The sequence below is a fragment of the Halomonas sp. AOP25-F1-15 genome (assembly GCF_052378675.1).
Classification (GTDB): Bacteria; Pseudomonadota; Gammaproteobacteria; order Pseudomonadales; family Halomonadaceae; genus Vreelandella; species Vreelandella casei.
In genome coordinates, this window is record NZ_JBQSXV010000005.1 from 1 (window position 1) to 115343 (window position 115343).

Here is a 115343-nt window from a genome sequence, read left to right on the forward strand (position 1 = left end):
TAAGCTGGATGGCGTGAGCAAAGTGCGCGTAGCCGACAATGCGGTCTACGCCCACCAGCTAGCCGAGCCCATGGGCGCGCTGCTGGTTGAGCTGGCCGATGATTACAGCCACGTTCTCGCCAGCGCCTCCACTACCGGCAAAAACGTACTGCCCCGTTTAGCGGCATTGAAGGACGTTAGCCAGCTTTCTGACATTATTGTCGTCGAAAGCGCTGACACCTTCAAGCGCCCGATTTATGCCGGCAATGCGATTGCCACGGTGAAAAGTGACGATGCGCTGAAAGTCATCACTGTACGCACCACCGGCTTTGATGCCGTGGGCGAAGGTAACAACGCCTCTGTGGAAGCAGTCGATACGGTGGTTGAAAACAGCCAGTCCCGCTTTGTCAAAGAAGCGCTGGCCCAGTCAGACCGGCCCGAGCTAGGCGGCGCCAAGGTGGTGATCTCCGGCGGTCGCGGCATGGGCAATGGCGAGAACTTCAAGCTGCTCGACGGCATTGCTGACAAGCTGGGCGCGGCCATTGGCGCCTCTCGCGCCGCGGTTGACGCAGGCTTTGTGCCTAATGACATGCAGGTCGGGCAAACGGGCAAGATCGTCGCACCGGACTTGTACATTGCCGTGGGTATTTCTGGCGCGATTCAGCACCTGGCGGGCATGAAAGACTCTAAAGTGATCGTCGCGATCAACAAAGATGACGAAGCGCCGATCTTTCAAGTGGCCGATTACGGCCTGGTCGGTGATCTGTTCGAGATTCTGCCTGAGTTTGAAAGCAAGCTGTAGGTGCTAAGATAAAGAGTAAGAAAAACCACTTCGGTGGTTGAAAATCTGCGGGCTGACCGCATATCAGTAGTGTAAGCAACGAAAGCCACTCAAGGAGATGATGATATGGCACATACATTACCCGAACTGCCGTACGCATATGACGCTCTCGAACCAAACATCGATGCGATGACGATGGAAATTCATCACTCTCGTCACCATCAAACCTACATCACTAACCTGAATGCCGCGCTAGAAGGCACAGGTCTTGAAGATGTTCCCGTTGAAGAGCTGGTTGCTAATCTGGATCGCGTTCCAGAAGCCAAGCGCCAAGCGGTTATCAACAATGGCGGCGGCCATGCCAACCACTCTATGTTTTGGCAGATGCTGTCGACTAACGCTGGTGGTAAGCCGCAGGGCGATGTTGCTAAAGCAATCGACGCTGAACTGGGTGGCTTAGAAGCTTTCCAGGAAGAGTTCAAGAAAGCGGCGGTTGGTCGTTTTGGCAGCGGCTGGGCGTGGTTGTCTCTGACGCCCGAGAAGAAGCTGGTAGTGGAAAACACGTTGAACCAGGATAGCCCGCTGATGCACGGCAACACGCCGCTGCTCGTTCTGGATGTTTGGGAACACGCCTACTATCTGAAATACCAAAATAAGCGTCCTGACTACATTGCCGCGTTTTTTAACGTTGTGAATTGGGAAGACGTTGAGCGTCGCTACCAAGCAGCGATTAGCTGATAGTGCAGTGATTTACTAGCGACGTTTGCTCGTAAAGCTGTGAAAAACCGTCCACTTTTTAGTGGGCGGTTTTTTCGTTATGGGGCGCAGAGTTAGCGCTGAATTGTCAATACAACTAAAAATAAAAATACCACATGTGCTTGAATTGATTTTTAAGTAGTCTATATATAGTATCCATGGTGCCTTTGAGAGGGGAGAGGCGCTACATGTGCTCTATCCTAAAAATGCCGCTTTGAACAGGGGAATATCCATGGAAATTCAGATTTATAGCAAGCCTGCGTGTGTGCAATGTACGGCTACATATCGCGCGCTTGATAAGCAGGGCCTTGAGTATAAGGTTATCGATATTACTGCGGAGTCTGGTGCGCAAGAAGAAGTCGAAGCGCTTGGCTATCGCCAGCTTCCTGTCGTCGTTGTAGGTGAAGATCACTGGTCGGGTTTCCGTCCTGATCGTATTCAAGCACTGGCCTAGATTAGATCATTGTCATGCTGGTAAATTGCTCAGAAATATCGGTAGCCGGCACGTTGGTTTATTTCTCTACCAAGTCAGGTAATACCCATCGTTTTGTAGAAAAGCTTGGTTTCGCCGCAACGCGGCTGCCGCTGAATAGAGATGAGCCTGCTGTACGCATCGACCAGCCCTTTATTCTAATTACGCCTACCTATGGTGGCGGCGGGGCGCAGGGCGCGGTGCCAAAGCAGGTCATTCATTTTCTCAACGATGTACATAACCGCCACCTCCTGCGGGGGGTGATCGCAGCGGGAAATACTAATTTTGGCGATGCGTATGGTCTAGCTGGCCGTATTATTGCGAAAAAGTGTAGCGTCCCTCTGCTGTATCGGTTCGAACTTTTTGGCACCGACGATGACGTCGCCAATGTCCGCAAAGGAGTAGTAGAGTTTTGGAAACGACAAGCGTAGCCACAAAAAAATCAGTCACACAAAACGGGGCAGAAGCAAAGCGGCCAGCGGCGGCTTCTGAGACGCGTACTCTGGATTATCATGCGCTTAATGCCATGCTCAATCTGTACGGTGCCGATGGCGAACTGCAGCTAAGCAAAGACCGCGAGGCGGCGAGGCAGTATTTTTTACAGCACGTCAATCAGAATACGGTGTTCTTCCACTCGCTGGAAGAAAAGCTCGATTACTTGGTTGAAGAGCAGTATTACGAAGCCGAAATGCTTGCGCAGTACAGCTTTGCTTTTGTAAAAGCGCTGTTTGAACAGGCCTATGCGTACAAATTTCGCTTTCCCAGCTTTTTGGGCGCCTTTAAGTATTACACCAGCTATACCCTGAAGACGTTTGACGGCAAGCGCTACTTAGAGCGCTACGAAGACCGTGTCTGCATGGTGGCGTTGACGCTTGCACGCGGTGAAGAGGCGCTGGCTAAGTCGCTAGTGGATGAAATTATCAGCGGACGTTTTCAGCCCGCTACGCCTACCTTTTTGAACTGCGGTAAGCAGCAGCGTGGCGAGCTAGTATCGTGCTTCTTGCTGCGTATTGAAGACAATATGGAGTCGATTGGCCGGGCGATTAACTCCGCGCTGCAGCTCTCTAAGCGCGGCGGTGGTGTGGCCTTTTTGCTGACCAATATTCGTGAGTCTGGCGCGCCCATTAAGCGTATAGAAAACCAGTCGTCGGGCATCATTCCGATTATGAAGTTGCTGGAGGACGCCTTTTCCTACGCTAATCAGCTAGGCGCCCGTCAGGGGGCTGGGGCGGTGTATCTTAATGCCCACCACCCGGATATCCTGCGCTTCTTGGATACCAAGCGGGAAAACGCCGACGAGAAAATTCGCATCAAAACGCTGTCGTTGGGCGTAACGATTCCGGATATTACTTTTGAACTCGCCAAGCGCAACGACGACATGTATTTGTTCTCGCCCTACGATGTAGAGCGTGTTTACGGCGTGCCGTTTGGTGATATCAGCGTCACCGAGAAGTATCACGAAATGGTGGCGGATGCGCGTATTCGCAAGCACAAAATTAATGCGCGAGCGTTTTTCCAAGTGCTGGCTGAACTGCAGTTTGAGTCGGGCTATCCGTATATTATGTTTGAAGACACGGTCAACCGGGCTAACCCGATAGCTGGCCGTATCAATATGAGTAACCTTTGCTCTGAGATTCTTCAGGTTAATACGCCCACCGAATATGACGAAGACCTTGGCTACCGCCATGTGGGTCAAGACATCTCGTGTAATCTGGGCTCGATGAATATCGCCAAAGTAATGGACGCAGGCGATATCGGTACCAGCGTAGAAATCGCTATCCGTGGCCTCACGGCCGTGTCGGAAATGAGCAATCTACGCAGCGTACCTTCTATTGCTGAAGGCAATGCGCAGTCGCGGGCGATAGGCTTGGGTCAAATGAACCTGCACGGCTATCTGGCGCGGGAGCATATTTATTACGGCTCTGATGAAGGCTTGGATTTTACCAACCTGTATTTCTACTGCGTGGCTTTCCATGCCATCCGCGCATCTAATCGCTTAGCCATTGAGCACAGCGGCACTTTTGCAGGCTTTGCAGACTCTACCTACGCTTCTGGCACCTTCTTCGATAAATATACCGATCAAGCGTGGCTACCGCGTACTGATAAAGTGCGTGAGCTGTTTGAGAAAAGCGGGATTGCCTTGCCGAGTCAGCAGGATTGGCAGGAGCTGAAAACATCGGTCATGGCACACGGTTTGTATAACCGTAACTTGCAGGCCGTGCCGCCTACCGGGTCGATCTCTTACATCAATAACTCTACCTCCAGTATTCATCCGGTGGCGGCGAGAATTGAGATTCGTAAAGAGGGTAAGCTTGGCCGTGTTTATTATCCGGCGCCTTTCCTGAATGAAGCTAATTTTGACTATTTCCAGGACGCCTATGAAATTGGTCCGGAAAAAATCATTGATACCTACGCCGAAGCTTCGCAGCACGTTGATCAAGGCCTATCGCTGACGCTGTTCTTCCCGGATACCGCCAGTACGCGCGACATCAATAAAGCGCAGATTTACGCCTGGCGTAAAGGCATCAAAACCCTTTACTACATTCGTCTGCGTCAGAGTGCATTAGAAGGCACCGAAGTGGAAGGCTGTGTTTCGTGCACGCTGTAACCAGCAAAGCGCTTTGCGCCCCGTGTCTATTATTGAACGCTACGTTTTGCTAACCGAGCTTTGAGAGCAATGTCATGAACACCATGCAACGTTTGTCGCGGGTTGACGCGATCAACTGGAACCGGCTTCAGGATGATAAAGACCTGGAAGTCTGGAATCGCTTAACCAGCAATTTCTGGCTGCCCGAAAAGGTGCCGCTTTCTAACGATATCCAGTCGTGGAATACGCTGACTCAGCAAGAGAAACAGCTGACAATTCGGGTGTTTACCGGCCTTACGCTGCTAGATACCATTCAAAGCAGCATTGGTGCACCGGTGCTGATGGAAGACGCGCGTACGCCTCACGAAGAGGCGGTTTATACCAACATCGCCTTTATGGAGTCGGTGCATGCGCGCTCCTACAGCTCTATTTTCTCTACGCTTTGCGCCACGCGCGATGTTGATGATGCGTTCCGGTGGAGTGAAGAGAACCCTACGCTGCAGGCGAAATCTCAGTTGATCCTAGAGCGCTACCGCTCCGATGATCCGCTGATGCGTAAAGTGGCCAGCGTTTTCCTTGAGTCGTTTTTGTTCTACTCCGGTTTTTATCTGCCGATGTATTGGTCAAGCCATGCCAAGCTGACCAATACCGCTGACCTGATTCGTTTGATCATTCGTGATGAAGCGGTTCACGGCTACTACATCGGCTACAAGTTCCAGCAGGCATTGGCTGAAGCGACACCGGCACGACAGCAAGAGGTGAAAGATTACGCCTATGAGCTGTTGCTGGAACTGTACGATAACGAAGTGCGCTACACCGAGTCGCTGTATGACGAGGTAGGCTTGAGTGAAGATGTTAAAAAATTCCTTCATTACAACGCCAACAAAGCGCTGATGAACCTAGGGTTTGAGCCACTGTTTCCCAGCAGTGTCACTGATGTTGACCCTACTATTATGGCCGCGCTGTCACCCAATGCCGATGAGAATCACGATTTCTTCTCAGGCTCAGGCTCTTCCTACGTGATTGGTAAAGCCGTCGCCACTGAAGACGACGACTGGGCGTTTTAATCGCGCACGCTGAAAGCTAGGTTAGGCTTGCGAGACTATTATTGAAGGCGGTAACTCATCAGAGTTGCCGCTTTTTTTTATGCAAATGTTGAGCGTAAAATCGGCTAATTGTTAATGATAAATATTGTCATTAATTCTATTGGTGGTAGGCTATGCAGCGTAAGAGATGAACGCAAATCGTTCTAATACCTAATTAGTTTCTAGTCGGGCGGCAGCAGTTGCCCGCTACTCAGTGACGGAGAGTCGACGTGCTGAACAGGCCTTTCTTTGCTTTGCGTGGATGTTGGCTAGCGGGGGTGCTGGCCAGCAGCGCGCTAATGGCAAGTGATCAAGCAGTGGCTCAAGCGGCCCAAAGTGTACAAGCCCAGCAAACCCAGGCAGCTCTCCAAGAGCAGATAGATGCCGCTGATGAGCAAACGCGCTCTCAGCTAGAAGAGTTGCGTCGTTTAGAGCGTGAAAGCCAACAGTTAACGATTGATAATGCCTCCTTGGCCGGACGTTTAGCCTCAGAAGCCGAGCGTCAGCAGCGCCTTGCTACCGCGTTAGATACCCTTGAAGAAACCCGTGCAGCGCTTCCCGTGATTGAACAAAATATGTCCGAGCAGCTAAGCCAGTGGATCGAAAGTGATCTGCCATTTCTACGCGATGAGCGCCTGGCGCGCGCTGAGCGCCAGCAAGATGAGCAGGGCGCGGATACCATTGAACGTATTGGCGGGCTGCTTGAAGCGTGGCGCGTTGAGCTTAACTACGGGCGCGAAATCGACAGCTGGCGCGGCCGTTTGCAACAAGATGGGCGTGAGCGGGAAGTGGACTTCTTGCGTATTGGGCGTATCGGCTTTTACTACCTGACACCGGATGGGCGTGAAGGTGGCGTTTGGAATGCAGAAGACGCCGCATGGCAGGCCCTGGATGATTCCTACCTGCGCGAAGTGCGCAACGGGCTGCGCATGGCGGAAGACCAGCGTGCCCCTGACCTATTAACCTTGCCGCTCTCGATCAGTGCCAGTGAACCGCGGGGAGAGCAGCCATGAGCCGTTTTTGCTTAATTACTGATTACCTATCGACGCATCGTTTAGCTCTTCATCGGTTATCTCTTCACAGACTATCACTTCGCCGAGTTGGCTATGCTTGCGCTTTAGTGGGGCTGGTAGCGGTCAGCGACGTTTCAATGGCGCAGACTGATAGCACTACCTCGCTGCGCGAGGCCCGCGAGGCCGCCGAAACGCGTGATCAGCAGCGGCTAATGGGCTTTATAGACGATCAGCAGGCATTAGCGTCTGCGCTGGAGCAGGCGCGTGCTGAGAATGAGGATGCTCAGCAGCAGTACGAAGCGCTACAGACGCAGCAGGCAGAACAGGCGCAACAGGCCAGTGAGTTAACTGAGCGTCAGTCTGAACAGGGTGAGGCAATGTCCGGCTTGTTGGCGAGTCTTGCTCAGCACAGTGCGGATGTTCGCAATGAGCTAGGCGGTGATAGCCTTCTGGCAATAAGTGAAGAGGCACTGCCGCCGCGCTTGGATAATGTGGAAGTGTTGGAGCGCCACCAGTTAGAAAACGTGGTGGACCGGCTAGCCGCATTGACCGCCAGTACTGGGCGCGCGGAGCGTCTTGAGCTAGCGGTGGCGGACGCGAATGGCGACATAGCGCCTCAAACCGTTGTGCGGCTGGGCGACTTTGCTATTTTTAGCGAGTCTGAATTGCTCCAGCGCAGCGAGGGAGACGGCGGTTTGGCGGTGTTGCCTCGTACCCCACGGCAAATTGGTGCGCTATTGCCTGCTTATTTTCAGGATGAGAGCCGTGTGTTTGCCGTTGACCCAACCCAGGGCAGCGTGCTGCAAGCTCTCGCTCAGCAGCCCAGCTTATGGGAGCGTTTTCAGCAGGGCGGCTATGTGGGATATGTCGTTGTAGTGCTTGGTATTATTGGTCTCGTGGTTGGCTTAGGGCAGTACGCGTACCTGGTGCTAGTGAGCATCCGGGTGCATCGTCAGCGCCAATCGCTAAGCCAGCTGCAAACCAATAATCCGCTAGGGCGTGTACTGCTGCGCTTTGAGGGTATGGATAAGCATCAAACCTCAGAGGCATTAGAAGCACGCTTAGACGAAGCGGTGTTGGCTGAACTGCCGAAGCTTGAACGAAGCCAGCCCATGGTTAAGCTGCTAGCGGCTATTGCACCGTTACTCGGTTTGCTGGGTACCGTGACCGGTATGATTGTGACCTTCCAGGCGATTACCGTTTTTGGTACCGGTGACCCTCAGTTAATGGCAGGTGGGATTAGCCAAGCGCTAGTTACCACCGTGCTTGGCCTCATTACGGCGGTGCCGCTGCTCTTTGTGCAGACCGCGCTTGCTGGCCGTAGCCGCTATTTAACGCACGTGATCGAAGGGCAGGCGAGTGCGACATTGGCCGACCACCTTGAGACTCACGCGCCCGCTCATACGGTGACTTAACATGTCCTCTCTTCCTCTATGGCTCGAACCCGTTGAGCGCTTGGTGGAAGCTGGCGGCGCTGTATTAGTGGTGCTAGCGGTGGTGGCCGTACTGGTTTTTGCCATGGCCATGGAGCGCTGGTGGTATTACCGCATCACTTGGCGCGTGGCCCGGCGTCAGCTACTGCATCGCTGGGCCGCTCGCAGTGACCACACCAGTTGGAGCGCGCGGACATTGCGCCAAGTGTGGGCCGAAGCATTGGTAGCCAAACTGCGCAAACCGCTGCCATGGCTGAAGCTGCTGGTGGCGCTATGCCCCTTATTGGGTCTGCTGGGTACGGTGACAGGCATGATCAGTGTGTTTGATAGCCTATCGCTAAGTGAAACCCATCAGGCTCGCGCTATGGCGGATGGCGTGGCGCGAGCCACGCTGCCCACGCTGACCGGTATGGCCATTGCGGTGGTAGGGCTATTGTTTATTAGCCGCTTAGAACACGTTATTCGTCGTGAAGACCAGCGGCTGCATGATCGCTTGGCTCGGGCGTTGGAGGAAAGTGATGCGTAGACGCCGTTCTATAGATAACAATGCGGAGAGCAATGAGGTCAACCTCACTCCGATGCTTGATGTCGTGTTTATTATGCTGATTTTCTTTATCGTCACCACGAGCTTTGTCAAAGAGAGCGGTGTCGAGATTGAACGTCCTGAGTCCAGTGCTGCCAGCCCACGCCCGGATGCTCAGGTGCTGGTGGCTATTTCGCCTGAGGGTGCGGTCTGGGTCGACGGTAGCCCTGTCGACGTGCACCGGATTGGTCAGCAGGTTGCCGGTATGTTGAGTAAAGATGGCTCTGTCGTTATCCAGGCAGACCGCGCGTCCACCACCGGGCTATTGATTGAAGTCATGGACCGTTTGCGTGAGGCGGGAGTCGACCAGGTGGCGGTGGCAGCGAGTCGGAGCAGGCCATGATGCGGCAAGGGCTGTCGTTATTAGGTGGCGCGGTATTGGCGGTAGGCTTGTTTTGGCTGCTGGCGCAATTAGTGACCCCGCCGGAGCGCACGCCAGAAAAGATAACCATGAGCATGGCCATGAATATGGTGGAAATGCCTGACGTCGCGCCTGAGCAAGAAGCCCCGGCACCGCAACCCGCCGAGGCTGCACCGCAGCAGGCGCCGCCTCCCATGCCTACACCCGAGCCACCGCCAGTATCAGACAGCGCGATTAGCATGCCTGAAATTGAACTGCCGGATGAGCCTGTCGAGCCGGTTGAGATGGACAGTGAACTACCTGAGTTGACCGAAGTTACGCCGGAGCCGACGCCTGCGCCAACGCCACGGCCTGAGCCGGCACCTGCGGAGCCCGCGCCTACTCAGCGGGAAGCTGCACCTAGTGCCTCGGAAGCAGCGCCCGCCGAACGTGAAGCCGCGCCACAGGCTGAGCCTGCGCCCTCTAATGAGCCCGTGAGCGTTGGTCAGGCCACGCCGACTAGCCGGGTTAACCCCAGCTATCCATCGCGTGCGCAGCGTCGGGGCATGGAAGGTTTTGTAGAAGTGGCCTTTATGATTCGTCGTGATGGCAGCGTTGACGCCTCTTCTATACGCGTCACTAACGCGCAGCCGCGCCGAGTGTTTGAAGAGGCTGCGCAGCAAGCTATTGCCCAGTGGCAATTTGAACCCAGCGATCAGTTGCGCAATGCCACCCAGCGGATCGAGTTTGAGTTGAGGTAGCGCTATGAAACGTCTGATGTCTATTGTATTACTCAGCGTCTGGTCTGCCGGAGCGCTTGCAAGCCCTGCGCTGAAGGGCGATGTTATTGCTGATCTCACTGGATTGCAGCGCCAGTTGCAGCAAGGTCTCTTAAGTGACGTTGTCGAGCGGGCGACGTCGCAGGCGGAGCGATTAGCCGGCGGTAATCAGTCAGACCGCTGGGCTAGCGCGCTCTATCAGCAGCTTGCAGCCGGTGCATTGATGCGCCAGGACCAGCCAGGTGAGGCGGCCGATAGGCTGGCCATTGCCCGCGGATTAAATGGCGTTGATAGCGAGCAGGCGGCACAGTGGCTACGAGAAGAAGCGTCATTGCGTCGCGCTGCCGGTCAGCGTGACCAGGCAATTGAACTGCTTAGTGAGTGGTTGGCCAATCATCAAGACGGCGATGCTAGCTGGCAGCTAACCCGATTGCTTGCCCAGCAAGAGCGCTGGGATGAAGCTGCTGGCTGGCTTGAGACAGCGCTGGAACAAACATCACAACCTAGTGACGCTCAGCACACCTTAATGCTGGCCGTTTATCGAAACGCAGGGCGGGGTGAGCAGGCGTTGAGCCGTTTGCTGGATGGTTTGGATGCTCAAAGCGAAGCCGCTCAATGGCGAGAGGCGGCTGGGCTAGCTCAGCAGGCGGGGCAGGCGAACGTTGCCGCTGGCCTATGGGACATGGCATGGCAGCTGGGTAAGCTAACGCAGCCTGAGGATCGCTGGTTGTTAATTCAGCTGCATCTTGCGGGAGGGACGCCTGCCCGGGCGGCAGAGTATCTTGAGCAAGCGCTGAGTGAAGGCGCTATTGTCCGTGAGGAATCAACGTTGCGCCTGCTGGCCAGCGCTTGGCAGCAGGCAAAGCATGTTGAAAATGCGCTGAATGCCTGGCAGGCCTTAGCGCTACATACCGAGTCCGCCGCTGATTGGCGTGCCTATGGCCAGTTAGCTTACGCCTGGGGTGACGATCAGCAGGCGAAGCAGGCGTTCACTCGAGCGTCAGCGTTAGGCGACGATGAAGCCGAGCAGTGGCTAGCCAGTTTTAGCTAAGCTTTGAGCGTTAGGTTAAAATCGCTCCAAATCGGCGCATGATCAGAAGGGCGCTCAATGCCTCTCAGGTCATAGTCAATGCCTGACTCAGTGGTGCATTCGGCCAGTGGCTTGGTGACCAAGATGTAATCAATGCGCAGGCCGCGCTTGGGATCTTGATCAAACGCTTTGGAGCGGTAGTCAAACCAGCTGAAGCGATTGTCGATATGGGGGTAGCAAAGACGATAGCTATCGGTTAATCCCCAGGCTTTAATGCCAGAGAGCCACTCACGCTCAATCGGTTGGAAGCTGGCTTTGCCTTCGCGTAGCCAGCGCTTGCGATTAGCTTCACCAATGCCGATATCCTGGTCTTCGGGCGAAATGTTGAAGTCGCCCATCACTGCTAGCCGCTCGTCAGGTCGATGCTGTTCGTTAAGCAATCTGGCGAGCTGGCCATAAAAGCGTTCTTTATGCGGAAACTTGGTGGGATGCGTAACGTTTTCACCCTGAGGGAAGTAGCCATTCCAGATCGTTACGGGGTCACCATCGTCAGCTAGCAGGCGCACGCCAATCATGCGGCGCTGTGCGTCTTCTTCATCATCAGGAAAGCCGTAAAACACGTCTTGCGGCGCTTGGCGGCACATTAGGGCAACGCCATAATGTCCCTTTTGACCGTGATAAAAAACGTGATAGCCCATAGCTTCTACGTCTGCGAGCGGGAATTCGCTGTCTTGTACTTTGATTTCCTGCAGGCCAATCACATCAGGCTGCTGGGTATCGATCAGTGCCTGTAACTGGTGAAGGCGCGCACGAATGCCGTTGATGTTGAACGAAACCAAGCGCATTACGAGTCGCTTCCTTTAGGGCTGTCAGGCTTGTCAGGATGAATAGCAATGGTTTGGCCGCTTTGCTGGCGGGCGAGCTTTTTCACCGCTTGCAGCTTGCGCTGCTGCTGCTTTTTGGCTACAAAACGCACCGAGGAAACCACTTGATCAGGATTGTCGTGGCGCCATTTTTTGTAATCTTTGCGCCGTCCGGTACGTATAGTAACCTTGTCGGCCAGTGAGCGAGTTTTTTTCTTACGCGTCATGTCGCGCTCCTTACGTCGATTTGACGGCTATTCTAACAGGCCTTGGGCCTCCTTCGACAGCAGGACGCGCTCTTATCGCCAAGCCCTGGTACAATGCGCACTTCTTAATGCCTAACCTCCACAGCAATGGACAGATAGACAGCCTATGAGCGAGTCGGAACAGACCACAGCACCGGCCCAGAACCGCAAGCCAAAACGCCGCCGTCGGAAGCCGCGTCGTCGCCAGTCGAGCTGGGATCTTCGTCAGTTTCAGGTGCCTGCCGTGGCCGGCAAGTGGCGCTTTCATGACTTTGATCTGCCGCTACCACTGATGCGCGCTATTCATGCCCAAGGGTTTGAATACTGCACACCTATTCAAGCTGAGGCCCTGCGCCAGACGCTTTTAGGTGGCGACATTGTCGGCAAAGCGCAAACGGGAACCGGTAAAACAGCCGCCTTTTTGATCTCAGTCATGAGCTACTTCCTAGAAGAGCCCACGCCCGATGGTCAAAAGCCGGGTGCACCACGCGCGCTGATCATTGCGCCTACCCGCGAGCTAGCGCTGCAGATTGAAAAAGATGCCAAAGCCTTAGCACGCTTTACGCAGCTCAATGTGGCCAGCGTCGTCGGCGGTATGGACTATCAGAAGCAGCGTGAGAGCCTGGGTAGCAAAATCGATATTCTGGTGGCAACGCCAGGGCGCTTGCTGGACTTCCACCAAAAGCGTGATATTGATCTCAGTGAAGTCGAAGTACTGGTGCTAGATGAAGCCGACCGTATGTTGTCGATGGGCTTTATTCCTGATGTGAAGCGGATTATTCGCTACACGCCGAAAACAGAAGAGCGCCAAACGTTTCTGTTCTCGGCTACCTTTACCGACGACATTCTCAATCTTGCCAGCCAGTGGACGCTTGATCCTGCCCACGTCGAAATAGCAGTGACGGTTGAAAACCAGGCAGATATAGATCAGCGCGTTTACTTGGTGTCAGATGATGACAAGCAACGCTTGCTGGTTAATTTGCTACAGCAGGAAAGCTTTGAGCGCGTCATGGTCTTCGGTAACCGCCGTGATTTGGTGCGTAAGCTGAATGATCTGCTCAGCAAAGCCGGCGTTAGCGTGGCGATGCTGTCGGGCGATGTGCCGCAAAATCAGCGTATCAAAACGCTGGAAAGCTTTCGTGAAGGCGAAATTCAGGTATTGGTCGCAACCGATGTGGCCGGCCGTGGGATTCATATTGAAGATGTAAGCCACGTCATCAATTACACCCTGCCTGAAGATCCTGAAGACTACGTGCATCGTATTGGACGCACCGGGCGTGCAGGTGCGAAGGGCGTCTCGATTAGCTTTGTCGGTGAGGAAGATGCGTTTTCACTGCCGGAAATCGAGCAGTACATCAACGACAAGCTGCCCTGCGTACATCCGCCGGAAGGTATGCTCTAAACCGCATGCTTGATACAGCCCTAAAAGGCGAGATTCAAGACGCGTATCGTCGCGTGGTGGAAAGCCTTGGGCTAACCCCACGCTACGGGCAGCGCATGATGATCGCCGAAATTGCCCGCACCCTCGGTAATATCGAAAGTGATAGCGAGGGTAAACGGACTAACGATACCCACGTCTGCGTGCTGGAAGCGGGTACCGGTACGGGGAAGACGCTGGCCTATTTGATTGCCGCGCTACCGATTGCTAAGGCGCGAGGCAAGCGACTAATTGTATCGACCGCAACGGTCGCCCTCCAAGAGCAGGTGCTCAACCAGGACTTACCTTCGTTGGCTAGCCATAGCGGCATTGCCTTTCGCTACGCATTAGCGAAAGGGCGAGGTCGCTATGTTTGCGTGGCACGTTTGGATCAAGAACTGGAAGGTACTGACCCCAACCCAACGCTTTCGCTTTTTGAGCAGTCGTTGCAAACACAAAGTAGCGATTTTAGCGTACTCGCTAGCGATATGGCGCAGGCATACGGCCAGGGGGAGTGGGAAGGCGATCGTGATAATTGGCCGGCGGCCATTGACGATGCGCATTGGCGCCGCTTAACGGTCGATCATCGCCAGTGCACGGGCCGGCGCTGCGGGCATTTTGGTGCCTGCGCGTTTTTTCGTTCGCGGCGTGAGCTTGAAAATGCCGACGTCATCGTTGCCAACCACGATCTTGTGCTAGCTGATTTAGCGCTGGGGGGCGGTGCTATTTTGCCCGATCCGGCAGACTGCATTTTCGTGTTTGATGAAGGCCACCATCTGCCTGAGAAGGCGCTTTCCCACTTTGCGCATCGTTTTGCGGTGCACGGCTGTTTGCGCTGGTTGAAGACGTTAAGAACCAGCCTGACTGACTTGCATCAGGGGTTGGCCGTTCAACCCACCGTCGCCCGGCTTTTGACAAGCTTGCCTGAGTTGATTCATAACCTTGAGCCTACGCTGGGTGACGTATTTAGCGTGGGCCATCAGCTGGCGGGGCGGCCGAATGGGTTAGCCGATGAAGAGGCGACTCATCAACTGCGATTTGAGAAGGGGCAGATTCCGGATGCGCTGCGCGAGCAGGCCCAGCAGCTGCTGGTTATGTTTGCCTCGCTGTCGCGCTGTCTTGAAAGTATCAGCGATATTTTGCGTGAAAGCCTGGATCCTGATAAGCAAACCGGCTTAGATCGCGAGCAGGCCGAAACGTGGCTGCCTCTAGTGGCGCTACTTCATGGGCGGGCTTTGGAGGCTCACGCATTGTGGCAGGCATTTAGCGAGCAGGATGCGGCTAATGAGGCGCCAAGCGCTCGCTGGATTACCCTTAGCCGTGTAGTAGGAGAGCCGGAAATTGAGTTTTCGGCCAGCCCCGTGTCGGCTGCCCATACCCTGGCTAAGCATTTGTGGGGCCGCTGTCACGGCGCGGTAGTGACCTCGGCGACGTTGACGGCGCTAGGTCGCTTTGAGCGCCTGCAAGAGCGCGCGGGTCTGGCTAATCGCTATCGTTATCAGGCATTGCCTAGCCCGTTTGACTATGCCAATGCCGTGTTGCGAGTGCCGAAAGAGGCGACTGATCCTAGCGATAGGGAGGCTCACGAGAGAGCCATCGTCAGCTTTGTCTCTCAGCTGGCCGACAAAGAGGCTGCGCTGGTGCTGTTTTCTTCTCGTGCGCAGCTGCGCGCAGTCGATAAAGCATTGCCTGTTAGCGTTAAAGCTCGCGTATTGGCGCAGGATTCACTGCCCAAACGTGAGCTGATCGAAAGGCATCGTGCAGCGGTTGATAAGGGCGATGGCAGCATTATTTTTGGCTTGGCTAGTTTTGCTGAAGGTATCGATCTGCCGGGCGATTATCTAACTCATGTGGTCATTACGCGCTTGCCGTTTGCGGTGCCCGATGACCCGGTGGGCGCCACCTTAGCAGAGTGGATAGAGAGCCAGGGCGGTAATGCCTTTATGCGCATTAGCGTGCCCGATGCGTCTATAAAACTGGTTCAGGCCTGTGGGCGATTGATTCGTAAAGAAAGCGATCGCGGCACGATTACCTTGCTAGATAAACGTGTAATTACCCGCCGTTACGGGCAAGCCTTGCTGGACGCACTGCCGCCTTTTCGGCGTGAAATTGTCCAATAAAGTACCGCCGTGATGAGATCTCTGAGGGGTTTTCTTAGAAAGGCTTTTTAGGGGCAGCTGTTCAGGTAGGCGTGTTTGGAGCAGGGCTGTTAAAAAACACAAATCCCCGCCGTGGCGGGGATTAAACGTTTTTTCTTAATGAGCGCTTACTTGATTAGTAAGACTTACTGGCCAATGCGCTTAGACAGTGGAACGGTGAGTTTATCGTTCATGCGGTTGAAAGCTTCTACCGTGGTGTCCCAGTCGATACATGCATCGGTAATGGATACGCCATACTGAAGCTGGCTGAGGTCTTCAGTTAGTTTCTGATTGCCCCAGCCAATATTAGATTCAATCATCAGCCCAATAATGGAAGTGTTACCTTCCAAAATTTGGTTAGTGACGTTTTCTAATACTAGTGGCTGTAGCGCCGCATCTTTATTGGAGTTGGCGTGAGAGCAGTCAATCATGATGTTGGGTGAGAGCTTGGCTTTTTTCAGCTCTTTCTCTGCGAGTGCCACGCTTACGCTGTCGTAGTTGGGCTTGCCGTTACCGCCACGCAGGACTACATGGCCGTAGGCATTGCCGCGCGTACGAATGATGGCTACTTGGCCGGCCTGGTTAATGCCCAAGAAATTGTGCGGGCTGGCAACAGACTCAAGCGCGTTAATAGCGACATCGAGGCTGCCGTCTGTACCGTTTTTGAACCCGACGGGGCAAGAAAGGCCAGACGCCATTTCGCGGTGAGTCTGGGACTCGGTGGTGCGTGCACCAATGGCTGACCAGCTGATGCAGTCTTGCATGTACTGCGGCGAAATTGGGTCCAGCGCTTCGGTGGCCAAAGGTAGGCCCATTTCGGCAAGATCGACCAGCAGCTTGCGCGCGATGTGCAGGCCCTCATCGATCTCAAAAGAGTCGTTGAGATGCGGATCATTAATAAGGCCTTTCCAGCCCACCGTTGTGCGCGGCTTCTCGAAGTATACGCGCATGACTATATACAGGGTGTCGCTGACTTGATCGGCCAATGTGCGTAGGCGACGAGCGTAATCCAGCGCAGCATCGACATCGTGAATTGAACATGGGCCGACAACGACCAGCAGTCGCGGGTCGTTGCCATCTAGGATATTCTGGATGGTTTGGCGACCCTCAATGACGGTGCGCTCTGCCGCAGCGGTGAGCGGTACTGCATTCTTGAGGGCTTCTGGTGTGGTGAGTACGTCTTGAGCGAGGACGTTAAGGTTATTAACCTGTTGTTCTGACATCTTGCTACCTGTGCTTGCGTAATGGCTGAAAAAAGTGAGGGGCGATAAAAGTGGCGCCTACTATCGCTTGCTGAGCAGGTAAAAATCAATTGCTGTGGAACTATCGGTAGTCGAAAAGTGTCAGCCACAAGGTTTTTATGTATTCAGATTAAGCGCTTGATGCGCCGCACAGAACGCGTAACACTGGCGCCACTTTGTTATAAAATGTAGCGGCTCAACGCGCTTAGGTTGTTAAAAAACTTAGGTTGTTAAAAACTTAGCTTGTTAAAAAAATATAGCTTTATCATAGAATGTGGCAACAGGTGTGGACGATACGTTCGCCGTTTACTTTCACTTATTATTAATCAATGCCCAAGGGACGCTATGCTGCTTGCTGTGAACGCCCACTGGTTAGGGCTAATAGGAATGGGGCTCGGCGCATGCCGTACGAGCTTGAGGAGCGTGTGAATGAGCACTCGGGAAACAGACCAACAGCTTGTTGAACGTGCTCAAAAAGGTGATACGCGCGCTTTCGATCTGCTGGTAAAAAAATACCAGCATAAAATTATTGGTTTAATTAGCCGCTACGTACACGATCACTCTGAAGTTCAGGATGTAGCGCAGGAGGCATTTATTAAGGCGTACCGCGCCTTAGGCAAGTTTCGCGCGGAAAGTGCTTTTTATACGTGGATGTATCGGATTGCGATCAATACGGCGAAAAACTATTTAGTTTCGCGGGGGCGTCGGCCGCCCGGTAGCGATTTAGATATTGTTGATGCTGAGATTATCGATCAAAGCGGGCGATTAGCAGACTCTGAATCGCCAGAAGCCGCCATTGCCAGGGACCAGTTAGAGGCGGCGGTCTACCAGGCAATCGCTAACCTGCCCGATGACCTGCGTACGGCTATTACCTTGCGCGAGTTAGATGGCCTTGCCTATGAAGATATAGCGCAGGTGATGCAGTGCCCGGTAGGCACCGTGCGTTCGCGTATTTTTCGTGCTCGCGAAGCAGTCGACGAACATATTCGTCCGCTTGTTTCCACGGCACGGAACAGCCGCGATGAATGATGGTCAGAAGTAACAAGCAATATGGCTGGCAAGGAATGCCTTCACAAGAATTAGCTTTTACTTTTTTGTGAACTGTCTGGGAAATGACGCGTCATAGAGCTGACTGCCTTGATTAGTAGGCACTGTCTTAATTGGCAAACGCCTTAATTGGCAAGCGCCTTAATTGACAAAAGTCTTACTTGGCAAAAGATTGAAATGATGGGCCTTAAGCAGCAGTTGTTAAGACTTGTTTTGGCCAGTGAAGTCGTCGGGGCGATAGCGCGTTTAACTCGCAAGCGTTGCCTCAGTACTTCTTTTAAACAGTGTGAGGGTGTGAAGTATGAGTCAAAACACACGGGAATCACTTTCGGTGTTAATGGATGGCGAGAGTGATGAGCTTGAGCTACGCCGAGTGTTGAAAGCACTGCCTAATGATGACGGTGCCGCAGAGACATGGAGGCGTTACCATTTAGCACGCAGCATGATGCAGCGTGAAAGAGGGGTTGATGTAAGCCTTGACCTTTCTGCTGGCATTATGGCCCGATTGCGCGACGAGTCCGCTCCTTCCATGGATATTGAAGAGCGTGTTGCTACGCGTAGCGGTGGGATCTCCTTCGCCCGCGGTGCGGGTGTTGCGGCCGCCGTATCGCTAATGGTGATCTCTGGCGTACAGTTCTTTGGCAACGGTTTGTCTGAGAGCCAGGGTGGTGGCGGTATTGCCGCATCATCTAATGCGACTAGCCAGGTACAGCCAGTCAATTTAGCCGCCCAGCCTGCTATGGCATCAAATGCTGATATGCCTATGTTTGAGCCTACGCCTTTTCGAATTAGTGGCCAGTCAGCTCAGAGCGGCCTGATGAATGTTAGTGAAGCAGGCTTCTCTGCCCAGTCATCTCAGGGTATTAGCGCCTCGCAAGGGACTAATATTAACGTTGATCAGATCGGCATGCTGCAATCCTATTTAGAGCAACATACTCAAAGTGCTGCTTATGGAAGTGGCGACAGCTGGATGCCGCTCATGCGCTCTTCAGCGGTAACTGAGCCGCTGGGCCAGCGTTAATTATCTGCCATCACTCGGTGGAGTACTGTTAGGTGAGTAGAGCGTGCTAAGAAATAGAGCGTTCAACGTGTTAATACCCTCCCGAGCAGGGCATGCATGGGTACTGGCACTGTCAGTCGGTATGTTTTCGCTTCAGGCAAATGCGCAAAGCGATGACAAGGCTAATTCTGGCTATGAGTGTGCGGACACCTTGGTTTCGACACCCAGTACCGGCGCGGAATGGTTAGAGCGCGGCTTGTGGGCTAGCCACTGCTATGCTTTTCAGGCAAGAGCCGTGGCTATAGATGCTATCAATGTGCGTACACTGGCACTTTCGCACCGCATTCAAGACGGCATACGTCAGCAGGTGGTGCAGTATTTGGATGGCCCCTCAGTCAGCATTGAGCGGCGTTCGCCGGTAGGTAGGCTAGCGTGGACCGAAGACAGTGGCAGTGGTGGGTTTCCTTCCCCAGCTAGGTGGGCAGCCCATCTTGAAGAATATTATCAGATTGATCTTGAGGAAGATGCGCGTGTCGCTGGTCGAGACGCCGTAAAACTAATTTTTGAGCCTCTTGATCAATGGCGTTTTGCTCACGAGTGGTGGTTAGATCGTGAGACAGGGCTGCTGCTCAAGCACGTGCTTATTGATCAGCAGGGTCGCATTATTGAGACCTTCCAAATTACTCAGCTTCAATCGCCTGAGCAGTACACCGGAAATATCCGCATAGACTCTCCGAAGGTTGCGCTCAGTACATCATGGCGTACGACTTGGTTGCCCGAAGGTTTTGTGGGCCAGCCGGTTGCATTCTCTGGCAACGACGTTCAGCAGCGTGTTTATAGCGACGGTTTAGCCACCGTGAGTATTTTTGTCGAACCTCTTGAGGAAGATGAAGCTGACGGCTTGCGCGAAGGTGTGCAACAGGTGGGCGTATCTGCCGTGGCTATTGAGCATTACACCACCGACGAGGGGCGCTGGCAGTTGATTGCCATTGGTGAAATGCCGGTCACTACCCTCCAGCGAATTGCTCGCTCAATTACTTTTGATCAAGATGCTGAAGAAGAGAGCGGTCGTGCAGATCCTTAGCGATTCAATAGGGGCCGCGTGGTGACGGAAACTACCTGCGCCTCTTTGCTGCGTGTGGCCAAGATAGTTGCCCATGCTAATGACGGACTTGTTGTTGAGGTGGTCGCTCAGGAAGGCTGCGAGCAGTGCGCTAAGGGCCGAGGCTGTGGGGTAGGGCTGCTGGCCCGTCAGCGTAGCCGGCAATTAGTCGTTGCGCTTCCGTGTGCAGCTTCAATCGATACCGACCAGTCAGTTGAACAGTGCTACCCATTAGGCCAACAGGTCACCATAAGCCTGCCGCGAACCTCTGTTACGCTGCTGGCTTTTTTTGTATATGCACTCCCCTTAATGGCGGCACTCTTGTTGGCTGGCTTAGTCCCGCTAATCAGCACTGCTCAGTGGCTTGCGCCACTGGTGTTTTTTGCGGGCCTAATCGTGGGTGCTATTAGTATGAAAGTATTATTGCGTGAGCGAAGTGAACGCTTTCGCCCTCGCTTGGTCTGTTAGTTCTCCCGCACCTCGCTACGAGTTGCACGGCCTTTGATGATTATTACGTTCAGTAGGAGCTCTTGCATGAAGCGCTTGATTCTCCCTTCCACGCTCTGGGTATGCATGGTGGCATTGCTAACGGCTGGGCAGGCTGCTAATGCCCAAAGCCTGCCGGATTTCACCGAACTCGTTGAAGCCGCCGCGCCAGGTGTGGTGAATATCTCGACAAGCCGAACGATCCAGCGAAGCAGTTCGCCTGGATATGAAGGGTTTGGTGGCCAGGAAATTCCGGAGATTTTCCGACATTTTTTTGGAGAGAGCTTTGGTGGTAACCGGCCATCGCCCCCAGATGGCGGGCAGGGGCATAGCGAAGAGCGCCAGTCTTTAGGCTCGGGGTTTGTCATTAGTGATGACGGCTATGTCATGACAAACGCCCATGTCGTTCAGGATGCTGATGAAATATTGGTGCGCCTAAACGACCGCCGTGAGCTGAATGCCGAGCTGATTGGCTCTGACCCACAAACTGACGTGGCGTTATTGAAGATTGATGCAGCCGATCTGCCGACACTGACCCTGGGCAACTCCGACAAGCTGAAGGTAGGTGAGTGGGTTGCTGCCATTGGCTCGCCCTTTGGCTTTGATCACTCGGTCACTGCAGGCATCGTTAGTGCGATTAATCGCACCTTGCCAAGCGATGCATATGTGCCCTTTATTCAGACGGATGTCGCGATAAATCCCGGTAATTCAGGGGGGCCGCTGTTTAACTTAAGCGGTGAAGTGGTGGGTATTAACTCGCAAATTTTTACCCGCAGCGGTGGCTTTATGGGTGTCTCGTTTGCGATTCCCATCAACGTGGCGATGGATGTGGTCGATCAGCTGCGTGAAAGTGGCCGGGTAGATCGAGGCTGGCTGGGCGTAATGATTCAGCCTGTCTCCCGCGATTTAGCAGAATCTTTCGGCATGGAAAACGCTATTGGCGCCTTGATTGCCGATCTCGATCCTGAAGGTCCTGCTGCGCAGGGTGGCTTGCAAGCGGGCGATGTGATTATTGAGGTCAATGGCGAAGAGGTCGAACGCTCCAGTTCATTGCCACGCCTGATTGGCCGTGGGGAGCCTGGTTCAGAGGTAGCGTTAACCTTGATTCGCGACGGTGAAGAAATTTCTCAGTCCGTTGAGCTGGGCAATTGGCCAGATACTGAGGGGCAATCTGACCAGGCCGATAGTAATAATCAGGTACGCCTTGGCGTAACGGTGGCAGAAGTTGGTGAAGAGGCGCGCGAGCAGCTAAATATTTCTGGCGGTGTAGAAGTTCGCCAGGTTGAGCCTGACAGCGTCGCTGCTGGTGCCGGCATCCGCCCCGGTGATGTGCTGGTGAGTGTTGATCATCGCAGCGTGTCCTCATCGGACGAGCTGATGAAAATTGTCGAAGGATTGCCTTCTGATCGCGCCATTCCAATACGTCTATTCCGCGAAGGCCGCTCGCTGTTCGTCGCGTTACGCCTGGAATAAGCACCTTTTTTTCACACCTAGTCCGGCGGTTCTCGCCGGACTGCTGTTCCTATCCTGCGCATATCGCTACAATGGCGATTATCTTTTTGTCGAAAATAGCCTTTATGAAAAAAATGGCAGCTGTTTTCGAGCTTTGAATTCTCGAAGCGGCCTGCAATTGAGGCCGCTTGCGTACCACTAAGGCAGAACAGAATCGATGTCCCAAGACGTTCCCAACGGAAAACTCAAGCACATACGTAATTTCTCCATCATCGCGCATATTGATCATGGTAAATCGACGCTCTCTGACCGTCTTATTCAGACCTGTGACGGCTTAACCGCCCGAGAGCTTAAAGAGCAAGTGCTTGATTCCATGGACATCGAGCGCGAGCGCGGTATTACAATCAAAGCGCAGTCGGTCACGCTGGATTACACCGCAAGCGATGGGCAAGTTTACCAGCTGAATTTTATCGATACGCCGGGCCACGTCGATTTCTCCTACGAAGTATCCCGTTCGCTTTATGCTTGCGAGGGCGCGCTATTAGTCGTTGATGCCGCACAGGGCGTGGAAGCTCAGTCGGTCGCTAACTGCTATACCGCCATTGAACAAGGGCTAGAAGTACTGCCAGTGCTGAATAAGATCGATCTGCCCCAGGCTGATCCTGATCGTGTGGCGCAAGAGATTGAAGAAATTATCGGTCTGGATGCGACCGATGCCTGTCAGGTATCAGCTAAAAGCGGTATTGGTATTGATGCACTTTTAGAGCGTCTGGTGCGCGATATTCCGCCGCCCAAAGGTGATCCAGATGCGCCGCTGCAAGCGCTGATTATCGACTCCTGGTTTGATAACTATCTAGGCGTTGTATCGCTGGTGCGGCTATTTGATGGCACGCTGCGCAAAGGCGATAAGCTCCGCATTAAATCGACAGGCCGCGACTGGAACGCCACGGAGGTGGGTGTGTTTACGCCCATGCGTAAGCAGACGGATATTCTGCGTGCCGGTGAAGTCGGCTTTGTTGTGGCCGGTATCAAAGAGATTCACGGCGCGCCCGTGGGCGACACCATTACCCACACTAAAACGCCCGACGTTGAACGGTTGCCCGGTTTTCAGAAAGTTAAGCCGCAGGTTTACGCCGGCATGTTCCCGGTGAGTGCGGATGATTACGAAGACTTTCGTGACGCCCTTGAGAAGCTGGCACTTAACGATGCCTCGCTTGCCTATGTGCCTGAAAACTCCGATGCATTGGGTTTTGGTTTCCGGGTGGGCTTTCTGGGCACGCTGCACATGGAAATCGTTCAGGAGCGGCTTGAGCGTGAGTATGATATTGATCTGCTCACCACCGCGCCGACCGTTGTCTATGAGCTGGCGATGAAAAATGGCGACCTTAACTACGTCTCCAACCCGTCTAAATTGCCAGATATGGCCGATGTTGATGAAATGCGCGAACCGGTAGTGCGCGCTAATATTTTGGTTCCTCAGGAGTATGTTGGCAACGTCATTACGGAATGCGAACAGCGCCGTGGTACTCAGCTAGACATGCAGTTTCTGGGTAATCAAATTCAGCTGGCCTACGAATTGCCCATGTCGGAAGTGGTCATGGACTTCTTCGACCGCTTAAAGTCGATCTCCAAAGGCTATGCATCGCTTGAATATAACTTCGAGCGCTTTGAAGAGGCCAAGTTGGTGCGCCTTGATGTGCTTATTAATGGCGATAAAGTAGATGCGCTAGCGGTCATTATCCACCGCGATCACGCCCATCATCGCGGTCGTCTGCTGGTGGAGAAGATGAAAGAGCTGATCCCACGGCAGATGTTTGACGTAGCTATTCAGGCCGCTATCGGTGGCCAGGTCGTGGCACGTTCAACGGTAAAAGCGCTGCGTAAAAACGTAACGGCTAAGTGTTATGGCGGCGATGTTAGCCGTAAGAAGAAACTGCTCGAGAAACAGAAAGCGGGTAAGAAACGCATGAAACAGGTAGGGCGTGTGGAAATCCCTCAGGATGCCTTCCTTGCTGTGCTCAAGGTTAACGACTAGGAAAGAATACCACCCATGGATTTTTCATTACTTCTGGTACTTGCCGTTGCGCTTTCGGGCGTTATTTACCTGCTCGACGTGGTGCTGTTAAGGCCTAAACGTCGCCAGCGTGTTGCGACAGCTGATGCCAATACCCAGGAAGGGTTAGACGAGCCCACCCGTGAAAAGCTGCTGAAAGAACCGTGGCCCGTCGATTACGCCCGTTCGTTTTTTCCGGTGCTGTTGATCGTGCTCGTAGTGCGCAGTTTTATTGTTGAGCCGTTCCAGATCCCCTCGGGTTCAATGCGGCCTACGCTCGAAGTGGGCGACTTTATCCTGGTCAATAAATTTGCCTACGGCCTGCGGTTGCCGGTGGTGAATACCCGGTTTATCGAAGTTGATGACCCTGAGCGTGGCGATGTCATGGTATTTCGCTTTCCTGACGAGCCCTCGGTGAATTTCATCAAGCGCGTGGTGGGGTTGCCGGGAGATCGCATTCGTTATGAGGGCAAGCAGCTTTATATTAACGGTGAGCCGATTGCTAAAGAGCTGACTGAAGAAGGCCCTGAGGCCTCTCCTGAGCAGCTACTGTTAGCAGAGACGCTAGGTGACGCTGATCACTTTGTTTATAACAACCCGCGCGACCCTGGCCCGCAAATGCGTGAAGTGGAAGTGCCTGCAGGGCACTATTTCATGATGGGTGACAATCGTGATCATTCCAACGACAGCCGCTATTGGGGCTTTGTGCCGGAAGAGAATATTGTCGGTCATGCCTTTGCGGTATGGATGCACTGGGACGGCGGATTGCCGAGTTTTACCAGCGTGCGGCGCATTGAATGAAGGTTTTGCTTACGTTGAGTTTAGTCAGTTATGTCACTTTAGTTAACGTCAATGACGTAGGAGAGCTGTGAGTAATTCCTTGAACGCTTTTTGCCGACGAATCGGCCATACCTTTGGCGATGATATGCTATTGGAGTTGGCCTTGACCCACCGCAGCTTCGGTGGTCGTAACAATGAGCGCCTGGAGTTCCTAGGTGACTCTATTGTCAACTTTGTGATTGCCGAAGCGCTGTTTCAGCTCTTTCCTCAGGCACGCGAAGGCCAGCTTTCACGCCTACGCGCGCGACTAGTGAAAGGCCAAACGCTGGCCGAACTTGCGCGTGAAATGGAGTTTGGCGAATGTTTGCGGCTAGGGTCTGGCGAAATGAAAAGCGGCGGACACCGGCGCGAATCAATTTTGGCAGACGCGGTTGAAGCCATCATTGGCGCTATCTATCTGGATGCCGGCATGGACGTTGTGCGTGATCGCGTATTGGATTGGTATGCAGAGCGGCTTGGCAATATCTCGCTACAAGATACCCAAAAAGATCCAAAGACCCGGTTGCAGGAATTTCTTCAGTCGCGCCAAGCGGCATTGCCGCGCTATGAAGTTGTCTGCGTGAAGGGTGAGGCGCATGCCCAGACCTTTACCGTGGAATGCTACATTGACCTGTTGACTGAGCATACCACCGGTAAAGGCCCTAGCCGCCGCCATGCTGAACAACAAGCGGCAGAAGAAGCGCTTTCGTATCTTGAAAAAAGTCCTGGAGACAAATCATGAGCCAATCCTGTGGATTCGTTGCCATTGTCGGTCGACCCAACGTGGGCAAGTCCACCCTCATGAACCGTATTCTAGGGCAGAAGGTGTCGATTACATCACGGCGCCCGCAAACCACGCGGCATAAGGTGATGGGCATTAAAACGGTTGAAGAGACGCAGTTTGTCTATGTCGATACCCCGGGCATGCATATTATGTCCAAAGATCGTAATAAAGCGATTAACCGCTTTATGAACCAAGCGGCGACTCAGGCGTTGCGCGACGTTGATTGCGTGGTGTTCATCATTGACCGCACCCGCTGGACGGAAGAAGATCAGGCCGTTCTCAAGCGCTTGGAACATGTAAAAGCGCCGGTGATTCTGGCCGTTAACAAAGTTGATCGGCTGAGTGAAAAAGGCGACCTGCTACCGTGGCTAGCAGAGGTCGGTGCGCGGCGTGATTTCGCCGCGGTGGTGCCTATTTCCGCCAAGCACGGCACCCAGGTAGACACGCTAGAAGACGAGGTGGCTAAATACCTTCCTGAAAGCGTTCACTTTTTCCCCGAAGATCAGATTACCGACAAAAGCATGCGCTTTATGGCGGCTGAGATGGTACGTGAAAAAGTCATGCGCCAACTGGGCGATGAACTGCCTTATCAGATGACCGTTGAAATTGAAGAGTTTCGCGAAACAGAGCGGGTGACGCACATCAGCGCGTTGATTCTGGTCGAGCGCCAAGGTCAGAAAGTCATACTGATTGGTGAAAACGGCGACCGGATCAAGAGCATTGGGCGTGAGGCGCGTCTGGATATGGAGCGCGCGCTAGGCACAAAAGTAATGCTCAACCTATGGGTTAAAGTAAAACGCGGCTGGTCAGACGATGAGCGCGCGTTGAAAAGCCTGGGTTACGACCTAGATTGAGCCTAGCGATGCCGCCGGAGCCGGCTTTTTTGCTGCACCGGCGGCCCTACCGTGAAACCAGCGCGTTAGTCGATCTACTAACGCTCAACCACGGTAGGGTGCGTGCCGTTGCTCACGGCGGTCAGCGGCCGGGTTCAAAGTCGCGCCAGCGCTTGCAGCCATTCACCCCGCTATTTGTCACCTGGCAAGGCACGCGTGAGTTGAAGCGGCTTACGCTGATGGAGTCTCGCGGGCAAACGGCGCTTCTGGCGGGTGAAGGGCTGCTATGCGGGCTATATGCGAACGAAATCGCCACGCGGCTTATGCCATTAGAACTATCGGCGCCGGACGTGTTTGCGTTTTATACGGTGCTGTTAGAAGCACTGCCGATCCCTGCCGAACGTGCGCTAGCGCTGCGCCGCTATGAATGGGCGCTGCTAGAAACGCTGGAGGCAACGCCGCAGTTTACGACGCTTGACGGTGGTGTTTTAGATCCCCATTTGCGCTATCGTTTCGATGCCGCTAGTAGGGCGTTTGCCGTTTCCGAGCGCGGGATAGACGGCCGAACGCTGCGCTACATTGAGCAAGGCGATTGGCAGCATGAAGGACTTGCCAATGCGCTTAAGGCCGTTATGCGCGCGGCGCTAGCGCCTCACCTAGGCACCGCCGTTTTGCGCTCACGGGAGCTGATGCTCGATTTGGCTCGCCGTCGTCAACGTTCTTAATGGCTGTATTTGATAATTTATAAACTCTTATTTTCTTGCTGCGTTGGAGGCACTATGCATCCCCCTCGGATACTGTTAGGCGTCAATATTGATCACATTGCGACACTTCGCCAAGCCCGAGGCACGCGTTATCCTGACCCCGTGCAGGCGGCTTTAGTCGCCGAGGAAGCCGGTGCCGATGGGATTACGGTGCATTTGCGCGAAGACCGCCGCCATATACAGCCGCGAGACGTGCGCATTTTGGCCGAGATGCTTAATACGCGCATGAATTTGGAAATGGCCGTTACCGAAGAGATGCTCACTTTGGCTGAGGAGGTGCGTCCTGCGCATGTCTGCTTAGTGCCTGAAAAGCGTGAAGAGTTAACCACCGAAGGCGGTTTGGACGTCGTTGGTAGCTTTGACGTGATTGCGGGCGCTTGCCAGCGTCTACGCGCGGTAGGCTGTGATGTTTCGCTATTTATTGATCCTGAGGAAGCTCAGATTGACGCAGCCCACCGTGCTGGCGTACCCACTATCGAGCTGCACACCGGTGCCTATGCGCAAGCTAGGTCTGGCAGCGATGCCGCGAATGCGGAATATCATCGCTTAACCGTTGCCGCCACTCATGCCGTGTCGCTGGGGTTAGTCGTCAATGCCGGTCATGGGTTGCACTACCATAACGTTGAGGCGATTGCCGCATTGCCGGGCATTAACGAGCTCAATATTGGTCACGCCATCATGGCACGCGCGCTTTTCGTGGGTCTCAAAGAGGCCGTGCAGGAGATGAAACGCTTGATCATTGCCGGCCAAGAGGCCGGCTTAATGGCCGCGTTAGATGCTCATGACCTGGAACACGACCATTCACATGGCGAGAGCGCTGGCCATGAAGGTGATTCTGAGCATCGCCATAACGGATGCTGCGGGCACTAATGAGCGGTTTCTTTGTTTAGAGGTTATGTTGGCGATGATTGTGGGAATTGGCTCTGATATTGCCCGCGTTGAGCGCTTTGTACAGGCTATACAACGTCACGGTCCGCGCTTTGCTCAGCGTATTTTAGGCCCTGATGAGCATGCTGCGTGGCTGCAAAAGTCACAGCCTGCCGCCTTCTTGGCCAAACGGTTTGCCGCTAAAGAAGCGTTTGTGAAAGCGCTCGGACTAGGCCTGCGAGAAGGCATGCAGTGGTGTGATATTCAGGTGCTTAATGACACCTTGGGTAAGCCACATTTTGTGCTCAGTGGCCAGGCCGAACGGCTCCTTCTGGCGGCGGGCGTTACAGCTAGCCATGTCACGCTAAGCGACGAGGCTGAGTATGCGGTGGCCTTCGTTGTGTTGGAGCGCTAGCCGCTTCAACCATCAGGCCCGTGTAACCTATAGCGTTGGTTGAAAGAACCTGCACTAATGCCTAAGTAGCAGCGGGCGATACGTTCGCAGCTTTGCCATGGCTCTATACAGGTCTTCTAAGAGCCCATGTACATGGGCTAAACCACTGGTGCGAAGCCGGGTTTCCAGCGTTTCTACCAGCAACGCCAATTCAGGCGCGCCACAGTAGCGGCTAGCGCCATTCAAGCCGTGCACCCAATCCAGCAGCGTCGCCAAGTTTTGCTGTGAGTAAGCGCCGCGCATCTGCTTTTCACTCTCTTCAAGGCTGTCAATTAGCCGCTTTAGCTGCTCGCGCGCTAGGTAGTCTTTGCCGCCCGCTAGGTGCGCTCCCAGCTCCAAATCCACCACTGGTAATGTCGCAGGCTTGGTATTGGCATAGCGAGGTTTAATGGCCATTTTAGCGCCCCTCGGTGAGGACGGTGGTGTCGTAAAATCGGCAAGTCGGTGGGTCTGGCTTAAAAATCTACTCAGTAGCTGGTGCAGTTGCGTCTCATCGATGGGTTTGATGAGTACGTCATCTAAACCCTCCGCCAGCCACTTTTCGCGCTCACTGCTGAGTACGTGGGCGGTAACGGCCACAATCGGGCAGCGTGCCCAGGTGCTGCTCAGACGGCGCAGCGCGTGAGTGGTTTGAACGCCGTCTAGCCCCGGCATGCGAATATCCATTAGCACCATATCAACGTTATGGTTGCGTGCGAACTCTAGCGCGTGATGGCCGCTTTCTACCGTTGTGATGTGAATTGTCGGGCTTTCTAGCATGCTTTTAAGCAGCTCCCGGTTCGGCGCATTATCGTCCACAATCAAAAGCTTTAAGACCGGCGACTCCGTAGGGGGCGAGTTGGGATGGTCTGCAGGCTTACTGGGAATAAGCGCAGGTAATAGCAGTTGATACAGCGAGGTTGCCAGTTGATCACGTGAAAAGGGCTTATAAAGCGTTTCTCCACCATAGGTTAAACGCAGTGGCGGCAGGTCGAAGCTATTGCTATTGGCTAAAATCAACACCGGACACGGGGTTTGATCAATCACGTTTTGCCAATGGGTTTGACGTTCGAGGCTAAAATCATTGTGCTCTAGCCCAAGGATTAGCAGCTGCTCCTGCTCTAAGGCATCTACTGGCATCGGTATCGCTTGCCAGCGCTGAAGCAAATGCTCCAGCATATGCCGAGTGGGCAGGTGTTCTTCATACAGGCGTATATGGGGATTATCTAAGCTGATTTCCGGGGGGCGCTCAATGGCTTTATGCGCTAGCATTGGCAGCGTAAACGAGAACGTAGTGCCCGTGCCAAGCTCGCTTTCAACGCTGATCTCGCCACCCATGCGCTCAATCAACTGGCGACAAATGGTTAGCCCTAAGCCGGTGCCGCCAAACTGGCGCGAATGGCTGGGCTCTGCTTGAGTAAACGCGTTAAATAACGCCTGCTGATGGGTGTCGCTTAAGCCAATGCCGGTGTCACTGACGCTGATGCTCAGCACCACATGCTGCCCTTCATGGTTATCCAGCATGACGCGAACAATCACTTCACCCTGATGGGTGAACTTAAGCGCATTGCTGATTAAGTTGTTCAATACTTGGTGGATGCGTAGCGGATCGCCGCATAGCGGTGTCGGCACATCGTCGTATACCATCGCCACTAAATGCAATTGCTTACGCTGGGCTTCTGGCGCGTGCAGCCCCATAACCTCATCGACCAGCGTCACGATATCAATATCGGCTTCTTCTAGGGTAAGGCGATTGGCCTCAAGCTTAGAAAAGTCGAGCACGTCATTAACCAACATGAGCAGGTTGTCGCTGGCGCGATGCACGTGTTGAAGCCATTCCTGCTGGCGGGTGTCCAGTGATGAGCGGCCCAGTAATCGGCAAAAGCCTATAATACCGTTCAGCGGTGTACGGATTTCATGGCTCATATTGGCAAGAAATTCAGACTTCACAGCGTTTGCACGCAGCGCGCTGCGATGAGCCAAATCGAGCTTTATGTTCTGCTCTTCAATGGTTTTCATTGATGCTTGCAGCTCGCTGGTGGCCTGCTCGATTTGCGTTTGCATATCGCGCTGCGACTGCTGAAAGTGTTCCGCAAGGGTATTGACATGGGTATAGAGGTGATTAAGTTCCGCGGCACCCGAGGACGCTAAACGCAGCTGATAATCGCCGCGGGATAATCGATACAAAGCATGACTGGCTTCTTCAATATGCCGGGTAACGTAACGGCTGATGGCAAAGGCGATTAAAAACAACAGCAGCCCCAGTAGCATGCCACCTAGGCTAAGGCTGGCAATCAATTTATAGCGCTCAAGCGTCAGCGCACGGATTTCCATTTCTACATCTAGCCAGCCTAGGATATTTAAATCGCTAGCGTTAAACGTCGTGAGCGGTATGCGTAATCGCCACCTATCGTCATCAATAATAAGCTGCTGATCCGCCGGTGGACTCAGCGGCACGGGGGCGGGCTTGCCAAGTAACAATAGGCGACTGCCTTGCTCATTAAACACCGCAACCGTCCTCAGTCCATTGAGGCTCAGTAGCTGACGCGCTAAGTTCTCAAGCTGCTCAAGGTCGGCATCAGCAATTGCCTCACTGAGGCTGGGTGTTATTAGTTCGACAGCATTTTCTAAGCGCTCTTTTTTCATGGTATGCGTCTGGGCATCGTTCTGTACCATCAGGAGTACGGCCATGATGGCGTATACCAAAAGGGGTAGACCGAGTAAGGCAAACAGCAGACGGGTATTCAAAGACATGAAAGAAGCTCGCTGATTCAATGAGGTTGCCTGTCCAGGCCGAGGCAGCACCGATATAATGCAGCATAACGGTTACGATAAGGAATGTTCGATGAGCTATTTCAAGAACGATTTCAAAAACGATCTCAAAAACGATTTTACAAACTATCCTACGCTAGAAGATGTGGTGGGCAATACGCCGCTGGTGCGGCTGAAGCGAATTAGCGCTGGGCGCAACAATACACTGCTAGCCAAGCTTGAAGGTAATAACCCCGCGGGGTCGGTCAAAGATCGCCCAGCACTGTCTATGTTAATAGAGGCAGAAGCCCGCGGCGAAATTTCTCCCGGCGATACACTGATAGAGGCAACTTCAGGCAATACCGGTATTGCGCTTGCCATGGCAGCGGCGATTAAAGGCTATCAGATGGTGCTGGTAATGCCAGAAAATGCCTCGGATGAGCGTAAGCAGGCAATGGCTGCCTACGGGGCAAAATTAATTTCGGCAAGCAAAGCGGGAGGCATGGAAGGGGCTCGCGACATTGCGGATGACATGATAGCCAGAGGGGAAGGTAAGCCGCTCAACCAGTTCGCTAATCCGGATAACCCGCTGGCGCATTACCGTACAACCGGCCCTGAGATATGGCAGCAAACGGGCGGGGAAGTGACTCACTTTGTAAGCTCCATGGGCACCACCGGCACCATCATGGGCGTATCGCGCTATTTGAAAGAGCAGAATCCGGCAATTCAAATTATTGGCTTGCAGCCTGCTGATGGCGCCAGCATCGCCGGTATACGTCGTTGGCCGAAAGAATACCTGCCGGCTATTTTTGAAGCGCCTCGCGTGGATGTCACCCTGGATATCGGCCAGCAAGAGGCGGAAGAGCATATGCGACGTCTAGCGCGTGAAGAAGGCATCTTAGCGGGTGTGTCCTCCGGTGGCAGCTTGGCAGGTGCGCTGCGTATCGCAGAGCAAACGGAAAATGCCGTGATCGTGTTTATCGTCTGTGACCGCGGTGACCGCTATCTTTCCACCGGCCTTTTTGCCCCAGGAGTATAACGATGGCTATGTTGGGAAAGCGGCGGCCAGCAAGGCCTGCATCGGGCCATTCTGGTTTAGCGGGTACGCCAGGTGGCAAAGGGGTGCATGCCCTCTCCGAAGATAGCTCACCGTTAGTGATTGAGCGCTTAGCGCATGATGGCCGTGGTGTTGCCCATGCGGCCAATGGTAAGACCGTGTTTGTCGCTCAGGCCTTGCCGGGTGAGCGGGTTGATGTCGCTATTCACTTGACGCGCAAACGCTACGACGAAGCGCATATCAAATCACTGTTGACCACCTCTGAGCAGCGCGTAACGCCGCCATGCCTACACTTTGGCCGCTGCGGCGGCTGCGATTTGCAGCATTTGAATATTGACGCGCAGCGTGCGCATAAGCGCGACGTGGTGCGCGATCTCTTTGCGCGTCAGGGCATCACGCTGGGCGACATTAGTTCGATTCAGGGCAGTGACCAGGGCTATAGGCGGCGTGCCCGGTTAGGCGTCAAAGTAGATAGCCAAGGCGGTACCCACCTAGGTTTTCGGGCCGCCCATAGCCATCGGCTGGTCGACATTGAACAGTGCCCAGTATTGGTTGACTCCTTACAGCAGCTGCTAACGCCCCTGCGTGAACTGCTGCAAACGCTAGAGGCTCCGCGCCAGGTAGGTCATATCGAACTACTGGCAACGCCGAGTGCGCAGGTAGTGTTAGTCCGTCAGTTAAAAGAACACGCACCGGATGCCGAGCGCTGGAAGGCCTTTGCGCAAAGCCAGCGGGTAACGTTGGGCACTTGGCTGGGGCGTGAAACGCCCACGCTGCACTGGGATGGTGCGCCGCCGGTGTTGGAAGAATCGCTGACGCTCGACGGGCAGCCGCCGCTTGCGCTCAGCTTTGCGCCAGGCGATTTTTTACAAGTCAACGCTCAGGTTAACCAGCAAATGGTGGCTCAGGTGATTGAATGGCTAGCGCCTAAGCCTGGGCAAAAAATACTCGACCTGTTTGCGGGTATTGGCAATTTCAGCCTGCCCATCGCAGCAGCCGGCGCTGAAGTACATGCGGCAGAAGGAAACCCCGCCATGGTGGCGCGCATTGCCGACAATGCTGCGCGTAATCAACTGGTGGTAAGCGGTGAGCAGGGAGATTTGAGCGACCCCGCGAACGTTAAAGCGCTGTTAGCCACCCACCGTGATAGCGACGCGCTGGTGCTTGATCCGCCACGCATCGGCGGTGAGGCAATATGTCAGGCGCTAGCTCACCATCGGGTGCCCAGAGTGGTCTATATTTCCTGTGACCCCGCAACGCTTGCTCGAGATGCGGCACATCTTGTGCATGCGGGTTACCGTGTGAAGCAAGTGGCCGTCGCCGATATGTTCCTTCACACTGCGCATATGGAAACGCTGGTGCTGTTTGAGGTTGATGGTGTTTAGGTGGATGGTTTTAAGTAAGCAGTTTTAAGTGAACGGTTTTAAGTAAATGGTTTTAAGCAAAGATTATTTAAGTTGTTGTTAGTTAAGCAAGCGCTTTGTAGGCTGATAGGTTGGAAGTGCCGGGTTTTATTTTCGCCCATCGCATCGAGCCACGGAGGCGGTCGTGTGGAGACCACTTCTCTGAATGGATGAATTATTGTCATGGTAAAAGTGCGTGAGGACCAACCGCTCACTGCTAGCGGGCAGGTAGACATACAACAATGGTTAACGCGCCTGCAAGAAGATGTGCGCCTAAGGGATCCTGAGCGATTAGTCGACGCCTGTAAACTAGCCGAAACGCTGGAAATTGAGGCGCCACGTACGCATCGCGTCTGGCTATCGCCCGGCTCTAGCTTCCGAATGGGGCTGGAAATGGCGGATATTCTTGGTGATTTGAAGCTCGATCAAGCCACTCTTGAAGCCGCAGTGCTCTATCGCTCTGTGCGAGAGGGTTTACTCAGCCTTGAGGGCGTCTCCAAGCGTTTTGGTAGTGAGGTTTCCAGCCTCATTGATGGCGTATTGCAAATGGCTGCGATCAGCTATCCGCTGGCGCCTGACCATGCTATGGGGCAGCATAATCAGCAGGAAAATCTGCGCAAAATGCTGGTCAATATGGTCGGTGACGTGCGCGTGGCGCTGATCAAAATCGCCGAGCGTACTTGTGCGCTGCGTCAGGTCAAAGATGCGCCGCTGGAAAAATGTTTACAGGTTGCCCGTGAAGTTGCCGATATTTATGCCCCGCTGGCGCATCGGCTAGGGGTTGGTCAACTTAAGTGGGAGCTGGAAGACCTCTCGTTTCGCTATTTGCACGAAGATGAATACAAAGCGATTGCTAAGCTACTGGCGGAAAAGCGCCTTGACCGCGACCGTTATATTCATGATGTCGTGGAAACCATCAAAGCCTTGATGGAAGCTCAGCACATTCACCGCTATGACGTGGATGGTCGCGCCAAGCACATCTACTCAATCTGGCGAAAGATGAAGCGCAAGCGGATCGACTTCTCCCAGGTCAACGATGTGCGCGCGGTGCGCATTTTGGTGCCTGAGGTGACCGACTGCTACACCGTACTCGGGATTATTCACTCGCGCTGGCATCATGTGCCCAATGAGTTTGACGACTATATCGCCAACCCCAAAAAAAATGGCTATCAGTCACTGCATACGGCCGTGATGGGGCCAGAAAACAAGGTGCTCGAAATTCAGATTCGCACCTTCGCCATGCACGAAGAAGCCGAGCTAGGCGTTTGTGCCCACTGGCGCTACAAAGGCCATGATACCAACGCTAAAAGTCGTAGCTACGAAGAAAAAATCGCTTGGCTGCGTCAAGTGCTGGAGTGGCAGGACGAAGTTGGCGGCTTTGGCGATCTCCGCGAAGGACTGGCCAGCGATGTCGCCCCTGACCGTATCTACGTCTTTACCCCAGATGGCCATGTGATTGACCTGCCGCGTGTCGCGACCCCCATCGATTTTGCGTACCGCGTGCACACGGAAATAGGCCACCGTTGCCGGGGCGCCAAAATTAATGGCCGCATTGTGCCGCTGACTTATAAGTTGAAAACCGGCCAGCAGGTGGAGATTCTAACGGCCACTAAAGGCGGGCCTAGCCGCGACTGGCTAAACCCTAGCCTGGGCTACGTGCGAACTTCCCGCGGCAGAGCCAAAATACAAGCGTGGTTTAAGCACCAGGCGAGGGATCAGAACCTTGACGAAGGGCGCGCGCTATTTGACCGCGAGATGCGCCGTCTAGATGTCGAAGACCTTGACCTGCCTAGGTTGGCGAAGGCCGTGAACTACCTCAATGCTGAGGATATGTATGCCGCAATCGGCGCCGGTGACTTACGTATTGGCCAAGTGCTTCACCAGGCGCAGCAGCTGTTCGGCGAGACCGATGACCAAGAGCAGCTCGACCGGCTGCTTGCCAAGCCTAAGCGCCAATCGAGCAAGGCCACGAAAAGCGATATTACGGTGCTTGGCGTAGGCAATCTCAAAACCAGTATGGCGAATTGCTGCCGTCCGGTGCCCGGCGAGCCAATTGTTGGCTTTATCACTCAAGGGCGTGGCGTCACCGTTCATCGTCAGGACTGCAGCAATATTTTGCAATTACGCCTGGACGAGCCTCAACGCATTATTGAGGTAGAGTGGGGCGAGCGTGCCCAGACGCGCTATCCGGTGACGATTGAAATTCAAGCCTGGGATCGTTCGGGGCTGCTGCGTGATGTCACCAGCTTATTGGGTAATGAAAAGGTCAACGTCCTCGCCGTCAATACCTTAACCAATACCGACGAGAGCATCGCTCGTCTGCGGATAACGTTAGAAGTGGATGGCCTTGAGTCACTGGGTCGTCTGTTTTCACGTATTCAGCAGTTGCCTAACGTCACCGAAGTGCGCCGCCTGCGTAACGCCGACCCCGATCACCAACGTCGCAAGGGAGGAGCATAATGCGCCACCGTATGGATGATCTGCTGACCCTTATGCAGGTGCTGCGCGATTGCGAGCAGGGCTGCCCGTGGGATCTGCAGCAAAATTGGGACAGCATCGTGCCGCACACATTGGAAGAAGCGTATGAAGTGGCCGATGCCATTGAAAGGCGTGCTTTCAATGAACTGCCCGGCGAGCTAGGCGACCTACTTTTCCAAGTGGTTTATTATGCTCAGTTCGGTGCAGAGGAGCAGCGCTTCGACTTTGCTGACATTGTCGATACGCTGACCGCTAAGATGCTGCGCCGCCATCCCCACGTGTTTCCCGACGGCACGCTTGCCTCGCGCCGCTCGCCGGGCGTGAGCGCTGAAGAGATACAGTCTCAGCAGGTCAACAGCCGCTGGGAGTCGCTGAAAGCCGAAGAGCGTGAGCAAAGAGCGCGCGCCGAAAAAGCCGCCGATATGCCGTCGGTACTCGACGACGTGCCGCGCACGCTACCTGCACTTAGCCGCGCCGCTAAGCTGTCTAAACGGGCCGCAAGGGTGGGCTTCGATTGGCCTGATGCTGAAGGCGTAGTAGCCAAAATTCGTGAGGAGCTGGCCGAAGTCGAGGAGGCGCTTGCCGCCGGCGACCAGCGGCATGCCCAAGAAGAAGTGGGCGACCTGTTGTTTGCGGTAACCAATCTTGCCCGCACGCTGAATGCAGACCCTGAACAGTGCCTGCGTGCCACTAATGCTAAATTCGAACGCCGTTTTCGCCATATTGAGCGCGAACTTAGCGCTGCCCAGCGGCCGCTACAAGATGCCTCTCTAGATGAAATGGAGGCCCACTGGCAGGCAGCTAAAGCACAAGAAAAACACCCCAGCCATTCCTGATTTAATCATGCTTAATCTAATGATGATGCGACCTTTGCAAGGAGGCCATGCCAATGAGTCAAGACCTACACGAATCCCTGCGCGATAACGTACGCATTCTAGGTGATAGCCTGGGGCGAACGATTGCCGATGATTTAGGCCAAGCATTTGTCGATAAAATTGAAACGATTCGCGCCCATGCCAAGCGCGGGCGTCAGGGTGATTCGCTGCAGCAGCGTGAGTTAATTGAGTATCTTCGCCAGCTACCCGAGCGTGACCTGCTGCCAGTCACTCGGGCGTTTAACCAGTTTTTGAATCTGGCTAATATTGCCGAGCAGCACTACCGGGCGCGTTTTCGTCGCGTTGAAGATTACAAGCCTGGCTTTCAGCCGGTGCTTGGCGAGCTGCTTGAGCGTGCCAAAAAAGCCGGTAATTCACCGCGTAAGCTGGTCGAAACGCTCGCCAATATGCGCGTTGAGCTTGTTCTGACCGCGCACCCGACCGAAGTTATTCGCCGTACGCTCATTCAAAAATACGATGCGATTGATGAATGCTTAACCGCTATTGAAAGTTCGGAAGATTATCCAGAGCGTGGCACCCGTGCCCAGGGGCGCCTGGAAGAGCTGATTAGCCAAGCCTGGCACACCGATGAGATCCGCCACGAGCGGCCAACGCCGGTGGATGAAGCCAAGTGGGGTTTTGCTGTCATTGAAAACTCACTGTGGCAGGCGGTGCCTGATTTTCATCGCGATCTGGATAACCTGCTGCTGGATACCGCCGGTGAGCGGCTGCCTCTGGATGCCGCGCCTATACGCTACGCTTCCTGGATGGGCGGCGATCGCGATGGCAACCCCAACGTTACCGCTAAGGTGACCCGCGAAGTGCTATTGCTGGGTCGCTGGATGGCCGCCGATCTGTATTTGCGCGATCTTGAACAGTTGAAAACCGAGCTTTCCATGTGGAAGGCCAATAGTGCGCTTAAAGCCGAAGCTGGTGATGTGGCGGAACCGTATCGCGAAGTTCTCAAGCGCTTGCTAGCAAGAGTCGAAGCGACTCGCGACTGGGCTAAGGCCGAGCTGGACGGACGTAACTATGACGGCGGGCCTATTATTGAAACCCGCGATCAGCTCTACTCGCCGCTGCTCGCCTGCTACCGCTCGCTGTGCGATGTTGGCCTCGATACCATTGCCAACGGCGCGCTGCTTGATACCCTGCGTCGAGTGGCAGTATTTGGCGTGACGCTAACCAAGCTGGACCTGCGCCAAGAAGCGAGCCGCCATGCCCAGGTTATCGAAGAGCTAACCAGTGCACTTGGGCTTGGCCACTACCAAGAGTGGGACGAAGCCAAGCGCCAAGAATTCCTGCTGTCTGAGCTTGCCTCGCGTCGACCGCTGATTCCGCGCCGCTGGGAATGCTCGGCCGAGTCTCGTGAAGTGCTGGACACCTTTAAAGTGATTGCTCAAGAGCACACCGAAGCGCTGGGCACTTACATTATCTCCATGGCAGCAGAGCCTTCAGACGTGCTCACCGTAGCGCTGCTGATGAAAGAAGTCGGTGGGCAGATGACGCTGCCGATTGCACCGCTGTTTGAAACGCTCAACGACCTGGATCATGCCGGCGCCGTGGTTGATCAGCTGCTCTCAATACCGGGCTATCGTGCGCTGATTGGCGACCGTCAAGAGGTCATGATTGGTTACTCAGACTCGGCTAAAGATGCCGGTCAGCTTGCCGCAGCCTGGGCTCAGTACCGTGCCCAAGAATCGCTGGTGGCTGTCTGTGAGCGCCATGGCGTGGACTTAACCTTGTTTCATGGTCGTGGTGGCACGGTAGGCCGTGGCGGCGGTCCTGCTCATGCGGCGATTCTCTCTCAGCCCCCGGGCTCGGTGAACGGCAGCCTGCGGGTGACCGAACAGGGCGAGATGATTCGCTTCAAGTTTGGCCAGCCGGATATCGCGCTGCGCTCTATGGAAATCTATGCCTGTGCGGTGCTTGAAGCGACGCTGCTGCCGCCGCGTGCGCCAGAACCTCAGTGGCGCGAGGAGATGGACCAGCTCGCGAAGGTCGGCCATGCCGCCTACGTAGGCGTGGTGCGTGAAGACCCAGATTTTGTGCCTTACTTCCGAGCAGTTACGCCGGAAGGCGCGTTAGGCAGACTGCCGCTAGGTTCGCGGCCGACTAAACGGCGTCAGGATGGCGGCGTCGAAACGCTGCGCGCGATCCCATGGATTTTCGCCTGGACACAGATTCGCTTAATGTTGCCCGCATGGCTGGGCAGTGGCGAAGCTTTTGCGAAGCGACTTGAACAGCCCGGCGGGCGTGAAGTGCTGCAGGAAATGCGTAAGGATTGGCCTTTCTTCGGTACCTACTTGGACATGCTTGAGATGCTGTTGGCCAAAGCTGACGTGGCGATTGCCGCTTATTACGAGCACCGCTTGGTGGATGAACCTTCGCTAAAAGCGCTTGGTAAAAAGTTACGCCATCGTTTCGCATCATTGGAAGATGCGGTACTCGATATTCTTCAGCAAGAAAAGCTACTGGAGAACACACCGTTGATTCGTCAGGCGATTGATGTGCGTAATCCTTACATCGACCCGCTCCACGGCCTCCAGGCGGAGTTGCTGCAGCGTAATCGTGACGCCGACGGTGCTATTAGCGCAGACCTTTCGCGTGCGCTCATGGTCACCATGGCCGGTATCGCCGCTGGCTTACGCAACACAGGCTAAGCGTTTTTATTTTCACAGCGTTCTAGCATAACGTTCTACAACAAGGAGGCGTCAATGTCCTCAGATGCTCAAGCGGTACTCGATTTTTGGTTTGAAGCGTTGACGCCAGCTCAGTGGTTTAAAAAAGATGCGCAGATGGATCGTACGATTATTGAGCGATTCAGCAAGCTGCATGCCCAGGCCGCCCAGTGTGAATGCTATCCTTGGCGGCAAGTGGCCCAAGGGCGACTTGCCGAGATCATTGTGCTGGATCAGTTTTCACGCAATATGTATCGTGACGACGCCCGTGCTTTCGCTACCGATACCTTAGCGCTGGCGCTTGCTCAAGAGGCCGTGGCAGTGGGTGCCGACACCGAGCTTGCGAGTGCGCAGCGGGCATTTCTCTATATGCCCTTTATGCATAGTGAGTCTGCTGCGATTCATGATATTGCCATGCAGCTGTTTAACCAGCCGGGGTTAGAAAATAATCTTGATTTTGAGGTGCGTCACAAAGAAATCATTGATCGCTTTGGGCGCTATCCTCACCGTAATGCACTGTTGGGCCGGGCCTCGACTGACGAGGAGCTGGCTTTTCTGAAGCAGCCCGGTTCGTCCTTTTAATTTTGTATACCTATTGGCTTCATGGCGCGTTATGTCGTTACGAAAATCTACTCGTATTAATAAGTACATTAGTGAAAGCGGTATGTGCTCGCGACGCGAAGCCGACCGTTTTGTGGAGCAGGGCAACGTATGGATTAACGGTCGTCGCGCCACTACCGGCGACCAGGTGGTCGCGGGGGATCTGGTTAAAGTTAATGGCCAAGACATTGAGCCTCAGGAAGAGGACGATCTGGTTCTGATTGCGCTGAATAAGCCGGTGGGCATTGTCAGCACTACCGAATCCAGCGAGAAAGACAATATCGTTGAGTTTGTAAAACACGGCGCGCGCATTTTTCCCATCGGTAGGCTCGACAAAGACTCCCAAGGGCTGATTTTTTTAACCAATAACGGCGACTTGGTTAATAAGATTTTGCGCGCTAATAACAATCATGAAAAAGAGTATCAGGTGACGGTGAACAAACCGGTTACCGATGAGTTTATTGACGGCATGCAGAATGGTGTACCTATTCTCGGCAAGGTGACCAAGCGCTGTAAACTGCGCAAAGAGTCGACGTTTGTATTCACGATTACCTTGGTGCAAGGGCTCAATCGCCAAATTCGCCGCATGTGCGAATATTTTGGCTATGACGTTACGCAGCTAATTCGCACGCGGATTATGAACGTACCGCTTAAAGGCTTAGCGCTGGGCGACTGGCGCGATTTAACCGTTAAAGAGATCGATACCATCGTCACGCTGACCGAAAGCTCAGAGGCTGCGCCAGAGAAGAAGAAAAGCAAACCTAAAATTGACAGACCCAACTACAGCGCACGTTCAAATACTGAAAAGAAAAACCAGCCTGGCGCCAAGGCTGCCAGCGGCAAAGTACACAAAGACCCAAGAGCTAAAACTGTTGGATCAGGTAAGCCCCATGCCAAAGGCAAAAGCTCGACGGTAGGAAAGCCTGGCGCAAATAAACCCGGCGCCAAGGGCAAAGCTGGCGCGAAAGGGGCGGGTAAAGGACACATCGCGCGGGGGAAGCCTACCGCCGGTGGCAAGCCTTCTCAGCGGCGTAAGTAGCCAACAGCGACGATCATTGCTTATCTTTTTCAGGTTCAACCATATTGATTTATATTGCGGCACTTTATGCGGTGGTTAGCGTGATCACCTACATCACTTATGTTGTCGATAAAAAAGCGGCGATTAAAAACCGCCGGCGGGTGAGTGAAAAATCGCTTCACCTGCTTGCACTAGCCGGTGGCTGGCCAGGGGCACTGCTGGCGCAGCAGCGGTGGCGGCATAAAACGCAAAAAACCAGCTTCCGAGTCTTTTTTTGGCTGACGGTTATTGCCAATTTGGCATGTTTAGTTGGTTTCGTGCTCTACCCTTACGGCGGATGAAAAAATGACGGCCTACTTTGTTCAAGCGTTTATCTATCTGCTGGCCGCGGTGATTGCGGTTCCTCTCGCCAAGCGCTTTGGTCTGGGGTCAGTGTTGGGTTATTTGGTTGCCGGCGTGGTCATTGGCCCCATCCTAGGGCTGGTCGGTCAAGAGACCAATACGATTCAGCACTTCGCGGAATTTGGCGTCGTGATGATGCTATTTTTAGTCGGCATGGAACTTGATCCCAAAGCGCTGTGGGCCATGCGCGTACGCCTGCTGGGATTGGGAGGGCTTCAGGTGGTGCTAACGGCGGCAGCCGGTGCGGCTATCGCTTGGTGGCTGGGCTTGGTGTGGCAAACGTCATTAGCTATCGGGTTTATTTTTGCACTGTCGTCTACTGCGATTGTGCTCCAAACGCTAAATGAAAAAGGGCTTGTTAAAACCGAAGGTGGGCGCAGTGCTTTCTCGGTTTTACTGTTTCAAGATATTGCTGTTATTCCCATGCTGGCGCTTATTCCGCTGCTAGCGCTGCCTGAATTAATGAGCGCTGGCGGTGATGACGGCCACGCAAGCTTAAGTCTAGTATCCAGCCTGCCTGGCTGGGCACATGCGCTGGTGGTCGTGGCGGCCATTGGGAGTGTGGTGGTGGGTGGCTACTACCTAGTGCCTTTACTGTTTCGCTATGTGATTGGCTCTGGCCTGCGTGAGGTGTTTACCGCCACGGCGCTAATGCTGGTGATAGGCATTGCCGCACTAATGAGCCTGGTTAATTTATCGCCGGCGTTGGGTGCATTTCTAGCCGGGGTGGTGCTGGCTAACAGTGAATTCAAGCACGAGCTTGAAGCCAATATTGAGCCATTTAAAGGCCTGCTGCTGGGGTTGTTTTTTATTACCGTTGGGGCGGGCATCAATTTTTCGGTGCTGGCAGCAGAGTGGGGCACGATTCTCTCGTTAGGCTTGGCGGTTATCGTGGTCAAGGGCTTCGTCTTGCTGGGCTTGGCGCTGCTGTTCAAAGTGCGGGGCAGTAACGGCTGGCTGTTTACCTTAAGCCTTGCCCAGGCCGGTGAGTTTGGCTTTGTATTGCTTACCTATAGCGTACAAAATAGCGTTATACCGGCTGATATTGCTCAGATTCTTTCGCTCGTTGTGGCCCTGTCGATGTTCTTAACGCCGCTGCTGTTTATCGTCTACGACAGGCTAGTGTTGCCGTACTATCGAACTGCCTCCAACGATGATCGTGAGGCTGATACGATCGAAGAAGAGGCGCCCGTTATCGTGGCTGGCGTCGGTCGGTTTGGGCAAATTATCTGCCGTTTGCTACGCGCCAACAACATTCCTATTGTGGCGCTGGATCATGAGATCGAGCAGATCGAGAACCTGCGTAAGATCAATATTAAAAGCTACTTTGGTGACGCCACCCGCTCCGATTTGCTAGAAACCGCTGGGATTGAGAACGCGCGGTTGATCGTTATCGCAATAGACGACCCTGACCGCGCTGTGCAAATGGTTAAGCACGTCAAGCAGTTCTATCCCAAGCTCTGGGTGCTAGCGCGGGCTTTCGACCGTGGCCACGGCTATCGGCTGCGAGAAGCAGGTGCCGACGATGTGGTCAGCGAAACCTATCATTCTGCCTTAGAGTTGGGCGGTCATGCGCTAACCGCCATGGGCGTTCACCCCATGCGGGCTAAGCAAATGACCTGGGCTTTTGTGCAAAATGAAGAGGCCCATGAAGATGAGCTGTTTAACGTTTGGAAAGAAATAGAGCAAGGTATTAGCTTCAGCCCCCGCTACGGCGAGCTGTTTATGAAGCTGGAAGGCGCGTTGAACAGCGCTATGCAGCAAGATTGGAACGAGCCACAGCGCGAAGATGTACCGATTTGGACACCACCAGCGCCTTCAGAAGATGAAAACCGTTAAAACGGCAGATGCAGCGAGGCGCTTAGCATATTGAGATGGCTGAGCGTGGGGGCATCAAGGCGTTCGTACTCTAAGCGACTAACCAGCCGGTTAATCGTCATGGTCGCACCAAAGCCTTGTAGCATCGCGCTACCGCTTTCGTCGACCCCTTCAACATTGCTTTCACCGCGCCATTCGGTGATGCCGGATTTCGCATAGACGCTAAAGGCGCCCATGCGAACTCCGGCAATAATGGCGCCGCCCAAGCTCAGCGTATCCATAATCAGCGGGTTAATATTGGAGGCGATGGCGACTTCTTCGCTTTCGCGGTAGGCAATTTCAGCACCGATATCCAGTTGGGGGAGGCGCCAAGGGCTAAAACCTGCCGTTAGCCGAAAGCCACTGGTATACGTGTCTAGGCTGCTGAGATCGCTACCTTCTAAAATAACCCCGTTGTCTAGCTGCATTAGCTCACTGTCGGCAGCCGTGTAGGCCATTACCGGCGGGGTATCATCGGCGTAGCTGCTTAACCACGGAACGGAGCAACAAAGTAGGGTGCTTGCCAAGCGTTTTATTGGCATTTCTCGTACACCTATAGCAGGGGGAGAAAACGTTATTTGCATTCAGATTAGCAAGTGGCTTGAATCTCTACCACTTTAATTGCACCTTCCGCCAAGTTGTCGACTAGGTTTTTGCCCATACTGGTGAAGCGTTCTCCGAACACCCACTGGGGCGAGAGCACGGCCTGTCGCGGCGTTTGTTCTTTTTTACGCTGGCGGTGGCGCCACGCTAAGGCGGCATCACTCCAATCGTCCACGTGCTCAATAGCAAAACCACCTGCTTCAAGCAGCTGGGTTAATTCTATTAGGCTCAGCAGGTGAGAGTGCTCAAGCGATACTGCCCAGGGCACAGGGAAACGCAGTGCTGCGACGTTGGGCCCACTGACCACTTCGTGCATTACTAGCTGCCCGCCCGGGCGCAGTACGCGGCGGCTTTGCTCCAGCACCCGGGCCGCATCGGGCATATTGAGTAGGCTATGCTGAAATAGCACCGCATCAAAACTATTGTCCGCAAACGGCAGAGCACTTGCGTCGCCCGTTACCCAGGAAAGCAAGTGGACATCAGGTTGCTGAACTCGCGTACTCAGCGCTTTATTGAGTGCGCTGAACCCATGCGTAATATCCAGCCCGGTCATTTGAAAGCCGAGCGCGGCGCCTTGGCGCATCAGCCCCCCTAACCCCGCGCCGATATCCAGCACTTTCGGGTGCGCGCGAATATCCAAGTTCGCGCTGAGTCGTTCGAGCAGCCGGGAAGAGGCCGCCACGCCGCCAATGTGTAGCTGATCCAATGGCGCTAGCTGGTGCAGCGTGGGTCCATCCGGGTAGTGAGCATCGATCTGAGCCAGCACGTCATCAGCGCGTAGGGCGCGCTGATAGTGGTCCGCTAGCGGATGGAAGGGTGGCATGGCGGATTACTTCTCTTGTTCCAAGCCTAGTTCTTGAATGGAAATTTCGCGCATTTTGAATTTTTGAATTTTGCCGGTGACCGTCATCGGGAACTCGTCAACGAACTTAAAGTAGCGTGGAATTTTGAAGTGGGTGATCTTGCCTTTGCAGAACTCGCGTAGGTCGTCGCTGGTGACGCCGTCGGCGGTGCCGTTAAGTTTTACCCACGCAATCAGTTCTTCGCCGTACTTTTTGTCAGGCACGCCGGTGACCTGCACATCGGAGATCGCAGGGTGGGCGTACAGGAATTCCTCGACCTCTTTAGGGTAAACGTTCTCGCCGCCGCGAATGACCATGTCTTTGATGCGGCCTACGATCTGGATATAGCCTTCTTCATCCATGGTGGCTAGGTCACCGGTATGCATCCAGCCAGCCTCATCGATTGCTTCAGCGGTGGCTTGGTCATTGTTCCAGTATCGCAGCATTACGCTGTAGCCACGGGTGCAGAGTTCGCCGATTTCACCCCGGGGTAGAATGCCGCCGTTACCGGGGTCGACAATTTTGTTTTCCAGATGGGGCTGGGTACGGCCCACGGTAGAAACGCGTTTCTCAACGCTGTCATTGGCGCCGGTTTGGGTAGAAACCGGGCTAGTTTCAGTCATGCCGTAAGCGATCTGAACGCCTTTCATATTCATCTTACTGATCACTTGCTTCATGATCTCAGTCGGGCAGATCGAACCTGCCATAATGCCCGTGCGCAGGGATGAAAGGTCGGTGGTCGGGAAGTCAGGATGATCAAGCTCTGCGATGAACATCGTCGGCACGCCATAGAGAGCAGTGGCTTTTAGCTCATCAACCGCTTTAAGCACTTTGCCTGGATCAAAGCCTTCATCGGGGTAGATCATCGTTGCGCCGTGAGTAATACAGCCCAAGTTACCCATTACCATGCCGAAACAGTGATACAGCGGCACCGGAATGACCAGCCGGTCTTGGCTCGTAAAGCCCATGCTTTCGGCAACGAAAAAACCATTATTAAGAATATTATGATGGGAAAGCGTGGCGCCTTTGGGAAAGCCGGTAGTGCCAGAGGTGTACTGAATATTGATCGGATCATCAAATTGCAGCGTGGCCTGCAGATCATTGAGGTCGGTTTGGCTAACCTTGTCGGCTTCCTGCATCAGGTCTGACCAGCGCCACATGCCGGGCAGCTTGTCGTGGCTCAAGTTTATGATGCATCCAAGATCTGGTAGCTTTTGCGACTTAAGCTCACCTTCCGTGCCGGCGTTAAGCCCCTGTTTAAGTTCTGGCGCTAGCTCATACAGCATCTCGCTGTAATCAGAGCTTTTAAAACGATTGGCGGTGACTAAAAAGCGTGCGCCGGAATGGTTCAGCGAGTATTCAAGCTCATGGGTTCGGTAAGAAGGATTAATGGTGACCAGAATGGCGCCAATTTTAGCGGTAGCAAACTGCGTTAGCGTCCATTCGCTGCAGTTGGGTGCCCAGATCGCTACGCGATCGCCTTTTTTAACGCCGATAGACAGCAGAGCACGAGCACAGCGGTTAACTTCTTCCTGAAGCTTTCGATAGCTCCAATGGATGTTTTGATGCACGACGATTAGCGCATCGTTATCGGCATGCTGGAGCGCTATCTGATCGAATTTGTCTCCGATGGTCATGCCGAGTAAAGGTTTGTCTGCCGTACTGCTGGTGTAGCTGGGTAAGGTGAATGCTGGTGAGGACATGGTCGATCTCTCCGATATTTTTTCTTGTCAGACGGATAGCCAGAGGCTGATTAGCGGCTGCTATGGGCGTTCGTTATTGTTGTATAAGACCTTTCGCCAACGCCACTTTAGAGCTTGGCTTGCGGCCTAGCTCGCCTGTCACCCAAAAGGCGGTATCGATAATGGCCTGCAGGTCGATACCCGTTTCAATGCCCAGCCCCTCAAGCAAATAGAGCACGTCTTCGGTGGCTACGTTGCCGGACGCACCCTTGGCATACGGGCAGCCGCCAAGGCCAGCCGTGGCGGCATCGATAACGCTAATGCCTTCTTCCATTACGGCATATAAATTAGCCAGCGCCATACCGTAGGTATCATGAAAGTGAGCGGCAAGGTGCTCGATAGGCACGTGCTGCCGGGTGGCTTCAATCATACGCTTGGCCGCCAGCGGGGTGCCGACCCCAATCGTATCGCCCAGCGACACCTCGTAGCAGCCCATCTCATAAAGCGCCTTGGCGACTGATGCCACTTTAGCAGGGGCAATATCTCCCTCGTAAGGGCAGCCCAGCACACAGGACACATAGCCGCGTACCCGCACACCCGCCTGGTGAGCACGCTCAAGTACGGGCTCAAAGCGTGCCAGCGAATCAGCAATCGAGCAGTTGATGTTCTTCTGCGAGAAGGCTTCGGACGCGGCACCAAATACCGCGACTTCTTCCACGCCGACGGCCAGTGCGTTTTCCAGCCCTTTCAGATTGGGAGTAAGTGCCGAGTAGACCACGCCCGGCTGACGCTGAATGCCGCGCATCACTTCAGCCGCATCACCCATTTGCGGCACCCACTTGGGCGAGACGAAGCTTGCGGCTTCAATATGCGTGATGCCCGCGCTAGCAAGCCGTTGGATAAGAGCAATTTTGGTTGCGCTAGGGACGATTGCTCCTGGCTCGTTTTGTAGGCCGTCACGGGGGGCCATTTCAAAAAGCCTGACTGACGTAGGCAGTGCCATCGGTGAGCTCCTTATTCGTTGGCCGCAAAATCGAGCAGCACGGCCCCTTGATTAACGGTATCGCCTGCCTGAAAGTGAAAGGTTTCCACGCTGCCATCGGCAGGTGCAATCATGGTGTGCTCCATTTTCATCGCTTCCATGACCATCAGCGGCATGCCTTTCTCAACGGCCGCGCCGGGCGCTACCAGCAGCGCGACGACGGTGCCATTCATGGGCGCAGTCAGGGTAGATTCCGCCTCATGCTGGCCGTGATTAATGGCTTCAATGCGCCGCCAGAATAGCCGGGTTTCACCGCTGGGGTCGGCCATGACGACGACGTTGCCGTCTCGGCGCGCCTGTAGCCGGCGGCGGTGGCCGTTTAGCGTCACCGCTACCGCATCGCCTGTCAGCGGCTGTACGCTGGCCGTGAGAGTCTCATCGCCGACAGTCAGGTTCCAGAGTGTTTCACCGGCGTTGCGTTTGCCTTCCACTATCACCACGGCATTTTCGCCTTCGGCAGTCTGGGCACTGGCAGGGTCGCACAGCGCGATGCGGATAGTGTGAGGCGCATTCAGGCGAAAGCCGTCATGACGGTCCCAGGGAGAATCGCTGTGGCATTCGTTAGCCAACTGATTAAGGCCAATCAGCGCTGCGCTGGCGTAGTCTTCATTACTAAAGACGCGCGGGGCGAAAAGAGTGGCTTCGTTGCGCTCAATAAAACGCGTATCCAGCTCGACGTTATTAACGCCCAGATCTTTGAAGTTCGGGTGAGTCGCCAAACGCATTAAGAAGGCACGGTTAGTCACCACCCCTTGAACATCCAAGGCCGCTAGCGCGCGGTTAAGCGTGGCTAGCGCTGCATTACGGTCAGCGCCATGCACAATGAGTTTGGCGAGCATGGGGTCGTAGTGCATGGACACCGCATCGCCACTTTCCACGCCGCTGTCCAGGCGTACTTGATCCTGATTTTCAAAAGAATCTAAGCCAGCGCCTTCTAAATCAAGCGCAAAACGGGAGAGCAGGCCGGTGGCGGGTAAAAAATCCTGCTCCGGGTCTTCAGCGTAAATGCGCGCTTCAAAGCTATGCCCGCTGATGGTGAGCTCGTCTTGGGAGCAGGGCAGCGGTTCGCCCATGGCCACGCGCAGCTGCCATTCAACCAGGTCTTGGCCGGTGATCATCTCTGTGACCGGGTGCTCAACCTGAAGGCGGGTGTTCATCTCCATAAAGTAGAACGAGCCATCCTGTCCTGGCGAACCGTCTAGCAAAAACTCGACGGTGCCCGCGCCTACGTAACCTATCTCTTGGGCGGCGCGAACGGCGGCGTCGCCCATGGCACTGCGCAGCTCGGCGGTCATGCCGGGGGCGGGCGCTTCTTCGATGACTTTTTGATGACGCCGCTGAACGCTGCAGTCGCGCTCGAACAAATACACCCCGTTGCCGTAGCGATCGCAAAATACCTGGACTTCCACATGGCGGGGCTGCACCAGGTATTTCTCGATCAGCATGCGGTCGTCGCCAAAGGCGGCTTTAGACTCACGACGGCAGCCGTCTAACGCGGCCTGAAACGCATCGCCGCTTTCCACCACGCGCATGCCTTTACCGCCGCCACCCGCGCTGGCTTTTAGCATCACCGGGTAGCCTATTTTGTCTGCTTCAGCGCGCAGCAGGGCATCGTCTTGGTCATCGCCGTGGTAGCCGGGCACCAGCGGCACGCCGGCGTTGGCCATGCGCACCTTCGCCGCGGATTTATCACCCATTGCCGCGATTGCTGATGCGGGCGGCCCCACAAAAATAATGCCCGCCTGTTCTAAGGCTTTAACAAAGCTGCCATTTTCGGATAGAAAGCCGTAGCCCGGGTGGATCGCGCCGGTACCGGTGCGCTTGGCAGCGTCAATGACCGCGTCGATATTAAGATAGCTTTCGCGCGCGGCAGCGGGGCCAAGGCGAATGGCCTCGTCGGCTTCACGCACGTGCCGCGCAGTGGCGTCGGCATCGGAATAGACCGCGACGGTTTTTAAACCCATACGCCGCGCGGTGCGCATCACCCGGCAGGCAATTTCTCCCCGGTTAGCGACCAGTAAGGTATCAAAAGGCGAGTGACTCATGAGCGACGCTCCGAAGCGTGAGATGCATGGTTAGATTCGGCCCAGGCGGGGCGGCGCTTTTCAAAGAAGCTGGATAAACCCTCTTGGCCTTCTGGGCTTACCCGCAGCTTGGCGATCACCTGGCAGGTATGCTCGCGGGTCTCCTCAGCATCAGGCGCTTGAGCAACCGTGGCCATCAGTGCCTTAGAAGTACGTTGGGCTTGGGGCGATCCCGCCATCAGAGTGGCTATCATAGCGTCTATGGCGGTATCTAATGCCTCGTGCTCTACGACCTGGTGAGTTAAGCCGAGCGCCAACGACGTGGGGGCATCAATGATTTCCGCCGTTAACGCATAGCGGCGCATCTGGCGTTCACCTAACGCGCGCTGTACATAGGGGCTAATCACCGCCGGTGAGAGGCCGATTTTAACTTCCGACAGGCAGAATCTGGCTTTATCTGAGGCAATTACCACATCGCAGCAGGCAGCCAAACCCACCGCGCCGCCATAGGCTGCCCCCTGTACACGGCAAACCGTGGGGCAGGGCAACGTATCCAAGGCGTGCATAAGCGCGGAAAGCTTGCGGGAATCGGCTAAATTGTCTTCAAGATCGTAATCGACAATGCGCTTCATCCAGTTTAAGTCGGCACCCGCTGAGAAGCTTTTGCCTTCGGAGCCCAGCACGACGACGCGCACCTCGCCTGTGGCGGCAAGCTCATGCAGCGTATGCAGGTGCTCGTTCATTTCGGCGATCAGGCTGTCATCAAAGGCGTTATGCACCTCTGGGCGGTTTAAGGTCAGGCGCGCCACGCCGTTTTCTAGAATCAGTGTTGAGTAAGTCATCAGTGCTGAATCAGTCATTGTATTTGCCCCTACATCCGGAACACGCCGAAGCGCGTCTCTTCGACTTCGGCATTCATCGCCGCGGCGAGGGAAAGCCCCAGCACATCGCGGGTTTGCAGCGGATCAATCACGCCGTCGTCCCATAAGCGGGCGCTGGCGTAATAGGGGTGGCCCTGATGTTCATACTGCTCGCGGGTGGGCTGCTTAAAGGCTTCTTCTTCCTCTTTGCTCCACTCGCGGCCTTCCCGCTCGTGCTGCTCGCGTTTGACCTGCCCCAGTACGCCTGCTGCCTGCTCACCACCCATGACGGAAATGCGTGCGTTAGGCCACATAAATAGCAGGTTGGGATCATAAGCACGGCCACACATGCCGTAGTTGCCGGCGCCAAAGCTACCCCCAATCAGCACGGTGTATTTAGGTACCTTCGCGCAGGCCACGGCGGTCACCAGCTTAGCGCCATGCTTGGCGATGCCTTCGTGCTCGTACTTAGAGCCAACCATAAAGCCGGTAATGTTCTGTAAAAAGATCAGCGGAATCTTGCGCTGGGCGCACAGCTCAATAAAGTGCGCACCCTTGACGGCGCTTTCTGAAAACAGCACGCCATTGTTGGCTACGATGCCAACCGGGAAACCATGGATATGCGCAAAGCCGGTCACCAAGGTTTCGCCGTAGTAACGTTTGAATTCATCAAAGTCGGAGTCATCAACAATGCGGCCAATGACTTCGCGCACGTCATAGGGTTTTTTAAGATCGGTGCCGACAATGCCGTATAGCTCAGCAGGGTCGAGTTTGGGTGGCTTGGGCGCCTGCATCGCCAATTGGCCGCGCTTTTGCCAGTTCAAGCGCGAGACGCAGGCGCGAGCAAGCTGCAGCGCATGGACATCGTTTTCGGCGTAATGGTCGGCAACACCACTGATCTTGGCGTGAACGTCCGCACCGCCCAAATCTTCTGCACTAATGCTTTCCCCTGTTGCGGCTTTTACCAGTGGCGGGCCACCGAGAAAAATCGTGCCCTGCTCTTTAACGATGATCGACTCATCGGCCATGGCGGGAACGTAAGCACCGCCTGCGGTACAGGAACCCATGACCACGGCAATTTGCGGAATGCCTTCCGCCGACATAGTGGCCTGGTTATAGAAAATCCGCCCGAAATGGTCGCGATCAGGAAAGACTTCATCTTGGCGGGGCAAAAAGGCGCCGCCTGAGTCGACTAAATAAATGCACGGCAGACGATGCTTGCGGGCAATTTCCTGGGCGCGAAGATGCTTTTTAACGGTCAGCGGGAAGTAGGTGCCGCCTTTAACCGTGGCATCGTTGGCCACAATGACGCACTCAACGCCAGAGACGCGACCAATACCGGTCACAACACCTGCGGCGGGAATATCTCCATCGTAGATGTTATGGGCCGCCAGGGCGGAAAACTCTAAAAAAGGAGAGCCTTCATCAATCAAGTGATCAATGCGGTCGCGCACAAACAGCTTGCCGCGGCTTTCGTGGCGTTCGCGGGCCTTGGCACCGCCACCTTGGGCAACGCTGGCCGTCAGCTCGCGCAGCTTATTAACTTCGCCGAGCAGTGAGGCTTCATTGGCTTGAAACACATCGCTACGCGGATTGACTTGGCTATTGATAGTACTCATGGCGCGACCCTAATGACGTTTGTTAAAGACGTTTATGAGACCCGCTTGCTAAAGGGTTTCGGTGAAGAGTTCGCGGCCAATTAACATCCGCCGAATCTCACTGGTGCCCGCGCCGATTTCATACAGCTTGGCATCACGCAGCAGGCGCCCGGTGGGGTATTCGTTGATATAGCCATTGCCGCCCAGCAGTTGGATAGAATCCAGCGCTACCTGAGTGGCTTTTTCAGCGCAGTAAAGAATGACCCCCGCCGCGTCTTTGCGCGAGGTCTGGCCGCGGTCGCAGGCGCCCGCCACGGCATACAAATAGGCGCGACAGGCGTTCAACGTGGTGTACATGTCAGCGACTTTGCCCTGCACCAGCTGAAACTCGCCAATCGACTGGTTGAACTGCTTACGTTCGTGGATATACGGCATCACCACGTCCATGGCGGCCTGCATAATGCCAATCGGGCCCGCGGCCAGCACGGTGCGCTCATAGTCCAGCCCGCTCATTAACACGCGAACACCTTTGCCTTCACCGCCCAGGATGTTTTCAGCGGGTACGGCGCAGTCCTGAAACACCAGTTCGCAGGTGTTAGAGCCACGCATGCCGAGCTTGTCGAGTTTCTGGGCGGTAGAAAAGCCGGGCATGCCTTTTTCGATGATAAACGCGGTGATCCCTTTGGAACCGGCCTCTGGGTCAGTCTTGGCATACACCACCAGCACATCCGCATCCGGACCGTTGGTGATCCACATTTTGTTGCCGTTAAGCACGTAGTGATCGCCATTTTTCTTGGCGCGCAGCTGCATCGACACCACGTCAGAGCCGGCACCGGGTTCTGACATTGCCAGGGCACCTACGTGGTCGCCGCTAATCAGTTTGGGCAGGTATTTCGCTTTCTGCTCAGGGGTCGCATTAATCTTAATCTGGTTAACGCACAGATTAGAGTGCGCGCCGTAGGAAAGGGCAACCGAGGCGCTGGCGCGAGAAATTTCTTCCATGGCGATACAGTGAGCCAGATAGCCCATGCCGCTGCCGCCGTCTTCTTCAGAAACGGTAATCCCTAACAGCCCCATATCGCCAAACTTCTTCCACAGGTCGTTGGGGAACTCGTTGTTGCGGTCGATCTCAGCGGCGCGTGGGGCAATTTCGCTGGCGGCAAAGGCATTGACCTGCTCGCGCAGCATGTTCAGTTCGTCATCGAGGCCAAAATTGAGTTCTGAGTAGTGTGAAAACATGGTCAATCACCTTTTATAAATTGTACTGATAACGGTTAGTGAGCTGTGATGACTAGACGCTGGCGGAAGAGGGGGATTGGGGGTGCTTGTTTGAACCCGACTGTTCTTCGTTCGGCTGTTTTGGTTTGGACGTTTTTTCGCCGGGATCTTTTTCGAACAGTTCTTCCAGCGCTTGGCGGCAGCGTATTTCGGCGCTTTCAAGCTCTAGCTGCACCATGGTGATGTCTTTCATTTGCTGATCAAGCGCTGCTTGCCGCTCGCCAATTTTGCTGAGCATTAAGTGCAGCTGCTTTTTACTACCGCTGCGGGTCTCATCCCAGAGCTCAAACAGTTCGCGGATCTCAGCCAGCGAAAACCCCAGCCGCTTGCCGCGGATAGTGAGTTTAAGCCGCACCCGGTCTTTGCTGCTGTAAACGCGCGTTTGGCCGCGCCGAGTCGGGTGGAGCAACTCTTGATCTTCATAAAAACGGATGCTGCGGGTAGTTAAGTCAAACTCGCTGGCCAATTCGCTGATCGAGTAAGTTTTGCTCATGGTCGACGTTCTCTCAAAAGGCTTGTTCCTAGATATACAGCTTAGCTATAGCTCCTATGGAACACTGCCAATGAGGCTAAAACAAGTTTACGTTAACGTAAAGCAATTGTTGTGCGCAGTTGAAATGCGTTGAAAGCAATTAAGATGTTGATATCTAGTTATTTATGGTGCGCGCTGGTTTGGGTGTGTAAAGCCGATAGACCAAAGTTGTAATTGTGTTGCCACGGCTAGAGTTGCTAGTTTGCACACATACCTTACGTTCAGGTCAAGGCAGTGGTAGGGACTTCTGCTTACCTGTGAAGATTTAGCACAAGAACAATAAGAGGTCAGTCACTCTATGAGTGCAAGCGATGTCATTCAGGTACCTGTCCTCGAAACACGAGGGCTGACCAAAGAGTTTCGCGGCTTCACCGCCGTTGACGACGTTAATCTCCAGGTACAGGAAGGGCATATCCATGCGTTGATTGGTCCTAATGGCGCGGGAAAGACCACCGTCTTTAACCTACTAACAAAGTTTCTACCGCCAACTCGCGGCGACATTTTGTATCGAGGCCAATCGATCACTAGTAAAAAATCGAACCAGATTGCTCAGCTAGGTCTGGTGCGTTCGTTTCAGATCTCAGCGGTGTTTACCCATATGACAGCATTAGAAAATGTGCGAGTGGCGCTGCAGCGCAAGCTGGGGACATCGTTTCATTTCTGGAAGTCAGAGAAGTCCCTTGATCATCTCAATGAGCGCGCTCTTGAGCTGCTGGAAGAAGTGGGCCTGCGTGAGTACGCCGATACCTTAACGGTGGAAATGCCCTATGGGCGCAAGCGGGCGCTTGAACTGGCAACTACCCTGGCGCTAGACCCGACCATGATGTTGCTGGATGAGCCAACGCAGGGCATGGGCGCAGAAGATGTTGATCGTATCGTGGCCTTGATTAAACGCGTATCGAAAGGGCGCACCGTGTTGATGGTAGAACACAATCTGAGCGTTGTTAGCCGCTTGTGTGATCGCATCACCGTATTGGCGCGAGGCTCAGTATTGGCAGAAGGCGATTATCAAAGTGTGTCTCGTAATCCGCTGGTTCGCGAAGCCTATATGGGCAGCGATGCCGCTGAAGAGGAGGCCGTCGTATGAAGACTGCTGAAGCCCAAGCGCCTGTTGTAAACAATCAAAGCCTGGAAATGTTGCGGGTGCAGGATCTACATGCCTTTTATGGCGAGTCACATATCCTGCACGGCGTAAATTTTAACGTAAAGCGCGGTGAGCTGGTGACACTGCTTGGCCGCAACGGCGCAGGCCGCAGTACCACGCTTAAAGCGATTATGAACATGGTGGGGCGGCGTACGGGCTCTATCGTGATTAATGGCAATGAAACGCTTGCGATGAAGCCGCATCATCTTCCGCGTTTAGGCATTGGTTATTGCCCGGAAGAACGCGGCATATTTGCCAGTCTTGATGTTCACGAAAATCTACTGTTACCCCCTACCGTTAGCTCAGGCGGCATGAGCCTGGATGAAATCTACGCCATGTTTCCGAATCTTTATGAGCGGCGTAAAAGCCAGGGTACGCGGCTTTCCGGCGGGGAGCAGCAGATGCTGGCCATGGCGCGAATTTTGCGCACCGGCGCACGCATGCTGCTGCTTGATGAAATTACCGAAGGCCTTGCTCCGGTGATTGTGCAGAAACTAGCCGAGGTATTAATTCAGTTGAAAGCGCGCGGTATGACCATTGTGCTGGTAGAGCAGAATTTTCGCTTTGCAGCACCGCTAGCCGACCGCCACTTCGTGATGGATCACGGCCAGATTGTTGAGGAAATTACCGCCGCGCAACTACCGTCGCGCCGCGAGCATCTCAACTCCATGTTAGGCGTATAGCGCGCCGATAAAACGCACTCTGCTCAAAGTATGTCGTTACACAACAACAAAGGCCCTAAAGGCCAGGAGACGAACATGACCTTTATGAAAAATCTGACCAAAACAAAGCTGGCAGCCAGCATTGCCGTTGCGGCTGCCGCTAGCTTTGCTGTTTCCACTGCTCACGCCGAAATGAGCGATAGCGAAGTTCGAATCGGCTACCTGGCCGATATGTCCGGTACTTATCGTGACTTGGCAGGCCCCGGCGGGCTAACCGCACTTGAAATGGCCGTTGCGGATTTCGGCGGCAGCGTAAACGGTAGCCCAATTGTGTTGTTCAGCGCAGACGACCGCAACAGTGCCGACGTGGGTGCCAATACGGTGCGTGGCTGGATCGACCAGAATAACGTCGATATGGTGGCGGGTCTGGTCGCCTCTTCAGTGTCGATTGCGGTCACTAAAGTGCTTGAGGAAAATAACGGACTCGGCATTGTGTCTGGCTCGGCGGCGTCCAGTATTACCAACGAACACTGCACTCCTAACCACATTCACTGGGTATACGATACCTATCCGCTGGCTAACGGTACTGCAAAAGCGGTCGTAGAGCAGGGCGGCGACACATGGTTCCTACTGACAGCAGACTACGCTTTTGGCCATGCCCTGGAAGCCGATGTAACCAAGGTAGTTGAAGCCAGCGGTGGTGAAATCGTCGGCGGTGTCCGCCATCCGTTCCCGACTAACGATTTCTCGTCTTATATCCTGCAGGCCCAAGGGTCGGGTGCCAAAATTGTTGGCCTAGCCAATGCGGGAGCCGATACCGTTAATGCCATCACCACGGCCAGCCAGTTTGGCCTGACTCAATCTGGTCAGCAGCTAGCGGGCCTGTTGATTTTCTTGAACGATGTTCACGCGCTTGGTTTAGAAGCCACCCAAAACCTGCTGCTGACCACCGGCTGGTACTGGGATATGGACGAGCAGTCGCGTGAATGGGCGCAGCGCTACTTTGATGAAGTGGGCAGTATGCCAACGATGGTACAAGCCGGTATTTATTCCAGCACCATGCATTACCTGAAAGCCGTTGAAGAGGCCGGTACTGACGACCCTGAAACCATTCGTGCCCAAATGGCTGAGATGCCGATCAACGATTTCTTCGCACGCAATGGCCGTATTCGTGAAGATGGCCGCATGGTGCACGACATGTACCTTGCCCAGGTAAAAACGCCTGAAGAGTCTACCGGTGAATGGGACCTTTACGAGATCCTCAGCACTATTCCCGCCGAAGAAGCCTACCGTCCGCTATCCGAAAGCCAGTGCAAGCTGGTACAGAACTGATTTGGATAAGAGCTAGTTTGGATAAGAACTCATCTGGAGTGATTTTACACGTGATGTGTAGCAATGGTTGGCGGCGTTATGCCGCCAACCGCTTGATGGCGAGGAGATTCACATCATGACGATGATATTCGGCGTGCCTATGGCTGTCTTCATGGGCCAGCTAACGCTGGGTCTAGTGAACGGCGCCTTTTACGCACTGCTTAGCCTGGGCCTGGCGGTCATCTTCGGCCTACTGAAGATCGTCAATTTTGCCCATGGGGCGCAATACATGCTGGGCGCCTTCGCTGCGCTACTGGGCTTTCGCTATCTGGGCATTAACTATTGGCTGGCGCTGTTCTTAGTGCCACTTGTGGTCGGTGCTTTCGGTGTGTTGCTGGAGCGGTTTTTACTGCGCCGCATCGCCCATTTGGATCATCTCTATGGGCTGCTACTAACCTTTGGTTTAGCGCTTATTTTTGAAGGTACGCTGGTCAATTTCTTTGGTGTTTCCGGGGCGCGCTATGCTACGCCCGAGATTCTTCAAGGTGGCTTGAACCTTGGCTTTATGTTCTTGCCCACTTATCGCGCCTGGGTGCTGGTGGCCGCTTTGGCGATGTGCCTATTCACCTGGTTTATGATTGAGCGTACGCGGTTAGGCGCCTACCTGCGGGCGGGCACCGAAAACTCCCAGCTGATGCAGGCTTTTGGCGTCAATGTCCCGCTGCTGATAACCCTTACCTATGGGTTCGGCGTCGGGTTAGCCGCGTTTGCCGGCGTGTTAGCGGCGCCGCTGTATCCCGTGTCACCAACCATGGGCTCAAGCCTACTAATCGTGGTATTCGCGGTGGTGGTCATCGGCGGGATGGGCTCGATTTTAGGCGCTATTATCACCGGTTTGGCGATGGGGATTATCGAAGGCTTAACCAAAGTGTATTACCCCGAAGCATCTAATACGGTGATCTTTCTTGTCATGATCCTCGTGCTCATGTTGCGCCCCGCTGGGCTATTCGGTAAGGAGGCATAAACATGACAGAACCTCAAACGACGCTAGCGCCAACGGCCGTGCTTGAACGCCAAAAACGCGCCAAATTTCGCCGCAATATGTTTTATCTGGCGTTGATTGTAGTGGGGCTGGTGGCGCCTTTCATGGTCTACCCCGTTTTCTTAATGAAAGTGCTCTGTTTTGCACTGTTCGCCTGCGCGTTTAACCTGCTGCTTGGCTATGCGGGGCTGCTGTCTTTTGGGCATGCGGCTTTCTTAGCGACCGGCGGCTATGTGACCGGCTACCTGCTGGCCAGCTACCCAGGGTTAACGCCGGAGCTAGGTATTCTCGCCGGCACGTTAATGGCAACGCTATTAGGCGTACTGTTTGGTGTGCTCTCTATTCGGCGCCAGGGTATCTATTTCGCCATGGTGACCTTGGCGATTGCTCAGCTAGTTTACTTTATGTATATCCAGGCACCGTTTACCGGCGGTGAAGATGGCCTGCACGGCGTCCCCCGCGGGCATTTGTTTGGAGTGATCAGTCTGAGCAGTAACCTGTCGATGTATTACTTTGTGTTTGCGATATTCATCGCAGGCTTTGCGCTCATTCAGCGCACCGTGCACTCGCCGTTTGGTCAGGTGCTCAAGGCTATCCGTGAGAATGAGCCTCGGGCGGTATCGCTGGGCTACAACACCGATGCCTATAAACTAGTGGCGTTTGTGATCTCTGCGGGCTTGGCGGGCTTAGCCGGCTCGACCAAAACGGTTGTGTTTCAGCTTGCCTCGTTAACCGATGCACATTGGCATATGTCCGGTGAGGTAATTTTGATGACGCTGCTAGGCGGCGTGGGTACCTTGCTGGGGCCTTTGATGGGCGCAGGGCTAGTGGTTGGCCTGCAGCATATCCTCGCGCAATCGCCGTTAGGCAACTGGGTTAGCGTAATTTTGGGCCTCATCTTTGTGGTTTGTGTGCTGAGCTTTCGTAGCGGCATTATTGGTGAGCTGGATAAAATGTACCGCAAAAACTTTAAGTAGAAGCGTCGCTTTAACGCTTCTTGCTTGCCGATCTTGGGCGCCGTATGGCGCCTTTTTTTAGCGCTACTTTTGTGATGGCTGACCCTTTCTACACCTAAGGTCGCACGCTTGGTTGTGTTGCTTGTTAGGGGGTAAATAGATAAGTTAACGTTAACGTCAATTACAACGACAACAGCCAGTGTGTACGCACATTAGCGGAGATACGCCATGAATTTTGAGCTTAATGAAGACCAGGTTGCCTTTTCTGATATGGCGCGTGCTTTTGCCCAAAACGAGCTAGAGCCACACGCCGCTGAGTGGGATCAAACCTCATTCTTTCCCGTTGATGTGATTCGTAAAGCGGGGGAGCTGGGCTTTTGTTCGCTTTACGCACCCGAGAGCGTGGGCGGGCTAGGCCTTTCGCGCTTAGATGCCAGTATCATTTTTGAGCAGCTTTCCATGGGCTGCACGTCGACCACCGCCTATCTCACTATTCACAATATGGTGACCTGGATGCTGGCAGACTTTGGCACGCCAGATGCAGTCAAGCAGTGGGGCGAAAAACTCGCCACCGGGGAGCTTTTAGGCTCCTACTGTTTAACCGAACCCAATTCAGGTTCAGACGCCGTTTCATTGAAAACCACTGCCAAGCGTGATGGCGACGACTACGTGCTGAACGGCAGTAAGATGTTTATTTCCGGTGCAGGCAGTACCGACTTTCTAGTGGTGATGGCGCGCACCGGTGGCGAAGGCGCCGGCGGCGTTTCTGCCTTTGCGGTAGATGCTAACGCTGAAGGCATCAGCTACGGGCGCAAAGAAGAGAAGATGGGCTGGAACAGCCAGCCGACGCGCATGATCACGTTCGAAGACGTGTGTGTGCCTACTAATCATCTGCTTGGCAATGAAGGTGACGGTTTTAAAATTGCCATGAAAGGGCTCGACGGGGGCCGAATCAATATTGCGACTTGCTCAATTGGTACGGCGCAGCAGGCGATCAACAAAGCCCGCGAATACATGCTGGAGCGTAAGCAGTTTGGTAAACGGCTGGCGGAGTTTCAGGCACTGCAGTTTCGTTTAGCCGATATGGTCACTGAACTGGTTGCCGCACGACAACTGGTACGTATGGCCGCAGCCAAGTTAGATGCAGGTCACGTCGATGCGACTGCCTACTGCGCCATGGCAAAACGCTTTGCCACCGATGTGGGCTTTAAGGTATGCGACGAAGCGCTTCAGCTTTATGGCGGTAACGGCTATATCAAGGAGTACCCCATGGAGCGCTACGTGCGCGATACCCGGGTACACCGAATTCTTGAAGGCACTAACGAAATTATGCGCCTGATCATTTCTCGCCGGGTATTGGCAGACGGCGCCACCGAGCTTTAAGAGAATAAGGACGGCCAATGAGCAGCGTACTGTTTACCGAACATGCCACCCATGATGGGCATGTGATTGCAGAAATAAAACTCAATGCCGAGCGTTCGCTAAATGCGCTGACGCTTGAAATGTGCGAAGAGATGTTGCCCCGCTTAAATACCTGGGCGTTAGATCAGCGGGTAGTCGCGGTACTGCTGGATAGCGCTGGTGAAAAAGCCTTTTGCGCCGGTGGCGATGTGGTCAATCTGTATAAAGCCATTGCCGGTGAAGGCGACCCTAGCTTCCCCGAGCGCTTTTTCGAAACCGAGTATCGGCTCGACTATCTCTTACACACGTTTCCTAAGCCGGTCATCTGCTGGGGCAATGGCATTGTGATGGGCGGCGGTATGGGGCTGTTGAGTGCCAGCAGCCATCGTGTTGTGACGGAAACCTCACGTTTAGCCATGCCGGAAGTCACCATCGGCCTTTATCCTGATGTGGGTGCCAGCTGGTTTTTGAATCGACTGCCAAACGGCGCCGGGCGCTTTCTGGCCATGACAGGCTGCCAGATTAACGCGCCGGATGCGGTACATCTTGGCCTAGCCGACCGCTGTATTGCCAGCCACCACCGTGATGCGCTGCTGCAGCAGTTAACCGATGCTCGCTGGGGAAAAGGTGAAAATACCGACGCCAACGGCGTGGTGAACCGCGTTATGCGTGAGCTTGAACAGACATCTCAGCCGGTGTTCGCTGAGCTTGAAGCGCCCATTTATCAGCATTCACCGCTGATTCGCGAATTAATGGATCACGACAGCGTTGAGCAAATCGTCGCGGCGATCACCGCGGTAAAAAGCGAGAACAAGTGGTTCAGCAAAGCCCAGCAAACCTTGGCACACGGCAGCCCGGCATCAATCAAACTGATTGATGAACAGCTAACGCGCGCCAAGCATATGTCGCTGGCGCAGGTGTTTCAGTCTGAGATGGCGCTTTCAGTACAGTGCTGCCGTCATCGCGAGTTTCCTGAGGGCGTGAGGGCGCTGCTAGTTGATAAAGATGGCCAGCCCGCGTGGAGCTATCCTGATGTCGCATCGGTTGATGACGCCTTTATTCACGAGCTGTTAGCGTCGCCCTGGGATAAAAATCCGCTTGCCGATCTGTCTTAAATTTTGTCACTAACAAATAAGGATAATAACAATGACCACTGTTGCGTTTATTGGCTTAGGTAATATGGGTGGCCCGATGGCGGCCAATCTTTCTAAAGCAGGCTTTAACGTGCGTGCGTTTGATCTTTCGGCCGAGACGCTTGAGATCGCTAAATCTCATGGATGTGAAGTGGCTCGCTCTGCCCAGGAAGCCGCCACGGATGCCGACTTTGTGATTTCAATGCTGCCAGCAGGCAAGCACGTGCGCGGGCTGTATGTGGACGGTGATGCACCGCTATTTGATGTCATCAAGCAAAGCGCGCTGGTGATTGACTGCTCTACCATTGACGCAGACACCGCCCGAAGTGTGGCCGCTGCCGGCGCTGAAAAAGGCATTGGCTTTGTGGATGCACCGGTGTCTGGCGGGGTAGGTGGCGCTCAAGCGGGCACGCTGACATTTATTGTTGGCGGCAGCGATGCTCAGTTTGAGCAAGCTAAGCTTGTGCTGGACGTAATGGGCAAAAATATCTTCCATGCCGGTGATCATGGGGCGGGGCAGGTGGCTAAAGTGTGTAACAACATGCTGCTATCCATCCTGATGGCAGGCACCTGTGAAGCGATCAATATGGGCGTCAAAAATGGCCTCGATCCTGCCGTGCTGTCAGAAATCATGAAGCAAAGCTCTGGCGGTAACTGGGCGTTAAATGTGTATAACCCCTATCCAGGCGTGATGGAAAACGCACCCGCTTCCAAAAATTACCAGGGCGGTTTTCAGGTGGACCTGATGATCAAAGATTTAGGTCTCGCCATGGATGTCAGTCAGCAAAGTACCTCTGCGGTGCCCATGGGCTCCGCCGCACGCTCGCTGTTCACCCTGCACAAAGCCAAAGGTAACGGCAAGCTCGACTTCTCAAGCCTGATGCAGTTTTATCAAGATAAACAGTAGCGATGGGAGGTAAACTCAGCCTCCTTACTATGCTCACACAACAAGGATTGCCATGATTACGCTTTGGGGCCGCAACAACTCTACCAACGTTAAAAAAGTGCTGTGGGTGTTAGAAGAGCTTGAACTGCCCTTTGAGCTAATCCATGCGGGGCTTCAACACGGGGTGAATGACACTGCGGAGTACCTCGTCATGAACCCCAATGGCCTGGTGCCGCTGTTCAAAGACGATGCCACCAACAGCCTTCTTTGGGAATCCAACACCATCATTCGTTACCTTGCCGCGCAGTATGGTCAGCGCAAGCTATGGATTGAGGCTCCCGCCGAGCGAGCACAGGCTGAAAAATGGATGGACTGGTCGAATAGCACGCTTTCGCCTAAACATCGCTTGATCCTGATGGGCTACGTAAGAACACCGTTAGAAAAACGCGACAGCGCGGCCATTGAATCAGCGGTTAAAGAGTGTGAGGCGGCCTTTGCCATCATGGATAACGCGCTCGCTAACCAGCGCTGGTTTTCTGGCGATGCTTTCGGTTTGGGCGATATTGCCATTGCTCCATTCTTCTACAACTTATGGAACAGCGGCATTGCTTGGCAACCGCATCCCCACTTAGAGCGCTGGTACCAGCAGCTTACGGAACGTGCGAGCTTTCGTGACGTGGTGATGATTCCCGTCAGCTAATATTGGCACCCGCTTGCCTAGCACCCATAGCTGGCTTCTAACGCTGCGATATTGGTATCTAAGCCTTGTAGCGTTTCACAGGCCAGCCCATGTCGCTGAGCACTTTCAATCAACGGCCCCAAAATCGCCCCACGCTCAGTGGGGCGTTTTGCTTCCACATCCTGCAACATCGACGCCTTATTATTGGCAGTGTTCTTCGCTACCTGCCACACCATCGACAGCCACGCGGTTTCATCGGTTGCCTCACTCGGCGGCTGAATGCCCTCGGCTGCCATAATCGCCGCAACCTCACTCACCACGGCCACTAAGTGGCCTGAATACGCCGCATCCCGTAACTCGCCGTTACGCAAGCCATTTAGTGCCACCAGCGGATTAATCGCCGCGTTCACCGCCAGCTTCTGCCATAGGCGGCTACGAATATCGTCCACCGCGGTAGCAGCAAGCCCTGCCTGGTTTAATGCTTGGGCAAGCGTTTGCGCGAGGCCGCTGTGCTGATTGTTTAGATCCCCTATAAACGTATGCCCATGCCCCGCATGCACCACGCCATCATCGCCCGTTAAGTAAGCGCCTTCAGTGGTGGTGGCACACAACACAGGCCCGGGCCACGCTTGGGTAATACGCGGCTGTGCTAAAAAACCGTTTTGCCAAAGTACCAGCGGAGTCGTCGTAGGCATCACATCAGCAAGGCTTGCCAGCGCTGCCTCAGCGGCCATTGCTTTAGTGGTGATATGCACATAGCGGGGCAGGTCATGTGTCTCAGGTGCGACCTGCTCCAACGTGCGCAACTTCAAGCGCTGTAAACGCCGCTCGCCTTCTGGCGTGGTAACCGCTTGTTGTTCAGGCAGCGCACGGCGACCGATTAGCGTTGTGGCCGCTAAAGGCGAAAGCGAATGGGCCAACAGCCGGCCAATGGCACCAGGGCCGATAATCCAGTGGGTATCTTTCATTGAGTACGTTACTCAGCAGAGAGGTTGTCGCAAGCTTACCGTGTTCGTGATCCAGAAATGAAGGTAGCCAATGGCGGATGATGTGGCGAACTGCTATCTGCTCATTACTATCCGCTAACGTCGAGGCTAAAAGATGTCGTCTCAGTAACTAAGAGCAATGCTGAACCCACTCGTTGTAGTATTGCCATGATAATATTTAATCAGACAAAGGGCCGCTGATCTGCAAGCGCTAGCGGCCCGCATTAACGATACTAGTAGCTACCAATAAAGAGAGGATGCACCAATGGCAGGGACGAACTCATCATCAACAACAGCACTGTTAAGCGATAACCGTGTAAAGGTGATTTTAGCCATCACCGTTATTGCAGTGATCTGGGCCGCCGTCGCGCACACCATTGCTGGGTCGCGTAAAGACAGTATGGAGGCACTGGAAACACGCCTGGCAGAAACTGAGCGTCAGCACCAGCAGATTCAAGCACAGATGACCGACGTAGAAGCGGCAGAGCTTGACTTAGCAACGCTGCAGCAGCGGATGGGCAACCTTGAGGTTGAGCAAGCAGAGGCTGAGGCGGCGCTAGCGTCGACACGTGCAGACATTGCCAATGCTGAAGATGATTTGACCGCGTTACGCGGTGAGCGTGAGACCCGTGAAAAAGAAACGGGCACCCTTAACGAGCAGATAGACGAAAGGCAGAGTCGCCTTGATGAACTGAATGAGACGTACGCCCAGGTCGAAAAAGACAATGAAGAGGCCGAAGCTGCCCGTGACGAGGCTCAACAGGCGCGCCAAGACGCAGAAGAGGCCCGTAGTGAAGCCGAAGCACAGCTCGATGACCTAAACGCCCAGATTGATGAGGCCAATACGCAACTTGACGCGGTTGGTGAACAGGTAAGTGAGGTCGAAAAAGCCCATGAAGAGGCCGAAGCTGCCCGCGATGCCGCCCAGCAGGCGCGCCAAGACGCAGAAGAGGCCCGCAGTGAAGCTGAAGCACGACTTGATGAGCTAAACGCCCAGGTTGATGAGGCCAATGCGCAACTTACCAATGTTGGTGAGCAGGTAAGTGATTTAGAAAAAACGCGTACTGCGCTTAGCATTGAAATCACCTCGCTCAATGTAATGCGCGACGAAGCGCAAACGCCTTAACAAGCGACACCTCTCAGTAAAGCGACCTCTCCGCTAATTTAAACGGAGAGGTCGTCCAGCATTTGCCTCTCAGGCAGCGTCCGACGACCAATCAGCATGGTAGCCGCGATAAGGGAGTGGAGAAAGCTACGTGATAGACGGCTAATGGCTAATGACGTGATCACGCATAGTCTGTTAAATTTTAGGCTAAGTAGAGTTGTTTAATTTTCCCAGGTGAGTGGATTGCAAAATCTGTGAAGATAATTAATCGGAGCCAGGACAGTAGAGCAGAGGCGTAATTTAGGGCTCTCAATGGCCGCTTTCGACCCAAAGCGGTCGTGCCGGGAAATGCAGCACGCACGCGAGTTTTGGATATATAGCCTAATGGAAATTAATGACTCGAAAAGTCATAGGCTTGGGAGAATCTGACAGGCTGCATTTGCCGGAAAAAGTGCCAGCACGTTCATTCAATCATCGAGCGCGCCGTCTAATACGCTGTTATGTAGTTACTACACGTTGGCTGCTACAGTTCAGGGCATAGGAATTTCGAAATGTTTGAGTACACAATAATTCACTGGGCGACATTTTTTGCCGCGGCGGCTCTTCTAAACCTTTCCCCTGGCCCAGATATAGCTTTCATTCTAGGGCAGACCTTGCGCAACGGGCGTCGACATGGATTCGCTGCGATGATTGGCATATGGACAGGTGCGGCGTTGCATGTAGTTATGGCGGCGGTAGGCCTTTCAGCGATTCTTGCTACTTCTGCTTTGGCATTTTCTGTTGTGAAGTGGGTAGGTGCCGCATACTTGATCTGGCTTGGCATCAAGATGCTTCTGTCGCGCGGAGATTCATTCATATCTAGTGAGGATGGCAGCCATCAACGGATGAATTCTATCTACTGGCAAGGAGTCCTTGTTTCTGCACTTAACCCGAAAGTAGCCATATTTTTCCTTGCTTTCTTGCCGCAGTTTGTCGTGGAAGGCGCTGGCCCTGCGAGTGCTCAGTTGTTTTTGCATGGAACTCTGATCATTGTCGTGGCGGCTTTCATAGAACCACCTTTGGTTCTGGCGGGGTCAAAGTTAGGAGCATTCTTGAGGCAAAATCGGCGAGTTGGCTTATGGATGGATCGAGGCCTTGGGGCTCTGTTCGTCGCCTTGGGCGCGCGGCTTGCTGCTAGTACGAGATAATGTTGGTGAGCGGTGGTGCCGCTTTTTGCCTTTAACTACATAACCAGGCCATGCACCGGATGCCAAAACCTCCGCTTCGCTCCGGTTTTGTCACCGGTGATGGCGGGCGTTATGCTCATTTAAGAATTCAAATATGATCGAAATATTATCTTCTGTAGACTTCTGGAAATTCTCAGCGCCGCTTTTCGGGGCTATTCTTGCCTGGTTTCTTAATGAGTGGAGAAAAAGAATTTGGGAGCAATACCAAAGAAAAGAAGAAAGTTACAAAGAACTAATACGCTGTTTAAAAGGCTTCTATGTTGGCGTGCCAAACTCACAAGAATTGAAATCTGAGTTCCTAAATAAACTTAATAAATGCTGGCTGTATTGTCCAGACGAAGTAATTCTTAATGGTTACGCATTCCTCGATACCGTGCATGCTTCCAATACTCAAAACCATCAAACGAAAGAAGATGCAATGGGTAAGTTTGTTGCGTCCATCAGGAAAGATTTACTTTCACGAAAACTCGTTAGAAAAACATCTTTATGTAGCAAAGATTTCAAACATCTGGGGGCTCAGTGAATAAAAAGCATAACCAGTGCATCTTGCCGGATTTGGGTAAACTGTCACCCGTTTTGCAAAAACACGCAAAACAGTCGCCATTTCACCCAAACCGCAAATGCAGGCGTTAGACCCCTGAGGAGAGTTTGTGACTATTACTCGCAAGAGCCATTTCGTTCTGATGCCGCAAACGAACGGGAGTGTCGCAATGCACCCCATGAAAGAATGGCTGCGTCAAAATCCAGAAAATATCCCTGCTGGATGCGATGGCCTTAGCAGCACTTCACAGCAACTTCGGGCGGGCTTAAAGAAAATCGGCTGGACACTTCAGGAAACCGAAAGAGAATTTCGGCTTCTACCTCCAGGCACGAACGCAGCTAATAGTTCGGCTCTAACGGAAATTCTCGAACCAAATGAATCTGATGGCCAAGAGCCCAACGAAGAAGCGTCGTTTGGGTTGGAGTATCAGCTCCGAGATTTCCTGGCCCAAAATCTTGCGGCTATTCCGGTTCATGGTCGTCGCCTGCGCGTTTACGTCGATCCAACTGGCCGTGATGGTATTGAGTTTCCTACGGCTGTCGGGCCAATTGATTTGTTGGCAGTGGACGAGGCGGGCGATTTCTATGTGTTCGAGCTAAAGCGAGGCCGAACGCCCGATTACACCGTGGGTCAGCTCATGCGGTATATGGGCTGGGTCAGTCAAACAATTGGCAAAAACAAGCGAGTAAATGGCCTTGTTGTTGCCAAACAGATTACCGACACTTTGCGCTATGCAATATGCGTTGTGCCTAACGTTAGCCTGTTTGAGTACGAGGTCTCATTCCAACTACACGCGGCCTCTTCTCTTGCACAGCCCGGGTCAGAGGTCTAACAATTCATTCAAGCCGAAACCGCTTCCCGGTTCGGCTTAATTCATGCGTTATGTGCTCTCTTAGGAATCGATATGAGTTTTAAGTCATGGCGAAGCTATCTGACATTTAGGAATGCAGTAGATACAAAGCATCGTTTTATTTTAGATGATGAATCTATAAAGTTTCTAAATTCTATTGTGGATACGTGTGGGGAACGTGAGCGCACAATTAAGATGGGGGCTAATGTTTGGCGGGCCCAAAACGGTCACTCTTGGCGACCGTACTACCAAACTGACCCTGATACAGATGAATACATTCATGTAGATGATTTTCCGTGTCCTTTTCATCCGGAACGTATGAAACCACTATCAGATAGTGCGGCTGAAGGGAGAGCCAACTCAAAGGGAATTCCGCATCTTTATGTTGCTACAGACAAAGAAACTGCCATGGCTGAAGTTCGTCCTTGGTTAGGAGCGATTTTAACCGTGGCTTATTTGAAAATAACGAAAGACCTCAATATCCTCGACTTCTCAGTAGAGCACGGGAATAGTACTTTTGATTTAAAATACTTATTCGAGGAGCCAACGAATGAAGAAGTTATTAAAGCCGTTTGGTCAGATATCGATAATGCGTTTTCTAAACCTACAAAAGCCTCGGACTTAAAGTCAGAGTATGCACCAACTCAAATAATATCAGAGTTTATTAGGTCCAAAGGATACGATGGGATAGCGTATAAAAGCTCTCTGGCTGAAGGTCATAATATCTGCCTCTTTGACCTTGATTCAGCAGAAGTGGCCAGATGTCTTATATTTGAACCCACTCGCCTAAAGTTCGATTTTAAACAAGTTCAAGAACATTAAGAGTGAGCACATATTTAAACGCACATAACAAGCGCATGTTGCCGGACTGGTTTTCCGCTGCGCTTCAAACCAGCCGCAAATGCGGGCGTTATGTGTCTAAATTTGAGCAGAAATAATGTTTGATACGCCATATTATGAACTTATGTCAAACGACATGAGGATCAATGTTTGTTCTATAGAATCTAAACTGAACGAACCATTTTTTTCCGATTTTAAGATTATTGCTATTGATGCTATTAGAGAATACATCGATGTAATCATGGCTTTCGAGGCTAAAGGTATAAAGCCCGATTTGCTTAGCTTTGTTGGCAATGAAGCTGAAGAATCTATCAGGTCGCACTATTGTATGCTGGCAGACGATATTAAAGACGAAGATGTTTTACAGGTTTTTGACGCGCTACGGTATTCATTTTCATGCTACGCATATAACGGGCTTCATCAACTATATACGCGCCAAGAGAATGAGTGTTGGCATCCAAAAATAACGCTAATAGCTCGTTTGGAACCAAACGATATTGAATCACTAGACTCTATGATAAAAATATATCGTGGGTGTGACGCTCATGAGCTTGAGAATGAGTCGTATGGCCAAGCGTGGACAACCTCCTTGGATGTGGCTAAAGACTTTGCGTTTAAGCATTACCAGAGTCAGCCTTGGTTCAGAGAAGAGAATCGAGTAATAGTTGAAACTATTTACCCAAGTGAACATCTCTTGTTTTCTGATCAATCTGTTGAGTATGAGGTGGTTGTAGCCATAGAGAAACTAAGAAATGTCAAAGAACACACATAGCAAACGCATGTTGTCGGACTGTTTTGCCACTGCGCTCCAAACCAGCCGCAAATGCGAGCGTTATATCAGAGACGACTAAAAGGCAGCTCATGGCCGAAAGCAGGTAGCAAAAAGACGTTAGCATGCTGTATAACCAACCTCGATGTGTTCTTTAACGCACAATAATACAAAATATAGGAAATAACATGCCCAGAATCCCGTTGCTTATCATCTCTTTGTTCTTCCTTGTTGGCGGTGTTGTTCATTTTGTCTTTACTGATTTTTTTGTAATGGTGATGCCTGACTATTTGGGTTATCACAAAGAGCTGGTGTTGATTAGCGGCATTTTTGAATTGTTGGGAGCGATAGGTATTTTGATTCCCAAAACGCGGTTTCTGGCAGGGTGCGGGTTAATTGCGTTAATTGTTGCGGTTTACCCGGCCAATATCAACATGGCGTTACTGAATCGCCCCGGATATTCTAGACACCCGTTAGGCTCTTGAAGTAACGCCTTTCATACTCAACCGGTGACAAGTTATCACTTGTGCCGTGTCGGCGCTTTGGGTTGTAAAACATTTCAATGTAATTGAACACGTCACATCTAGCCGCTTCGCGTGTTGAATAAATCTGTCGCTTGATTCGCTCTCGCTTGAGAAGTTGAAAGAAGCTTTCAGCAACGGCGTTGTCATGACAGTTACCACGTCGGCTCATGCTGCCTACCAAGTGATTCGCTTTCAGAAAGCTTTGCCAGTCTCCACTGCTAAACTGGCTTCCTTGATCCGAATGCACCATCACCGTTCCTTGTGGCTTGCGTCGCCAGACTGCTGATAACAAAGCATCCAGTACCAACTCCGTGGTCATGCGAGACTTCATCGACCAGCCAACCACTTGACGAGAAAACAGGTCGATAACTACCGCTAAGTAAAGCCAGCCTTCGTAAGTGCGGATGTACGTGATGTCCGTCACCCAAGCAATATTTGGCGCTGTTACTTCAAACTGACGGGCTAAATGGTTAGGGGATACAACAGCCGCTTTTCCACCGCCATAGCCGCCAGGGCGTCGTCGATAGCCCGTCTGAGAGCGTAAACCTTCCCTACTCATAAGACGCGCCACACGGTGCTTCCCGCAAGTTTCGCCAGCTTCACGCAAGTCCTGGTAGACCTTGCGATAGCCATATACACCGCCACTTTCAAGCCAGGAGTGCTTGATCAATCCCAGTAGGCGCTCATCTTCCCGAGCTCGATTAGAGAGCGCTTTTTTACACCATGCGTAGTAACCGCTGGGATGCACGGCCATCATCTGACACAAGCGACGTACCGCGTATTGGCTCGCATAATTTTGAATAAACGCGTACCTCAGTCGGACTCCCTGGCGAAGTACGCGGTGGCCTTTTTTAATATGTCTCGCTCTTCTGATACGCGTTTGAGTTCGGCCTTCAAACGACGGTTTTCAGCTTGGAGATCATCATCTTCTTGCCGTTGTTCTACCGGCTTATCGTAGCGCTTGATCCAGTTGTACAAGCTGTGCCCTGACACGCCTAGCCGCTCAGCGACCTCGGCCACGCGATGGCCGCGCTCTACCACCTGTTTGACGGCTTCGATTTTGAATTCTTCAGTGTAGCGGGGATGGCTCATGGTTCCTCCTAGATACCTTTAGTATAAGGCCTGGAGGTGTCTACGAAACCTGGGGCGATTCATTTGTCTGGTTTGTTTGGTGGGCTATTCATCTTGAAAAGCGCAAAAAAGCAATGTGATTAGATTTTATGCATTAATAGTGGTTAGTGAATGGCATTTAGTATTTTAGAGAAAGGAAGAGTAATAGTAGGCGGCTGCGACTTTTACTGTGGGTCAGTGTGTTTTGGTAACATTAACACGCTGCGTTGGCCGCATTTCCTTTTTTAGGTTAGCTCTTTTGAGCTAACCTTGGCTGAGTTTTAAGATGACTGATTTTTAGGCGCGCTTAATGGCCTAGCACGTTGGTTTCATTTTTCTTTGACGCTTTGGCTGCTTTCTTTTCCTTGGGTGTTAAAAGCGGTTTCTTTTTGAGATTTTTTTTACTATCTTGACCTTTGCTCATGATGTTATTCCTGTCATTAATAAATGAAGTTGCTTAGCATCAGTAAGAACCAATCTGAGGATAGCTTTAAAGTATTGTCGCGAATGCACCTAGTCCCCAATGCATTGTTGAACCAGTATGGCCCCAATCAGGGGGAACTGAAAGACATTGTTTTATTCGCGAATTTTCACGCTTTTAGGTAGTCCTAAATAGTAGGCTTCAAATCGGCTTATAAATAGATAGCGACTTACAAGTTGCTTAACTAGCTGATAGGGCGCTGATTTATAAGTGAAAATAATTACCTGGGAGATAGTTCGCAAGAGCCGCCGGTGGGAAGCATTCACCAGCGAAGAAGGACAGCTGTAGCATGTGCTATTGTTTTTAGCGGCCTTGCAAGTGAAAAGGTTATTTTGCGTATCCACCTTGATTAGTCTTTGCCTATGCCAGAATTGTTTTTACTACGCCTAGCCGACGCCATCCTCGTCTTCCACGTGCTATTTGTGGCCTTTGTGGTGCTTGGGTTACTCGCCGTCTATGCAGGCTATTTCCTGCACTGGCAGTGGGTGCGCAACAGCGCTTTTCGTATCATTCATCTATGCGCCATTGGTTATGTAGTGGGGCAGGCTTGGTTGGGGTTTGTTTGCCCCTTAACCACGTGGGAAATGGCGCTGCGCGAAAAGGCGGGCGTCATAGCTTACAGCGGCTCATTTATTCAATATTGGCTCCAGAACCTGCTTTACTACAGTGCCCCTGATTGGGTATTTATTGCGGTCTATACGTTATTTGGCAGCTTGGTGTTGGCCAGCTGGTTTGTTGTGCGGCCTAACCGCTTGGCGAGTAAGCGAGATCCAAGCCTGTAATGAGCAATATTTTGCCTTACGTGACCGCGCCACGAACATGAAGCTGTGGATCTCGGTACTCGCCGCTTTCCACGACTTCTCTAAAGTGTTGAGCCGCCAGCCAAACGTCTTCAAAGCTAAGGTAAAGTGGCGTAAAGCCAAAGCGCATTAGCCCCGGCTCACGGTAGTCGCCGATAACACCGCGAGCAATGAGCGCTTGAACGATAGCGTAACCGTTTTGGGTGTCGATAAGTGATACCTGACTACCGCGCTGGCTGGACGCCGGGGTGATATCTTCAATACCGTGGCGGTGAAAAATATCGCCTAAACACGCAAGAAATAACTCACTCATTGCCACGCTTTTAGCTCTTACGGCTGCCATGTCGACCTCGGCCCACAGGGTTAGAGAGGCTTCCAGCGCTGCGTAAATGATGGCTGAGTGCGTGCCTGTGCGGAAATGAGAAATATCGTTAGCCGGGATATAGTCAGCATCAAACGCAAAGGGCGATGCATGCCCGTGCCAACCGGAAAGCGGTTGCCAGCCTTGGTCTTGATAGTTGCTATGCACGTAAAGAAAAGCCGGTGAGCCAGGGCCGCCGTTGAGATATTTATAGGTACAGCCCACCGCATAGCGGGCGCCGCTCCCGTTAAGGTCGATCGGTAGCGCGCCTGCCGAGTGAGCCAAGTCCCAAATCACTTCAGCGCCGTGTGCGTGTACCAATCGAGTGGTGGCCGTTATATCGCGAAGCTTGCCGGTGCGATAGTTGACCTGGCTAAGCACTACCACTGCCACGCCGTCCAAGTGCTCTGCCAGGTCGCTATTTTCAGGAAGAAAACGATGCTCTGCACCGCTTATCCGGCAAAAACCCTGGGCGATATATCCATCGGTAGGAAAGTTGCCACCCTCGCTAAGCACCGCTTTGCGCTCTCCCTGGCGCTGGCCGATGATATAGCCAAGCAGCTTGAAGATGTTCAAAGTAATATTGTCCGTAACGGTAACTTCACCGCGCCGGGCGCCAATCACCGGCGCTAATAGATTGCCTAATCGCTCGGGAGCGTCAAACCAACCCTGGTTCCAGCCCTTAATCAGCTCGTCACGCCACTGATCCAAGGTATCGTCCACGGCCTTTTTAGCAGCGATGGGCTGAGCGCCAAGGGAGTTACCATCTAAGTACAGCACGCCTTTCGGTAGGGCGAAGCGGCGCTTAAAATTGGCTAAAGGGTCGTTTTGATCCAGCGCTTGAACACTGGTAAGACTCACCCCATTTTGGTTTTTACTCATATCACTACTCCCGAAAATTGCTTAGATTGCCTCGTTCGTCGCTAGTTTTTTTGCTTGAGGTTCGCCTAAATCCCAGAATACGCCAGCGGCCATCTTAAGTCCCTGCTCAACGATGGTTTCAAGCAGGTGTTCGTCGGGCGCATGCTGATTGCAAGATGGGTAGGAGTGGGGCAGCCAGACCGTCGGCAAGTTGAGTGCCTCCGAAAAGCAGTGATTGGGGATCGTGCCACCCAGGTTAGGCAAAATATGCGCGTCTTCTTTAAGGCTTAGACGGGCTGATTTCGCCACAAAGCCGACCCACGGATGATGAGGGTCTAGCCGAGTTGCGGTATAGCCACCTAACATTTCAATCTGAATAGCCTTAAAGCCGTGGGTATCAAGATGCTGGCGTAAATGGCTTTCTATGGTCTGCCAGTCAGTCCCTTTCACAAAGCGCAGCTGTAGAACGGCTTCAGCGCTTTCAGGAATCGCGCCCACCGGTTTGTCTGTTCTGCCTGCGCTCATGCCTAAAATCTCTAACGTGTTAGTGCCATACAGGCGCTCGCCATCGCTAAGCTGGTTTTCACCCCACGCGGGGTTGATCGTCGGGTCGTTTTCCCCGCCACCTACCGGCAAGTCGCGAATGAGCTGGGAAACCTCTGCTGGAATCGCCGGTGCTTTGAGGAAGCCGACTTGAATTCTGCCTTCTGCGGAGAGCAGCGTGGCAATGGCGTTACAGACCACGACGGCAGGGTTGGTGATGATGCCGCCCCAGTTGCCAGAATGACGGCCGCCGTTGCCGGTCGCCAACGAAAGCTTTAGCTGGAGTATGCCCCGCGAACCAAGAAATAGCGTGGGCATATCGTGGCGGATGCGTGGGCCATCCGAGGCGAGAAATAGGTCGGCTTTCAGCGCTTCCTTATACGCAAGGCAGGCCGCTTCCAGACCTGGTGAACCGATCTCTTCGCTCATCTCAAAAAGTATTTTGACGTTATAACCCAGCTTACCCTGGCGAGCCTTGATCACCGCCTCAAGGGCGCTGAGGTTAACGCTGTGCTGGCCCTTATTGTCAGCCGTGCCGCGGCCATAAACGCGACCGTCAATGAAGGTCAGTGCCCATGGGTCGATGCCATTGGCCCATTTGTCTTCCTGACCATCGGTGACATCGCCATGGCCATAAAGTAACAGCGTAGAAAGCGCGGGGTCTTCTATACGTTGGCCGATCAACAGGGGAGGCTGGCCGGCGCTTGGGTTAGCAATGATCTGGCAGTCAAACCCTAGCTCGGTTAGCAGTGGCGACATTTCATTGTTCAAGTAGTCGTGCAGAGTGTCTTGACGCGAGGGGTCTTGGCTGACCGTTTTAAGCGCCACTCGGCGTGCCAGGCTGCGATAAAAGTTGCCGTTGGTAAGCTCGTTAACCGCCAGTTGAAGCGCGTGTTCGCGACCTGAACGCTGCGTTGTATCCATGAACCCCCCTTATGGTCGTTGGAATGTTGGAAGTCGTCGAAAAGAACTGTGCGTAAGACGCCACTAAAAAAGAGTAATTCTTGGCTACCTTTGCGACTATTATGAATCTTTCAAGTACTCTTTCTAATCATTAGAAATCAGCTGCGCTCGCCAGGCGTTAATCAAAAATGGGGAAGAGCACGATGCAGGAACTCAACTTGCGCTTTTTTCACAGCGTGGCTAAAACGGGCTCGCTTTCTGCCGCGGCAGAAGAGCTGCACGTTGCCGTCTCTGCGGTGAGTCGTCAGGTCACGAACCTTGAGCAACGCCTGGATATAAAGCTGTTCAATCGTCAGCCTCGCGGCATGCAGCTCACCGAAGCGGGCAGGCTGCTGCAAGCCTATGCGCTGCGTAACCAGTTGGAGGTCAGCAGCGTCATCGAACAGATGCACGACGTGATGACGCGCCAGCAGCGTAAAATCACCGTGGCATGCCCCGATGGTATGGCCTGGCATTTTCTGCCCAGCGTTATCTCTGAATTTATTACTCAATGCCCGGACACGTGCTTTGATCTGCATATGGTGGATTCAGTGCGCGCCTCGGAACTCGTTAAAGAGGGTGAGGCGGATATTGCCCTGACCTTTAGCCTTTCACCGGATATCGGTATTCACGTCGTCTCTAGCCATAACGCGGCGATCCGGGCGCTGATGTCCAAACATCATCCTTTGGCCAGCAAGGCTGAACTGCACGTGGCAGATCTGAGCCAGTATCCGCTTAGCATGTCCTTGAATGGGTCCACCATGCGCTATTTGTTTGATGTGGCATGCAGCCTTTCAGGTATCAGCATACAGCCCAGCTTTTCCTGCGACTCGCTGGGCGCTACTTACACTATGGTGTGCGAGCACCCTAATATGGTTGGGCTGTGTAGCGCCGTGGCGGTGAGCGGTAAAACGCAAGCGCAAGGCTTGGTGTTAAAACCGCTGCTGGAGCCGCAGCTGGCGCTTCGCAGCCTTCAAGTGCAGGTCATGGCAGAGCGCCAAATGCCTGCTCACATGAAGGCATTTCTGAGCTTTTTAAACCACCGGCTTATCACTGCCTCGCAATAAATCTCGGTACTGTTGCGCTAAAGGGGCCTTAAAAAGGCCCGTAATTAATGCTGACCGCAATAGCCACGAAGGCGCTACCTGCGGCGATCCAAAGTATCACCAGCGGCAATACAAACTTGAACCACTCCACATAGGAAATACGAGCGATAGCCAAACAGGCCATTAGAGTGCCGGAAAGCGGCGTAACAATATTAGTCACAGCATCGCCTAGCTTGAAGGTAATGAAGGTGGACTGACGGGTTACCTCAAGCATGTCGCCAATGGGCACCATAATAGGCATGACGATCGCCGCCTGCCCTGTGCCGGAAGTAATAATGCCGTTAAAGGTCAGGTTAAAGAGGTAAAGAAGCTGCATCGCCATGATTTTGCCGTGACCATCCAGCGAGCTGGCGACGCTATGTACAATGGTGTCAATCAGCTGGGCCTGCTTGAGCAATACGATCACGGCTGCCGCTACCCCAACGACCAGCGCGCCATACATCACTTCACCCGCGCCATTCATCAGCCGCTTGATAAACGCATTGGGCGATATTTTGCCGACTGCGGCGGTAATAATTCCGAGCATAAGAAAGGTCGCGGAAAGCTCCGTAATGCCCCAGCCAAACGAAAAGCCGCCGTATAAGAAGAACGCAAAGGAGGCGGCAAACATCGTTAAAATAACTTTGTGGGAAAAAGTGAAATCAGGCGCAGCATCGGCTTCCTGGGCTTCGCCGGTCGCGCTAACCGCTACATTTTCAGCGTTGCTGTTAGCCTGTTTGCTCTTAACTCGCTTGGCGTAATGGCAAATATACGCGGCAGTAATAGCGAGAAAGACCACAAAAATCGCACTGCGGTAGACAAAGCCTGAGAACAAAGGCAGCTCGGCAATGGTCTGCCCGGTAACGGTTACCGTGGGGTCGAAAACGCCGGCGGCAAAGCCCGCATAAGAGCCCAGAAAGATAATCGCTACTCCAACAATAGGGTCAAGTTTCAACGAGCGCGCCAGAAACAGGCCGATAGGAATAAATGCAATGGCTAGGTTCGCGCCCACACCCACGGAGGCTAGCGTTGCAAATGTGGTGCAGAAAATCACGATGAGAATGTTTTGCCGACCCTTGGCTAGGCCAATCATGCGATGAATACCGGCGCTAAGTGCGCCCGTCGATTCGATAACCTTAAGAACGCCACCGACGATCAAAATCAGAAAGATGACGCCAGAAGCCGCCACCAATCCTTTATGAATGGAGGTAAATAAATCCATTAAATTTAGTGACGGAGCCGTGATATAGCGAAAGCTATCGGTAGATACCTGCGTCAAGCCATTAACGCTACTTCTCTCGTAAGTACCGGCGGGAATGAAGTAGGAGGCAATCAGCACTAAAATCATGAAGCCGAACAAGATGATAAAGACATCTGGCATCGGTAGCTTTTTCTTTTTGTGCTCTATAGCGCCGATTTCGCTTGAGTTTGCCTTTAAGGACATCGTTGTCTCCACTTCAAGAGGATTGTCATTTTAATAATGAGGCATATACGGAAGGCATATTTATATGAAAATCAACCTACCAAGTAAGGCTAAAGTGGACAATTGTGGATTAATCAAACGTGTTTTCTATTTTTGGTAAGTGAACCCTTAGTTAGAAGATGTCCATGGCATACAGGCTTGTAGGTAATTCCTAGTGAGCATATGATTCGTATATGTTTCGTATGCTTTGAGGGTGTGCTTATGGGAATTGTGAAAATAGATGACCAGCTACATGAAGATATTCGCAGGGCCAGCGCTGTTATGGTGCGCTCTATTAATGCGCAGGCGGAATATTGGATAAAAATCGGCATGTTGGCTGAGACCAATCCAGGCATGACGTTTTCTGAGATTGTGCGAGAGCAAATGAAGAAAGCCGATATTAATGTCGGGGAGGTGGTCGGTGGCTAAAGTGATTCTGAAAAGTGAAGAGGAACTGCGCCTAATGCGCGAGGCCGGTCGACTGCTTGCATCGGTATTCAACTATCTTGATCAGCGCATTGTGCCCGGTATTTCTACGATGGATATCAATCATTGGGCCGAGCGATATATCGTTGATGATCTGCAGGCCCGCCCCGCAAGTAAAGGGCAATATGATTATCAGTATGTGCTCAATTCGTCGGTTAATCAGGTGGTCTGCCACGGCGTTCCATCCGATGCGCAAACGCTTAAATCAGGCGATATTGTCAATGTCGATATTACCTTAGAGAAGGGCGGGTTTATTGCCGACTCTAGCAAGATGTACATGCTGGGCGATGTAAAGCCCATAGCAAAACGGCTGGTTGATAAAACCTACGAAGCTATGTGGCAAGGAATAAACGCTGTTAAGCCCGGCGCTACGTTGGGTGATGTGGGCTATGCGATTCAGCAATATGCTGAAAATAGCGGATACTCGGTTGTGCGTGAATACTGCGGCCACGGTATTGGTCGGGAAATGCATGAAGAGCCGGAAGTGCTGCACTATGGGCAGAGAGGAAAAGGCCTTGTTCTAAAAGAAGGCATGGTGTTTACCATTGAGCCTATGATCAATCAGGGCAAGGCTAAAATAAAAACCAAGAAAGATGGCTGGACGGTCGTCACCAGTGACAAAACACTGTCGGCGCAATGGGAGCATACGATTGCGGTTACCTCCCAAGGTTTTGAGGTATTAACGCTGCGTGATGAAGAGCGGCCTGGGTAACGGCGAGCCTCTTAACTCAACCAATGATGGGTATCCTAATAATTAGGGTGTGATAGCTAATATTCTATGATGACTATTATTTACATATTGCTGTTATCGCTACTGGCAGGTGCGGCGATTTTGTATCTGGTCTTTCAAGATATTGCACCGAGCTCAAAGCTTGAGATGCGGGGCATGCCTGCCCTAGGTGCAGTGGCGGGTTTTTTGTTGGGCTTGATCGGCAACATGATGCTTCTGGGCGGTTAACAATAAGCCTGAATTAGCGGTAGGTTTTTATCTTTAAATAAAGGACAATTAATAATCATTTTTATTAAGGATACAGACATGCCTGCAACCTCTAAATCGTTGATTTTAACTGCTGCTGGCGTTGTAGTGTTGGGGGGCGGGGGATATTTAGGTGCGCAGGCGGTAGTGGGTAATGAGGTTGAAAAGGCGCTTACCCAAAGCTTTGCGCAGATGGATGACTCGCTTTCTTGGTACGCAAGGGATGTGACGATTGATAAAACCCTGTTCAAAACAACGGTGACCGCAACGATCGGCATGGTAGGTGTTGAAAATGCCAACGCGCAGGTAAACCTGCTGGTCGATCATGGCGTTATTAAAAGCCCGATCACGGGTACGATTCATCCGAATGAACAGTTTGTAACGGGTGATATCGACGTTGACTTGGTGGCCACTCGCAGTTCGATAAACGGCCAGCTTACGTCTAGTTCTTTAAGTACGGTTGATGTCGACAGCACGCTTCATGATCTGGTGGTGGATTTAAATCGTGAAGAGCTCAATGCCTGGAATGTTGAAGGGCAGGCGCGTGAGGTCCTCATTAATAATGAAAACGACTCGGTGCGGATTATATCGCCTCGCGCTACGTTGCATACACAAGGAGATGAGAACCGTGTAATGCAGCAGTCTTTGGCAATACCCAGAGCTGAGTTTTTGGCGCAGGGTGTCAGCGTCTATATGACAGATATAGCGCTTGAAGCTGAGTCTGAATCCGTGGGTGATTCGCCAATTGTTAATTCAGGTGCCTCTTTCACAGTCGCCGATATGGGTACAGACGATACATCTATAGGTAGCATTTCGTTTGAGATGACGGCCAATAATTGGGATGTACAGGCCTTTCAGACGTTGCAAGAAGCCTATGCACCGCTGGAAGCAATGCGTTTAGAATACGAAGAAAGCGGTGAGCGAGGTGATGAGCAAGAAGAGCGTGAACTGCTAACCCAGGCTATCGAGAGCGGCTACGATGTACTGATTGCCAATCCGTCGATTGCCTTCCAGCCTTTGGAAGCACATGTTGTGCTGCCTATGATGGGTATCGACTTCAAGCCGCGCCTCACGGCCGATATAAGCTTTGATGGAGCCAATCTTTCTAAACCTGCCTTGTACAGCGCGCTTTGGGATGAAGAGCTGCCGCAGCCTGAGCTGTTGCAGGCCTCAGATGACGTGATGAGCGAAGCCGACGCACTGACGTATCTTGCCAATCGAGTGAGTCTGGATGTCAGCCTGACAACGCCTCCTGATCTCGTTATCGGTATGATTCCAATGCCGTTTGCAGGCTTGTTAGACCCGACAAGTGATATGCAGCACGTTGTGTGGAAAGACGGCACGTTAACGGTTAATGGTCAGCCTGTGATGTAACACGCTTGAAAGGTGCGGAGATTATGAATGACATTATCTTCGCACCTAATCATCTCAAGGACTTCTGGAAAGATTGCTTTTCAAAAATAGCTCTTCTACGTATTTAAGCAAGTTCGGGCGTTGGAGCGTCCCTAAACGTCACCTGTAACTCACTCACCAGCATTTCAACGTTGCGTAGTGCTTGAGCAGTAGACGCGGCCAGCACTTCGCCACCTATTTCCTGCCCCTCAATGGCAATGTAATGCAGCCGGGTAATACCCATAAACTCAAACGCTGAGGCCAGATTTGGCTCCAGATGGTTCATGTGCGCCATTGCTTCGCCGGGTGCCATATCCACGCCGCCTCTGGCGGTGAGAACGACGGCATGCCGCTCTCGGTCGGTGAGCTTGGCGATGTAAGGATCGTCCGGTTGGGTCTTGTCAATATCGACCGTTCGCCCTGGCCTAATTACCTGATCGACCCATGCTTTGAGGCTTGCGGGCATGCCGAAGTTGTAGAGCGGCGTGCCAATGACCACGATATCCGAAGCAATCAACTCATCAACCAGCTGGTCGCTTTCGACTAGTGCATCCCTCATCCAGGGTTCTCGTTGCTCTTCAGATGTGAAAGTAGATGCAATCCAGTCGTGATTAACGATGGATGGTGGGCGTTGGCCTATATCTCGATAGGTGATCACGTCTTGCGGGCGGCGTAATTGCCACTGACTGACGAATCGGTGGGACAGATGGCGACTATGCGAGCCGTGGTGGTCAACGCCTGCAATGCCGGGGCGGGCGCTCGCATCTATATGTAGGACATGTGACATGTTGTGTCTCCAATTGTGAGCTGAATTCATCTATTCTTAATCGTAGATGCAGCTTATGCCGTGCTTATAAGCTTCAACAAACGATCATTTCTTGCCGCTATAGATGAGTAAAATTCACTTATGAGTCATCGCCCATTACCTTCACTTTCGGCGCTTCGATCTTTCGAGGCTGCTGCCCGTCATGAAAGCGCCAAGCAGGCGGCACAGGAGTTGTCGGTGACGGCCACCGCCATTAGTCATCAAATCCGGGGGCTTGAAAGGGCGTTGGGAGTGTCTCTCTTTGTTCGAAAGCCTCGTCAGTTGGTACTGACACCCCAGGGTCACGAGCTGTTTCAAGTACTGGAGACCGCGTTTGATAGCATCAGCAATGTTGTTGGGCGGCTGAACGCTGCGCAGGTTCGTCATCCCGTAACGCTCTCAACAACACCAGCGGTGGCGATGCGCTGGTTGCTTCCCTGGGTGTGTATGCTGCGCGATGCTCATCCCGATATTGATCTGCGCGTTCATGTCTCTCATGAGCCGGTAGCATTGGATGCGGCAACAACCGATATTGCGATTCGCTATGGCGATGGACGCTGGCCAGGGCTAGTGGCAGAGAAGCTGTTTGATAATACCTTTGTACCCGTCTGCAGCCCACGCCTTGGCTTGAGCGATGTAGCTCAGCTGCCTTCACATTCACTGATCCACTTCTCGGCTCAGGGGGAAGTATCTACTCGACTTGATTGGGCTTTTTGGCAGAAACGGGCGAGGGTCGCGGGGCTTAACGTCAAAGCCGGGCTAGTGTTTTCTGACGAAACTCACGCTATTTCTGCTGCCGTCGGTGAGCAGGGAGTGGCGCTGATGAGCCGACAACTTATTAAGGATGAATTGCAGGATGGGCGGCTGGTACAGCCATTCGGTCCGGAATTAGAAGGCAAACCGTTTTTCCTGGTCTATCCAGAAAGCCGCCAGCACGATCCGACGATTCTGGCTATCCGGGATTGGGTGATGGCGGTGCAGGGTATGTTGACGAGAGTGTCGAAAGATATATAAAACCCTTTTATACAGTTATCCTTTTGTTCGTGGGTAATCCCCCATTTTTAGAGGGCTTCAAAAGTAGAGTTCAAGCCACCATGGCCAGTCTCTGTTGAGGAGTAATGCCTCCGAGGGCCATGTTGGGCCGTTCGTTATGATAGGTCCATAGCCACTGCGTTGCATATTCCTGAACTTCCTCAATGGAGTGGAATAGATAGTGGGCCAGCCAGTCGTAGCGCACAGTTCGGTTGTAGCGCTCGATATACACATTCTGCTGCCTGGATAAAGACCAAGGTAATGCTCCGCTTCTCAGCCCAGGCAGCCAGCACGGCACTGATGTATTCTGGCCCGTTGTCACAGCGAATCTGGGTAGGTTTTCCACGCCACTCGATGATCTGATCCAATGCTCGCATTACCCGCTCAGAGGGTAAAGACAGATCCACTTCAATGCCCAGGCCTTCCCGATTGTAATCATCGATCACGTTGAACAGCCGGTAACTACGTCCATCTTCTAGCTGGTCATGCATGAAATCCATGGACCAACTGGCGTTGATCACCGTGGGTACCACCAGCGGCTCGGGCTTTTCACGTACCAGCCGCTTGCGGGGCTTGATACGCATGTTCAGCTCCAGTTCCCGATAAATTCGGTAAATGCGTTTGTGGTTCCAGGGATAGGGATAGCCTTTCACGTTGCGCAGATACAGAAAACATAGGCCAAAGCCCCATTTGCGCTGGTGCTGAGTCAACCGCACTAGCAGGTCGGCAATCTCGGCGTTTTCACTGCTGAGCTTGGCCTGGTAGCGATAGCAGGATTCGCTGACGCTGAAGGTAACGCAGGCCACGCGAATGCTACAACGGGCCTTCGCAACCGCTTTGTATGCCATCTCATGACGGATAGATGGCTTTACCACTTTCCCTCCAGGGATTCCTTGCGCAGCTCGGACTTGAGACGCTCTTCTGAATACATCTTTTTAAGCCGCCGATTTTCATCTTCGAGCTCTTTCATACGCTTGATCATGGAGGTATCCATGCCGCCGAATTTGGCTCGCTACTTGTAAAAGCTAGCACTGCTCATGCCGTATTCACGGCAGAGCTCAGGAACAGGTAGGCCGCTCTCGGCTTGCTTTAGAATTGCCATGATTTGTCTGTCAGAAAAATGTGATTTTTTCATGCAGAATCTACCTGCGTTTAGCTCACGGAAAATTCTAATTTTGAGCACCCTGTTTTTTCGGAAAGATTACCCGTTGACAAGCACCGTTTGTTTAAAGCAGAAAAATAAAAATGGATATAAAAGACTACGTATTCACTTGGTTATACTAAAGTATATTCCTTTTTTATCAGTGCTTTACTAGATTATATTGATATATAAAAGTCATTGTATTGAATACGTAGTCTTTTTATTTTAGAACTGTTGATGTTGAGCGGTAAAGGGTAAAAGGTTTTACAGCGCAGCTGAGCATTTAAAAATCTGTCGCAAAAAACAATCACAATAGGAGCTAAATAAATGCATCACGTCTATCTTACGCCGCAAAAAGTGTCGGTAATGGCTGGGGCTATTGCCATAGCCATGGCTACCACTGCAACTGCGCAAGCTGAGCGCTCAATTGATGTCAGTTTGCCTCTTGGCCCTGATTCCCAGCAGGGGGTGGGGGTCTTGAAATTTGGTGAAGAATTAGAACGTCTCTCAGAAGGGCGCTTGACCATTGAACCGCACTACAACAATGCGCTGGGTGCTGAACGGGAAGTGGTTGAGGGAATGGGCTTCGGCATTATTGATGCGGGTATTACTTCAACAGGCCCGATGGGTGGCTTTGTTGACCAATTCCTGTTGTTTGATCTGCCGTATATTTTTGAAAATAACGCCCATGCTTATGCGTTTTTGGATAGTGAATACGGTGAAGAGCTGGCGACACTCGCTGAAGAACAAATGAACGTTAAGTTCTTAGCCTGGATGGAAAATGGCTTTCGCCATAACACAAACTCCGTGCGTGCCCTTAACACGCCTGAAGACCTTGATGGAATTAATCACCGTACCCAAGAGAGCCGGGTACAGGTAGATACCTGGGAGGCATTAGGCGCTAACGCGACACCAATGGCATGGACAGAGGTCTACACCGCACTTCAGCAGGGGGTCATGGATAGCCAAGAGAACCCTCTGGCGACTATTTATGATGTCAACTTTTACGAAGTACAGGACTACCTAAATCTAACGCAGCACGTCTACTCACCTGCACCACTGATGATGGGGTTAGACTTATTCAATTCGTTTAGCGAAGAAGATCAAACAATCATTCTTGAGGCCGCGCAAATTGCTTTGCCTTTTCAGCGTGAAGCAAGTCAGGAACTTGAACAGCGCTATAAAGTTCAGCTTGAAGAACTTGGAATGACGGTCACCGAGCCTGATCTTGCACCTTTCCGCGATGCTGTACGTCCGGTGATTGAACAATGGTCACCGACCGTAGGTGAAGACCTCGTTGAAGCGGCTCTGAATTTCGAATACTGATCCTCTGACAACACGCGGGGGATCTCCCCCGCACTTTCATCAATGGTGGGGCTGCTATGAAGTCTTTGCTAATACAGGTCAATAAAGCCATCGATCAATTTAATCGCGTGGTGGGGTGGGGCTTAGCATTTTTATTACTGACGATGACCGTACTGATTTTTTGGCAAGTGTTTGCTCGGTTTGTAGTGGGTAAACCGTTATTTTTCTCTGATGAAATAGCTCGCTTTGCAATGATTTGGTTAACCTTTATTGGTGCCGGATACGCCTACCGCAAAGGCACTTTGATTTCGGTTGATATCCTTCTGGAATATGCAAACGTGCGTTTTGCTTACGTATTGAGAGTGGCCGTTGTGCTTTGTTCGGCGCTATTTGCACTGATCATTGTGAAGTATGGATTTGATCTTGTGGGGCGTGTCTCTAATCAGACGGCCCCAAGTACACGCGTATCGATGATGTGGCCCTACATGGCGGTGCCTTTAGGGGGAATCGTGATTCTGGTTAACAGTGTTGCTCTGCTCATAGATGAAATCTTAGGCAAAGAGCATCTCAAACAGGCGGAGCATCAACCGCCGGAGGTCAGCTAATTATGGCGCTTCTGTTGTTCCTCCTCTTACTCGGCTTGTTTCTTGTTGGCGTACCCATTGCCTTTTCACTGGGGTTAGCATCGGCCATCACCGTTTGGCATGGCGATTTAATGCCCATGCTAATCGTTACTCAGCAACTGATTGGCTCCGTAAACTCGTTTCCTTTAATGGCGATTCCGTTTTTTATTCTGGCGGGGTTTCTCATGCAGCATGGCGGCATTTCCGAGCGATTGGTTAATTTTTCCAACACGCTAGTAGGCGGTATGACAGGGGGGTTGGCAATGGTCGCCATTGTCACGTCGTTGTTCTTTGCGGCTATTTCTGGCTCAGGAGCGGCAACCACTGCGGCGATTGGCTCTATATTAATTCCTGCGATGATTGCAAAAGGCTATCCCGGAAGTTACGCAGCCTCCAACCAAGCCGCCTCTGGTGCATTGGGCGTCATTATCCCACCCAGCATTCCGCTAATTCTGTACGCTATTGCCGCGAATGTGTCGGTAGGCGATATGTTTATTGCGGGCATACTGCCAGGCATCCTGGTTGCCATTTCATTGTTAGTTTTTGCCTATGTGTTTGCGCGTAAAAACGGTATTGGCGGCAACCAAAAAAGTACTGTTAAGGAAATGCTACAGGCCGCCCGAAAAGCATTATTAGCGATTCTGATGCCCGTGATAATTTTGGGAGGTATTTATGGGGGTATCACAACGCCAACTGAAGCGGCCGTTATCGCAGTTGCCTATTCATTTATTGTGGGTTTCATGGTTTACCGCGAAATAAAACTGAGAGATTTGGTACGTATTTTACAAGACTCGGCCGTTACCTCTGCAATTGTGTTGAGCATTATCGCCGCTGCAGGGTTGTACGGACGTATTCTTCAGAGCTTACGTGTACCCACTATGGTGTCAGATTTTGTACTAACAACCATTGAGAGCCCTTTAGCTTTTATTATTATGGCCAATGTGTTGCTACTGTTTGTCGGCATGTTTATCGAGGCCGCGGCGGCAATTCTTATTTTTGTGCCGATACTGTTACCTATTGCGATTAGCTTCGGCTTCGACCCTGTTCATTTCGGCATCATCATGGTGGTAAACCTGGCAATGGGTATGTTCACACCGCCTGTCGGGCTGAATCTCTTCGTTGCCTCGCAAATCTCCAAAATCGGTGTCGCTAGATTGACGTGGGCGATCCTGCCATTCGTAGCCATTGTACTCGTCAATGTGCTGATTATTAGTTTGATACCTGCACTATCAACGTGGTTACCGTCACTTTGATACCCCATTACTACTTCAACTAACAAGGAAAACAATCATGTCAGTTATCGAAAGTCTCATTCCGCGTCAGGGGCTAAAGGTGCTCGTTACGGCAGGCGCTAACGGGATTGGTTTAGCGATTGCCCAGGCTTTTAAAGAAGCTGGCGCTTTGGTGCATGTTTGCGATGTAGACGAAGCGGCACTCATGTCATTACCTAAGGGGATTACCTATACGTTAGGAGATGTAAGTAACGCGAAGGATATTGATCGACTTTTTGAAGACGTGAAGCAGTTGGGAGGGCTCGATGTCGTCGTCAACAACGCCGGGATAGCCGGACCAACCGCCAGCGTTGAGGAAATTAGCGAAGAGGAGTGGACGCACACTATCGATATCAACCTGAACGGACAATATCGTATCGCTCACCATTCAGCGGTATTGCTTCGCGAAAGCCAGGGCCTAATGATTAATCTGGCCTCAGTGGCAGGTCGTTTGGGGTTTGCCTATCGAACGCCCTACGCGGCAAGCAAGTGGGCTGTTGTCGGCTTAACCAAAAGCCTTGCCTGCGAGTTAGGTCCAGATGGCGTACGGGTAAACGCTATTTTACCCGGCATTGTACGTGGCCCACGGATAGAGAAAGTCATTGAAGATCGAGCGGCTAAGCGTGGCATCACCTATGAAGCAATGGAGCAAGAAAACCTAGCCAAGATTTCCATGCGAAAAATGGTGGAGCCTACGGACATAGCGGCGATGGCTCTATTTTTATCCGCCCCAGGTGGCTCGAATATTTCCGGGCAGGCGTTAAGCGTGTGCGCCAATGTCGAAACGCTATAAATCAGAGGTTCGATAGTCATGCAACCAGATACACAACGGGTGAATGCTGGCGCAGTGTCTCAAATGAAAATTGGCATAGTTGGGGCTGGGTTAATTGGTCGTGCTTGGGCAATTGTCTTTGCTCGGGCTGGATTTTTAGTGAGTGTTTATGACGTTAATGCCAACGCGCTGGTAAATGCAGGCGATGCTATCCGGCAATCATTAAATGATTTGCAGCAGGCCGAGTTAGTGGCTGATGTTGACCAAATAATGACGCGCATTCGGTTTGATGCAGACTTAACCAGCGCCATGCAGGGCGTTGAGTATGTGCAAGAGTGTGGCCCAGAGAATGTGGAGGGTAAAAAAACTATTTATCGTGAGCTCGAAGCAGTGGTGGCTACCGGTACTGTTTTGGCCAGCTCTACATCCGGCATTGCAGCTTCGCAATTTAGTGAGCGCTTGCAACATCCAGAGCGTTGTTTAGTTGCACATCCCGTCAATCCACCTTACTTAATTCCCCTTGTTGAAATTGTACCAACCCCACAGACATCTGAGGACGTAACGACCACGACATTGCAGCTAATGGAAGCGGCACAGCAAGTGCCTATTTTAGTACGTAAAGAAATCGAAGGTTTTGTGCTCAATCGGTTACAAGGTGCATTACTTAATGAGGCACTACGATTGTTTCGCGATGGGTATGTATCTGCGGAAGATCTCGATAAAACTGTAAAACACGGGCTGGGGCTGCGCTGGTCATTTATGGGGCCGTTTGAAACCATCGATCTCAACGCTCCGGCTGGAATCGAGGATTATGCCAGTCGTTATGGGCCTCTATATCACCAAGTAGACCAGCAGCGCGGGCAAGAAAACCCATGGGATGCATCCACTCTAAAAATAGTGGGTGAAGAGCGACGCGCTTTATTGCCCCGTGCTGAACTAGCGGCTCGTCATGAATGGCGAGATCGTCGGCTGATGTCACTAATAGCGCATCAACGCTTAATGGCTGAAAAAGATAGTAGTTAAACCAAAACAAGGAGACCTAACAATGGCTAACAAGCGTAAAGTAATCATTTCCTGCGCAGTCACTGGTGCAATTCACACACCATCAATGTCACCACATTTACCGGTAACGCCGGATGAAATTGCCGAAGCAAGTATTGCGGCGGCCGAGGCGGGGGCAGCTATTCTGCATCTGCATGCTCGCGACCCGAATAATGGCAAGCCTACTCAAGATCCGGCGGTATTCGAACAGTTTTTACCTAAGATCAAGTCATCAACCAACGCGGTGATTAACTTGACCACGGGAGGAAGCCCACACATGACGGTCGAAGAACGTATGCGGCCTGCCATGGAGTTTCAGCCCGAATTGGCCTCTATGAATATGGGGTCTATGAACTTTGGCTTGTTTCCTATGCTTAATCGCTACTCGTCATTTGAGCATCAATGGGAGCGTGACCATCTAGAGAATAGCCGAGATTTAGTCTTTAAAAATACCTTTGCAGATATTGAAAAGGCCATCACGCTAGGCACCGAAAATGGCACGCGATTTGAGTACGAATGTTACGATATTGGCCACCTGTATAACCTCCGCAATTTACTGGATAGAGGCGTGGTTGGGGGCAAGGTCTTTGTACAAAGCGTATTTGGGATACTGGGTGGTATTGGCCCACACCCCGAGGACGTAATGCATATGCGACGTACTGCGGATCGGCTTTTTGGAGAACATTACGAATGGTCGGTTTTAGGCGCTGGCAGTAGCCAAATGCGAATCGCGGCGCAATCGGCTGCTATCGGCGGGCATGTACGGGTAGGGCTAGAAGATTCGCTATGGCTGGAACCTGGTAAATTAGCAGAAACTAACGCTAAGCAAGTTAAGCGAGTGCGCGAGATTCTGGAGGCGCTCTCGTTTGAAATTGCGACCCCTGATGAAGCACGGGAAATGCTAGAGCTTAAAGGTGCTGATAAGGTTCGTTTCTAAAATAGCTCCCAAAAGCTGACACTAACGGAAGGCCTGGGCGACCGGGCCTTCTCGTTTTGCTAGGTTGGCTTAAATCCGTTACTTCTCTCGCCTGAATAAGTTGAATCAATGAAAAGAAAATCCATCACTTCACGCGATGTCGCTCACCTAGCCGGGGTGTCGCAATCCGCTGTGAGCCGCAGTTTCTCGCAGGCATCTAGTGTTTCAGAAAAGACGCGTAAAAAAGTGATGGATGCCGCGCGACAGCTGGGGTATCGACCCAATACGATCGCGCGTTCTTTGATTACTCGCTCAAGTCGGACGATCGCCGTAGTCACTTATAGTCTTCAGAATCCGTTTTATGCATATTTACTAGAGAAAGCCTCCCGCTTTTTACAGGAACAGGGTTATCACCTGTTGCTGTTTTTTGCACCAAAAAATGGCGACTTTGACATGGTGGTGGACGACCTGATTCGCAGCCAAGTTGAAGGGGTGCTGATGCTGGCCATTACGCTAAACCAACATCAGGCGAAAGAAGTCGCGGACTTTGGGATTCCCGTCGTCATTATAAATCGTACCGTCGAGTATTCTGGTATTAGTCAAGTTGGGAGCGATAATTATCAAGGCGGTTATTGGGCAGGTCGTTATCTTGCTTCACAAGGATGCCAACGAATTGCTTATTTAGCGGGAATACCCGAATCGACAACCAATCGTCAACGTGAAGAGGGCTTCAAAGCAGGCTTGGCCACAGAAGGCCAAACCTGCTTTGCTTATGATGTAGGGTATTATCGATACGATGAGGCCTGCGATGCGACGCGCCGTTTATTTTCAACTCGAAGACCTGAAACAATGCCGGATGCACTGTTCGCTGCGAATGACTTAATGGCTATTGCCGGTATGGAGACATTACGCGATGAGCTGCATTTATCGGTACCTGAAGGAGTTTCAGTCATAGGCTTTGACGACATGGCAATGTCAGCATGGCCCAGTCATTCTCTCACGACCTTGCAACAGCCGGTCGAACAAATGATTGTCAAGGCAACCGAACTGCTGCTTAACCATATCAGTCATCCCGAGGCCCCACCTGAGCAGATTATTTTGCCGGTGACACCGAAAATTCGCCGAAGCACTCGCCCAGTAGGCAACCCCCCCATTTATAACCGGGGCGATAAGTAGAATCCGTTAAGCGGCCATGGCCATCTTTTGTTTCGGTGTTATTCCGCCCAACGCCATGTTGGGTCGTTCATGGTTATACGTCCAGAGCCAACGCATTGCAAATGCCTGGACGTCACCGAACGAACCGTTCGGTTGTAGCGTGCAATGTAAGCGTTTTGCTGCGGGTTACCGGGCTGGATGTACCTTCATTCAATGTGTTCATGCTTCGCCCAATTGATCAGCTCTTGCTGATGTACTCTGGCCCGTTGTCACAGCGAATGGCGTTGGGCTTCCCTCGCCACTCGATCAATTGGGTTAAGGACAGAATCACGCGCTCTACCGGCAGGGAGAAATCCGCACCAATGATCAGGCCTTCCCGGTTGTGATCATCGATCACGTTGAACCGGCGGTACGTTCTACCATCGCACAGCTGGTCATGCATGAAATCCATGGACCAGCAATCATTCAGTGCTTGTGGCACGGCGAGCGGTTCCGGCTTTTCCCGAACAAGGCGCTTCTTCGGCTTGATCCACAGGTTCAGTTCCAGCTCCCTGTAAATCCGATAGACGCGCTTATGGTTCCAGCCAAAACCCTTCACATTACGTAAATATAGATAACACAGCCCAACCCCCCAGTTACGCTGGTTGTGGGCCAAATGCACCAGCCAGTCGACAATGGCCTCAGCGTGGCCTGGTAGCGATAACAGGTCTCGCTGATGCTAAAGACCCTAAGGTGGAGCCGAGTACTGCATCGGCCTGCTTCAACGGCCTTCTTCGCTATCTCTCGTCGATGAGATGGCTTTACCACTTTCCCTCAAGGGCCTCTTGGCGTAACTCGGATTTGAGTCGCTCCTCGGCGTACATCTTCTTGAGACGACGATTTTCGTCTTCCAGTTCTTTAAGGCGTTTCATCATGGAGGTGTCCATGCCGCCGTATTTGGCGCGCCATTTATAGAAGCTGGCGCTGCTCATGCCGTGTTCCCGGCAAAGCTCCGGAGCCGGCACACCGGACTCGGCCTGCTTAAGAATCGCCATGATCTGGCTGTCAGTGAAACGCGATTTGCGCATGTGGAATCTCCTGTTGATTCAGGTTAAAAATTCCACTTATCTCTGCGATTATTTTTCGGGGGAATTGCCTCCGATCCGCGCATCGAAGCGCTGGTCAACGAAGTGATTGGCAGGGTGGCCGACAAGTGGACGATGATCATCCTCGACGTACTGGCTGAACATGACGTTATGCGCTTCACGCAACTTGCCAAAACGGTCAGCGGCATCAGCCAGAAGATGTTAACGAAAACGCTGCGGGAGATGGAGCGCGAGGGTTTAGTGATTAGAACGGTGTATCCAGCTGTGCCGCCCAAGGGGGAATATCATTTAACAGATCTTGGCCTCGGACTTGGGGCGGCGTTTTGTGGTGTATGGGTGTGGGCTGAGCAAAGCTTGGATACTATTGAACAAGCTCGCATCACCTATGACGAGCGCATCAGCGCCGAAAACTAATTCAAAATGTCACGGTGATTTTCAGCCCAGCCCCCTAAAAACTCAAGCGCTTCAAGCTGTATATCAGTACTAATTCGAGAGTTCTCTCCGGACAATTTCTGCACCCGCACTCAAGGCCTTTAGCTTGCCGCTTGCTACTCGACGAGGTAATGGGGCCATTCCACAGTTGGTACAAGGGTAGAGCTTATCGGCATCTACAAACTGAAGTGCTTTTCGTAGGGTCTTGGCTACTTCCTCTGGTGTCTCAATGGTATCGGTGGCCACGTCAATCGCGCCTACCATCACTTTTTTACCTCGGATGAGCTCGAGTAGCTCCATTGGAACATGAGAGTTGTGGCATTCTAATGAGATAATATCGATATTAGATTTTTGCAGCTTGGGAAAAGCTTCTTCATATTGTCGCCACTCTGAACCCAATGTTTTTTTCCAATCTGTATTGGCTTTGATGCCATAGCCGTAGCAAATATGTACAGCCGTTTCGCATTTAAGGCCTTCAATTGCTCTTTCTAACGTAGCAATTCCCCAATCATTAACGTCATCAAAGAATACATTAAACGCAGGCTCATCAAATTGAATAATATCAACACCTGCCGCTTCTAATTCTTTGGCTTCTTGGTTAAGGATTTTGGCAAATTCCCAAGCTAGCTTTTCGCGGTTTTTATAATGATCATCATAAAGCGTGTCGATCATCGTCATGGGGCCTGGTAGCGCCCATTTTATAGGTTGCTTTGTTTGCTGACGTAAAAACGTGGCGTCATCAACAAAAACTGGCTTTAGGCGAGTCACAGGGCCTACGACTGTTGGTACGCTCGCATCATAGCGATCACGAATTCTGACGGTCTTACGCTTCTCAAAATCAACGCCGCTGAGATGCTCTATAAATGTGGTGACAAAGTGTTGGCGCGTTTGCTCGCCATCACTAACAATATCGATACCTGCCTGTTGTTGTTCGTGCAATGACAAACGTAAAGCATCATGTTTGCCCTCAATTAATTCTTCATCCTGCAATTTCCAGGGTGACCAGAGTGTCTCAGGTTGTGCAAGCCAAGACGGTTTAGGTAAGCTGCCAGCAGTTGAAGTGGGTAGCAATTTTTTCATAATAGATAACCTTGTATTTTTCGATTAATCACAGAGCGTAATTAGTGGACCACTGCTCAAGAATCGCTTGGTATGGTTTGATAAAATTTTCTTCAACAAATTTTCCCTGTTCAATAGCCAGTCCGCTGCGTTCTTCTCGATCATAAATAATTCGAGTTAATGAGTAATCTTGGTGCTTCAAACTTGGTTGATAGGATTTTCCTGCCGCAGAATTAGCATTGTAAATCTCTGGCCGGTAAATCTTTTGGAAGGTGTCCATCGTGCTGATGGTGCTGATAAGCTCAAGATTAGTGTAATCACCAAGCAAATCGCCGGTAAAATAAAAAGCCAAAGGCGCAACACTATTCGGGGGCATAAAGTAGCGAACCTTTAATCCCATTTTTTTGAAATATTCATCAGTTAAAGAATACTCGTCTTGCTGGTATTCCATACCTAGTACCGGGTGCTGGTTTTCAGTCCGTTGATAGGTTTTACTACCTGAAACACTTAGGCATATAACAGGCGGTTTGCTAAAGTGATCTTTGTATGTATTTGAGTTTACGAAGCACTGAAATAGCTTTCCATGCAGGCCGCCGAAATCATCTGGCGTGCTAAAGGTGGGCTGATCTTTATTGTGCCCCAGTAGCAGTACACTAAAGTCATAGTCTCGCACGTAAGAGGAAAAATTATTTCCTACAATACCCTCAATGCGTTCATTCGTTTTTCGATCAATAATATTGGTTTTCAATACTTCAATCAAAGGGAGCGAATTGCTAGTGCTTTCAATACCAATATTCATCTCAACGGAGATGATTTCAAGTTCGACAGTATAGCGATCGCCTTTAAGATTGTCCCAATGTGCCAGTGCATTGAACCGATTGTTAATCATGTTTAAAGTATTACGCAAGTTTTCTTGGCGATTCTTGCCTCTAGCCAAGTTGGCAAAGTTAGTAGTGAGCCGCGTATTTTCGGAAGGATGATAGTTTTCATCTAAACGAATACTTTTAAGAGAAAATGTAAATTCGTTGCTCATGGTGATTGGGTATCCTAATGGCCTGCGTTTATTGCTCAGCAGTCTTAAAATTGTCTATAGTTAAAGGCTGTAGGCATTTTACGCTGAGTCATTGATTGAGCAAAAACGAATTAATTTCATTACAGTATTAGCGACACTCATGACTCGGTAAGTGGCACAGTATGGGTGGTGTGGCTCTTATTGCTTGAGTTTAGGCTGTAGAGCGTGCGGCCGGTCATAGCCGTGTGATGGTTTTACGGTAATTCTCACAAAGCACAGATGACGCCATTAAGATCAACGTTGCGCCGACAGAAAGTATGGTTGGGTGGGCGTTACTTTTTTCTCACGGCTCTTCTTTTGCGCACCGCTTTCTTACCCATGCCACGTAGCGTAGAAAAGTCACCGCGTTCTACTTCAGCAATTAGCGCTTTCAGGCCATCAGTGAGGGGCTGCATAAACTGACCGTAACGCATCCGTTTTTCGCTGATGGCTTCAAGCTGAGATTCCCAGTGTGCCGTCATATCAGGAACGACCATCCGTTTAGGCAGGCTGTTCACAAGATGCTTGCCTGCTTCTGTCGAGTGAATTTCCTTACCTTTCTTCGTCAGAAACTGCCGTTTAAACAAAAGTTCGATAATTCCAGCACGGGTGGCTTCTGTGCCGAGTCCGTCTGTATCCCTGAGTACTTTTTTGATTTCAGGGTCTGATACATATCTCGCTATTCCCGTCATGGCTGAGAGTAAGGTCGCGTCTGTGAAGCGTTTCGGAGGGCTGGTTTGTTTCTCGTCCATTTTGCCGTCGATGCAGGTAACAGGGTCTCCCGACTTCACGTTGGGAAGAGCCATTGATGAAAGCTCTGCGTCTTGTTTCGACGTCTTTTGAGGTGGTAGCAGGGCCTTCCAGCCGTTAGAAATGACTGATTTGTGCTTGGCAATGAACAAGCCGCCTTCCACCTCGCTGTCTATTTGGTGTTCCGCATACTCAAATGCTGGGTAAAACTGCATCAGGTACTGGCGGGCAACTAGCCCGTAGATATTCTTCTCATCCTGAGATAGACGATCATCTGGCACTGCTCTGGATGTCGGTATAATCGCGTGGTGAGCACCTACCTTGGCATCGTTCCACGCCTTGCTCTTAAGATCGAGGTCAGCCTTTTGTACGCTATCAGAAAGCGTCGGCGATGTTTTGGCAATCGACTGAGCCACCGTGTGGCGCTCGCCATAGTGGCCTTTAGGCAGATACCGACAGTCTGAACGTGGGTAGGTAATCAGCTTATGGCGTTCATATAACTGTTGGCATACGTCCAGAGTCTTCTGAGCACTTAAGTTGAACCGTTTTGATGCATCAATTTGCAGTGAAGACAGGCTGTAGGGCAGGGGGGCGGGCTGTTTTTTCTTGTCACGTTTAGCTGCGATGACTTTGCCTGGATGTCCGATCACCTTTTGCAGAACGACTGCAGCAAGCTTTCTTGAAAGCACGCGGCCTTCTTCGTCCATATAAGGCTCACAGGCAGTGCTAGGCTTCCATTTTGCTGTAAAAGACTCACCAGCCACTGTCTGAAGCGTTATAAAGACTTCATAAAATGGCTTAGTTATAAAGTTTTCGATTTCTTGGTCTCGGTGAACAACCAAGCCCAACACGGGGGTCTGCACCCGGCCAACTGACAAAACGCCGTTATAGCCTGCACTTTGACCAAGAAGAGTGCAGAGGCGTGTCATATTGATGCCATAGAGCCAATCGGCCCTTGCCCTTGCCAGAGCTGATGTTGCTAACGGTATGAAATCAGTATTCTGGCGAAGATCATTCATCGCTTTGTTGATAGCGGCAGGGTTCATATCGTTAACGAGACAGCGCAAGGTAGCTTCGCGTTTAGCTTTATTAACACCTGAATAATTGATCACTTCATCGACCAAGATTTGACCGACTCGGTCAGGGTCACCCATATTGACCAGTTGATCGGCTTCTTTAATCAGTTTTTTGACAGTATTAAACTGCGAGCGGGTTTGGCTTTTTACGTGATGTTTCCACTTGATTGGGATGATGGGTAGGTGTTCTTTTTTCCATTTTTTGTACTCAGGATCATAAGCATCTGGCTCAGCTTGCTCCAATAAATGACCAATACACCAGGTGACGACATCGCCATTAGCAACCCTGATAAACCCATCACCCTTTTGGTGTGGTCTGGGCAGCACGTCTGCAACTGCGCGCCCGACACTCGGCTTTTCGGCAATGTATAGAATCAATTTTTCTTACCTCGAATGAGCCCTATAACGTGTGAATTTTGAGCTCTTCGTTAACCAATATTAGATGGAAATCTCATCGAGTTCATGATGTTAGTTTTGGGGGAAAGGTCATTAAGTGTCAAGGGAGGGCAATGAATGCGTGAGCGTGGCAGAACAAGGCGTTTAATGGGCTTGGGCGCACGTACCGGCGGTGCGCTGCTTAAAACGCGCTTAGGTGGGCAGGCGGATTGGCGTGCCCTTGGCGAGGCGCTGTTTGAGGGGTTATCAGAGTTAAAGGGCCCGGCCATGAAGCTCGCCCAGGTCATGTCTCAATGGGATGATCTGCTGCCCCCAGACCTAGCTGAGGAGCTTGCCCGCCTGCAGCGCCAAGCCGAGCCAATGCCCTGGCCGCGCATCCGTGAAGCGCTGGTGCTCCAGTATGGCGATATTGATCATTACTTCAGCGAGATTGAAGAGCGGCCCTTCGCCAGTGCTTCGATGGGGCAGGTGCATCGGGCAACCACTCACGAGGGTGAAACGATCGTACTCAAGGTGCAATATCCTGGCCTTGCCGAGGTGCTTGAAAGTGATTTGATTCAGGTGCGGCGCATCATGCGTCTAGGCCGCTGGTTCAAAGTCCCCCAGGCTCGTTTGGATGCGCTATTTGAAGAGCTGGCCGACAGCCTGCGCAAGGAGCTGGATTACGTCGCCGAGGCTGAAGCACTGGCTCGCTACGGTGAGCGCTATAAGGATGACCCGCGCCTGATGATTCCCGAGCCACTCCCGGCGCTCTCCGGCCAGCACGTATTAGCAATGCGTTTTGTTGATGGCACGCCGCTACGTGAATTGTCGGAGGCGGATGACGCAACGCGCCAGGGCATTGCTCAAACGTTGGCGGATTGGATTACCCAAGAGTTGTTTACGTTCGGTGAGCTGCATGCCGACCCTCACGCGGGCAACTTTGCTGTGGATGCCCAGGGCCGGCTGGTCATTTATGATTTAGGCGCGGTCATCGCGGTGCCTGAGGCGCAGATAAAGGCGATGATGCAGCTGCTGGATGCCACGCTGAAACATGACCCCATGGGGATGGATGAGGCATTAATGAAAATGGGCGGACGCCAAGGGCAGGGGGCGCCTTTGGCGCTGTACAGCGAGTCGGCCGAGTGCATTGCGCCACTGTTTGCGCCGGGCGAACAGGATTTCAGCGATGTGCGAGTCCATCGTCGCCTGCGTGAGCTTACCCCAAAAGTGTGGGCTGCCATGGACCGCTTGCAACCTCCCGCGGAGACGCTTTTGCTTTCGCGTGCGCTAAACGGCCACTACTGGAATTTGGTGCGACTAGGTGCTCGACTGGACATGCATGCGCGGACGTTACCTCTTATAGCGAGGGCCCATTAACGATAAAACGATTGCCACTGCGGCGATGACGGCCTTCGTGATAAACTATGTCGCTTTCATTTTAGACATCGTTATTTATAGACACACGATTGATAGACATCGTTTAACGCAGTGGAGACGGCAATGCTAGCGGTATGGGTCGATCAGCTGCTGGGATTTGCCTCCGGGGCACTCTCGGCAATCAGGCAGCAAGAACATTATCCGGACTTCATGACCTGGGTGCGCGCCAAAGGCGCGGACGCCTTTAACGGCGACGTGGCTATGGCACAGGCGCTGGCCCCGGTGCTGTGGTCGCAGGCGCCGTTAGAGCGGCTGGATTTTGGCAGCGAGCCGCTTGCCACGCCTGGGCGCAACGAGCCGTGCTGGTGTGATTCCGGTCGCAAATTTAAGCAGTGCTGCTATCAGGTTGAGTTTCCTACTGACATTCCCGAGCAGATGATGTGGATGCTCTCGCTGCGCGAATGGAAGGGCGCTACCTTGAAGGCTGCGCTGGATAGCCAGCAGGCGCCCGCTCAGGCGCTATTAGAAGCTGGCCTTATCGCTGCGGAAAGTGGCCAGACCGGCCGCGCAATGCAAATCCTCGAATCGCTCTTTGACGGTAGCGATTGGTCACGTCTACCCGAGCAGGCTGAGCCTGCCTTCGAGATACTGCTGGATATTTATCAAGAGCGCGGCTTTACCCGCAAACGTGCCGATTTGCTCGACGAAGTGATGGAGCGCGGGCCGCTATTTTTACGCGGCGTGGCGCTTGAACGTTTGTGCTTAATGCATCTTGATAACGACGATTTGGACAGCGCTCGCGGTGCTTTCGTCAAAGCTCAGCAGGCGCTGCCTGATTCGCCCACGCTGGCTTACATTGAGGCCATGCTGCTGCTTCATGAGGGGCATGAGCAGGAAGCTAAGGAACGGGCTAATTTCTGGTACCGACGGTTAGTTCGTCAAGGCGAGCTAGATGAAGATCAACTGGAGTTTTTAGCCGCGCTGGCGGAAAACCCCGGCGCAACGCTCGCTGACCAGCTACTGAGCGCTGAAGAAGATTTGGCTACGCCGCTGGTAGCGCTGCAGGCGCTGCTTGCCGCACTGCCTACCGCCCCCAAAATCGATATTCAAACGGACCCGGAAAGCGGTCGATTGCTTTACCACTCAAGTGCCCGTGAGGCGACGCTGTTTGCCGCTTGGCATGAGCAGTTTCAAGTGCTGGTGGATGAAGATGTAGCGCTGGGCTTTCGCGATGACCCCTGGGGTAATGCGGTTGAGTGGATGACGGCGGTATGCGCTCACCCGGAATGGCTGGACGCGCCGCAAGTGGTGCAGGATCTCACTCTGGCATTGACCAGCCGATTTGGCAGCCTGCCCTGGATGGCCCCAACCCTGCTAGAGCCCTTGGCACTGCGCCTCTCACGCTGGCTAGAGCAGGCCCGTGCCGCGGGTGACGGTAACCTGTGCTGGGATGATGCGAATAATGCGATGTTGCTGCGCACCGGGTTAGCGTTGGTGGTAGGCATGGAGCGTGGGGCGCGCCAGCACTCGCGCGAATTAGCAGAAGAGCTGCTACTCATCGATCAAGAAGATAGCCTTGGGCTGCGTGAGCTGGTGCTTGATCAACTGCTGCGTGATGATCGCAACGAAGAAGCGCTGGCCTTAGCCGAAGAGAATGATGATGACGGCTCGTTAGTGCTGGGGCTGTTAATGGGTAAAACCCTCGCCCTCTATCGGTTACAACATCTTGAAGCGGCAGAGACTGCGCTTAGCGATGTGGTTGGCCATAATCGCCATGCCTTAGAGCTTATTTGCTCTGAAAGCCCGCGCCCCTCTATGCCCCATGCGGATGGCCAGGTCGACCCCGGTTCCCGTGCGGAAGCATGGCAGTACCGCACCTTGATGCGCGATCAGTGGCGTACCACCTCTGGGGCGTTGGACTGGTTAGAAGCCCATCGCTAGGCGTTTTGCATAACTTGCGCGCATTAGGCTAATGAATGTCTTCTGGTTAGACGCCATTGAGTTTAATGAGCGTAAGGTTCAGGTGTGGGCACCAGCTGTTTATCTCGGCTGATCCAAATCGCTAGCACGATAGCGGGTATTCCCAGCAGGGTCGCGATCACAAAAAAGCTCGGATAACCCTGCGCCGTGACCACCAGCCCGCCAAAACCACTTAAGAATTTTCCGGGTAGCGTCATCAGTGACGAGAACAGCGCGTATTGTGTTGCGGTGTAAGCGCGCGAGGTAAGGCTAGAGAGAAAGGCAATAAACACGGCGCTAGCTAGCCCGTTGGCAAGGTTATCGCCAATGATCGTGACCACCAGCATGGGCAGCTGATTACCTACGATTGCAAGTACGGCAAACAGCAAGTTAGTGACCATTACTAATCCTGCACCGATAATAAGCAGTGGGCCGATGCCATAGCGCGCGACCAGCAGTCCACCTAAAACCCCGCCGGCAATGCTCATTCCAATGCCAAATATGTTGGTAACATTGGCAATGGTCGCCAGTGAAAACCCTAAATCTATATAAAGCGGGTTCGCCATCGAAGCCATGGCCAAATCGCTGATTCTAAACACTGCAATAAAGACCAGAATCCACAGTGCTTTCACCCCGTAGCGTCTAAAAAAGTCAGTAAACGGGCATACCAGTGCGCCAATACTCCAGGCGCCAAGGCGGCGTAAGACTTTGGGTTTTCCGCGGCTTGAACGAATAAACGCCCGAACTTTAGGTTCATGAATTAACTGAATAGAGAGCGATGCACGCTTTGGCTCGGGGCGCAGTAATACCGTGAGTACGCCAATGCTCATCAGCGCTGCCATGGTCAGATAGGCCATGCTCCATGAAGAAGATGCGGCGATGTAAAGCGCCCCAGCGCCGGCGGCAAGTAGCCCCCCGCGATAGCCGACAATATAAGTGGATGCCATGGCTGCCTGGACATCATCCTCGGCAGACTCAATGCGATAGGCATCGATGGCAATATCTTGAGTGGCGGAGCCAAAGGCGACCAGCAGCGCAAAAACGGCTACCCAGCCCAGGTTGCCAACCGGGCTTAGACCCGCCAGCCCAATTAAGCCTGCTGCAATTAAGCTTTGTGCCAAAAGCATCCAGCCACGTCGTTGGCCGAACGCACGAGTGAGTAGCGGAAGCGCCAGCCGATCAACCACGGGCGCCCAGAAAAATTTTATTGAATAGAGCATGCCGATCCAGGCAAAAAAGCCTATGGCCGCCACTTCAACGCCGTCGCTGCGCAGCCAGGCTGAAAGCGTTGAGAACACCAATAGAAAAGGCAGGCCTGCTGAAAACCCCAAAAAAAGCATGGTAATAACGGACGCACGGCAATAAATAGCCAGCGCTGCAAGCCAACTGCGCTGGGGGAAAAGGCTGGGCATTAAACGCTACTCCTGGAAAGACGTTGGCAACGACCAAGTGATAAACTGGGGCTGTCATTCATCACAAAGCCGACAGCTTACCGGAGAGGAGTTTTCAATGTCGATTAAGGCGCATCAGGTTGTGACCTTGCACTATGTCCTTAGAGATATTCTCAGCGATGGCAGTCAGCGAATACTAGATGATTCCAGCGCGCGCGGTAAGCCGCTTGAGTACCTTCACGGCCACGATAATATTGTCCCTGGCCTAGAAAATGCGCTGATAGGCCAAGTGGTTGGCGCTCAGTTAAGTATCCAGCTGTTGCCCGCTGATGCCTACGGTGTTCGCAATGAGGCATTGATTCAAGACGTCAGCCGAGGCTCGTTTGGTGGCGCAGAACTAGTCCCCGGCGGCAATTTTCAAACTGAAGGCGAGGCGGGCCCACAAATTGTGACTGTGTTAGATGTTAGGGATGATCGGGTCACTATCGATACTAATCATCCTTTGGCAGGGCGTACGCTTAACTATCGGGTAAATATTCTTGAGGTGCGTGAAGCAACGCGTGCTGAGCTAGCTAAAGGGCATCCGCTACCGCCCGGCACCGAGCATAGTAAAGTCGAAGATCGTAAGGTGTTATAGGTTTTACCTAGCTTAATGATAAGCCAACATTTGTAACAATGAGCAAACAATAGGGAAAAGGCTTGGTTGAGTGGCACTCTGACGACGCGTTGGTTAAAGTGAATGCAGAAATCAAACAGTGTTCGATAACTGCGGAGAAAAGAGATGAGCCAAATCGAAGAGCCTACCTTATTAAAGCAGCGTCGTTCCCGCCGTCAGGTGTTAGCCAGCTTAGGCTTGGGCGCGGCAGCTCTTTACGTGGCACCTACGCTGCTTTCAATGGATCAAGCGCAAGCCCACGACCATCGTTCGCGGCCTAGTTACTCAAGAGCGAGCTACTCAAGAGCAAGTTACTCCAGACCCAGCCATTCAAGACCGCGTCATTCTCGACCTAACCATTCTCGACACCGCCACGCCAACTCGCACGACAATCGTCGCCATGGTTCATCCCGTGGCTATGAGCCTCGGGCCTACAGGTCACGCCTCGATGAGCTTTCACGATTTGAACGCGACGGTGTGATCGAGCTGCGTATTAGTCGTGTACTGAAGCATTTATGGTGAGGTGAGTGATGAACGCTGCAGACGGTCTTGCCCATGACTATGCGTTACCCGGCATCGGCCCATATATTCGATTGATGAATGCACAGCCGCTATTGCCGGTTCTGCGGGCGGCGATGCCTGGGTGGCCGTTAACTGAGTGTTCGCTTCAGCCGACTGCCCCTGAGATTTGCGTTTGGCAGCAAGAAGATGGCTTTTGGCAGCAGGCGCCAGCACTGCCAAAAGGTATGTGGCTGGATACGCCCGTCAGCGCTGCATGCAGCGTTATTGCCGATTTAGCCGGGGCATTTTTACATTGTCATCCTGATTACATTGGCCTGCACTGCGGTTCTGCACAAATAAACGATCAGCTTGTTATCTTTCCTGACTCACATCGTGCGGGTAAGAGTACGCTTACAGCCGCTTTTGCGGCTGCCGGTTATCGAGTGTTTGGCGATGACGTAGTGGCATTAACCCCTGAAGGTGAGGGTCTGTCGCTTGGCGTTGCTCCCAGGCTGCGTTTGCCGCTTCCCGCTTCTCTAGACGAAGAGTTTCGGGACTTTATTAATCATCATCAGGGGCCAAGCGATGATCGCTATGGCTATGTCGCACTGGATGAAACGCTGTTAGCCAGTCATGGTGAAAAGTGCCCGGTTGGCGCGATTATACTGATTGATCGTGATGATAGTGTTACTTCCCCGCAGCTAACAGCGCTTCAGCACGGCGAGGGGCTGTGGCAACTGTTAAAGCAGAATTTCGCTGACACGCTCTCTGACCAAGTATTAGTAGCTAAGTTTTGGTCCTTGATGAAGCATGTCCCTTGTTTTCTATTGCGTTACGCCGATGCTTTTCAAGCGGCCGATTTCGTGGGGCGTGAGCTAGAAAAGGTGATGAATGCACGGCCGTCAAACGATGCGCTAGCGTCACAAGACGTGCCTACACCTGGCGTTGCTGCCTTGGATCGAAACGATCAGCGCTGCTGGCACGCCTGCCAAGCCGCGTACGAATATCCGCTGGGCGATGAGCTATTTGTGATTGTCGAAGAGGGTGGCGCCATTCACAGAATGAATCTGACGAGCCGGGCGGCATGGGGGTTATTGCAGCATGAGGCGCTTACTATAGAGGAGCTTAGCCAAACGCTGGCAGCCTTTTTTATGCCGGTCTCGCTTGAGCAAGTCCGCAAAGATATCGCCGAGCTGCTGGGGCAATTTTTAGCCGCTGGTTTGATTGAAGAACCACCGCGCCGTTAGCTGCGCGGTGGCTTTAACTCATGTCTTAGCTGGCTTTTTCGCGCAGAAAGTCAATGATTTTATCCGCAGAAACCATGGTCGCTTCGCTGTCTCGACGGCCTTTATATTCCAGTTCGCCGTTGTCTAAGCCACGATCGCCAATCACTAAGCGGTGAGGCACACCCATCAGTTCCAGGTCGGCGAATTTAACCCCTGGGCGAGTATCGCGGTCATCCAGCAACACATCTAATCCCGCAGCGCTCAGTGCTTGGTATAGCCGTTCAGACTCTTCGCGCACACGCTGAGATTTGTGTGCATTCATCGGCACTAGCGCCACTTGGAACGGTGCAATCGCGTTGGGCCAGATAATGCCGGATTCGTCGTGATTTTGCTCAATGGCCGCCGCGACTACGCGCGTTACGCCGATGCCGTAACAACCCATCCATGGATGGCTGGTTTTGCCGTTGTCGCCCAGTACGTTCGCGTTCATAGCCTGTGAGTATTTTTGACCCAGCTGGAAAACATGGCCCACTTCAATGCCGCGCTTAATAGACAGCGTGCCTTGGCCGTCTGGGGAGGGATCGCCTTCGACCACGTTGCGCAGGTCGGCAACGTCGGGCAAGGCGACATCGCGCTGCCAGTTAATGCCGAAGTAGTGTTTGCCATCGACGTTGGCGCCTGCGCCAAAGTCGCTCATAAGGGCGACGCTTCGATCAATAATGATCGGCATCTCAAGACCTACGGGGCCAAGTGAGCCAGGGCCTGCACCAACAAGAGCGCGAATTTCTTCTTCTGTGGCCATGGTGAGCGGGGCGGCTACCTGGGGAAGATTTTCGGCTTTAACTTCGTTTAACGTGTGATCACCGCGTATCAGCAGCGCGATCAGCCCACCTTCGGCTGCTTGCACCATTAGTGTTTTAATCGTTTTCTCAATGGGCAAATCAAACTGCTCAACTAAGGCTGCGATGGTCTTGGCATCGGGCGTCTCAACTAAGCGTAGCTCTTCGCTAGGCTCGGAACGAGCGGCTTGGCTGCCAAGCGGTGCGGGCAATGCCTCGGCTTTCTCTATGTTGGCCGCGTAATCTGACGCGTTAGAGAACACGATATCGTCTTCGCCAGAGTCGGCTAAGACGTGGAATTCGTGTGAGCCGGAACCACCTATGGAGCCGTTATCCGCGATCACAGGGCGGAAATTAAGCCCTAAGCGTGTGAAGATACGCGTGTAGGCGTCGTACATGTCTTGATAGGTCTGTTTCAGCGAGTCTTCATCAAGGTGAAAAGAGTAAGCATCTTTCATGATAAATTCACGCGAGCGCATCACACCAAAGCGTGGGCGAATTTCGTCACGAAATTTGGTTTGAATTTGGTAGAAGCTGACCGGTAGCTGTTTATAGCTGGCGATTTCTTTGCGCACCAGGTCGGTAATAACTTCTTCGTGGGTAGGGCCCACGCAATAGTCACGGTCGTGACGATCTTTCATGCGTAGCAGCTCAGGGCCATATTGCTCCCAACGGCCTGATTCCTGCCAAAGCTCAGCAGGTTGCACGGCGGGCATCAGTACTTCTTGAGCGCCAGCGCTGTTCATTTCTTCACGCACAATGGCTTCCACTTTTCGCAGCGTGCGAAGGCCAAGCGGCAGCCACGTATACAGGCCAGACGTTAAGCGGCGAATCATCCCGGCGCGTAACATTAACTGGTGGCTAATGACTTCGGCATCGGCCGGCGTTTCTTTTAACGTGGCAATCAGTAATTGGCTGGCGCGCATGGGCGTGAGCATTCCTTAGGTACGTGTACTGAAAAATCAGGGCTTAGTGATAGGGCGTTATAGCCCCGTTAGCGTTGGATGACGACATTGTACGGCCTAGTCGTTAAAGCGGCAAAATCCTACTTCTCACCAGCGCCCTATGCTTTTGATAGATTGTGCTAAACTGCTTTGGTTTACGGTGCGGTCATCGGCAATAAGACGCCAAGTCACAATATCTACCCGGCGACCGTTATTCTTATTACTTGAGGGAACCTTCATGCATCATGTAGTGCGTCGCTGGTTGACGGGAGCCGTCGTTGGGGCTTCTGTGGTGGCACTAAGTGGTTGTGGTACGATTTTTCATCCTGAGCGAAAAGGCCAGCTAAGTGGCGATATTGACCCGGTCATTGCTATCGCTAATAGCGTAGGGCTGCTGTTTTTTATCGTACCTGGGGTGATTGCTTACGCCGTGGATTTCTCTAATGGCACTATCTATCTGCCGGGCCGCAATAGCGCGTCAGTTGATGTTCGCCACTTAGACGACGCTATGGACGTAGCCTCACTAGAGAAGTTGCTCTCAGAGACCGCGGGCAAGCCGGTGAGCTTGGAAAATGAGCTGGTAATGATTGAAGAAATGGGCAGCCTGGATGAAGCCTTGGCGATGGTTCGTATGTCAGGCGTGCTGGATGATGAGAAGCTGTCAGCGATGTAGTTAAATGACATACCGCGATAGTGACTGGCTTTAAAAGCCCAGCGCAGGCTTCACGCCGCGCTGGGTTTTTTTGTGGTTATCGTTAATACCATTAGACCCGCCACCAGCCCCCAAAATGCGCCTCCAATTCCCAGTAAAGTAATGCCTGAACCGGTCAGTAAGAACGTCACAATGGCTGCATCACGCTGCTTCGCGTCATAAAAGGCATTAGCCAGGCCACCGCCTAAGGTGCCTAGCAGAGCAATGCCCGCTAAAGCCATCACGAGTGCCGAAGGCATTGCGTTAAATACCCCCGTAACGGTGGCACCGAAAATGCCTAAAATGATATAGAAAACACCCGCTGCCACGCCCGCCGTGTAACGCCTATGTGGATTCTCATGCGCGTCAGGGCCCAGGCACACCGCCGCGCTAATGGCCGCCATATTCAGTGCAAAGGCACCAAACGGCGCTAATAGCAGCGTAGTGGCGCCTGTCCAGCTAATCAGTGGCGAGCTATTGGGGTGGTAGCCGGCCGCGCGCAGCACCGCGACACCCGGCAAGTTTTGTGTGGCCATGGTGATGACAAACAGCGGTATGCCAATGCCAATGAGCGTAGAAAGAGTAAATGCCGGTGCCGTAAACACGGGAATGGACGGAGAGAGAGGGACATCATGCAGGTTGATTTGACCTTGCAAGGCGGCGATAGCCAAGCCCGTTATCAAGACGCCAGGTACTGCCAGTGATGGCCATAAACGTCGTCCCGCTACCCAGGCAGCGAGCATTAACAGCGGTATCAACCACTCGCGTTCCATGACCACGAAAAGATCTAATCCAAAGCGAAGTAGTATGCCAGCTAGCATGGCCGAGGCAATCGCACTGGGTATATAGCGCATTAAGCGTTCAAACATGCCCGTCACGCCGCACACGGTAATTAACAGCGCCGAAAATAGAAAGGCACCGATAGCCTCTTGCATGGGAATGCCAGGTAAGCTCGTCGCTAGGAAGGCCGCGCCGGGAGTAGACCATGCGGTGAGTAACGGCATGCGATAGCGTAATGATAGACCCAGTGAGGTCGCCCCCATGCCAAGGCCTAGCGCCCATAGCCAAGAGCTGATTTGTGCCGGTGATGCGCCTGCAGCGGCAGCCGCTTGGAAAATAATCGCCGCTGAGCTGGTATAGCCAATAGTAACGGCGACAAAACCCGCGGTAACGCTTGAGACACTCATGTCGTGCCATAGCGAATACCGCCGCGCTGGGGGCTGGGATGAAGGTTCGTCTGATGTTTCCTGCATGAGGCCTCCCGCGAAGCGCGCCAACATAAGTCGTCAAATAGCGCTGCATTGTGCGTTACAGCGCACTGTGCGTCCAGGCACCAGCTTGTCTGGCGCCTCTGTTATGAATGACGCTCGACGTTAATGGCTATCTAAAAAGCGTTTGAATGCGGCCGGCTCATCGGTGATAACGCTGCTAATGCCCCATGCCCACCGGCTATGAAAGGCGCTTGGGTCGTTGGCGGTGTAACAGAGTAGCTGGTAGCCATCATGCAGTATGGCTTCGGCTTGGGTACGCTTTAAGCGTGGCCAATCGGGGTGCACGCTGAAGGCCTCAATAGCCTCGCACTGGGGGCGCCATATTTTAGGCACGCTGCCGAGCAGCACGCCCAGTGCTAGTCGGTCGCTGTTCGCAAACTGACGACAGTGGGCAAGCGCGCGGCTATCAAAGGAGGAGATAATCAGCCGCTCGGAGGGCAGAGTATCGAGCATTACCGGTAGTGTGCGCTCCACCAGTGCGATGGGATCACGGCCTTTGTTGACCTTAATCTCCATATTGACGCTCATGCCCAGCTCGTTAAGCAGCGCTAGCATCGCCTCTAAGCTGGCCATTTTTTCGCCCGAAAAGGCATCGCCAAACCAGCTGCCCACATCTAAGGTTTGGGCATGGGCCCAGTCCATCGACGCAAGCGCTCCGCGGCTATTCGAGCAGCGCGCTACGTCAGCATCGTGCCAAATCACCGGCGTGCCGTCACCGAGTAGCTGCACATCTAACTCTACCCAGTTGATCCCGGCCTGATAAGCGGCGCGCACTGCCGACAAGGTGTTTTCAGGGGCAGCGGCTGAATAGCCCCGGTGAGCAATCAGCGTGGGCAGTTGAATTGCAGGGTGGGTCATGAAAAATCCCTAAGCCTTCGACGATAGATATGCGTTAAGTCTAGCATGGGTGCATGACTGCTGTGTTTCAGTGCTCAGGTGCAGGCATGTATTCAAATGCGCTAGCATGCGAGCTTGATTTATAGGACGCAACACGCTTCGATAGCAGTATCAGCCGTACGTCTGCTATTCACCAGCTATCTGTTATTAACCGGTTGAATAGTGACTAAACTTAACAATCAATAAGGACGATCTAATGTCTCAGCGTATCCAATTTACACGTACCGGCGCCTCCGACGTGCTTGAACTGGTCAATGTGAACTCTGCTGATCCAGGTCAAGGTGAAGTGCGCATTGCCAATAAAGCGATCGGCCTTAACTTTATCGATATTTATTTTCGTACCGGCCTTTATCCAGCGCCGTCTATGCCTTCGGGGCTAGGTACCGAAGGCGCGGGCGTTGTCGACGCCGTTGGTGAAGGCGTCACACACTTAAGCGTCGGTGATCGCGTCGCCTATGCGCAAGGCCCGTTAGGCGCCTATGCTCAACTGCACACACTGCCAGCGGCAAAGGTCATCAAACTACCCGACTCGGTTGATTTTGAGACAGCGGCGGCCAGTATGCTCAAGGGCCTGACCGTGCAGTATCTGCTTCGTCAAACCTATGCGCTGAAAGGCGGCGAAACTATTTTATTCCATGCGGCCGCCGGCGGAGTTGGTTCGATTGCCTGCCAATGGGCGAAAGCGTTAGGTGTAAAACTGATCGGTACGGTCAGCTCGCAAGAAAAAGCGGATCTCGCGATGGCAAACGGTGCCTGGGCGACGATTAATTACAGCGAAGAGAACGTTGTCGAGCGTGTACGTGAGCTGACGAACGGTGAAATGTGCGACGTGGTCTACGATTCTGTGGGCAAAGATATGTGGGAAACATCGTTAGATTGTTTAAAGCCCCGCGCTCTAATGGTTAGTTTTGGCAACTCTTCCGGCCCGGTTGACGGCGTGAATATTGGTATTTTGAATCAGAAGGGTGCGCTGTTTGTCACTCGTCCAAGCCTTAACGGCTATGCGGACACGCGGGAGCGTTTGGAAGCAATGTGCGATGACTTCTTCGCCATGCTTGAGAGCGGTAAAATTACGATTGATATCGCTAACCGCTATCCGCTGGCCGAGGCTGGTAACGCACAGGATGCGCTACAGAGCCGCAAAACCACGGGTTCAACCGTATTGCTTCCCTAAAGCATCATGCTAGTAACAAAAGCCGCTGTGTGTGAGCGGCTTTTGTTACTTACGGCTTAGGTTATTTTAAAGCATTAATAGCTACCGCTTAAATAGTGGCAGTTTAGGGTTATACCTCAAAGGCCATATCAAAAAAACGCTGCTCAATTTGGCTGGCTTCAATAAACGGCTTGCTAAGCGTTTCAAAATCGCGCTCGGCGCCTACGCGGTTTAGCTCGTTACATAAAAAATTAACCCAGCGAACAAAATCAGGCTCGTTATGGAGCACAATCCAGTCGCGGTGTTCAGGGCGTATAGGCAGCGGTTCTTGAGCACGCTGAGCCCACTCGAGATAGAGCCATTCAGCGACTACCAGTACTACCAGGATAAAGGCGTAATCCTGTGAATTGCAGGCGCTTTCCATTAGCGCAATAAACGCGTGGGTTGGCTTGGCCAGTTCCGGATTTTTCCACTGTGCTTCGGGAATGTTTAATGCTGCAAACGAATCGATAAAATAGCGATATTCGCTACCCGCCAGTACCGAAAGCTGGCGTGCATGCGTTAGGCGGGCATCTGGATCGTCGGCGACACAAACCGCAGCGCCAAGTAATCGTACAAAGCTATCGCAAAAGTGAAAATCCTGAACCAAATAGCGAGCAAAAACGTTATCCGCAATCTTGCCTTCAAGCAATTGGTCCACAAAACGATGATTGACCGAGGCATTCCAGTGGGGCTGGGCAGCTTCGCGCAGGCGGTGACATAAATCCATACGATCTCCAGTGTGCTGAATAACCCTTGACCGCTATCTTATCGATTTCAACGCCAGAGTGCAGTGAATGCTTGTGTAGGCAGAGCGTTAGTTATATTTTTACGCGCCATCTGCAGGTCATATACGGCTGTATAAATATCGCCTAATGTATATAGGCACCGTTAGCTTATGCGGCAGCTCGACAAGTAAACCGATAGGGCGGTGCAATCGCCTTGTTCTTATTCAATGGCGGCACACGGAGGTGATTAGCATGGCAGCAGACGTTATCGGTTTGGCACCAAGTACGTTAGTGTTTATCGTTCTTGGGCTAACGCTGGTTGCTTTTATATGGGGCCGTTTTCGCTATGATTTAGTCGCGCTGGCAGCACTATTAGGGTCTGTGATGCTGGGCCTGGTGCCCGCTGAAGGCGCCTTTGCTGGTTTTGGCCACCCGGCGGTGATCACCGTTGCCGCGGTGCTGGTGCTCAGCCGAGGGTTTGAGCGCTCTGGTGTGGTCGATGTTATTTCAAATCAAGTGCTTAAAGTCGGTGAAAACCTGCTTCTCCAGCTGTTAGTGTTGGTGGGCACCGTCACACTGCTGTCGGGTATTATGAATAATGTGGGTGCCTTGGCGCTGCTGCTTCCAGTGGCGATGCGGCTGGCCCGTGAGCACAACACCTCGCCTTCTTTACTGCTGATGCCGCTGGCATTTGGATCATTGCTCGGTGGCCTGACAACGCTGATCGGTACGCCGCCCAATATCATTATTTCCAGCTATCGACGTGAAGTGACGGGCGAAGCGTTTAGTATGTTTAGCTTTTCTCCCGTGGGTGTTGCCGTCGCGCTGGCGGGGCTGGCTTTTATTGTGTTAATCGGCTGGCGCCTGACGCCAAAACGCAGCGGGCAAGCCTCTACGGATGAAATGTTTGATACCGCCAACTATTTGGTCGAGTTAAAAGTGGCAGAGGGATCAAAAGCCAAAGGCTTAACGTTGCAGCAGCTGCGCGACGAGCTGGACGAAACGATCCCCGTGCTGGCGGTGGTGCGTGATGATGAGCGCCGTGCAGGATATGATTTTCACGGTGCTTTGGAAGAGGGCGACATTCTGCTATTAGAAGCAGGCCCTGATGAGCTTCAAATGCTGGAAGACAAAGTAGGGCTTAGCGCGATTGCCGAACGGGAAGAGGACGCTGAGGAAGAATCAGATACATCCGAGCACCCTGACGTTGAGCCTGCTAAGAAACAGCCCGCGAAGGAGGCCGCACCGGTCGATACCGAGGGCCTACAGCTAATCGAAGCGGTTGTGCGCAATGACTCAATGATGATTAATCGCAGCGTGCGGCAGCTGCGTTTAAATCATCAGTTTGGGCTGCACTTAGTGGCCGTTGCCCGTGACGGCGGGCGCTTGAAGCAGCGCTTGCGCGATATTCGTTTTAAAAATGGTGATGTTTTATTGCTTCAGGGCAGTGAAAATGAAATTTCAGAAAATTTAGCCTCACTTGGCTGCCTGCCACTTGCAAAACGTGAGCTGCATTTAGGTCAGCCGCGCAAGTTGGTGATATCGATTGCCATTTTTGCTCTCGCGATCATGGCGATGATATTTGATTTATTGCCTGCAGCCGTTGCCATGAGTACCGCGGCACTGATTTCACTGCTGATCGGCGTGCTGCCGTTACGTGAAGGGTATCAGGCGATTGACGGCCCTGTGATCGTACTGCTAGCGGCAATGATTCCGGTTGGCGAAGCATTAGAAACTAGCGGTGGCGCGGACCTGGTGGCCAATACGCTGCTGCGTTTTGGCAGCGACTGGCCGGTAGTGGTCACCATGATCGGATTGTTCCTTCTCTCCATGTTACTTTCTAATGTGGTTAACAATGCGGCAGCGGCGCTGCTGATGGCGCCAATTGCAGTCAGTTTGGCCAATGGCTTCGACGTTTCACTTGATCCATTTTTAATGGTCGTGGCGATCAGTGCATCCTGTGCGTTTTTAACGCCGATTGGGCATCAGTCAAACACGTTGGTCATGGGGCCCGGTGGGTATCGGTTTAGTGATTATTGGAAGCTGGGCTTGCCACTGTCAGTGGTGGTGTTAGCCGTTTCTATACCGCTCATTTTGCTGGTGTGGCCGCTTTAGGAGAGCTTGTCACTGCTCGGCCTATTAATAGATATAGAGCGAATGGTGGATGATTGTTATTAGGTTTCGAAAATTTTGCTAACCTACTACGCTCTGATACCAATAAAAATCGAACAGGCCGGGCCTATGAACCAACAATTTCGTCAGGATGCCATTGTCGAGCTAGTTCGGCAGCAAGGCTATATGAGCATTGAACAACTCACCGCCCACTTTTCGGTGACGCCGCAAACCATCCGCCGCGATTTAAACACGCTGGCTGATGAAGGGCGGGTTCGACGAGTCCATGGTGGCGTAGGGATCGAGTCCAGTACGGTCAACACTGCGTACAGCACCCGCAAGACGCTGCACTTGGAAGAGAAAGAGCGCATTGCCCACTGCTTAGCTCAGAATATTCCTAATCACTCGTCACTGTTTATTAATATCGGGACCAGTAATGAAATGGTGGCTCAGGCGTTGCTAGAGCATCAGGGGTTGGAGATTATTACTAATAATCTTAATGTCGCCGCCATCTTGCAGCATAAAGAGGATTTTACCGTCATTATTGCCGGTGGCCAGGTGCGTTCTCGCGATGGCGGTATCATTGGCGAAGCCACTATCGACTTTATCAATCAGTTTAAAGTGGACTACGGCATTATCGGCATCAGCGGTATCGATGAGGATGGCTCTCTGCTTGAGTTTGATTATCAGGAAGTCCGCGTTGCTCAGGCTATTATCGCAAACTCGCGGCGCATCTATTTGGCGGCAGACTATTCGAAATTCCACCGCAATCCGGTGGTGCGCCAAGGTAATTTGGATCAGCTTGACGCGTTATTCACCGACCGTAAGCCCCCAGAGTCGATTCAGCGTTTACTCACCCAGCATGATGTTGCGCTTCACATCGCCAGCGCTTAATTCGCGGTGATGTAGTTGGGTTACAACGGCGCCTGCGGCCAATGACGCATTGTTCGCTTTGTTGTCGTGACCCATAGTGAATTCACGGATCAGGCGAGTGCTTCGTTATCCCGAGCCACTGAACTGATCCCTGCTACAGAACCATAGCGCTTCATGATTACCCAGTGCTAAAGGCGAAGGTCTTGTAACGCTTGTGACCATCTCGCAATTACCGAACTGGACACTTATCCGGTCCAGCATGAGTAGCAATGTCACCCTTCTTTCTCAATAAGATGGCTGCTTGGTAACCGATTAACGGACCGGCAGCGGATGACCATACCATGAGGTATTACTAATGAACTGCATCGAACTTAGCCAACAAGCCGATAGCATCGCTAGCTCTTTCAGCAAGCAAGATCTCGCTAGGCTGGTCGTGGCGTTAAAGGGCAATCGTGAGTCACTACAGCATGCGGTTGAGGTTATCGATACCGTAGACAGTCGTTCAGGCTGCACGCTGGAAGAGGCCTGGGATGAAGTGCTCTCTGGAGATTCTCAGCTGCGCATTGAAGACGAAGAGTAGGGCGCGAGGTTTTAACCGGTAAGCAACAACTAGCCCCCTTATTACGTAAGGGGGCTTTTTTGTAGCGGCGAAAAGCTTAAGCGTCAGCCGCGGATATCGCTGGCCGTGAGGTATCCCGGTGCAGTTCAAAATAGCTATTAAAGCGCTCTTCAGCATCGTCGCCAAATAACACGCGGCAGGCCTCTTTTAAGCCACTGGATTGGCGCAGTTGCTCATGGGGTACGACAAGCGAGACTTTGGCGCGACGACGTAGAAAATCTTCAAGCTGGGTGATCATTTCGTGGTCGCGGGCGTGCTCTAACTCGCAGCGAATATATTCGGTGCCTTCAATTAAGATGTCAGCTTGAGCAGGGTCCTCTTGGATTTTGGCTAGCATCTGAACAGCTTGGTCAGCGTAGCGCCGCCAGAGTCGCGTCGAGAGAGGCTCTGATGAAGTAGCTGCGGTCATCGCATCTAAGTTCATGCGTTTGGCCTGATCCATAAACTGCTGCTTCACGGCGTCTGCTGGCTCGCCATACCATTTAAAATCAGGCGCGGATAGCGTTACGCCCAAGCGCGTCATTTCCTCGGCAATTTCATCACCAACGTTTAAACAGTCGGTGAGTTTGCCGCCAAAGATACTGATATGGGCGCTGTCGTCATTGGTATCGATCACGTGCTTGCGCGAAAGCTGCAAGAAATCACGGTCACTGCCTTGATCGCCTTTAATCGCTAACGGCCGCACTCCGCAGCGTGTCGAGATAATGTCGTCTTGGCTAAGCGGTTTATCTAACGTTAAACGCTTGTTGATATTTTCCAACACAAAGGCGATATCGTCAGCGGTGACGTCAACCTCCGGGTGCTCCATATGCGTATCGGTGGTGCCGATGCAGGTACGATTACCCATGGGAATGACAAAAAATAGCCGCCCGTCGTCAGCAAAAAACGCCAGTACGCGCTGGGAATCGGTTAACTGCGGGACGATAAGGTGAATACCTTTGGAATAAAGATGGTGGTGCGTCGTTTTTTGACGTGTTAGCTCATTATGTTGATCTACCCAGGGGCCTGCCGCGTTAATCAGTACCTTGGCGCGAATGTCAAAGGTACTGCCATCCATTACGTTGCGGGCCTTGGTGACCCATAAATCACCCTCGCGCTCGGCACCGAGTGACTCAACGTAGTTTGCGGCAACCGCGCCATAGTTGAGCGCGTGGCGCATAAAATTAAACACAAACCGTGCATCATTATCGTGAAGATAAGCATCGGAGTATTCAAAACCACCGACCGAGTTCTGCGTGTTGATGATGGGCTCTTCGTGCTTGATCTTTTTCGATGAGAGTAGTCGTGGCAATTTGGTAAAGCCATTACCCATTAGCCAATAAAGCCAGGTGCCTGCCCATAGGTAGCGCGGTGAGTGGCGAAAACCTTTTGAAATAGTCGTTAGAAAGCGGATTTCTTGCACCGTGGAAGGATAGCTCTTAATCAAGTGATTGCGGCTTTTACACAGCTTTCGAACCAGTGAAAAGTCGTTGCTTTCCATATATTTAATGCCTCCCCATACTAAATTGGAGGAGTGCATGCTGGTGCTGCCGGCGAAGTCGCCACGGTCAATCAAGGCAACTTTTGCGCCTTTTCCTGCCAGTGCCGCTGCCGTGGCCGCGCCATTAATACCGCCACCGATAATGAGCGCGTCAAAAATATCGGTAGGTAACTTTTC

General features: G+C 52.6%; 104 protein-coding genes and 2 pseudogenes (1 of these 106 running past the window's edge). 76 read left to right on the forward strand and 30 right to left on the reverse strand.

Going from position 1 to position 115343, the window contains the following annotated elements; all coding sequences use genetic code 11:
• From ACT3TF_RS10565 to ACT3TF_RS10620, 12 genes are all read left to right on the forward strand, one after another.
• On the forward strand, window positions 1-781 hold a 781-nt coding region (locus ACT3TF_RS10565), incomplete at its 5' end, for an electron transfer flavoprotein subunit alpha/FixB family protein (protein ID WP_444672199.1).
• A gap of 105 nt (window positions 782-886) precedes the next feature.
• Window positions 887-1498 carry a superoxide dismutase gene (locus tag ACT3TF_RS10570; protein WP_193062642.1) on the forward strand — a complete coding sequence of 204 codons (612 nt, stop codon included), beginning with the start codon at window positions 887-889 and terminating at the stop codon, window positions 1496-1498.
• A gap of 250 nt (window positions 1499-1748) precedes the next feature.
• The gene (nrdH, locus tag ACT3TF_RS10575; RefSeq protein ID WP_096280553.1) at window positions 1749-1970 is read left to right on the forward strand and encodes a glutaredoxin-like protein NrdH; all 222 of its coding nucleotides are present in this window, start codon (window positions 1749-1751) and stop codon (window positions 1968-1970) included.
• Window positions 1971-1984: 14 nt separating this feature from the next.
• Complete coding sequence (gene nrdI, locus ACT3TF_RS10580) at window positions 1985-2419, forward strand: class Ib ribonucleoside-diphosphate reductase assembly flavoprotein NrdI (RefSeq protein WP_193062644.1); 435 nt, start codon at window positions 1985-1987, stop codon at window positions 2417-2419.
• Entirely contained in the window at window positions 2401-4596 is a 2196-nt protein-coding gene (nrdE, locus tag ACT3TF_RS10585; RefSeq protein WP_193062646.1) for a class 1b ribonucleoside-diphosphate reductase subunit alpha, read from the forward strand. Before nrdI ends, nrdE begins: the two co-directional genes overlap by 19 nt.
• A gap of 74 nt (window positions 4597-4670) precedes the next feature.
• Window positions 4671-5642 (forward strand): class 1b ribonucleoside-diphosphate reductase subunit beta, encoded by a 972-nt coding sequence (gene nrdF, locus ACT3TF_RS10590; protein ID WP_096280544.1) that lies wholly within the window; start codon window positions 4671-4673, stop codon window positions 5640-5642.
• Between the two features lie 248 nt (window positions 5643-5890).
• The gene (locus tag ACT3TF_RS10595) at window positions 5891-6673 is read left to right on the forward strand and encodes a DUF3450 domain-containing protein (protein ID WP_096280540.1); all 783 of its coding nucleotides are present in this window, start codon (window positions 5891-5893) and stop codon (window positions 6671-6673) included.
• 137 nt (window positions 6674-6810) lie between these two features.
• Window positions 6811-8088, forward strand: a complete 1278-nt coding sequence (locus ACT3TF_RS10600; protein ID WP_444672278.1) for a MotA/TolQ/ExbB proton channel family protein — start codon at window positions 6811-6813, stop codon at window positions 8086-8088.
• A 1-nt stretch (window position 8089) separates the two neighbouring features.
• Complete coding sequence (locus ACT3TF_RS10605) at window positions 8090-8632, forward strand: MotA/TolQ/ExbB proton channel family protein (RefSeq protein ID WP_096280534.1); 543 nt, start codon at window positions 8090-8092, stop codon at window positions 8630-8632.
• On the forward strand, window positions 8625-9032 hold the full coding sequence (locus ACT3TF_RS10610) for an ExbD/TolR family protein (RefSeq protein ID WP_193062654.1): 408 nt from the start codon (window positions 8625-8627) through the stop codon (window positions 9030-9032). The genes ACT3TF_RS10605 and ACT3TF_RS10610 overlap by 8 nt, the downstream gene beginning before the upstream one ends.
• Complete coding sequence (locus ACT3TF_RS10615) at window positions 9029-9790, forward strand: TonB family protein (protein WP_193062656.1); 762 nt, start codon at window positions 9029-9031, stop codon at window positions 9788-9790. Before ACT3TF_RS10610 ends, ACT3TF_RS10615 begins: the two co-directional genes overlap by 4 nt.
• 4 nt (window positions 9791-9794) lie before the next feature.
• Window positions 9795-10859 carry a hypothetical protein gene (locus ACT3TF_RS10620; protein ID WP_444672200.1) on the forward strand — a complete coding sequence of 355 codons (1065 nt, stop codon included), beginning with the start codon at window positions 9795-9797 and terminating at the stop codon, window positions 10857-10859.
• Here ACT3TF_RS10620 and xthA read toward each other — a convergent pair.
• Both xthA and ACT3TF_RS10630 read right to left on the reverse strand, forming a co-directional pair.
• Window positions 10856-11683: an exodeoxyribonuclease III gene (xthA, locus tag ACT3TF_RS10625; RefSeq protein WP_193062660.1), complete on the reverse strand. Its 828-nt coding sequence runs from the start codon at window positions 11681-11683 to the stop codon at window positions 10856-10858. The two genes, ACT3TF_RS10620 and xthA, sit on opposite strands and share 4 nt — an antisense overlap.
• Window positions 11683-11928 (reverse strand): hypothetical protein, encoded by a 246-nt coding sequence (locus tag ACT3TF_RS10630; protein WP_096280520.1) that lies wholly within the window; start codon window positions 11926-11928, stop codon window positions 11683-11685. The genes xthA and ACT3TF_RS10630 overlap by 1 nt, the downstream gene beginning before the upstream one ends.
• Window positions 11929-12073: 145 nt before the next feature.
• On the opposite strand from ACT3TF_RS10630, the gene rhlB reads away from it, so the two are divergent.
• Together rhlB and dinG are read left to right on the forward strand one after the other, a co-directional pair.
• Window positions 12074-13348 carry an ATP-dependent RNA helicase RhlB gene (rhlB, locus tag ACT3TF_RS10635; RefSeq protein WP_096280517.1) on the forward strand — a complete coding sequence of 425 codons (1275 nt, stop codon included), beginning with the start codon at window positions 12074-12076 and terminating at the stop codon, window positions 13346-13348.
• A gap of 5 nt (window positions 13349-13353) precedes the next feature.
• Window positions 13354-15483 carry an ATP-dependent DNA helicase DinG gene (dinG, locus tag ACT3TF_RS10640; RefSeq protein WP_193062664.1) on the forward strand — a complete coding sequence of 710 codons (2130 nt, stop codon included), beginning with the start codon at window positions 13354-13356 and terminating at the stop codon, window positions 15481-15483.
• 164 nt (window positions 15484-15647) lie between these two features.
• Here dinG and ACT3TF_RS10645 read toward each other — a convergent pair whose 3' ends face one another.
• Window positions 15648-16724, reverse strand: a complete 1077-nt coding sequence (locus ACT3TF_RS10645) for a 3-deoxy-7-phosphoheptulonate synthase (RefSeq protein WP_444672202.1) — start codon at window positions 16722-16724, stop codon at window positions 15648-15650.
• Between the two features lie 447 nt (window positions 16725-17171).
• Here ACT3TF_RS10645 and rpoE point away from each other — a divergent pair, with 447 nt between their 5' ends.
• The 12 genes from rpoE (at window position 17172) to acpS (ending at window position 28364) form a co-directional block, all read left to right on the forward strand.
• Entirely contained in the window at window positions 17172-17771 is a 600-nt protein-coding gene (rpoE, locus tag ACT3TF_RS10650) for an RNA polymerase sigma factor RpoE (RefSeq protein WP_193062668.1), read from the forward strand.
• A gap of 319 nt (window positions 17772-18090) precedes the next feature.
• Entirely contained in the window at window positions 18091-18810 is a 720-nt protein-coding gene (locus tag ACT3TF_RS10655) for a sigma-E factor negative regulatory protein (protein ID WP_193062670.1), read from the forward strand.
• A 67-nt stretch (window positions 18811-18877) separates the two neighbouring features.
• The gene (locus ACT3TF_RS10660; protein ID WP_319022215.1) at window positions 18878-19873 is read left to right on the forward strand and encodes a MucB/RseB C-terminal domain-containing protein; all 996 of its coding nucleotides are present in this window, start codon (window positions 18878-18880) and stop codon (window positions 19871-19873) included.
• Window positions 19874-19894: 21 nt separating this feature from the next.
• Window positions 19895-20359: a SoxR reducing system RseC family protein gene (locus ACT3TF_RS10665; protein ID WP_319022216.1), complete on the forward strand. Its 465-nt coding sequence runs from the start codon at window positions 19895-19897 to the stop codon at window positions 20357-20359.
• 66 nt (window positions 20360-20425) lie between these two features.
• Window positions 20426-21850 (forward strand): DegQ family serine endoprotease, encoded by a 1425-nt coding sequence (locus tag ACT3TF_RS10670; protein WP_441686669.1) that lies wholly within the window; start codon window positions 20426-20428, stop codon window positions 21848-21850.
• 196 nt (window positions 21851-22046) lie between these two features.
• On the forward strand, window positions 22047-23864 hold the full coding sequence (gene lepA, locus ACT3TF_RS10675; protein WP_193062675.1) for a translation elongation factor 4: 1818 nt from the start codon (window positions 22047-22049) through the stop codon (window positions 23862-23864).
• A 15-nt stretch (window positions 23865-23879) separates the two neighbouring features.
• A complete protein-coding gene (gene lepB / locus ACT3TF_RS10680; RefSeq protein ID WP_444625563.1) occupies window positions 23880-24683 on the forward strand; it encodes a signal peptidase I in 804 nt (267 codons plus the stop codon).
• 67 nt (window positions 24684-24750) lie between these two features.
• Window positions 24751-25443 (forward strand): ribonuclease III, encoded by a 693-nt coding sequence (rnc, locus tag ACT3TF_RS10685; protein ID WP_096280489.1) that lies wholly within the window; start codon window positions 24751-24753, stop codon window positions 25441-25443.
• Entirely contained in the window at window positions 25440-26339 is a 900-nt protein-coding gene (era, locus tag ACT3TF_RS10690) for a GTPase Era (protein WP_193062679.1), read from the forward strand. The genes rnc and era overlap by 4 nt, the downstream gene beginning before the upstream one ends.
• A gap of 8 nt (window positions 26340-26347) precedes the next feature.
• On the forward strand, window positions 26348-27043 hold the full coding sequence (gene recO / locus ACT3TF_RS10695; protein WP_444625562.1) for a DNA repair protein RecO: 696 nt from the start codon (window positions 26348-26350) through the stop codon (window positions 27041-27043).
• 54 nt (window positions 27044-27097) lie between these two features.
• Window positions 27098-27952, forward strand: coding sequence for a pyridoxine 5'-phosphate synthase (gene pdxJ, locus ACT3TF_RS10700; RefSeq protein ID WP_444672203.1), 855 nt, complete (start codon window positions 27098-27100; stop codon window positions 27950-27952).
• A 34-nt stretch (window positions 27953-27986) separates the two neighbouring features.
• Window positions 27987-28364: a holo-ACP synthase gene (acpS, locus tag ACT3TF_RS10705; protein ID WP_193062712.1), complete on the forward strand. Its 378-nt coding sequence runs from the start codon at window positions 27987-27989 to the stop codon at window positions 28362-28364.
• Window positions 28365-28418: 54 nt separating this feature from the next.
• Here acpS and ACT3TF_RS10710 read toward each other — a convergent pair whose 3' ends face one another.
• Window positions 28419-31136, reverse strand: a complete 2718-nt coding sequence (locus ACT3TF_RS10710; RefSeq protein ID WP_444672204.1) for an ATP-binding protein — start codon at window positions 31134-31136, stop codon at window positions 28419-28421.
• Between the two features lie 91 nt (window positions 31137-31227).
• On the opposite strand from ACT3TF_RS10710, the gene cysM reads away from it, so the two are divergent.
• The 9 genes from cysM to ACT3TF_RS10755 all read left to right on the forward strand — a co-directional run bounded on the left by cysM (window position 31228) and on the right by ACT3TF_RS10755 (window position 43486).
• Entirely contained in the window at window positions 31228-32172 is a 945-nt protein-coding gene (gene cysM / locus ACT3TF_RS10715) for a cysteine synthase CysM (RefSeq protein WP_193063578.1), read from the forward strand.
• Window positions 32173-32174: 2 nt separating this feature from the next.
• On the forward strand, window positions 32175-33575 hold the full coding sequence (gene rlmD / locus ACT3TF_RS10720; RefSeq protein WP_096280471.1) for a 23S rRNA (uracil(1939)-C(5))-methyltransferase RlmD: 1401 nt from the start codon (window positions 32175-32177) through the stop codon (window positions 33573-33575).
• Between the two features lie 201 nt (window positions 33576-33776).
• Window positions 33777-36053 carry a GTP diphosphokinase gene (gene relA, locus ACT3TF_RS10725; RefSeq protein WP_096280466.1) on the forward strand — a complete coding sequence of 759 codons (2277 nt, stop codon included), beginning with the start codon at window positions 33777-33779 and terminating at the stop codon, window positions 36051-36053.
• The gene (gene mazG, locus ACT3TF_RS10730) at window positions 36053-36907 is read left to right on the forward strand and encodes a nucleoside triphosphate pyrophosphohydrolase (RefSeq protein WP_096280463.1); all 855 of its coding nucleotides are present in this window, start codon (window positions 36053-36055) and stop codon (window positions 36905-36907) included. The genes relA and mazG overlap by 1 nt, the downstream gene beginning before the upstream one ends.
• A 53-nt stretch (window positions 36908-36960) precedes the next feature.
• The gene (gene ppc, locus ACT3TF_RS10735) at window positions 36961-39609 is read left to right on the forward strand and encodes a phosphoenolpyruvate carboxylase (RefSeq protein ID WP_192536218.1); all 2649 of its coding nucleotides are present in this window, start codon (window positions 36961-36963) and stop codon (window positions 39607-39609) included.
• Window positions 39610-39663: 54 nt separating this feature from the next.
• A complete protein-coding gene (locus ACT3TF_RS10740; RefSeq protein WP_193063584.1) occupies window positions 39664-40209 on the forward strand; it encodes a DUF924 family protein in 546 nt (181 codons plus the stop codon).
• A 31-nt stretch (window positions 40210-40240) separates the two neighbouring features.
• Window positions 40241-41266 (forward strand): 23S rRNA pseudouridine(2604) synthase RluF, encoded by a 1026-nt coding sequence (rluF, locus tag ACT3TF_RS10745; RefSeq protein WP_192536217.1) that lies wholly within the window; start codon window positions 40241-40243, stop codon window positions 41264-41266.
• Window positions 41267-41310: 44 nt separating this feature from the next.
• Window positions 41311-41586 carry a DUF1294 domain-containing protein gene (locus ACT3TF_RS10750; RefSeq protein WP_192536216.1) on the forward strand — a complete coding sequence of 92 codons (276 nt, stop codon included), beginning with the start codon at window positions 41311-41313 and terminating at the stop codon, window positions 41584-41586.
• A gap of 4 nt (window positions 41587-41590) precedes the next feature.
• Window positions 41591-43486 (forward strand): monovalent cation:proton antiporter-2 (CPA2) family protein, encoded by a 1896-nt coding sequence (locus ACT3TF_RS10755; protein ID WP_192536215.1) that lies wholly within the window; start codon window positions 41591-41593, stop codon window positions 43484-43486.
• Here ACT3TF_RS10755 and ACT3TF_RS10760 read toward each other — a convergent pair.
• From ACT3TF_RS10760 to ACT3TF_RS10800, 9 genes are all read right to left on the reverse strand, one after another.
• Window positions 43483-44046 (reverse strand): hypothetical protein, encoded by a 564-nt coding sequence (locus ACT3TF_RS10760; protein ID WP_192536214.1) that lies wholly within the window; start codon window positions 44044-44046, stop codon window positions 43483-43485. The genes ACT3TF_RS10755 and ACT3TF_RS10760 overlap by 4 nt on opposite strands.
• Before the next feature lie 47 nt (window positions 44047-44093).
• Window positions 44094-44930, reverse strand: a complete 837-nt coding sequence (locus ACT3TF_RS10765; RefSeq protein ID WP_192536213.1) for a class I SAM-dependent methyltransferase — start codon at window positions 44928-44930, stop codon at window positions 44094-44096.
• A gap of 6 nt (window positions 44931-44936) precedes the next feature.
• Window positions 44937-46652: an AMP-binding protein gene (locus ACT3TF_RS10770; RefSeq protein WP_192536212.1), complete on the reverse strand. Its 1716-nt coding sequence runs from the start codon at window positions 46650-46652 to the stop codon at window positions 44937-44939.
• Window positions 46653-46725: 73 nt separating this feature from the next.
• Complete coding sequence (locus ACT3TF_RS10775; protein ID WP_192536211.1) at window positions 46726-47634, reverse strand: hydroxymethylglutaryl-CoA lyase; 909 nt, start codon at window positions 47632-47634, stop codon at window positions 46726-46728.
• 11 nt (window positions 47635-47645) lie between these two features.
• Window positions 47646-49718 (reverse strand): acetyl/propionyl/methylcrotonyl-CoA carboxylase subunit alpha, encoded by a 2073-nt coding sequence (locus tag ACT3TF_RS10780; protein WP_192536210.1) that lies wholly within the window; start codon window positions 49716-49718, stop codon window positions 47646-47648.
• Window positions 49715-50539: an enoyl-CoA hydratase/isomerase family protein gene (locus ACT3TF_RS10785; RefSeq protein ID WP_192536224.1), complete on the reverse strand. Its 825-nt coding sequence runs from the start codon at window positions 50537-50539 to the stop codon at window positions 49715-49717. Before ACT3TF_RS10785 ends, ACT3TF_RS10780 begins: the two co-directional genes overlap by 4 nt.
• Before the next feature lie 29 nt (window positions 50540-50568).
• Window positions 50569-52176, reverse strand: coding sequence for a carboxyl transferase domain-containing protein (locus ACT3TF_RS10790; protein ID WP_192536209.1), 1608 nt, complete (start codon window positions 52174-52176; stop codon window positions 50569-50571).
• A gap of 48 nt (window positions 52177-52224) precedes the next feature.
• Window positions 52225-53394: an isovaleryl-CoA dehydrogenase gene (locus ACT3TF_RS10795; RefSeq protein WP_096280429.1), complete on the reverse strand. Its 1170-nt coding sequence runs from the start codon at window positions 53392-53394 to the stop codon at window positions 52225-52227.
• Window positions 53395-53446: 52 nt separating this feature from the next.
• The gene (locus tag ACT3TF_RS10800; protein ID WP_225734505.1) at window positions 53447-53926 is read right to left on the reverse strand and encodes a MerR family transcriptional regulator; all 480 of its coding nucleotides are present in this window, start codon (window positions 53924-53926) and stop codon (window positions 53447-53449) included.
• A 337-nt stretch (window positions 53927-54263) separates the two neighbouring features.
• Here ACT3TF_RS10800 and ACT3TF_RS10805 point away from each other — a divergent pair, with 337 nt between their 5' ends.
• The 9 genes from ACT3TF_RS10805 (at window position 54264) to ACT3TF_RS10845 (ending at window position 63200) form a co-directional block, all read left to right on the forward strand.
• A complete protein-coding gene (locus ACT3TF_RS10805) occupies window positions 54264-55052 on the forward strand; it encodes an ABC transporter ATP-binding protein (RefSeq protein ID WP_192536208.1) in 789 nt (262 codons plus the stop codon).
• The gene (locus ACT3TF_RS10810) at window positions 55049-55792 is read left to right on the forward strand and encodes an ABC transporter ATP-binding protein (protein WP_192536207.1); all 744 of its coding nucleotides are present in this window, start codon (window positions 55049-55051) and stop codon (window positions 55790-55792) included. Before ACT3TF_RS10805 ends, ACT3TF_RS10810 begins: the two co-directional genes overlap by 4 nt.
• A 75-nt stretch (window positions 55793-55867) precedes the next feature.
• On the forward strand, window positions 55868-57103 hold the full coding sequence (locus ACT3TF_RS10815; protein ID WP_096280419.1) for an ABC transporter substrate-binding protein: 1236 nt from the start codon (window positions 55868-55870) through the stop codon (window positions 57101-57103).
• A gap of 115 nt (window positions 57104-57218) precedes the next feature.
• Window positions 57219-58106, forward strand: coding sequence for a branched-chain amino acid ABC transporter permease (locus tag ACT3TF_RS10820; protein ID WP_096280416.1), 888 nt, complete (start codon window positions 57219-57221; stop codon window positions 58104-58106).
• A 2-nt stretch (window positions 58107-58108) separates the two neighbouring features.
• Window positions 58109-59101, forward strand: coding sequence for a branched-chain amino acid ABC transporter permease (locus ACT3TF_RS10825; RefSeq protein ID WP_096280413.1), 993 nt, complete (start codon window positions 58109-58111; stop codon window positions 59099-59101).
• A gap of 207 nt (window positions 59102-59308) precedes the next feature.
• Window positions 59309-60463, forward strand: a complete 1155-nt coding sequence (locus ACT3TF_RS10830) for an acyl-CoA dehydrogenase family protein (protein WP_444672205.1) — start codon at window positions 59309-59311, stop codon at window positions 60461-60463.
• A 17-nt stretch (window positions 60464-60480) separates the two neighbouring features.
• The gene (locus ACT3TF_RS10835) at window positions 60481-61596 is read left to right on the forward strand and encodes an enoyl-CoA hydratase/isomerase family protein (RefSeq protein WP_096280408.1); all 1116 of its coding nucleotides are present in this window, start codon (window positions 60481-60483) and stop codon (window positions 61594-61596) included.
• Between the two features lie 31 nt (window positions 61597-61627).
• Window positions 61628-62521, forward strand: coding sequence for a 3-hydroxyisobutyrate dehydrogenase (mmsB, locus tag ACT3TF_RS10840; protein WP_096280404.1), 894 nt, complete (start codon window positions 61628-61630; stop codon window positions 62519-62521).
• 52 nt (window positions 62522-62573) lie between these two features.
• Window positions 62574-63200 (forward strand): glutathione S-transferase family protein, encoded by a 627-nt coding sequence (locus ACT3TF_RS10845; RefSeq protein ID WP_096280401.1) that lies wholly within the window; start codon window positions 62574-62576, stop codon window positions 63198-63200.
• Between the two features lie 17 nt (window positions 63201-63217).
• Here ACT3TF_RS10845 and ACT3TF_RS10850 read toward each other — a convergent pair whose 3' ends face one another.
• On the reverse strand, window positions 63218-64147 hold the full coding sequence (locus tag ACT3TF_RS10850; RefSeq protein WP_096280398.1) for a ketopantoate reductase family protein: 930 nt from the start codon (window positions 64145-64147) through the stop codon (window positions 63218-63220).
• A 283-nt stretch (window positions 64148-64430) separates the two neighbouring features.
• Here ACT3TF_RS10850 and ACT3TF_RS10855 point away from each other — a divergent pair, with 283 nt between their 5' ends.
• The 7 genes from ACT3TF_RS10855 (at window position 64431) to ACT3TF_RS10885 (ending at window position 69981) form a co-directional block, all read left to right on the forward strand.
• The gene (locus tag ACT3TF_RS10855) at window positions 64431-65291 is read left to right on the forward strand and encodes a DUF2203 family protein (protein WP_096280396.1); all 861 of its coding nucleotides are present in this window, start codon (window positions 64431-64433) and stop codon (window positions 65289-65291) included.
• A 530-nt stretch (window positions 65292-65821) separates the two neighbouring features.
• The gene (locus ACT3TF_RS10860) at window positions 65822-66457 is read left to right on the forward strand and encodes a LysE family translocator (protein ID WP_096280394.1); all 636 of its coding nucleotides are present in this window, start codon (window positions 65822-65824) and stop codon (window positions 66455-66457) included.
• 133 nt (window positions 66458-66590) lie between these two features.
• Window positions 66591-67019, forward strand: a complete 429-nt coding sequence (locus tag ACT3TF_RS10865; protein WP_096280392.1) for a hypothetical protein — start codon at window positions 66591-66593, stop codon at window positions 67017-67019.
• 127 nt (window positions 67020-67146) lie between these two features.
• Window positions 67147-67869 carry an endonuclease NucS domain-containing protein gene (locus ACT3TF_RS10870; RefSeq protein WP_096280390.1) on the forward strand — a complete coding sequence of 241 codons (723 nt, stop codon included), beginning with the start codon at window positions 67147-67149 and terminating at the stop codon, window positions 67867-67869.
• A 72-nt stretch (window positions 67870-67941) separates the two neighbouring features.
• Window positions 67942-68709, forward strand: coding sequence for an RES family NAD+ phosphorylase (locus ACT3TF_RS10875; RefSeq protein WP_096280388.1), 768 nt, complete (start codon window positions 67942-67944; stop codon window positions 68707-68709).
• 115 nt (window positions 68710-68824) lie between these two features.
• Window positions 68825-69499, forward strand: a complete 675-nt coding sequence (locus ACT3TF_RS10880) for a hypothetical protein (protein WP_096280386.1) — start codon at window positions 68825-68827, stop codon at window positions 69497-69499.
• A 185-nt stretch (window positions 69500-69684) separates the two neighbouring features.
• Window positions 69685-69981 carry a DoxX family protein gene (locus ACT3TF_RS10885; RefSeq protein WP_225734504.1) on the forward strand — a complete coding sequence of 99 codons (297 nt, stop codon included), beginning with the start codon at window positions 69685-69687 and terminating at the stop codon, window positions 69979-69981.
• Here ACT3TF_RS10885 and ACT3TF_RS10890 read toward each other — a convergent pair.
• A protein-coding gene (locus ACT3TF_RS10890) for an IS3 family transposase (RefSeq protein ID WP_096277116.1) occupies window positions 69959-71112 on the reverse strand; the annotation gives its coding sequence in 2 pieces (ribosomal slippage) (window positions 69959-70875 and window positions 70875-71112; 1155 coding nt in all). The two genes, ACT3TF_RS10885 and ACT3TF_RS10890, sit on opposite strands and share 23 nt — an antisense overlap.
• Before the next feature lie 861 nt (window positions 71113-71973).
• Here ACT3TF_RS10890 and ACT3TF_RS10895 point away from each other — a divergent pair.
• Window positions 71974-72393: a DUF2784 domain-containing protein gene (locus tag ACT3TF_RS10895; protein WP_096280384.1), complete on the forward strand. Its 420-nt coding sequence runs from the start codon at window positions 71974-71976 to the stop codon at window positions 72391-72393.
• Window positions 72394-72409: 16 nt separating this feature from the next.
• Here ACT3TF_RS10895 and kynU read toward each other — a convergent pair whose 3' ends face one another.
• Window positions 72410-73654 carry a kynureninase gene (gene kynU, locus ACT3TF_RS10900; protein WP_096280382.1) on the reverse strand — a complete coding sequence of 415 codons (1245 nt, stop codon included), beginning with the start codon at window positions 73652-73654 and terminating at the stop codon, window positions 72410-72412.
• 21 nt (window positions 73655-73675) lie between these two features.
• The gene (locus ACT3TF_RS10905; RefSeq protein ID WP_096280380.1) at window positions 73676-75100 is read right to left on the reverse strand and encodes a M20 family metallopeptidase; all 1425 of its coding nucleotides are present in this window, start codon (window positions 75098-75100) and stop codon (window positions 73676-73678) included.
• 182 nt (window positions 75101-75282) lie between these two features.
• Here ACT3TF_RS10905 and ACT3TF_RS10910 point away from each other — a divergent pair, with 182 nt between their 5' ends.
• Complete coding sequence (locus ACT3TF_RS10910) at window positions 75283-76185, forward strand: LysR family transcriptional regulator (RefSeq protein ID WP_096280378.1); 903 nt, start codon at window positions 75283-75285, stop codon at window positions 76183-76185.
• A 28-nt stretch (window positions 76186-76213) separates the two neighbouring features.
• Here the strand turns inward: ACT3TF_RS10910 and ACT3TF_RS10915 are convergent, their stop codons facing one another.
• Window positions 76214-77647: a YfcC family protein gene (locus tag ACT3TF_RS10915; RefSeq protein WP_096280376.1), complete on the reverse strand. Its 1434-nt coding sequence runs from the start codon at window positions 77645-77647 to the stop codon at window positions 76214-76216.
• Window positions 77648-77887: 240 nt separating this feature from the next.
• Here ACT3TF_RS10915 and ACT3TF_RS10920 point away from each other — a divergent pair, with 240 nt between their 5' ends.
• From ACT3TF_RS10920 to ACT3TF_RS10935, 4 genes are all read left to right on the forward strand, one after another.
• On the forward strand, window positions 77888-78094 hold the full coding sequence (locus tag ACT3TF_RS10920; protein WP_096280374.1) for a ParD-like family protein: 207 nt from the start codon (window positions 77888-77890) through the stop codon (window positions 78092-78094).
• Entirely contained in the window at window positions 78087-78863 is a 777-nt protein-coding gene (gene map, locus ACT3TF_RS10925) for a type I methionyl aminopeptidase (protein ID WP_096280372.1), read from the forward strand. Before ACT3TF_RS10920 ends, map begins: the two co-directional genes overlap by 8 nt.
• 66 nt (window positions 78864-78929) lie before the next feature.
• Window positions 78930-79109 (forward strand): hypothetical protein, encoded by a 180-nt coding sequence (locus ACT3TF_RS10930; RefSeq protein ID WP_225734516.1) that lies wholly within the window; start codon window positions 78930-78932, stop codon window positions 79107-79109.
• 78 nt (window positions 79110-79187) lie between these two features.
• Window positions 79188-80501, forward strand: a complete 1314-nt coding sequence (locus ACT3TF_RS10935) for a DUF945 family protein (RefSeq protein ID WP_096280370.1) — start codon at window positions 79188-79190, stop codon at window positions 80499-80501.
• Between the two features lie 103 nt (window positions 80502-80604).
• Here ACT3TF_RS10935 and ACT3TF_RS10940 read toward each other — a convergent pair whose 3' ends face one another.
• Window positions 80605-81306: an FMN-dependent NADH-azoreductase gene (locus ACT3TF_RS10940; protein ID WP_096280368.1), complete on the reverse strand. Its 702-nt coding sequence runs from the start codon at window positions 81304-81306 to the stop codon at window positions 80605-80607.
• Between the two features lie 120 nt (window positions 81307-81426).
• Here ACT3TF_RS10940 and ACT3TF_RS10945 point away from each other — a divergent pair, with 120 nt between their 5' ends.
• Window positions 81427-82338 carry a LysR substrate-binding domain-containing protein gene (locus ACT3TF_RS10945; protein WP_096280366.1) on the forward strand — a complete coding sequence of 304 codons (912 nt, stop codon included), beginning with the start codon at window positions 81427-81429 and terminating at the stop codon, window positions 82336-82338.
• 70 nt (window positions 82339-82408) lie between these two features.
• Here ACT3TF_RS10945 and ACT3TF_RS10950 read toward each other — a convergent pair.
• A pseudogene (locus ACT3TF_RS10950) lies at window positions 82409-83491 on the reverse strand (IS3 family transposase).
• Window positions 83492-83824: 333 nt separating this feature from the next.
• Here ACT3TF_RS10950 and ACT3TF_RS10955 point away from each other — a divergent pair.
• From ACT3TF_RS10955 to ACT3TF_RS10985, 7 genes are all read left to right on the forward strand, one after another.
• On the forward strand, window positions 83825-84823 hold the full coding sequence (locus tag ACT3TF_RS10955) for a TRAP transporter substrate-binding protein (RefSeq protein ID WP_096280364.1): 999 nt from the start codon (window positions 83825-83827) through the stop codon (window positions 84821-84823).
• Window positions 84824-84879: 56 nt separating this feature from the next.
• Window positions 84880-85407: a TRAP transporter small permease gene (locus tag ACT3TF_RS10960; RefSeq protein WP_096280361.1), complete on the forward strand. Its 528-nt coding sequence runs from the start codon at window positions 84880-84882 to the stop codon at window positions 85405-85407.
• 2 nt (window positions 85408-85409) lie between these two features.
• A complete protein-coding gene (locus ACT3TF_RS10965) occupies window positions 85410-86678 on the forward strand; it encodes a TRAP transporter large permease (RefSeq protein WP_096280359.1) in 1269 nt (422 codons plus the stop codon).
• A 37-nt stretch (window positions 86679-86715) separates the two neighbouring features.
• On the forward strand, window positions 86716-87489 hold the full coding sequence (locus tag ACT3TF_RS10970; RefSeq protein ID WP_096280357.1) for an SDR family oxidoreductase: 774 nt from the start codon (window positions 86716-86718) through the stop codon (window positions 87487-87489).
• Between the two features lie 18 nt (window positions 87490-87507).
• A complete protein-coding gene (locus ACT3TF_RS10975; RefSeq protein WP_226938653.1) occupies window positions 87508-88491 on the forward strand; it encodes a 3-hydroxyacyl-CoA dehydrogenase in 984 nt (327 codons plus the stop codon).
• A gap of 22 nt (window positions 88492-88513) precedes the next feature.
• Window positions 88514-89446: a 3-keto-5-aminohexanoate cleavage protein gene (locus ACT3TF_RS10980; protein ID WP_096280353.1), complete on the forward strand. Its 933-nt coding sequence runs from the start codon at window positions 88514-88516 to the stop codon at window positions 89444-89446.
• Window positions 89447-89554: 108 nt separating this feature from the next.
• Window positions 89555-90601: a LacI family DNA-binding transcriptional regulator gene (locus tag ACT3TF_RS10985; RefSeq protein WP_096280351.1), complete on the forward strand. Its 1047-nt coding sequence runs from the start codon at window positions 89555-89557 to the stop codon at window positions 90599-90601.
• A 6-nt stretch (window positions 90602-90607) separates the two neighbouring features.
• Here the strand turns inward: ACT3TF_RS10985 and ACT3TF_RS10990 are convergent.
• Window positions 90608-91647, reverse strand: a pseudogene (locus ACT3TF_RS10990) (IS3 family transposase).
• 114 nt (window positions 91648-91761) lie between these two features.
• Between ACT3TF_RS10990 and ACT3TF_RS10995 the strand changes: the two are divergent.
• A complete protein-coding gene (locus ACT3TF_RS10995) occupies window positions 91762-92079 on the forward strand; it encodes a winged helix-turn-helix transcriptional regulator (protein WP_217990286.1) in 318 nt (105 codons plus the stop codon).
• A gap of 69 nt (window positions 92080-92148) precedes the next feature.
• Here the strand turns inward: ACT3TF_RS10995 and ACT3TF_RS11000 are convergent, their stop codons facing one another.
• The 3 genes from ACT3TF_RS11000 to ACT3TF_RS11010 form a co-directional block, all read right to left on the reverse strand.
• The gene (locus tag ACT3TF_RS11000) at window positions 92149-93177 is read right to left on the reverse strand and encodes a methionine synthase (protein WP_441686452.1); all 1029 of its coding nucleotides are present in this window, start codon (window positions 93175-93177) and stop codon (window positions 92149-92151) included.
• 28 nt (window positions 93178-93205) lie between these two features.
• Window positions 93206-94189 carry a DUF1852 domain-containing protein gene (locus ACT3TF_RS11005; protein WP_096280345.1) on the reverse strand — a complete coding sequence of 328 codons (984 nt, stop codon included), beginning with the start codon at window positions 94187-94189 and terminating at the stop codon, window positions 93206-93208.
• Window positions 94190-94500: 311 nt separating this feature from the next.
• The gene (locus ACT3TF_RS11010; protein WP_444672206.1) at window positions 94501-96411 is read right to left on the reverse strand and encodes a DNA topoisomerase III; all 1911 of its coding nucleotides are present in this window, start codon (window positions 96409-96411) and stop codon (window positions 94501-94503) included.
• A gap of 135 nt (window positions 96412-96546) precedes the next feature.
• Between ACT3TF_RS11010 and ACT3TF_RS11015 the strand changes: the two genes are divergently transcribed.
• Window positions 96547-97788, forward strand: a complete 1242-nt coding sequence (locus ACT3TF_RS11015) for an ABC1 kinase family protein (protein ID WP_444672207.1) — start codon at window positions 96547-96549, stop codon at window positions 97786-97788.
• Between the two features lie 123 nt (window positions 97789-97911).
• Entirely contained in the window at window positions 97912-99729 is a 1818-nt protein-coding gene (locus ACT3TF_RS11020) for an SEC-C metal-binding domain-containing protein (RefSeq protein ID WP_441686458.1), read from the forward strand.
• A gap of 62 nt (window positions 99730-99791) precedes the next feature.
• Here the strand turns inward: ACT3TF_RS11020 and ACT3TF_RS11025 are convergent, their stop codons facing one another.
• Window positions 99792-101159, reverse strand: a complete 1368-nt coding sequence (locus tag ACT3TF_RS11025; RefSeq protein ID WP_441686460.1) for an AmpG family muropeptide MFS transporter — start codon at window positions 101157-101159, stop codon at window positions 99792-99794.
• A gap of 97 nt (window positions 101160-101256) precedes the next feature.
• On the opposite strand from ACT3TF_RS11025, the gene ACT3TF_RS11030 reads away from it, so the two are divergent.
• From ACT3TF_RS11030 to ACT3TF_RS11040, 3 genes are all read left to right on the forward strand, one after another.
• A complete protein-coding gene (locus tag ACT3TF_RS11030) occupies window positions 101257-101775 on the forward strand; it encodes an FKBP-type peptidyl-prolyl cis-trans isomerase (protein WP_444672208.1) in 519 nt (172 codons plus the stop codon).
• 144 nt (window positions 101776-101919) lie between these two features.
• Window positions 101920-102315, forward strand: coding sequence for a hypothetical protein (locus ACT3TF_RS11035; protein WP_441686464.1), 396 nt, complete (start codon window positions 101920-101922; stop codon window positions 102313-102315).
• Window positions 102316-102323: 8 nt separating this feature from the next.
• Window positions 102324-103541 (forward strand): PqqD family protein, encoded by a 1218-nt coding sequence (locus ACT3TF_RS11040; protein WP_441686466.1) that lies wholly within the window; start codon window positions 102324-102326, stop codon window positions 103539-103541.
• 25 nt (window positions 103542-103566) lie between these two features.
• Here the strand turns inward: ACT3TF_RS11040 and ACT3TF_RS11045 are convergent, their stop codons facing one another.
• Window positions 103567-105285: a proline--tRNA ligase gene (locus ACT3TF_RS11045; protein WP_444625512.1), complete on the reverse strand. Its 1719-nt coding sequence runs from the start codon at window positions 105283-105285 to the stop codon at window positions 103567-103569.
• Window positions 105286-105541: 256 nt separating this feature from the next.
• Between ACT3TF_RS11045 and ACT3TF_RS11050 the strand changes: the two genes are divergently transcribed.
• Window positions 105542-105976 (forward strand): hypothetical protein, encoded by a 435-nt coding sequence (locus ACT3TF_RS11050; protein WP_441671433.1) that lies wholly within the window; start codon window positions 105542-105544, stop codon window positions 105974-105976.
• A gap of 50 nt (window positions 105977-106026) precedes the next feature.
• On the opposite strand, the gene ACT3TF_RS11055 is transcribed toward ACT3TF_RS11050, so the two are convergent.
• Window positions 106027-107247: a benzoate/H(+) symporter BenE family transporter gene (locus ACT3TF_RS11055; protein WP_444672209.1), complete on the reverse strand. Its 1221-nt coding sequence runs from the start codon at window positions 107245-107247 to the stop codon at window positions 106027-106029.
• 120 nt (window positions 107248-107367) lie between these two features.
• Window positions 107368-108123, reverse strand: coding sequence for a glycerophosphodiester phosphodiesterase family protein (locus tag ACT3TF_RS11060; protein ID WP_444672210.1), 756 nt, complete (start codon window positions 108121-108123; stop codon window positions 107368-107370).
• A 235-nt stretch (window positions 108124-108358) separates the two neighbouring features.
• Here ACT3TF_RS11060 and ACT3TF_RS11065 point away from each other — a divergent pair, with 235 nt between their 5' ends.
• Window positions 108359-109336 carry an NADPH:quinone reductase gene (locus ACT3TF_RS11065; RefSeq protein WP_441686831.1) on the forward strand — a complete coding sequence of 326 codons (978 nt, stop codon included), beginning with the start codon at window positions 108359-108361 and terminating at the stop codon, window positions 109334-109336.
• Window positions 109337-109445: 109 nt separating this feature from the next.
• Here the strand turns inward: ACT3TF_RS11065 and ACT3TF_RS11070 are convergent, their stop codons facing one another.
• The gene (locus tag ACT3TF_RS11070) at window positions 109446-110084 is read right to left on the reverse strand and encodes a TenA family protein (RefSeq protein WP_444672211.1); all 639 of its coding nucleotides are present in this window, start codon (window positions 110082-110084) and stop codon (window positions 109446-109448) included.
• Window positions 110085-110334: 250 nt separating this feature from the next.
• Here ACT3TF_RS11070 and ACT3TF_RS11075 point away from each other — a divergent pair, with 250 nt between their 5' ends.
• The 3 genes from ACT3TF_RS11075 (at window position 110335) to ACT3TF_RS11085 (ending at window position 113647) form a co-directional block, all read left to right on the forward strand.
• The gene (locus ACT3TF_RS11075) at window positions 110335-112197 is read left to right on the forward strand and encodes an SLC13 family permease (protein WP_444672212.1); all 1863 of its coding nucleotides are present in this window, start codon (window positions 110335-110337) and stop codon (window positions 112195-112197) included.
• Window positions 112198-112323: 126 nt separating this feature from the next.
• Window positions 112324-113088, forward strand: a complete 765-nt coding sequence (locus ACT3TF_RS11080; RefSeq protein WP_444625507.1) for a DeoR/GlpR family transcriptional regulator — start codon at window positions 112324-112326, stop codon at window positions 113086-113088.
• A 334-nt stretch (window positions 113089-113422) separates the two neighbouring features.
• Window positions 113423-113647 (forward strand): hypothetical protein, encoded by a 225-nt coding sequence (locus ACT3TF_RS11085; protein ID WP_180096060.1) that lies wholly within the window; start codon window positions 113423-113425, stop codon window positions 113645-113647.
• Between the two features lie 76 nt (window positions 113648-113723).
• Here the strand turns inward: ACT3TF_RS11085 and ACT3TF_RS11090 are convergent, their stop codons facing one another.
• Window positions 113724-115343: the 3' portion of a glycerol-3-phosphate dehydrogenase/oxidase gene (locus ACT3TF_RS11090; RefSeq protein ID WP_444672213.1), read on the reverse strand. It continues 24 nt past the right edge of the window; 1620 of the gene's 1644 nt are visible here — the last part of the coding sequence; its start codon lies off the right edge, out of view — the gene reads right to left on this strand; its stop codon occupies window positions 113724-113726.

Coding starts and splice junctions, on each gene's coding strand:
- ACT3TF_RS10570 (WP_193062642.1), top strand. CDS start 887: ATGGCACATACATTACCCGAACTGCCGTACGCATATGACGCTCTCGAA.
- nrdH (WP_096280553.1), top strand. CDS start 1,749: ATGGAAATTCAGATTTATAGCAAGCCTGCGTGTGTGCAATGTACGGCT.
- nrdI (WP_193062644.1), top strand. CDS start 1,985: ATGCTGGTAAATTGCTCAGAAATATCGGTAGCCGGCACGTTGGTTTAT.
- nrdF (WP_096280544.1), top strand. CDS start 4,671: ATGAACACCATGCAACGTTTGTCGCGGGTTGACGCGATCAACTGGAAC.
- ACT3TF_RS10600 (WP_444672278.1), top strand. CDS start 6,811: ATGGCGCAGACTGATAGCACTACCTCGCTGCGCGAGGCCCGCGAGGCC.
- ACT3TF_RS10605 (WP_096280534.1), top strand. CDS start 8,090: ATGTCCTCTCTTCCTCTATGGCTCGAACCCGTTGAGCGCTTGGTGGAA.
- ACT3TF_RS10610 (WP_193062654.1), top strand. CDS start 8,625: ATGCGTAGACGCCGTTCTATAGATAACAATGCGGAGAGCAATGAGGTC.
- ACT3TF_RS10615 (WP_193062656.1), top strand. CDS start 9,029: ATGATGCGGCAAGGGCTGTCGTTATTAGGTGGCGCGGTATTGGCGGTA.
- ACT3TF_RS10620 (WP_444672200.1), top strand. CDS start 9,795: ATGAAACGTCTGATGTCTATTGTATTACTCAGCGTCTGGTCTGCCGGA.
- xthA (WP_193062660.1), bottom strand. CDS start 11,683: ATGCGCTTGGTTTCGTTCAACATCAACGGCATTCGTGCGCGCCTTCAC.
- ACT3TF_RS10630 (WP_096280520.1), bottom strand. CDS start 11,928: ATGACGCGTAAGAAAAAAACTCGCTCACTGGCCGACAAGGTTACTATA.
- rhlB (WP_096280517.1), top strand. CDS start 12,074: ATGAGCGAGTCGGAACAGACCACAGCACCGGCCCAGAACCGCAAGCCA.
- dinG (WP_193062664.1), top strand. CDS start 13,354: ATGCTTGATACAGCCCTAAAAGGCGAGATTCAAGACGCGTATCGTCGC.
- ACT3TF_RS10645 (WP_444672202.1), bottom strand. CDS start 16,724: ATGTCAGAACAACAGGTTAATAACCTTAACGTCCTCGCTCAAGACGTA.
- rpoE (WP_193062668.1), top strand. CDS start 17,172: ATGAGCACTCGGGAAACAGACCAACAGCTTGTTGAACGTGCTCAAAAA.
- ACT3TF_RS10655 (WP_193062670.1), top strand. CDS start 18,091: ATGAGTCAAAACACACGGGAATCACTTTCGGTGTTAATGGATGGCGAG.
- ACT3TF_RS10670 (WP_441686669.1), top strand. CDS start 20,426: ATGAAGCGCTTGATTCTCCCTTCCACGCTCTGGGTATGCATGGTGGCA.
- lepA (WP_193062675.1), top strand. CDS start 22,047: ATGTCCCAAGACGTTCCCAACGGAAAACTCAAGCACATACGTAATTTC.
- lepB (WP_444625563.1), top strand. CDS start 23,880: ATGGATTTTTCATTACTTCTGGTACTTGCCGTTGCGCTTTCGGGCGTT.
- era (WP_193062679.1), top strand. CDS start 25,440: ATGAGCCAATCCTGTGGATTCGTTGCCATTGTCGGTCGACCCAACGTG.
- recO (WP_444625562.1), top strand. CDS start 26,348: ATGCCGCCGGAGCCGGCTTTTTTGCTGCACCGGCGGCCCTACCGTGAA.
- pdxJ (WP_444672203.1), top strand. CDS start 27,098: ATGCATCCCCCTCGGATACTGTTAGGCGTCAATATTGATCACATTGCG.
- acpS (WP_193062712.1), top strand. CDS start 27,987: ATGATTGTGGGAATTGGCTCTGATATTGCCCGCGTTGAGCGCTTTGTA.
- ACT3TF_RS10710 (WP_444672204.1), bottom strand. CDS start 31,136: ATGTCTTTGAATACCCGTCTGCTGTTTGCCTTACTCGGTCTACCCCTT.
- cysM (WP_193063578.1), top strand. CDS start 31,228: ATGAGCTATTTCAAGAACGATTTCAAAAACGATCTCAAAAACGATTTT.
- rlmD (WP_096280471.1), top strand. CDS start 32,175: ATGGCTATGTTGGGAAAGCGGCGGCCAGCAAGGCCTGCATCGGGCCAT.
- relA (WP_096280466.1), top strand. CDS start 33,777: ATGGTAAAAGTGCGTGAGGACCAACCGCTCACTGCTAGCGGGCAGGTA.
- mazG (WP_096280463.1), top strand. CDS start 36,053: ATGCGCCACCGTATGGATGATCTGCTGACCCTTATGCAGGTGCTGCGC.
- ppc (WP_192536218.1), top strand. CDS start 36,961: ATGAGTCAAGACCTACACGAATCCCTGCGCGATAACGTACGCATTCTA.
- ACT3TF_RS10740 (WP_193063584.1), top strand. CDS start 39,664: ATGTCCTCAGATGCTCAAGCGGTACTCGATTTTTGGTTTGAAGCGTTG.
- rluF (WP_192536217.1), top strand. CDS start 40,241: ATGTCGTTACGAAAATCTACTCGTATTAATAAGTACATTAGTGAAAGC.
- ACT3TF_RS10755 (WP_192536215.1), top strand. CDS start 41,591: ATGACGGCCTACTTTGTTCAAGCGTTTATCTATCTGCTGGCCGCGGTG.
- ACT3TF_RS10760 (WP_192536214.1), bottom strand. CDS start 44,046: ATGCCAATAAAACGCTTGGCAAGCACCCTACTTTGTTGCTCCGTTCCG.
- ACT3TF_RS10765 (WP_192536213.1), bottom strand. CDS start 44,930: ATGCCACCCTTCCATCCGCTAGCGGACCACTATCAGCGCGCCCTACGC.
- ACT3TF_RS10770 (WP_192536212.1), bottom strand. CDS start 46,652: ATGTCCTCACCAGCATTCACCTTACCCAGCTACACCAGCAGTACGGCA.
- ACT3TF_RS10775 (WP_192536211.1), bottom strand. CDS start 47,634: ATGGCACTGCCTACGTCAGTCAGGCTTTTTGAAATGGCCCCCCGTGAC.
- ACT3TF_RS10780 (WP_192536210.1), bottom strand. CDS start 49,718: ATGAGTCACTCGCCTTTTGATACCTTACTGGTCGCTAACCGGGGAGAA.
- ACT3TF_RS10785 (WP_192536224.1), bottom strand. CDS start 50,539: ATGACTTACTCAACACTGATTCTAGAAAACGGCGTGGCGCGCCTGACC.
- ACT3TF_RS10790 (WP_192536209.1), bottom strand. CDS start 52,176: ATGAGTACTATCAATAGCCAAGTCAATCCGCGTAGCGATGTGTTTCAA.
- ACT3TF_RS10795 (WP_096280429.1), bottom strand. CDS start 53,394: ATGTTTTCACACTACTCAGAACTCAATTTTGGCCTCGATGACGAACTG.
- ACT3TF_RS10800 (WP_225734505.1), bottom strand. CDS start 53,926: ATGAGCAAAACTTACTCGATCAGCGAATTGGCCAGCGAGTTTGACTTA.
- ACT3TF_RS10805 (WP_192536208.1), top strand. CDS start 54,264: ATGAGTGCAAGCGATGTCATTCAGGTACCTGTCCTCGAAACACGAGGG.
- ACT3TF_RS10810 (WP_192536207.1), top strand. CDS start 55,049: ATGAAGACTGCTGAAGCCCAAGCGCCTGTTGTAAACAATCAAAGCCTG.
- ACT3TF_RS10815 (WP_096280419.1), top strand. CDS start 55,868: ATGACCTTTATGAAAAATCTGACCAAAACAAAGCTGGCAGCCAGCATT.
- ACT3TF_RS10820 (WP_096280416.1), top strand. CDS start 57,219: ATGACGATGATATTCGGCGTGCCTATGGCTGTCTTCATGGGCCAGCTA.
- ACT3TF_RS10825 (WP_096280413.1), top strand. CDS start 58,109: ATGACAGAACCTCAAACGACGCTAGCGCCAACGGCCGTGCTTGAACGC.
- ACT3TF_RS10830 (WP_444672205.1), top strand. CDS start 59,309: ATGAATTTTGAGCTTAATGAAGACCAGGTTGCCTTTTCTGATATGGCG.
- ACT3TF_RS10835 (WP_096280408.1), top strand. CDS start 60,481: ATGAGCAGCGTACTGTTTACCGAACATGCCACCCATGATGGGCATGTG.
- mmsB (WP_096280404.1), top strand. CDS start 61,628: ATGACCACTGTTGCGTTTATTGGCTTAGGTAATATGGGTGGCCCGATG.
- ACT3TF_RS10845 (WP_096280401.1), top strand. CDS start 62,574: ATGATTACGCTTTGGGGCCGCAACAACTCTACCAACGTTAAAAAAGTG.
- ACT3TF_RS10850 (WP_096280398.1), bottom strand. CDS start 64,147: ATGAAAGATACCCACTGGATTATCGGCCCTGGTGCCATTGGCCGGCTG.
- ACT3TF_RS10855 (WP_096280396.1), top strand. CDS start 64,431: ATGGCAGGGACGAACTCATCATCAACAACAGCACTGTTAAGCGATAAC.
- ACT3TF_RS10860 (WP_096280394.1), top strand. CDS start 65,822: ATGTTTGAGTACACAATAATTCACTGGGCGACATTTTTTGCCGCGGCG.
- ACT3TF_RS10865 (WP_096280392.1), top strand. CDS start 66,591: ATGATCGAAATATTATCTTCTGTAGACTTCTGGAAATTCTCAGCGCCG.
- ACT3TF_RS10875 (WP_096280388.1), top strand. CDS start 67,942: ATGAGTTTTAAGTCATGGCGAAGCTATCTGACATTTAGGAATGCAGTA.
- ACT3TF_RS10880 (WP_096280386.1), top strand. CDS start 68,825: ATGTTTGATACGCCATATTATGAACTTATGTCAAACGACATGAGGATC.
- ACT3TF_RS10885 (WP_225734504.1), top strand. CDS start 69,685: ATGCCCAGAATCCCGTTGCTTATCATCTCTTTGTTCTTCCTTGTTGGC.
- ACT3TF_RS10895 (WP_096280384.1), top strand. CDS start 71,974: ATGCCAGAATTGTTTTTACTACGCCTAGCCGACGCCATCCTCGTCTTC.
- kynU (WP_096280382.1), bottom strand. CDS start 73,654: ATGAGTAAAAACCAAAATGGGGTGAGTCTTACCAGTGTTCAAGCGCTG.
- ACT3TF_RS10905 (WP_096280380.1), bottom strand. CDS start 75,100: ATGGATACAACGCAGCGTTCAGGTCGCGAACACGCGCTTCAACTGGCG.
- ACT3TF_RS10910 (WP_096280378.1), top strand. CDS start 75,283: ATGCAGGAACTCAACTTGCGCTTTTTTCACAGCGTGGCTAAAACGGGC.
- ACT3TF_RS10915 (WP_096280376.1), bottom strand. CDS start 77,647: ATGTCCTTAAAGGCAAACTCAAGCGAAATCGGCGCTATAGAGCACAAA.
- ACT3TF_RS10920 (WP_096280374.1), top strand. CDS start 77,888: ATGGGAATTGTGAAAATAGATGACCAGCTACATGAAGATATTCGCAGG.
- ACT3TF_RS10930 (WP_225734516.1), top strand. CDS start 78,930: ATGATGACTATTATTTACATATTGCTGTTATCGCTACTGGCAGGTGCG.
- ACT3TF_RS10935 (WP_096280370.1), top strand. CDS start 79,188: ATGCCTGCAACCTCTAAATCGTTGATTTTAACTGCTGCTGGCGTTGTA.
- ACT3TF_RS10940 (WP_096280368.1), bottom strand. CDS start 81,306: ATGTCACATGTCCTACATATAGATGCGAGCGCCCGCCCCGGCATTGCA.
- ACT3TF_RS10945 (WP_096280366.1), top strand. CDS start 81,427: ATGAGTCATCGCCCATTACCTTCACTTTCGGCGCTTCGATCTTTCGAG.
- ACT3TF_RS10955 (WP_096280364.1), top strand. CDS start 83,825: ATGCATCACGTCTATCTTACGCCGCAAAAAGTGTCGGTAATGGCTGGG.
- ACT3TF_RS10960 (WP_096280361.1), top strand. CDS start 84,880: ATGAAGTCTTTGCTAATACAGGTCAATAAAGCCATCGATCAATTTAAT.
- ACT3TF_RS10965 (WP_096280359.1), top strand. CDS start 85,410: ATGGCGCTTCTGTTGTTCCTCCTCTTACTCGGCTTGTTTCTTGTTGGC.
- ACT3TF_RS10970 (WP_096280357.1), top strand. CDS start 86,716: ATGTCAGTTATCGAAAGTCTCATTCCGCGTCAGGGGCTAAAGGTGCTC.
- ACT3TF_RS10975 (WP_226938653.1), top strand. CDS start 87,508: ATGCAACCAGATACACAACGGGTGAATGCTGGCGCAGTGTCTCAAATG.
- ACT3TF_RS10980 (WP_096280353.1), top strand. CDS start 88,514: ATGGCTAACAAGCGTAAAGTAATCATTTCCTGCGCAGTCACTGGTGCA.
- ACT3TF_RS10985 (WP_096280351.1), top strand. CDS start 89,555: ATGAAAAGAAAATCCATCACTTCACGCGATGTCGCTCACCTAGCCGGG.
- ACT3TF_RS11000 (WP_441686452.1), bottom strand. CDS start 93,177: ATGAAAAAATTGCTACCCACTTCAACTGCTGGCAGCTTACCTAAACCG.
- ACT3TF_RS11005 (WP_096280345.1), bottom strand. CDS start 94,189: ATGAGCAACGAATTTACATTTTCTCTTAAAAGTATTCGTTTAGATGAA.
- ACT3TF_RS11015 (WP_444672207.1), top strand. CDS start 96,547: ATGCGTGAGCGTGGCAGAACAAGGCGTTTAATGGGCTTGGGCGCACGT.
- ACT3TF_RS11020 (WP_441686458.1), top strand. CDS start 97,912: ATGCTAGCGGTATGGGTCGATCAGCTGCTGGGATTTGCCTCCGGGGCA.
- ACT3TF_RS11025 (WP_441686460.1), bottom strand. CDS start 101,159: ATGCCCAGCCTTTTCCCCCAGCGCAGTTGGCTTGCAGCGCTGGCTATT.
- ACT3TF_RS11030 (WP_444672208.1), top strand. CDS start 101,257: ATGTCGATTAAGGCGCATCAGGTTGTGACCTTGCACTATGTCCTTAGA.
- ACT3TF_RS11035 (WP_441686464.1), top strand. CDS start 101,920: ATGAGCCAAATCGAAGAGCCTACCTTATTAAAGCAGCGTCGTTCCCGC.
- ACT3TF_RS11040 (WP_441686466.1), top strand. CDS start 102,324: ATGAACGCTGCAGACGGTCTTGCCCATGACTATGCGTTACCCGGCATC.
- ACT3TF_RS11045 (WP_444625512.1), bottom strand. CDS start 105,285: ATGCGCGCCAGCCAATTACTGATTGCCACGTTAAAAGAAACGCCGGCC.
- ACT3TF_RS11050 (WP_441671433.1), top strand. CDS start 105,542: ATGCATCATGTAGTGCGTCGCTGGTTGACGGGAGCCGTCGTTGGGGCT.
- ACT3TF_RS11055 (WP_444672209.1), bottom strand. CDS start 107,247: ATGCAGGAAACATCAGACGAACCTTCATCCCAGCCCCCAGCGCGGCGG.
- ACT3TF_RS11060 (WP_444672210.1), bottom strand. CDS start 108,123: ATGACCCACCCTGCAATTCAACTGCCCACGCTGATTGCTCACCGGGGC.
- ACT3TF_RS11065 (WP_441686831.1), top strand. CDS start 108,359: ATGTCTCAGCGTATCCAATTTACACGTACCGGCGCCTCCGACGTGCTT.
- ACT3TF_RS11070 (WP_444672211.1), bottom strand. CDS start 110,084: ATGGATTTATGTCACCGCCTGCGCGAAGCTGCCCAGCCCCACTGGAAT.
- ACT3TF_RS11075 (WP_444672212.1), top strand. CDS start 110,335: ATGGCAGCAGACGTTATCGGTTTGGCACCAAGTACGTTAGTGTTTATC.
- ACT3TF_RS11080 (WP_444625507.1), top strand. CDS start 112,324: ATGAACCAACAATTTCGTCAGGATGCCATTGTCGAGCTAGTTCGGCAG.
- ACT3TF_RS11085 (WP_180096060.1), top strand. CDS start 113,423: ATGAACTGCATCGAACTTAGCCAACAAGCCGATAGCATCGCTAGCTCT.